The organism is Microvirga sp. (assembly GCF_014699075.1).
Lineage (GTDB): Bacteria > Pseudomonadota > Alphaproteobacteria > Rhizobiales > Beijerinckiaceae > Microvirga.
The window spans coordinates 171,050-282,480 of the sequence record NZ_JACXAB010000006.1 but is presented as its reverse complement, the minus strand read 5'-3'; the positions used below and the strand labels follow the sequence as shown (position 1 = coordinate 282,480).

Annotated in this window: 109 protein-coding genes and 1 tRNA gene (2 of these 110 running past the window's edge); 49 read left to right on the top strand and 61 right to left on the bottom strand. The window is 64.9% G+C overall.

Going from position 1 to position 111,431, the window contains the following annotated elements:
• The 13 genes from IC232_RS12790 to IC232_RS12730 form a co-directional block, all read right to left on the bottom strand.
• Nucleotides 1-277: the 5' end (the start) of an RNA-binding protein gene (locus tag IC232_RS12790; protein ID WP_190845345.1), read on the bottom strand. The gene continues 395 nt to the left of window position 1, outside the view; the window shows 277 of its 672 coding nt (coding positions 1-277); it begins with the start codon at nt 275-277; the stop codon falls past the left edge of the window.
• A gap of 28 nt (nt 278-305) precedes the next feature.
• Nucleotides 306-1,925 carry a transcription termination factor NusA gene (nusA, locus tag IC232_RS12785; RefSeq protein WP_190845344.1) on the bottom strand — a complete coding sequence of 540 codons (1,620 nt, stop codon included), beginning with the start codon at nt 1,923-1,925 and terminating at the stop codon, nt 306-308.
• Between the two features lie 12 nt (nt 1,926-1,937).
• Nucleotides 1,938-2,567, bottom strand: coding sequence for a ribosome maturation factor RimP (gene rimP, locus IC232_RS12780; RefSeq protein ID WP_190845343.1), 630 nt, complete (start codon nt 2,565-2,567; stop codon nt 1,938-1,940).
• 217 nt (nt 2,568-2,784) lie between these two features.
• Nucleotides 2,785-3,468: a tRNA (guanine(46)-N(7))-methyltransferase TrmB gene (locus IC232_RS12775; protein ID WP_190845342.1), complete on the bottom strand. Its 684-nt coding sequence runs from the start codon at nt 3,466-3,468 to the stop codon at nt 2,785-2,787.
• Nucleotides 3,469-3,618: 150 nt separating this feature from the next.
• Nucleotides 3,619-4,797 (bottom strand): methionine adenosyltransferase, encoded by a 1,179-nt coding sequence (metK, locus tag IC232_RS12770; protein ID WP_190845341.1) that lies wholly within the window; start codon nt 4,795-4,797, stop codon nt 3,619-3,621.
• Between the two features lie 106 nt (nt 4,798-4,903).
• Entirely contained in the window at nt 4,904-5,317 is a 414-nt protein-coding gene (locus IC232_RS12765) for a helix-turn-helix domain-containing protein (protein WP_190845340.1), read from the bottom strand.
• A gap of 50 nt (nt 5,318-5,367) precedes the next feature.
• Complete coding sequence (gene lnt, locus IC232_RS12760; RefSeq protein ID WP_190845339.1) at nt 5,368-7,023, bottom strand: apolipoprotein N-acyltransferase; 1,656 nt, start codon at nt 7,021-7,023, stop codon at nt 5,368-5,370.
• Nucleotides 7,020-8,054, bottom strand: coding sequence for a hemolysin family protein (locus IC232_RS12755; RefSeq protein ID WP_190845338.1), 1,035 nt, complete (start codon nt 8,052-8,054; stop codon nt 7,020-7,022). The genes lnt and IC232_RS12755 overlap by 4 nt, the downstream gene beginning before the upstream one ends.
• Before the next feature lie 19 nt (nt 8,055-8,073).
• The gene (gene ybeY / locus IC232_RS12750; RefSeq protein WP_190845395.1) at nt 8,074-8,532 is read right to left on the bottom strand and encodes an rRNA maturation RNase YbeY; all 459 of its coding nucleotides are present in this window, start codon (nt 8,530-8,532) and stop codon (nt 8,074-8,076) included.
• Nucleotides 8,533-8,546: 14 nt separating this feature from the next.
• On the bottom strand, nt 8,547-9,644 hold the full coding sequence (locus IC232_RS12745; protein WP_190845337.1) for a PhoH family protein: 1,098 nt from the start codon (nt 9,642-9,644) through the stop codon (nt 8,547-8,549).
• 69 nt (nt 9,645-9,713) lie between these two features.
• On the bottom strand, nt 9,714-11,072 hold the full coding sequence (gene miaB, locus IC232_RS12740; protein WP_190845336.1) for a tRNA (N6-isopentenyl adenosine(37)-C2)-methylthiotransferase MiaB: 1,359 nt from the start codon (nt 11,070-11,072) through the stop codon (nt 9,714-9,716).
• Nucleotides 11,073-11,424: 352 nt separating this feature from the next.
• A complete protein-coding gene (locus IC232_RS12735) occupies nt 11,425-12,108 on the bottom strand; it encodes a glutathione S-transferase family protein (RefSeq protein WP_190845335.1) in 684 nt (227 codons plus the stop codon).
• Between the two features lie 18 nt (nt 12,109-12,126).
• Nucleotides 12,127-12,366: a DUF1127 domain-containing protein gene (locus IC232_RS12730; RefSeq protein WP_190845334.1), complete on the bottom strand. Its 240-nt coding sequence runs from the start codon at nt 12,364-12,366 to the stop codon at nt 12,127-12,129.
• 123 nt (nt 12,367-12,489) lie between these two features.
• On the opposite strand from IC232_RS12730, the gene gcvA reads away from it, so the two are divergent.
• Nucleotides 12,490-13,425, top strand: a complete 936-nt coding sequence (gene gcvA, locus IC232_RS12725) for a transcriptional regulator GcvA (RefSeq protein WP_190845333.1) — start codon at nt 12,490-12,492, stop codon at nt 13,423-13,425.
• A 239-nt stretch (nt 13,426-13,664) separates the two neighbouring features.
• On the opposite strand, the gene IC232_RS12720 is transcribed toward gcvA, so the two are convergent.
• The 4 genes from IC232_RS12720 to tsaB all read right to left on the bottom strand — a co-directional run bounded on the left by IC232_RS12720 (nt 13,665) and on the right by tsaB (nt 16,244).
• Nucleotides 13,665-14,435 (bottom strand): lysophospholipid acyltransferase family protein, encoded by a 771-nt coding sequence (locus tag IC232_RS12720; protein WP_190845332.1) that lies wholly within the window; start codon nt 14,433-14,435, stop codon nt 13,665-13,667.
• Nucleotides 14,432-14,806 (bottom strand): Fur family transcriptional regulator, encoded by a 375-nt coding sequence (locus IC232_RS12715; RefSeq protein ID WP_190845394.1) that lies wholly within the window; start codon nt 14,804-14,806, stop codon nt 14,432-14,434. Before IC232_RS12715 ends, IC232_RS12720 begins: the two co-directional genes overlap by 4 nt.
• A 243-nt stretch (nt 14,807-15,049) precedes the next feature.
• Entirely contained in the window at nt 15,050-15,535 is a 486-nt protein-coding gene (locus IC232_RS12710) for a GNAT family N-acetyltransferase (protein ID WP_190845331.1), read from the bottom strand.
• 25 nt (nt 15,536-15,560) lie between these two features.
• A complete protein-coding gene (gene tsaB, locus IC232_RS12705) occupies nt 15,561-16,244 on the bottom strand; it encodes a tRNA (adenosine(37)-N6)-threonylcarbamoyltransferase complex dimerization subunit type 1 TsaB (RefSeq protein ID WP_190845330.1) in 684 nt (227 codons plus the stop codon).
• Between the two features lie 134 nt (nt 16,245-16,378).
• Between tsaB and IC232_RS12700 the strand changes: the two genes are divergently transcribed.
• Entirely contained in the window at nt 16,379-16,963 is a 585-nt protein-coding gene (locus IC232_RS12700; protein ID WP_190845329.1) for an NUDIX hydrolase, read from the top strand.
• Between the two features lie 96 nt (nt 16,964-17,059).
• On the opposite strand, the gene IC232_RS12695 is transcribed toward IC232_RS12700, so the two are convergent.
• The 5 genes from IC232_RS12695 to IC232_RS12675 all read right to left on the bottom strand — a co-directional run bounded on the left by IC232_RS12695 (nt 17,060) and on the right by IC232_RS12675 (nt 22,005).
• A complete protein-coding gene (locus tag IC232_RS12695; RefSeq protein WP_190845328.1) occupies nt 17,060-17,620 on the bottom strand; it encodes a NifU family protein in 561 nt (186 codons plus the stop codon).
• A 233-nt stretch (nt 17,621-17,853) separates the two neighbouring features.
• Nucleotides 17,854-18,351, bottom strand: a complete 498-nt coding sequence (locus IC232_RS12690) for a universal stress protein (RefSeq protein ID WP_190845327.1) — start codon at nt 18,349-18,351, stop codon at nt 17,854-17,856.
• Between the two features lie 90 nt (nt 18,352-18,441).
• Complete coding sequence (gene trpS / locus IC232_RS12685) at nt 18,442-19,482, bottom strand: tryptophan--tRNA ligase (protein WP_190845393.1); 1,041 nt, start codon at nt 19,480-19,482, stop codon at nt 18,442-18,444.
• A gap of 132 nt (nt 19,483-19,614) precedes the next feature.
• On the bottom strand, nt 19,615-21,171 hold the full coding sequence (murJ, locus tag IC232_RS12680; protein ID WP_190845326.1) for a murein biosynthesis integral membrane protein MurJ: 1,557 nt from the start codon (nt 21,169-21,171) through the stop codon (nt 19,615-19,617).
• A 207-nt stretch (nt 21,172-21,378) separates the two neighbouring features.
• A complete protein-coding gene (locus IC232_RS12675; protein WP_190845325.1) occupies nt 21,379-22,005 on the bottom strand; it encodes a thioredoxin domain-containing protein in 627 nt (208 codons plus the stop codon).
• A gap of 178 nt (nt 22,006-22,183) precedes the next feature.
• Here IC232_RS12675 and IC232_RS12670 point away from each other — a divergent pair, with 178 nt between their 5' ends.
• On the top strand, nt 22,184-23,083 hold the full coding sequence (locus tag IC232_RS12670; protein WP_190845324.1) for a protein-L-isoaspartate O-methyltransferase family protein: 900 nt from the start codon (nt 22,184-22,186) through the stop codon (nt 23,081-23,083).
• Between the two features lie 162 nt (nt 23,084-23,245).
• Here IC232_RS12670 and IC232_RS12665 read toward each other — a convergent pair whose 3' ends face one another.
• The 4 genes from IC232_RS12665 to fabA all read right to left on the bottom strand — a co-directional run bounded on the left by IC232_RS12665 (nt 23,246) and on the right by fabA (nt 29,107).
• The gene (locus IC232_RS12665; protein ID WP_190845323.1) at nt 23,246-25,882 is read right to left on the bottom strand and encodes an EAL domain-containing protein; all 2,637 of its coding nucleotides are present in this window, start codon (nt 25,880-25,882) and stop codon (nt 23,246-23,248) included.
• Between the two features lie 301 nt (nt 25,883-26,183).
• A complete protein-coding gene (gene fabI / locus IC232_RS12660) occupies nt 26,184-27,014 on the bottom strand; it encodes an enoyl-ACP reductase FabI (protein WP_312895155.1) in 831 nt (276 codons plus the stop codon).
• 158 nt (nt 27,015-27,172) lie between these two features.
• On the bottom strand, nt 27,173-28,396 hold the full coding sequence (gene fabB / locus IC232_RS12655) for a beta-ketoacyl-ACP synthase I (protein WP_190845322.1): 1,224 nt from the start codon (nt 28,394-28,396) through the stop codon (nt 27,173-27,175).
• Nucleotides 28,397-28,585: 189 nt separating this feature from the next.
• The gene (fabA, locus tag IC232_RS12650; RefSeq protein ID WP_190845321.1) at nt 28,586-29,107 is read right to left on the bottom strand and encodes a 3-hydroxyacyl-[acyl-carrier-protein] dehydratase FabA; all 522 of its coding nucleotides are present in this window, start codon (nt 29,105-29,107) and stop codon (nt 28,586-28,588) included.
• A gap of 276 nt (nt 29,108-29,383) precedes the next feature.
• Between fabA and irrA the strand changes: the two genes are divergently transcribed.
• From irrA to IC232_RS12635, 3 genes are all read left to right on the top strand, one after another.
• Nucleotides 29,384-29,854: an iron response transcriptional regulator IrrA gene (irrA, locus tag IC232_RS12645; protein WP_246812176.1), complete on the top strand. Its 471-nt coding sequence runs from the start codon at nt 29,384-29,386 to the stop codon at nt 29,852-29,854.
• Between the two features lie 198 nt (nt 29,855-30,052).
• Complete coding sequence (locus tag IC232_RS12640; protein ID WP_190845320.1) at nt 30,053-30,925, top strand: EamA family transporter; 873 nt, start codon at nt 30,053-30,055, stop codon at nt 30,923-30,925.
• A gap of 146 nt (nt 30,926-31,071) precedes the next feature.
• Nucleotides 31,072-31,479: a hypothetical protein gene (locus tag IC232_RS12635; protein WP_190845319.1), complete on the top strand. Its 408-nt coding sequence runs from the start codon at nt 31,072-31,074 to the stop codon at nt 31,477-31,479.
• Between the two features lie 21 nt (nt 31,480-31,500).
• On the opposite strand, the gene IC232_RS12630 is transcribed toward IC232_RS12635, so the two are convergent.
• Nucleotides 31,501-31,650, bottom strand: a complete 150-nt coding sequence (locus tag IC232_RS12630; protein WP_190845318.1) for a DUF3096 domain-containing protein — start codon at nt 31,648-31,650, stop codon at nt 31,501-31,503.
• Nucleotides 31,651-31,719: 69 nt separating this feature from the next.
• Nucleotides 31,720-32,268 carry an SH3 domain-containing protein gene (locus tag IC232_RS12625; RefSeq protein WP_409564925.1) on the bottom strand — a complete coding sequence of 183 codons (549 nt, stop codon included), beginning with the start codon at nt 32,266-32,268 and terminating at the stop codon, nt 31,720-31,722.
• Between the two features lie 150 nt (nt 32,269-32,418).
• On the opposite strand from IC232_RS12625, the gene IC232_RS12620 reads away from it, so the two are divergent.
• From IC232_RS12620 to IC232_RS12605, 4 genes are all read left to right on the top strand, one after another.
• Entirely contained in the window at nt 32,419-33,411 is a 993-nt protein-coding gene (locus IC232_RS12620) for a 2-hydroxyacid dehydrogenase (RefSeq protein ID WP_190845317.1), read from the top strand.
• A gap of 158 nt (nt 33,412-33,569) precedes the next feature.
• On the top strand, nt 33,570-33,956 hold the full coding sequence (locus IC232_RS12615) for a response regulator (protein ID WP_190845316.1): 387 nt from the start codon (nt 33,570-33,572) through the stop codon (nt 33,954-33,956).
• Between the two features lie 187 nt (nt 33,957-34,143).
• Nucleotides 34,144-34,863, top strand: a complete 720-nt coding sequence (locus IC232_RS12610; protein WP_190845315.1) for a Crp/Fnr family transcriptional regulator — start codon at nt 34,144-34,146, stop codon at nt 34,861-34,863.
• Between the two features lie 21 nt (nt 34,864-34,884).
• Nucleotides 34,885-35,163 carry a hypothetical protein gene (locus IC232_RS12605; RefSeq protein ID WP_246812175.1) on the top strand — a complete coding sequence of 93 codons (279 nt, stop codon included), beginning with the start codon at nt 34,885-34,887 and terminating at the stop codon, nt 35,161-35,163.
• Nucleotides 35,164-35,168: 5 nt separating this feature from the next.
• Here the strand turns inward: IC232_RS12605 and IC232_RS12600 are convergent, their stop codons facing one another.
• Nucleotides 35,169-36,470 carry a flavin monoamine oxidase family protein gene (locus tag IC232_RS12600; protein WP_190845314.1) on the bottom strand — a complete coding sequence of 434 codons (1,302 nt, stop codon included), beginning with the start codon at nt 36,468-36,470 and terminating at the stop codon, nt 35,169-35,171.
• Between the two features lie 60 nt (nt 36,471-36,530).
• Here IC232_RS12600 and IC232_RS12595 point away from each other — a divergent pair, with 60 nt between their 5' ends.
• A complete protein-coding gene (locus tag IC232_RS12595; protein ID WP_190845313.1) occupies nt 36,531-37,259 on the top strand; it encodes a sulfate transporter family protein in 729 nt (242 codons plus the stop codon).
• A 13-nt stretch (nt 37,260-37,272) separates the two neighbouring features.
• On the opposite strand, the gene IC232_RS12590 is transcribed toward IC232_RS12595, so the two are convergent.
• A complete protein-coding gene (locus IC232_RS12590) occupies nt 37,273-38,376 on the bottom strand; it encodes a complex I NDUFA9 subunit family protein (protein WP_190845312.1) in 1,104 nt (367 codons plus the stop codon).
• 178 nt (nt 38,377-38,554) lie between these two features.
• Here IC232_RS12590 and IC232_RS12585 point away from each other — a divergent pair.
• From IC232_RS12585 to IC232_RS12555, 7 genes are all read left to right on the top strand, one after another.
• Nucleotides 38,555-38,639: transfer RNA gene (locus IC232_RS12585), tRNA-Leu, on the top strand.
• Nucleotides 38,640-39,185: 546 nt separating this feature from the next.
• Nucleotides 39,186-39,836, top strand: coding sequence for a cytochrome c3 family protein (locus IC232_RS12580; protein ID WP_190845311.1), 651 nt, complete (start codon nt 39,186-39,188; stop codon nt 39,834-39,836).
• Nucleotides 39,837-39,841: 5 nt separating this feature from the next.
• Entirely contained in the window at nt 39,842-42,748 is a 2,907-nt protein-coding gene (locus IC232_RS12575; protein ID WP_190845310.1) for a TAT-variant-translocated molybdopterin oxidoreductase, read from the top strand.
• 4 nt (nt 42,749-42,752) lie between these two features.
• Nucleotides 42,753-44,066 carry an NrfD/PsrC family molybdoenzyme membrane anchor subunit gene (nrfD, locus tag IC232_RS12570; protein ID WP_190845309.1) on the top strand — a complete coding sequence of 438 codons (1,314 nt, stop codon included), beginning with the start codon at nt 42,753-42,755 and terminating at the stop codon, nt 44,064-44,066.
• Complete coding sequence (locus IC232_RS12565) at nt 44,063-44,602, top strand: DUF3341 domain-containing protein (protein ID WP_190845308.1); 540 nt, start codon at nt 44,063-44,065, stop codon at nt 44,600-44,602. The genes nrfD and IC232_RS12565 overlap by 4 nt, the downstream gene beginning before the upstream one ends.
• A complete protein-coding gene (locus IC232_RS33080) occupies nt 44,593-45,090 on the top strand; it encodes a c-type cytochrome (RefSeq protein WP_190845307.1) in 498 nt (165 codons plus the stop codon). The genes IC232_RS12565 and IC232_RS33080 overlap by 10 nt, the downstream gene beginning before the upstream one ends.
• Complete coding sequence (locus IC232_RS12555; RefSeq protein ID WP_190845306.1) at nt 45,087-46,037, top strand: hypothetical protein; 951 nt, start codon at nt 45,087-45,089, stop codon at nt 46,035-46,037. Before IC232_RS33080 ends, IC232_RS12555 begins: the two co-directional genes overlap by 4 nt.
• Here the strand turns inward: IC232_RS12555 and IC232_RS12550 are convergent.
• Nucleotides 46,034-46,567 (bottom strand): cytochrome c family protein, encoded by a 534-nt coding sequence (locus tag IC232_RS12550; RefSeq protein ID WP_210335331.1) that lies wholly within the window; start codon nt 46,565-46,567, stop codon nt 46,034-46,036. The genes IC232_RS12555 and IC232_RS12550 overlap by 4 nt on opposite strands.
• Nucleotides 46,564-47,544 carry a cytochrome c oxidase assembly protein gene (locus tag IC232_RS12545; protein WP_190845305.1) on the bottom strand — a complete coding sequence of 327 codons (981 nt, stop codon included), beginning with the start codon at nt 47,542-47,544 and terminating at the stop codon, nt 46,564-46,566. The genes IC232_RS12550 and IC232_RS12545 overlap by 4 nt, the downstream gene beginning before the upstream one ends.
• Before the next feature lie 132 nt (nt 47,545-47,676).
• Between IC232_RS12545 and coxB the strand changes: the two genes are divergently transcribed.
• The 3 genes from coxB to IC232_RS12530 are packed head-to-tail and all read left to right on the top strand — an operon-like array spanning nt 47,677 to nt 51,543.
• On the top strand, nt 47,677-48,618 hold the full coding sequence (gene coxB / locus IC232_RS12540; RefSeq protein ID WP_312895154.1) for a cytochrome c oxidase subunit II: 942 nt from the start codon (nt 47,677-47,679) through the stop codon (nt 48,616-48,618).
• The gene (locus tag IC232_RS12535) at nt 48,615-51,182 is read left to right on the top strand and encodes a cbb3-type cytochrome c oxidase subunit I (protein WP_190845303.1); all 2,568 of its coding nucleotides are present in this window, start codon (nt 48,615-48,617) and stop codon (nt 51,180-51,182) included. Before coxB ends, IC232_RS12535 begins: the two co-directional genes overlap by 4 nt.
• 1 nt (nt 51,183) lies before the next feature.
• A complete protein-coding gene (locus IC232_RS12530) occupies nt 51,184-51,543 on the top strand; it encodes a hypothetical protein (RefSeq protein WP_190845302.1) in 360 nt (119 codons plus the stop codon).
• A 91-nt stretch (nt 51,544-51,634) separates the two neighbouring features.
• On the opposite strand, the gene ald is transcribed toward IC232_RS12530, so the two are convergent.
• The 6 genes from ald to hemP form a co-directional block, all read right to left on the bottom strand.
• The gene (gene ald, locus IC232_RS12525) at nt 51,635-52,750 is read right to left on the bottom strand and encodes an alanine dehydrogenase (RefSeq protein ID WP_190845301.1); all 1,116 of its coding nucleotides are present in this window, start codon (nt 52,748-52,750) and stop codon (nt 51,635-51,637) included.
• 367 nt (nt 52,751-53,117) lie between these two features.
• A complete protein-coding gene (locus tag IC232_RS12520; RefSeq protein WP_190845300.1) occupies nt 53,118-53,474 on the bottom strand; it encodes a hypothetical protein in 357 nt (118 codons plus the stop codon).
• Between the two features lie 174 nt (nt 53,475-53,648).
• Nucleotides 53,649-54,455 (bottom strand): heme ABC transporter ATP-binding protein, encoded by an 807-nt coding sequence (locus IC232_RS12515; protein ID WP_190845299.1) that lies wholly within the window; start codon nt 54,453-54,455, stop codon nt 53,649-53,651.
• On the bottom strand, nt 54,452-55,531 hold the full coding sequence (locus IC232_RS12510; RefSeq protein ID WP_190845298.1) for a FecCD family ABC transporter permease: 1,080 nt from the start codon (nt 55,529-55,531) through the stop codon (nt 54,452-54,454). Before IC232_RS12510 ends, IC232_RS12515 begins: the two co-directional genes overlap by 4 nt.
• Nucleotides 55,528-56,391: a hemin ABC transporter substrate-binding protein gene (locus IC232_RS12505; protein WP_190845297.1), complete on the bottom strand. Its 864-nt coding sequence runs from the start codon at nt 56,389-56,391 to the stop codon at nt 55,528-55,530. The genes IC232_RS12510 and IC232_RS12505 overlap by 4 nt, the downstream gene beginning before the upstream one ends.
• 13 nt (nt 56,392-56,404) lie before the next feature.
• Nucleotides 56,405-56,575 (bottom strand): hemin uptake protein HemP, encoded by a 171-nt coding sequence (gene hemP, locus IC232_RS33075; protein ID WP_244445283.1) that lies wholly within the window; start codon nt 56,573-56,575, stop codon nt 56,405-56,407.
• Between the two features lie 243 nt (nt 56,576-56,818).
• On the opposite strand from hemP, the gene IC232_RS12495 reads away from it, so the two are divergent.
• The 5 genes from IC232_RS12495 (at nt 56,819) to IC232_RS12475 (ending at nt 61,819) form a co-directional block, all read left to right on the top strand.
• On the top strand, nt 56,819-59,092 hold the full coding sequence (locus IC232_RS12495; RefSeq protein ID WP_190845296.1) for a TonB-dependent hemoglobin/transferrin/lactoferrin family receptor: 2,274 nt from the start codon (nt 56,819-56,821) through the stop codon (nt 59,090-59,092).
• A gap of 64 nt (nt 59,093-59,156) precedes the next feature.
• On the top strand, nt 59,157-59,495 hold the full coding sequence (locus tag IC232_RS12490; RefSeq protein WP_190845295.1) for an antibiotic biosynthesis monooxygenase family protein: 339 nt from the start codon (nt 59,157-59,159) through the stop codon (nt 59,493-59,495).
• Between the two features lie 4 nt (nt 59,496-59,499).
• The gene (hutX, locus tag IC232_RS12485; RefSeq protein WP_190845294.1) at nt 59,500-60,009 is read left to right on the top strand and encodes a heme utilization cystosolic carrier protein HutX; all 510 of its coding nucleotides are present in this window, start codon (nt 59,500-59,502) and stop codon (nt 60,007-60,009) included.
• A 27-nt stretch (nt 60,010-60,036) separates the two neighbouring features.
• Complete coding sequence (locus tag IC232_RS12480) at nt 60,037-60,792, top strand: HugZ family protein (RefSeq protein WP_190845293.1); 756 nt, start codon at nt 60,037-60,039, stop codon at nt 60,790-60,792.
• A 121-nt stretch (nt 60,793-60,913) separates the two neighbouring features.
• On the top strand, nt 60,914-61,819 hold the full coding sequence (locus tag IC232_RS12475) for a YihY/virulence factor BrkB family protein (protein WP_190845292.1): 906 nt from the start codon (nt 60,914-60,916) through the stop codon (nt 61,817-61,819).
• On the opposite strand, the gene IC232_RS12470 is transcribed toward IC232_RS12475, so the two are convergent.
• Nucleotides 61,816-61,977, bottom strand: a complete 162-nt coding sequence (locus IC232_RS12470) for a hypothetical protein (RefSeq protein ID WP_190845291.1) — start codon at nt 61,975-61,977, stop codon at nt 61,816-61,818. The two genes, IC232_RS12475 and IC232_RS12470, sit on opposite strands and share 4 nt — an antisense overlap.
• A 221-nt stretch (nt 61,978-62,198) precedes the next feature.
• Here IC232_RS12470 and IC232_RS12465 point away from each other — a divergent pair, with 221 nt between their 5' ends.
• The 9 genes from IC232_RS12465 (at nt 62,199) to IC232_RS12425 (ending at nt 70,787) form a co-directional block, all read left to right on the top strand.
• Nucleotides 62,199-62,687, top strand: a complete 489-nt coding sequence (locus tag IC232_RS12465) for an Hsp20 family protein (protein ID WP_190845290.1) — start codon at nt 62,199-62,201, stop codon at nt 62,685-62,687.
• Between the two features lie 223 nt (nt 62,688-62,910).
• Complete coding sequence (locus IC232_RS12460) at nt 62,911-63,525, top strand: ribonuclease D (RefSeq protein WP_190845289.1); 615 nt, start codon at nt 62,911-62,913, stop codon at nt 63,523-63,525.
• A gap of 102 nt (nt 63,526-63,627) precedes the next feature.
• Nucleotides 63,628-64,380 (top strand): LPS export ABC transporter periplasmic protein LptC, encoded by a 753-nt coding sequence (gene lptC, locus IC232_RS12455; RefSeq protein WP_190845288.1) that lies wholly within the window; start codon nt 63,628-63,630, stop codon nt 64,378-64,380.
• Entirely contained in the window at nt 64,377-65,027 is a 651-nt protein-coding gene (locus tag IC232_RS12450; protein ID WP_190845287.1) for an LptA/OstA family protein, read from the top strand. Before lptC ends, IC232_RS12450 begins: the two co-directional genes overlap by 4 nt.
• Nucleotides 65,028-65,078: 51 nt before the next feature.
• The gene (lptB, locus tag IC232_RS12445) at nt 65,079-65,927 is read left to right on the top strand and encodes an LPS export ABC transporter ATP-binding protein (protein ID WP_409564923.1); all 849 of its coding nucleotides are present in this window, start codon (nt 65,079-65,081) and stop codon (nt 65,925-65,927) included.
• 135 nt (nt 65,928-66,062) lie between these two features.
• The gene (rpoN, locus tag IC232_RS12440) at nt 66,063-67,475 is read left to right on the top strand and encodes an RNA polymerase factor sigma-54 (protein WP_190845286.1); all 1,413 of its coding nucleotides are present in this window, start codon (nt 66,063-66,065) and stop codon (nt 67,473-67,475) included.
• 114 nt (nt 67,476-67,589) lie between these two features.
• A complete protein-coding gene (gene hpf, locus IC232_RS12435; RefSeq protein WP_190845285.1) occupies nt 67,590-68,159 on the top strand; it encodes a ribosome hibernation-promoting factor, HPF/YfiA family in 570 nt (189 codons plus the stop codon).
• A gap of 83 nt (nt 68,160-68,242) precedes the next feature.
• Nucleotides 68,243-68,701, top strand: a complete 459-nt coding sequence (gene ptsN / locus IC232_RS12430) for a PTS IIA-like nitrogen regulatory protein PtsN (RefSeq protein WP_190845284.1) — start codon at nt 68,243-68,245, stop codon at nt 68,699-68,701.
• A gap of 94 nt (nt 68,702-68,795) precedes the next feature.
• Nucleotides 68,796-70,787, top strand: coding sequence for a methyl-accepting chemotaxis protein (locus IC232_RS12425; protein WP_190845283.1), 1,992 nt, complete (start codon nt 68,796-68,798; stop codon nt 70,785-70,787).
• Nucleotides 70,788-71,049: 262 nt separating this feature from the next.
• Here IC232_RS12425 and IC232_RS12420 read toward each other — a convergent pair whose 3' ends face one another.
• The 3 genes from IC232_RS12420 to IC232_RS12410 form a co-directional block, all read right to left on the bottom strand.
• Nucleotides 71,050-71,769: an SIMPL domain-containing protein gene (locus IC232_RS12420; RefSeq protein ID WP_190845282.1), complete on the bottom strand. Its 720-nt coding sequence runs from the start codon at nt 71,767-71,769 to the stop codon at nt 71,050-71,052.
• A gap of 92 nt (nt 71,770-71,861) precedes the next feature.
• Nucleotides 71,862-72,950, bottom strand: a complete 1,089-nt coding sequence (locus IC232_RS12415; RefSeq protein WP_190845281.1) for a polyamine ABC transporter substrate-binding protein — start codon at nt 72,948-72,950, stop codon at nt 71,862-71,864.
• A gap of 99 nt (nt 72,951-73,049) precedes the next feature.
• Nucleotides 73,050-74,204 carry an aminotransferase gene (locus IC232_RS12410; RefSeq protein WP_190845280.1) on the bottom strand — a complete coding sequence of 385 codons (1,155 nt, stop codon included), beginning with the start codon at nt 74,202-74,204 and terminating at the stop codon, nt 73,050-73,052.
• A 1,043-nt stretch (nt 74,205-75,247) separates the two neighbouring features.
• Here IC232_RS12410 and IC232_RS12405 point away from each other — a divergent pair.
• Nucleotides 75,248-77,212, top strand: a complete 1,965-nt coding sequence (locus tag IC232_RS12405; protein ID WP_190845279.1) for a nucleoside-diphosphate sugar epimerase/dehydratase — start codon at nt 75,248-75,250, stop codon at nt 77,210-77,212.
• Here the strand turns inward: IC232_RS12405 and IC232_RS12400 are convergent.
• The 6 genes from IC232_RS12400 to IC232_RS12375 all read right to left on the bottom strand — a co-directional run bounded on the left by IC232_RS12400 (nt 77,145) and on the right by IC232_RS12375 (nt 85,362).
• Nucleotides 77,145-78,086: an NAD-dependent epimerase/dehydratase family protein gene (locus tag IC232_RS12400; protein WP_190845278.1), complete on the bottom strand. Its 942-nt coding sequence runs from the start codon at nt 78,084-78,086 to the stop codon at nt 77,145-77,147. The two genes, IC232_RS12405 and IC232_RS12400, sit on opposite strands and share 68 nt — an antisense overlap.
• Entirely contained in the window at nt 78,083-79,120 is a 1,038-nt protein-coding gene (locus IC232_RS12395; protein WP_246812174.1) for an MraY family glycosyltransferase, read from the bottom strand. The genes IC232_RS12400 and IC232_RS12395 overlap by 4 nt, the downstream gene beginning before the upstream one ends.
• A 1-nt stretch (nt 79,121) precedes the next feature.
• A complete protein-coding gene (locus IC232_RS12390) occupies nt 79,122-80,129 on the bottom strand; it encodes an NAD-dependent epimerase/dehydratase family protein (protein ID WP_190845277.1) in 1,008 nt (335 codons plus the stop codon).
• Between the two features lie 133 nt (nt 80,130-80,262).
• On the bottom strand, nt 80,263-81,618 hold the full coding sequence (locus IC232_RS12385) for a M10 family metallopeptidase C-terminal domain-containing protein (RefSeq protein ID WP_190845276.1): 1,356 nt from the start codon (nt 81,616-81,618) through the stop codon (nt 80,263-80,265).
• 184 nt (nt 81,619-81,802) lie between these two features.
• A complete protein-coding gene (locus IC232_RS12380; protein WP_190845275.1) occupies nt 81,803-82,714 on the bottom strand; it encodes an MBL fold metallo-hydrolase in 912 nt (303 codons plus the stop codon).
• 101 nt (nt 82,715-82,815) lie between these two features.
• A complete protein-coding gene (locus tag IC232_RS12375; protein ID WP_190845274.1) occupies nt 82,816-85,362 on the bottom strand; it encodes an ABC transporter ATP-binding protein in 2,547 nt (848 codons plus the stop codon).
• Between the two features lie 283 nt (nt 85,363-85,645).
• Between IC232_RS12375 and IC232_RS12370 the strand changes: the two genes are divergently transcribed.
• Both IC232_RS12370 and IC232_RS12365 read left to right on the top strand, forming a co-directional pair.
• Nucleotides 85,646-86,212 (top strand): tetratricopeptide repeat protein, encoded by a 567-nt coding sequence (locus IC232_RS12370; protein ID WP_190845273.1) that lies wholly within the window; start codon nt 85,646-85,648, stop codon nt 86,210-86,212.
• A gap of 84 nt (nt 86,213-86,296) precedes the next feature.
• Entirely contained in the window at nt 86,297-87,193 is an 897-nt protein-coding gene (locus IC232_RS12365; RefSeq protein WP_190845272.1) for a DMT family transporter, read from the top strand.
• A 15-nt stretch (nt 87,194-87,208) separates the two neighbouring features.
• Here IC232_RS12365 and IC232_RS12360 read toward each other — a convergent pair whose 3' ends face one another.
• On the bottom strand, nt 87,209-87,835 hold the full coding sequence (locus tag IC232_RS12360) for a gamma-glutamylcyclotransferase (RefSeq protein WP_190845271.1): 627 nt from the start codon (nt 87,833-87,835) through the stop codon (nt 87,209-87,211).
• 194 nt (nt 87,836-88,029) lie between these two features.
• On the opposite strand from IC232_RS12360, the gene IC232_RS12355 reads away from it, so the two are divergent.
• Nucleotides 88,030-88,527, top strand: a complete 498-nt coding sequence (locus tag IC232_RS12355) for an MmcB family DNA repair protein (RefSeq protein ID WP_246812173.1) — start codon at nt 88,030-88,032, stop codon at nt 88,525-88,527.
• A gap of 163 nt (nt 88,528-88,690) precedes the next feature.
• Here the strand turns inward: IC232_RS12355 and IC232_RS12350 are convergent, their stop codons facing one another.
• Together IC232_RS12350 and IC232_RS12345 are read right to left on the bottom strand one after the other, a co-directional pair.
• The gene (locus tag IC232_RS12350) at nt 88,691-89,248 is read right to left on the bottom strand and encodes an ActR/PrrA/RegA family redox response regulator transcription factor (RefSeq protein WP_152568916.1); all 558 of its coding nucleotides are present in this window, start codon (nt 89,246-89,248) and stop codon (nt 88,691-88,693) included.
• Nucleotides 89,249-89,329: 81 nt separating this feature from the next.
• Nucleotides 89,330-90,685 (bottom strand): ActS/PrrB/RegB family redox-sensitive histidine kinase, encoded by a 1,356-nt coding sequence (locus IC232_RS12345; protein ID WP_409564927.1) that lies wholly within the window; start codon nt 90,683-90,685, stop codon nt 89,330-89,332.
• A gap of 249 nt (nt 90,686-90,934) precedes the next feature.
• Between IC232_RS12345 and IC232_RS12340 the strand changes: the two genes are divergently transcribed.
• The 3 genes from IC232_RS12340 to IC232_RS12330 all read left to right on the top strand — a co-directional run bounded on the left by IC232_RS12340 (nt 90,935) and on the right by IC232_RS12330 (nt 94,473).
• Nucleotides 90,935-92,197 carry a polyhydroxyalkanoate depolymerase gene (locus tag IC232_RS12340; protein ID WP_190845269.1) on the top strand — a complete coding sequence of 421 codons (1,263 nt, stop codon included), beginning with the start codon at nt 90,935-90,937 and terminating at the stop codon, nt 92,195-92,197.
• A 76-nt stretch (nt 92,198-92,273) separates the two neighbouring features.
• Entirely contained in the window at nt 92,274-93,017 is a 744-nt protein-coding gene (locus IC232_RS12335) for a M48 family metallopeptidase (protein WP_190845268.1), read from the top strand.
• Between the two features lie 256 nt (nt 93,018-93,273).
• Nucleotides 93,274-94,473 (top strand): multidrug effflux MFS transporter, encoded by a 1,200-nt coding sequence (locus tag IC232_RS12330; protein ID WP_190845267.1) that lies wholly within the window; start codon nt 93,274-93,276, stop codon nt 94,471-94,473.
• Here the strand turns inward: IC232_RS12330 and IC232_RS12325 are convergent.
• Together IC232_RS12325 and IC232_RS12320 are read right to left on the bottom strand one after the other, a co-directional pair.
• Entirely contained in the window at nt 94,458-94,805 is a 348-nt protein-coding gene (locus IC232_RS12325; protein ID WP_190845266.1) for a DUF1330 domain-containing protein, read from the bottom strand. The two genes, IC232_RS12330 and IC232_RS12325, sit on opposite strands and share 16 nt — an antisense overlap.
• 267 nt (nt 94,806-95,072) lie before the next feature.
• On the bottom strand, nt 95,073-97,193 hold the full coding sequence (locus IC232_RS12320) for a transglycosylase domain-containing protein (RefSeq protein ID WP_190845265.1): 2,121 nt from the start codon (nt 97,191-97,193) through the stop codon (nt 95,073-95,075).
• 147 nt (nt 97,194-97,340) lie between these two features.
• Between IC232_RS12320 and IC232_RS12315 the strand changes: the two genes are divergently transcribed.
• Nucleotides 97,341-98,615, top strand: coding sequence for a cation:proton antiporter (locus IC232_RS12315; RefSeq protein WP_190845264.1), 1,275 nt, complete (start codon nt 97,341-97,343; stop codon nt 98,613-98,615).
• Between the two features lie 109 nt (nt 98,616-98,724).
• On the opposite strand, the gene IC232_RS12310 is transcribed toward IC232_RS12315, so the two are convergent.
• From IC232_RS12310 to IC232_RS12300, 3 genes are all read right to left on the bottom strand, one after another.
• Nucleotides 98,725-98,997, bottom strand: a complete 273-nt coding sequence (locus IC232_RS12310) for a DUF4242 domain-containing protein (RefSeq protein ID WP_190845263.1) — start codon at nt 98,995-98,997, stop codon at nt 98,725-98,727.
• Between the two features lie 120 nt (nt 98,998-99,117).
• Nucleotides 99,118-100,560 carry a UdgX family uracil-DNA binding protein gene (locus IC232_RS12305; protein WP_190845262.1) on the bottom strand — a complete coding sequence of 481 codons (1,443 nt, stop codon included), beginning with the start codon at nt 100,558-100,560 and terminating at the stop codon, nt 99,118-99,120.
• Between the two features lie 166 nt (nt 100,561-100,726).
• On the bottom strand, nt 100,727-101,941 hold the full coding sequence (locus IC232_RS12300; RefSeq protein WP_190845261.1) for a putative DNA modification/repair radical SAM protein: 1,215 nt from the start codon (nt 101,939-101,941) through the stop codon (nt 100,727-100,729).
• Between the two features lie 482 nt (nt 101,942-102,423).
• Between IC232_RS12300 and IC232_RS12295 the strand changes: the two genes are divergently transcribed.
• From IC232_RS12295 to IC232_RS12285, 3 genes are read left to right on the top strand one after another with little or no spacing between them, the layout of a single operon-like run.
• Nucleotides 102,424-102,969, top strand: coding sequence for a TRAP transporter small permease (locus IC232_RS12295; RefSeq protein WP_190845260.1), 546 nt, complete (start codon nt 102,424-102,426; stop codon nt 102,967-102,969).
• Nucleotides 102,970-102,975: 6 nt separating this feature from the next.
• Nucleotides 102,976-104,283 carry a TRAP transporter large permease gene (locus tag IC232_RS12290; RefSeq protein ID WP_190845259.1) on the top strand — a complete coding sequence of 436 codons (1,308 nt, stop codon included), beginning with the start codon at nt 102,976-102,978 and terminating at the stop codon, nt 104,281-104,283.
• 31 nt (nt 104,284-104,314) lie between these two features.
• On the top strand, nt 104,315-105,298 hold the full coding sequence (locus IC232_RS12285; RefSeq protein ID WP_190845258.1) for a TRAP transporter substrate-binding protein: 984 nt from the start codon (nt 104,315-104,317) through the stop codon (nt 105,296-105,298).
• Between the two features lie 135 nt (nt 105,299-105,433).
• Here the strand turns inward: IC232_RS12285 and IC232_RS12280 are convergent, their stop codons facing one another.
• On the bottom strand, nt 105,434-105,856 hold the full coding sequence (locus IC232_RS12280; RefSeq protein WP_190845257.1) for an OsmC family protein: 423 nt from the start codon (nt 105,854-105,856) through the stop codon (nt 105,434-105,436).
• A 153-nt stretch (nt 105,857-106,009) separates the two neighbouring features.
• Between IC232_RS12280 and IC232_RS12275 the strand changes: the two genes are divergently transcribed.
• Nucleotides 106,010-106,555, top strand: a complete 546-nt coding sequence (locus IC232_RS12275; RefSeq protein ID WP_190845256.1) for a GNAT family N-acetyltransferase — start codon at nt 106,010-106,012, stop codon at nt 106,553-106,555.
• Here IC232_RS12275 and IC232_RS12270 read toward each other — a convergent pair.
• The 3 genes from IC232_RS12270 to IC232_RS12260 are packed head-to-tail and all read right to left on the bottom strand — an operon-like array spanning nt 106,552 to nt 109,097.
• A complete protein-coding gene (locus IC232_RS12270; protein ID WP_190845255.1) occupies nt 106,552-107,097 on the bottom strand; it encodes a regulatory protein RecX in 546 nt (181 codons plus the stop codon). The genes IC232_RS12275 and IC232_RS12270 overlap by 4 nt on opposite strands.
• Entirely contained in the window at nt 107,094-107,846 is a 753-nt protein-coding gene (locus IC232_RS12265) for a phosphatase PAP2 family protein (protein WP_190845254.1), read from the bottom strand. The genes IC232_RS12270 and IC232_RS12265 overlap by 4 nt, the downstream gene beginning before the upstream one ends.
• Nucleotides 107,847-107,906: 60 nt before the next feature.
• On the bottom strand, nt 107,907-109,097 hold the full coding sequence (locus IC232_RS12260) for a winged helix-turn-helix domain-containing protein (RefSeq protein ID WP_190845253.1): 1,191 nt from the start codon (nt 109,095-109,097) through the stop codon (nt 107,907-107,909).
• Between the two features lie 188 nt (nt 109,098-109,285).
• On the opposite strand from IC232_RS12260, the gene IC232_RS12255 reads away from it, so the two are divergent.
• Nucleotides 109,286-110,797 (top strand): MDR family MFS transporter, encoded by a 1,512-nt coding sequence (locus tag IC232_RS12255; RefSeq protein WP_190845252.1) that lies wholly within the window; start codon nt 109,286-109,288, stop codon nt 110,795-110,797.
• Here the strand turns inward: IC232_RS12255 and IC232_RS12250 are convergent, their stop codons facing one another.
• A complete protein-coding gene (locus IC232_RS12250; RefSeq protein ID WP_190845251.1) occupies nt 110,798-111,010 on the bottom strand; it encodes a hypothetical protein in 213 nt (70 codons plus the stop codon).
• A 205-nt stretch (nt 111,011-111,215) separates the two neighbouring features.
• Between IC232_RS12250 and IC232_RS12245 the strand changes: the two genes are divergently transcribed.
• Nucleotides 111,216-111,431, top strand: partial view of a helicase HerA domain-containing protein gene (locus IC232_RS12245; protein ID WP_190845250.1) — the start only. Its footprint extends 1,344 nt past the window's final position; 216 of the gene's 1,560 nt are visible here — the first part of the coding sequence; the start codon lies at nt 111,216-111,218; its stop codon lies beyond the right edge, outside the window.

Here is a 111,431-nt window from a genome sequence, read left to right as displayed (position 1 = left end):
CCTGACGGAGGTCGTCCCGGAGAAGGCGCTCGATATCCTGGGCCAAGCTCTCCGAAGCCTTGGCCTCGGCCTTGAAGGCGCGGGCGAAGAGGCGACGTTTGGCCGCCTCTTCCACCATGCTGGCGCGGGCCGTGACCCAGACGCCGCGGCCCGGCAGCTTTTGCCGGAGGTCGGGCACGACCTGATGGTCGGGCCCCAGGACAAAGCGGATCAGTCCCGCGGGGCTGTGAGCCTCGCGGGTGACGATGCAGGTGCGCTCCGGTTCATGCCGCGGCACGAATGCTGACCTCGCTTTGCCATTGCCGTTAAGAAGGTTGAGCCTCGGTCTCGGCCTCTTCGGCCGATCCCTCGGTCTCAACGATCTCTTCCGGCTGCTCGATCCAGCCCGCTTTGACACGGGCGGCCATGATCATGTTCTCGGCGTCCGCACGGGACACGTCGAAGCCGTCGAGCGCCCCCTTGTAGCGGGTGGCCTCGGGGCCGCGGCCCTCCGTCCAGCCGACGAGATCGTCGGTGGCGCAGCCGGCCAGATCCTCGACATTCTTGATGTCGTTCTCGCCGAGAGCCACCATCATGGCGGTGGTGACGCCGTCGATCTCCTTCAGGTCGTCGGAGACCCCGAGTTCCTGGCGGCGGGCGTCGTTCTCGGCCTCGATGCGGGCGAGGTATTCCTGCGCGCGGCTCTGGATCTCGGCGGCGGTGTCCTCATCGAAGCCCTCGATGGCGGCCACTTCACCGGATTCCACATAGGCGATTTCCTCGACGGAACGGAAGCCTTCCGAGGCCAGCAGCTGGCCCACGACCTCGTCCACGTCGAGCGCGTTCATGAACAGCTCGGTGCGCTCGGCGAATTCCTTCTGGCGGCGCTCGGACTCTTCAGCCTCGGTCAGGATATCGATGTCCCAGCCGGTGAGCTGCGAGGCCAGACGCACGTTCTGGCCGCGGCGGCCGATGGCGAGCGAGAGCTGGTCGTCGGGCACCACCACCTCGATGCGGTCGGCCTCCTCGTCGAGCACCACCTTGACCACCTCGGCCGGCTGGAGCGCGTTGACGATGAAGGTCGCCTGGTCGGGAGACCACGGAATGATGTCGATCTTCTCGCCCTGGAGCTCGCCCACCACCGCCTGGACGCGGGAGCCGCGCATGCCGACGCAGGCGCCGACCGGGTCGATGGAGGAATCGCGCGAGATGACGGCGATCTTGGCCCGCGAGCCCGGATCGCGGGCAACGGCCTGAACCGTAACGATGCCGTCGTAGATCTCCGGCACCTCGGACGCGAAGAGCTTCGCCATGAACTGCGGGTGCGTGCGCGACAGGAAGATCTGCGGCCCACGGGCCTCGCGGCGCACGTCGAAGAGATAGGCGCGGATGCGGTCGCCGGGACGGAAGGTCTCGCGGGGAATGAGCTCGTCGCGGCGGATGATCGCCTCGCCGCGGCCGAGATCGACGATCACGTTGCCGTACTCGACGCGCTTAACGGCGCCGTTCACGATCTCGCCGATCCGATCCTTGTATTCCTGGTACTGGCGGTCGCGCTCGGCGTCGCGCACCTTCTGCACGATCACCTGCTTGGCCGACTGCGCCGCGATGCGGCCGAAATCGAAGGGCGGCAGGGTGTCGGCGATCACGTCGCCCACCTGGGCGGCCGGGTTATGGCGGGTGCGGGCCTCGGCCAGCGTAATCTCGCGGGAGTCGTTCTCCACCGCACCGTCCTCGACCACCAGCAGGTGCCGGGCCAGGCGCAGCTCGCCGGTCTTCGAGTTGATCTCGGCATGAATGTCGGTCTCGGCGCCGTAGCGCGACCGGGCCGCCTTGGCGATGGCATCCGCCATGGCGTCGAGAACGATCTGCTTGTCGATCACCTTCTCGCGGGCGACCGCATCGGCGATCTGCAAGAGTTCAAGCCTGTTGGCACTGATAGCCATCGAGGTCGCTCCTTAATTCGGTTTCGTCTGATCGGATGGGTCCTGCGCCTCATCGGGCGCTTCGACCACATCCGTGTCTTCATCAAGGTCGTCCGTGGTCGGCGCCGTTCCCCGGCGCAGCGATTCACGGATCAGGTCGTCGGTCAAAACGAGGTGAGCCTCGCCCAGATCCGTCAGGGGCAGGCGCGCGATGGGATCGAGGCCTTCCTTTACGTCCGGCAACTCGACAACGAGCTTTCCGTTCTCGACGCCCCGGAGAAAACCCCGGAAACGCTTGCGGCCTTCGAGCGGCACGGCCATCTCGATCTTGGCGTCGTAGCCGGTCCAGCGCACGAAATCGCTCTCCCGCACGAGCGGCCGGTCGATCCCCGGAGAGGAGATCTCGAGGTAATAGGCCGTGTCGATCGGATCCTCGAGGTCGAGCACCGGCGAAATCGCCCGGCTCACGGTCTCGCAATCGCTCACCGACATGGTGCCGTTCGGCCTTTCGGCCATGATCTGCACGGTGCATCCGTTCGTGGGGGTGACCCGCACCCGCACGAGATTGAAGCCCAGATCCTCGATCACAGGCTCGACGATTGCCGCCACTCGGGCGGCCACGCCGTTTTCGGTAATCAGCCGCTTGTCGCGTTCGTTTGTCATGGCTCTCCGCACGCTCCGGCATTCAGGCAATAAAAAAGAGCGGACCCGGCGGGGCCCACTCTTGACCAGCAGCTTGACGCTGCAACCAGAGCTGACGTGCAACTTATAGCGATTCAAGCCCAAAAACGCAAGGGTCCTGCACGAAGTCCGCCGGACACACGCTCATCGCCCTTCAGTTGCCGTCGGCAGGCGCTTCCCGAGGGCTCCCGAGCGCGGCTTAGATTCGTGTGAGGGTCAGGTAGCTCGGCACGCGGCCTTCGCGGATGGCTTTGGCCTCGTAGCGGGTGCCCGGCCAGCCCTCGTAGGGCTTGCGCCAGTCGTCGGGCCGGGTGGCGGTCCATCGGAAAGCCTGAGAGCGCATGGCGCGGGCGAGCACCCAGCCGATGTAGTCGTCGATGTCGCTGGCAAAGCGCAGCTCGGCGCCCGGCTTCATCACGCGGGCGAGCATCTCCAGGTTCTCGTCGGAGACCAGACGCCGCTTGCGCTGCCGGCGCTTGGGCCAGGGATCGGGATAGAGGATGTAGACCCGGTCGAATGCGGCGTCGGGCAAGGTCGGCAGCAGGTCCGTGACGTCGTCGTCCCAGACGCGGACATTGTCGAGATTCTCCTGCTCGACCACGGCCAAAAGCTTGGCCATCCCGTTCACGAAAGGCTCGCAGCCGACGATGTTGACGTCGCGATGGGCGCGGGCCTGGGCGGCAAGATGCTCGCCGCCGCCGAAGCCGATCTCAAGCCAGGTTTCGCGCGCCTGAAGGTTCGGAAACTGGCTCGAAGGGTCGCTCCCTGGGACCACACGGATTGCAGGCAGGAGCTTCTGGACGAGGTCGTCCTGTCCGGCACGCAGCTTCTTGCCCTTCCGGCGCCCGAAGAAGGCGCCGGCGCGTTCGGAGGCCTCGCTCATGGGACAAATGCTCCTGAAGACGGCATGGTCTGGCTGGACCCGGCTTCTTGATGCCGGTCGATGCATTGAGAGCCGATTCCTCTCGCGGGGAACCGGCTCTTGTCAGTAGGGCTGATGTAGCCGAGAGTCGCTCGGCGTGCCGAATGGCTCTTAGCGGAACGCTGCCTTCAGGCGGTCGGCGAGGTCCGTGCGCTCCCAGGAGAAGCCGCCGTCCGTGTCCGGCTTGCGGCCGAAATGGCCATAGGCCGAGGTGCGGGCATAGATCGGCCGGTTGAGGCCAAGATGCGTGCGAATGCCGCGGGGCGAGAGGTCCATGGCGTCCATGAGCACGGCCTCGAGCTTGCCCTCGTCCACCTTGCCGGTGCCGTGCAGGTCCACATAGATCGACAGAGGCTTGGCCACGCCGATGGCATAGGAGAGCTGCAGTGTGCAGTTGTCGGCAAGACCTGCGGCGACCACGTTCTTGGCGAGATACCGGGCGGCATAGGCGGCCGAACGGTCCACCTTGGTCGGGTCCTTGCCCGAGAAGGCGCCGCCGCCGTGGGGCGCCGCGCCGCCATAGGTGTCGACGATGATCTTGCGGCCGGTGAGGCCGCAGTCGCCGTCCGGGCCGCCGATCACGAACTTGCCGGTGGGATTCACGTGCCAGATGGTGTCGGGTGAGATCCAGCCCTCGGGCAGGGTCTGGCGGATATGCGGCTCGACGATGGCGCGCACGTCCTCGGAGGACAGGCTCTCGTCCAAGTGCTGGGTCGAAAGAACGATCTGGGTGGCCGAGACGGGCCGGCCGTTCTCGTAGCGCACCGTGACCTGGCTCTTGGCATCGGGGCCGAGCTTGGCGGCATCGCCCACCTTGCCCTTGCGGGCGGCGGTGAGGTTCTCGAGGATTTTGTGCGCGTAGTAGATCGGCGCCGGCATCAGGTCGGGCGTCTCGGTGCAGGCATAACCGAACATGATGCCCTGGTCGCCTGCGCCCTCGTCCTTGTTGCCGGAGGCATCGACGCCCTGGGCAATGTGGGCCGACTGGGCGTGGAGGTAGACGGCCACGTCCGCGTTTTTCCAGTGGAAGCCGTCCTGCTCGTAGCCGATGTCCTTGATGGCATCGCGGGCAAGCTCGATCACCTTGTCCTTGGTGATGGACTCAGGACCGCGCACCTCGCCGGCAATGACCACGCGATTGGTGGTGGCGAGCGTCTCGCAGGCCACGCGGGCCTCCGGCTCAGCGGCCAGATAGGCATCGACGACGGCATCGGAGATCCGGTCGCAGACCTTGTCCGGATGCCCCTCGGACACCGATTCACTGGTGAAAAGATAGCTTGAACGCCGCACGACGGAATTCCTTCAGGCCATGGAAAATTGGCGCCTGCGGATCCCCCGCAGGCTTGAAGCCATGCTCATGCCGCATGCTTTAGGAAAGGTCAAGCGAACGTGTTCGTTATGACGAACGTTCCGTATCGTCTTGAGCGGCCACCGAGGACACGAGCTGGACGATGCTTTTTCGCACCTTGGGGTTCTTGATCCCGGCAAAATGCCGCACGAGCTGCAAGCCCTCCGGAGTCGACATCATGTCCGCCACGTAAGTGGGCGGGTTCTCTTCCGCGAAGCCAGGAGCGGATTTGGTGCTCGTGACACCGTCGAGAAAGAAGTGCACGTCGACGCCAAGGATCTTGGTGATCTCGATCAGACGAGCCACGCTGATCCGGTTCATGCCCTTTTCGTATTTCTGAACCTGCTGAAAGGTCAGGCCGAGCATATCGCCGAGCTTTTCCTGGCTCATGCCGATGGACATCCGGCGCATGCGCACGCGGCTTCCGACTTCCTTATCGATAGAGCCCGTCGACTTCTTCATGTGGCCCCACTTCCTTACCGGATTTATTGTAACGCGAAGTCATGGGTTACTTATGGAAAAGTTGAGCGTCCCCCACGACGTACAACCAGCAGCATTAAGCAGATCACAAGCGTAACCGTCAAAGAAAACTTGCCCCATTTGCTGTAAACAGTGGCAGTTTCCGCAACTGGAAGATTGGGATCTATGATCGATTCAACTGAGAGTGGCATTTGATCCACTATGCGGCCGAACGGATCGACAATGGCGGAAATCCCCGTATTGGCGGCCCGCACCAGGGGCAGCCCTTCTTCGACCGCTCGCAGGCGCGCCTGCGCGAAGTGCTGATACGGCCCCGGTGTCTCACCGAACCAGGCATCGTTGGTCACGTTCAGGATGAGGTCGGGCCGCGGGCCGTCGCCGAGAATTTCGCCCGGAAAGATCGCCTCGTAGCAGATCGTCGCTGCGACCGGCGGCAGGCCCGGGATCGCAAGCGTCATGCGCTTCTCCGCGGGCTCGAACCCGCCCGGAATGTGCACGAACTGGCGCAGGCCCACCGCCCGGATCACCGCATCGAGGAAATGCGGCACGTACTCGCCGAACGGCACCAGATGCGCTTTATCGTAGGAGCCGAGGATCGTGCCCCGGTCGTCGATCACCTGGATGGCGTTGTAGAACTTGCCCACCGCCTCACCGGGCAACGGTTCGTCCATGCGGGCCGCCCCCGTGATCAGGACAGACCCGGGCTCAAGAAGAGCTCCGATCTGAGCCAACGAGGCGGGATCGCGATCGAGCAGGAACGGAAAGGCCGATTCCGGCCAGATGATATGCGTCGGTGCGGCGCCATCCTGAACCGGTCTCGCGCTCAAGGACAGGTAGTGCCGCATGATGGCATCGCGGTTGCGCGGGTTGAACTTGGCATCCTGAGGCAGGTTGGGCTGCATGATGCGCAGGCGAACGTCGGGAACCGTCGCAGAGGCCTGGGCCGGCACCCGCCAGAAGCCGAATCCTGCAAGGCCGACGAGCATTGCCGCCGCAAGGGCTGGCGCCATCCAGCGGGCGCGAGCGGTCCGCCCGGTGAGCAGGACGGCCGGTGCGGCGCCGATGCACAGGCTCAAGAAAGTCAGGCCGTAGAGGCCGACCAGGGAGGCGGACTGCATCAGCCAGAGGTTCTGGCCGAGCGCCATGCCCGGGCTGTTCCAGGGAAAACCGGTGAAGAGGTGGCCGCGCAGGACTTCGCTGATCGTCAGGCCAAACGCGAAGGCCAGGATGCGCCGGGCACCGGGGAGCCAGAGCAGGCAGGCGAGCGCAAAGCCGAAAGCTGGGAAGAAGGCGAGAAGTGCCGGCAGGCCCAGGACCCCGAAGGGCATGGCCCAGGCGAACTGGTCGGCTTCCACGAGAAACGCGGCGCCGAGCCACCAGAGGCCGGCGACGAAATAACCGAAGCCCCAGAACCAGCCCAGAAAGGCCGCGGTCTTCAAAGGAGCCCAGCGTGATGGACCAACGCCAGCCGTGCCATCGAGGAGCCAGATGGCCGGCATGAGGGACAGGACAAGCGCCGGCAGGAACCCGAAAGGCGGCATGGCCAGAGCGCCAACGGCCCCGGCCGCGAATGCCGTGAGCCAGCGGCGCCAGCCACGCACGCGGGATCCGAAGGCGGCAAATGCCGGCAGGATCCCAGCGATGCCGGATGTTTCGGTTGAGGCATCATGCCCCGCCAGCAGGCTCATTCGGCGGCAGCGCTTTCAGGGCGCGGGGCGACCGGTTGGCCCTCGGTGATTTCCACTTCTGTCGAGGCCACGGTGCGGCGATGGATGCGAAGCCGCTTCACGCGCCGGGGATCGGCGTCCAGAACCTCGAATTCGAGGCCGGCCGGACCGACGATCACCTCGCTGCGGGACGGCACGCGGCCGGCGAGCGTCACGATGAAGCCGCCGATGGTGTCGATGTCCTCGGCGCCCTCCTCCTCGGTGAGGTCGACGCCGAGCATCTCCTTCACCTCGTCGAGGCTCGCGCGGGCATCGGCGATGGTGGTGCCGTCGGCCGCCTGCGTGATCGTGAGGGTCGCATCCTCGTCGTGCTCGTCCTCGATATCGCCCACCACCATCTCGACGAGATCCTCGATGGACACGAGCCCATCGGTGCCGCCGTATTCGTCGATCACCAGGGCCATATGGGTGCGCGTGGCCTGCATCCGCACCAGAAGGTCGATGGCCGGCATGGAGCGCGGCACGAACAGCACCGGGCGCAGGATGTTGGCCGACGCCAGCGTCATCGACAGGTCGATCTGGCCGAGGCTCGGCGGAGACGTCTCGTCGCCGGCACCCGCCTCAGAGGCACCGCCATCGGCCCGCATGGCGATGAAATCCAGGAAGTCCCGGATGTGGACCATGCCCTTGGGGTCGTCGAGGGTCTCGCCATAGACCGGCAGGCGGGAATGGCCGGCCGTGCGGAAGAGGTTCAGGAGTTCGCCGAGATTGGTCTCGGCCGCCACTGCCACGATATCGGCGCGGGGCACCATCACGTCCTCCACCCGGATGCGGTGGAAGGAGAGCACGTTCTTGAGCATCGCCCGTTCCTGGGGCGAGAAGTCCGTGTCTTCGACGGTTTCCGCGAGAACATCCTCAAGATCGTGGCGGATGGATTCGCGGGGTTTCAGGCCGAGACGGGTCAGAACCCGGTCGTACCAGTGGTCGCGTGTGTCGTCTGTCTCGGTGAGGGTTCGGACAGGGCGTTCGCTACGACTTCGATCTTCGTTCATTGCCGTGGGTTGTCAGCCGTTATGCTGCCATATCGCGATAGGGGTCGGCGATGCCAAGGGTGGCGAGCGCCTTGACCTCGAGAGCTTCCATGATGTCCGCCTCGGCCTCGACCTCGTGGTCGTAGCCGAGGAGATGCAGAACGCCATGAACGATCAAATGGGCGAAATGATGCGCAAGCTCCTTGGATTCCTCCTCGGATTCGCGCACCAGCGTCTCGTACGCTAGAGCAATATCGCCCAAATGGCGAGGCCCATCCTGGCCCGGCTGCTCCGGCGCTGGGAAGGAGAGCACGTTGGTCGGCTTGTCCTTGGCCCGCCAGGTGCGGTTCAATTCCCGGATCTGCGCATCGTCGGTGAGCATCACGCTCGCCTCGAAATCCCCGTCCGCCTCATAGGTGACGGCGAGCGCCGCTTGCGCCGCCTTCTGGGCCAGAGCGTCCGCGTCCTTGAGGCGGCTCCAGTCGCCCGCCTCGATCATGATGTCGAGGGTGATCACGGTCGGCGGTCCCGGTAATCCTGGCGCGGGGGCTCCGGCGGCGCTTCGCGGGCAGCCTTGTCGTAGGCGGTCACGATGCGGCGCACGAGGTCGTGGCGCACCACGTCCACTTCCTTGAAGGTCACCCGGGTGATGCCTTCCACCCCGTCCAGGATGCGCACGGCCTCGACGAGACCCGATTTCTGGCCCGGCGGCAGGTCGATCTGTGAGGGGTCGCCGGTGATGATCATGCGCGAGCCCTCGCCGAGGCGGGTCAGGAACATCTTCATCTGCATCGTGGTGGTGTTCTGCGCTTCATCCAGCAGCACCAGGGCATTGGTGAGCGTGCGTCCGCGCATGAAAGCCAGCGGCGCGATCTCGATCATGCCGGTCTGCAGGCCCCGGTCTACGTGGCGGGCCTCCATGAAGTCATAGAGCGCGTCATAGATAGGGCGCAGATAGGGATCGACCTTCTCGCGCATGTCGCCGGGCAGGAAGCCGAGGCGCTCGCCTGCTTCCACGGCGGGACGGGAGATGATCAGCCGGTCCACCTGTCCGGCTTCGAGCAGGGAGACCGCATAACCCACCGCCAACCAGGTCTTGCCGGTGCCGGCTGGGCCTTCGGCGAAGACGAGCTCGTTGGTCTTGAGTGCCTTGATATAGGTGTTCTGCGCGGCGTTGCGGGCGCGCACCGCCCCGCGCCGGCGCGTGGAGATCTGGTCGAAGGCGGTGAGGCCCTGGGACGGCTGTTCCTCGGCCGCCGGGAAGAGGCTGCCCTGGAGGGTGCTCTCCTGGATGGCGCCGTCCACATCGCCGGTGCCGAGGGCTCCGCCCTGACGGGCGCGCTCGTAGAGTCCTTCCAGCACGCGCCGGGCCATCTCGGAGGCTTCCGGCGTGCCCTTCACGGTAACCCGGTTGCCGTTGGCGATGGCCGTCACGTCGAGGCGCCGCTCGAGATGGGCGAGGTTCTGGTCGTATTGTCCGAAAACGAGGCTGGCGAGGCGGTTGTCCTCGAAGGTGAGGATGATCTCGGCCTCTTCGACGACACCCGGATGCAAGCCGCTGGGGTTCCGTCCCTTTTGTGCACGTGCGGTCGCGTTGTCCGCTGGGCTCAAATGCCTCTCCTCTGATGATCCGCTGCCGATGTGGCGACGGACGAATATGGGGCCTCGTTGGGCAACGGACTAGGCCGCGGCCTGGCTGTCGGGTCCGATCCATTCCCCGAACAGGCTGTTCGAGCCTGCTCGCATGATCCGCACCGTCACGATCTCGCCGATGGCATGGCGGTCGCTCTCGAACTGCACGGGCTGCAGGTAGGGCGACTTGCCGGCCATCTGGCCCGGGTGACGACCCGGCTTCTCCAAGAGAACGTCGAGAGTCTGCCCGACGGTTCCGTGATTGAAGGCCTGCCGCTGCATTTCGAGCAGATTCTGCAGGCGGCCTAAGCGCTCTGCCTTCACGGCCTCGGAGACCTGGGCCTCGATATCGGCCGCAGGCGTGCCGGGGCGGGGGCTGTACTTGAACGAGAACGAGCTGGCAAAGCCCACATCGGCGATAAGCCGCATGGTGTCCTCGAACTCCGCATCCGTCTCGCCGGGAAAGCCGACGATGAAATCGGACGAGAGCGCCAGGTTCGGCTGGACGTGGCGGATGCGCTCGATCAGGCGGCGGTACTCGTCGCCCGTATGCCGGCGGTTCATGGCGTCGAGGATGCGGTCGGAGCCCGATTGCACCGGCAGGTGCAGGTAGGGCATCAGGGCCGGCAGATCGCGATGGGCGGCGATCAGCTCGTCGTCCATGTCGCGCGGGTGGCTGGTGGTGTAGCGCAGCCGCACGATGCCGGGGATCTCGGCCAGGCGATGCAGCAGGCGCCCGAGCGACCAAACGGCACCGTCAGGCCCCTCGCCGTGATAGGCGTTGACGTTCTGGCCGATCAGGGTCAGCTCGCGCACGCCCGCGTCCGCAAGGCGCAGGGCCTCGTCCAGGATCTTGGCCACCGGGCGCGAGACCTCGGCCCCGCGGGTATAGGGCACCACGCAGAAGGTGCAGAACTTGTCGCAGCCTTCCTGGATCGTCAGGAACGCCGACACGCCCCGGTTCCGGATCGCCGCCTTCGAGGGCTTGGGCAGATGGTCGAACTTGTCCTCGACCGGGAATTCCGTATCCACCACGCGCTCGGAGCGCGGCTTCTTTAAGAGGCTTGGCAGGTTGTGGTAGTTCTGGGGTCCCACCACCACGTCGACGGCAGGCGCCCGGCGCAGGATCTCCTTGCCTTCGGCCTGGGCGACGCAGCCTGCGACCACGACCTTTGTCTCCCGGCCGGCCGCCTCGCGCTCCTGCTTCAGCTCGCGCACGCGGCCGAGCTCGGAATAGACCTTCTCGGCGGCCTTCTCGCGGATGTGGCAGGTGTTGAGGATGACGAGGTCCGCCTCCTCCATGGCTTTGGTTTCGCTGTAGCCCTCGGACGCCAGCATGTCGGCCATACGCTCGGCGTCATAGACGTTCATCTGGCAGCCATAGGATTTGACGAAGACTTTTTTCACGAGGTCGGCCTGTTCTGCTTGCAATCGGGCGGGCGAAGATCAGCGCCTTTTAAGCCTTTTCATCACGCAAGAGAATAGCGGCTGTTTGGCTCAAGGATTTTACGCTGTGGCGGTCATTCCGGACGGAGCGCAGCGAATATCCGGGATCGGATGCAGAAAGAGACACTGGTCTCCCTCTCCCTGAGAGAGAGGGTTGGGGTGAGGGGTTACAGGTCTATCCGGAGAGGACGCCAACCCCTCACCCGGACCTCCGGTCCGACCTCTCCCTCAGGGAGAGGTAAAGGGAGCCACACTTGTCCAGCAATCCCGGATCGGCTGCGCCGTCCGGGATGACCATTGCCCGTGGTCGGCTTCACTCGCGGAACGCACCCTCGACCGGCGCGGACAATTCCGCATCGGCGGCCAGAATTTCAGCAACGACCTTCGCGAAAGCAGGACGCGCGCTGAGCCGCTCATACCAGCCGGCCAAGTTCTCATGTCCTCTCAGGGACGCCCCACCCAGACGGCGGGTCCAGAAGACGGTCATGAACACGGCAATGTCGGCTGCCGAGAAGGCACCGCAGAGATAATCCTGGTTTTGGAGCTGGCGGTCGAGGGTAGCGAAATGGCCGGCGAGCGCAGGCTCGGCCTCTCTCGCCTTGAGCTCCTTCGCCTCCCAGCGCTCCAGGTCCTCCGGCTTCGGCTCGGTCCGGTGCATGAGGAAGCGCAAGGGCGCCAGCATGATCTCGTCGGCGAAGACGTCGAGCAGGCGGCAGCGGGCGCGCTCGCGCGGATCTCTCGGGTAGAGCGCCGGCTCTGGGTAAGCGTCTTCCAGATATTCGAGGATCACGGTCGAATCGTAGAGGGACAGATCCCCGTCGGTGAAAACCGGGACCTGTCCCTTGGGATTGAGCGCCAGCACGTCCGGGTGCTTGGGGGCGTAACCCTTCGTCTGGCTGAAGATGACTCCGATGCGCTCGAAGGCGAGCCCCTTCTCGTAAAGGGCGATCTCCACTTTACGGGAGAAGAGGCTGACGGGGCCGGAATAGAGCTTCATCGGGAGCCTTTCAGAAGATCAGCGTCTGATCGACGGCGGCAGGTGGTCCTGCCAAGAGGCCTCATTCAAGCCCTCCACGTCGGCCCGCGACAACCCGATATCATGCAGCGCGTGATCGTCGAGCTCGTACAGGATCTTGGAGGTCCTGCGGCGGTCGAGCCAAGCCTCATAGCGCAAAAGCAGGTTCATGAGCGTGCTCCCATGGTTGCGGTGAGTGGTGTGGAACCCAAGATTTGCTGTGGCATATCCGGTCGCCATGACGGTTCTCCTTCGATGGCGTTTCTCTGGAGATGAATGTGCTCCTGTGATAGGCTCCAAGCAAACGAGAAGTTCTTCAGCTCTGCCCAAGGAAAACTTGGGAAGAGTACCTCAAAGGTGCCGATGTCCCGCCGCCGTCTCCCGCCCCTCAATGCCCTGCGCGCCTTCGAGGCCGCAGCCCGCCACCTCAGCTTCGAAAAGGCCGGCGACGAGATCGCCGTGACAGCGAGCGCCGTTGGCCAGCAGGTGAAAGCCCTGGAAGCCTGGATTGGGAGGCCCCTTTTCGTGCGCCAGCCGAGCCGGGGCGTGGCGCTGACGCCGTTGGGCGAGCGCTATGCGGTGTCCGTCACCGAGGCCCTCAACCGGCTCGATGAGGCCACCGCGCGCGCCTTAAGGCCGGAGGCGTCCAACGTCATCACCGTCAGCGCCATGCCGAGCCTTGCCTCGAACTGGCTCATCCCGCGGCTCGGCGCCTTTCGGGAGCGCCATCCGGAGCTGGATGTCCGCGTCTCGGTGTCGGGTCACCTCACCGACTTCGATCGCGAGGACGTGGACGTGGCAATCCGCTTCGGGCGCGGCAACTATCCGGGTCTGCGTACGGACCTGCTGATGGAGGAGTTCTTCTTCGCCGTGTGCAGCGCGGCCCTGCTCAACAATCCGGACCGGCCTTTGCGCGAGCCCGCCGATCTGCTGCGTCACACCCTGATCTACGAGGCCGTCGATGGGGTCCCGGACTACACCACCTGGGACCGGTGGCTGGCAGAGGTCGGCGTCTCGGGGATCGACACCTCGCGCAGCCCCCGCTTCACCCATACCTACCTCTGCCTGCAGGCCGCCGCGTCCGGGCAGGGCGTGGCGCTCGCCACCAATGTGCTCATCGGCGATTACCTGAAGGCCGGCCGTCTCGTCCGGCCCTTCCCGCATCAGGTGAAGGGCGCCTACCAGTATTACATCGTCTGCCCGGAGGCGACGGCGGATCGGCCGGCCCTGGCAGCCTTCCGCGCCTGGCTGCTCGACGAGGCGAGGGCACAGGCTGCGGAGGCCGATGGGGCGCGGTGATGAAACCCTCATCGTCATGGCCGGACTTGTTCCGGCCATCCACGTCTTCAAAACCCCTCATTACATCCTCTCCCTCATCCTGAGGAGCCGCTGCAAGCGGCGTATCGAAGGAGCGTCCAGAGGGTACTGGAGCCTCCTTCGAGACGGTCGCTCCGCGACCTCCTCAGGATGAGGTTGAGTGGGAGATGAAGACGTGGATGGCCGGGACGAGCCCAGGGATGACGGATGTGCTGGTGACTTTAAGCCGCCCTCAATGCCCGCCGCACCTCGGCCTCGGCGAAGGCGGTGGCCTGCTTGCGGCTGCCGTTGAACGGCATCGGCTCGCCCCAGGTCACCACCACGTCGATGGGAATGCCCTGGATGAACAGCTTGAGGTGGGGCGCCAGGTCCATGTCGCCGTACCAGGCGATGAAGGGGCGGTCGCGCCGGGTCACAGGCATGCCGTGGCGGCGCGTGTAGGTGATGGCGAGTGGCTGCAGGAGCACGCGCTCGACGCTGTCATGCATGAGCGCCGTCTGGGCGGCGCCCACCAGGGAGGAGCGGAAGGGCAGGAGCCGGTTGCCGTCGCTCGTAGTGCCCTCGGCAAACAGCACGACCACCTCGCCCTTCACCAGCCGGTGGGCCAGCGCGTCGTTGACCTCTGCCGTCGCCTTGCGGCGCTGCCGGTCGATGAACACGGAGCGCTGGAGCGTCGCCATGAAGCCCACCACCGGCCAGCCCTCGATCTCGGATTTCGCGATGAAGGAGAGTGGGTGCAGCGAGCCGATCACCGGAATGTCGAGCCAGGATACGTGGTTCGACACCACGATGGTGGGCGCCTTACCGGGCGGTGTGCCGCGCTCGATCACGCGCACGTTGAAGATTTTGAGAAGCGCCCGGTGAAACCACATCGGCAGCACGTGCAGGGTGGCCGACCAACCGAGGCGCAGCGCGAGCATCTGCAGCGGCACGAGCACGAGGCTGCACAGGCCGAGCAGCCCCAGCTGGAAGGCGACGGCGAGTGTTGTCACGCGTCGTCCTTGTCCAGCGGGACCGCGTAGAGTTCGAGCCGGTGATACACCACCTTGTAGCCGAGCCGCCGGGCGATCTCGTTCTGCAGCGCCTCGATCTCCTCGGAGCGGAACTCGATCACGTCGCCCGTCTCGAGATTGATCAGGTGGTCGTGGTGCTCGCGGGCGGCCTGCTCGTAGCGCGAGCGCCCGTCGCGGAAATCGAGCCGCTCGAGAATGCCCTCCGTCTCGAATAGCTTCACCGTGCGATAGACGGTGGAGAGCGAAATGCGGTCGTCCACCTGCACGGCGCGGCGATGCAGCTCCACCACGTCGGGATGGTCCTCGGCCGAATCGAGCACCTGCGCGATGATCTTGCGCTGGCCCGTCATGCGCAGGCCCTTGTCGCGGCAGGCACGCTCGATGGCGTCCGACCGGCGCGTTCTGGCGGATGTGCTGTTGCGTGTGGCCAAGGCTGAAACATCTCCTTCCGCATCGGACCCAAAAGTGGCTTCCACTTTTGGGACCCATCCGATGCTCATCTATTAAGCTGCGCATCGTTGATGCGGAAAACCGGGTCCACTTTTCCGCACGATGCGCTTGCGGAGGCTTATAAGGGACAGAGGCGAACGGGGCTATAGGTCGAGCGCCATGGTGAGCGCCGAAGCCTTCGTGCCGTCGGCCTTGTGGTAATAGCCCTCCCGCCGACCGATCTCGCCAAACCCGGCGCGGCGGTAGAGGGCGATGGCAGGCGTATTCCCCTCCTCGACCTCCAGATGCACGCGGGCGACGCCCCGGCGGGACAGAGCATCGAGATGGGGGATGAGCAAGGTACGCGCATGGCCTTTTCCACGCGCCTCGGCTGCGATCGCCACCGTGATGATCTCCGCCTCGTCGAGCACGATCCGCGACAGGACGAAGCCTGCTGGCCTGGTGGTGCGGCCGAGGAAAAGCCCGTCCGCCATGACGCCGCGCTCCCCAAGCAGGCGTTCGAAATCAAGCGTACTCCACGGGCGCGGGAAGGCCGAGGCGTGGATCGCGGCAAGCCGCGCGGCGGCATCGGTGCCGACAGGCTCCACATGGGGCGCAGGCGGGTGGAGGAAGCGGTCGAGAATGCTCATCGCGCGGCTTCTACTGCGGGAGTTCCTATTGCCTGGCGATTCGCGCCCCGTCCTGCGGCTTGGCGTCGGGCTCGCGGAGGTAGAGCGGCTTCGGCAGGGCCTGGGCCGGGTCGGCCAGCGCCCCGAGGCGCGCCACCCAGCCGATGTCGGGAAACGCCGACACGTCGCTCACATGAGCATCGACGCCCTGGATCCGGGCCTCGGCGGCCAGCATGGCGGCGGCCGATCCGGCCACGATGATGGGCCCGGAACCGAGAAGCCGGATCGCGTCGCGATAGGTCATGAGCCCCGGCGGGATGATGCTGCGCCCACCGGGCGCAATGGCCTGGATGTAGAGGTGGCCGTGCTTGGCATCGATGGCGGCGGTGAAGAGCCCGCGCTTGTCGCCCACCATGAGCGGCGCCAGGAAGGCCGACAGGGTGGCAACGCCCACGACGGGGATGCCGGCCGCCAGACCGATGCCGCGGGCCGCGCTGATGCCGACCCTGAGGCCCGTATAGCTGCCGGGCCCCACCGTCACGGCGACCCGGTCGAGGCTCTCGAACCCGCCGTCCACCTGTGCGGAGAGCCGGTCGAGGAGCGGCATCAGGGCCTCCGCGTGGCCGCGCTCCATGGGGATGGTTTCGGCGGCCAGCGGCACATTCTCTCCGGCCTCGACGATGCAGGCCGAGCAGGCGCCGAGGGCGGTATCGATGGCAAGGACGCGCAAGGGTTGTCTCCGTGGGGTCTGTGCGTTTCTTTAGAGCATGAAGCCGACCAGAGGAAACCCGGTTTCATGCTTCCGTCGCGCGACCAAAGGGTTTCAGCTTGAGCAGGCTAGATAGCCAATGCCATGATCGGCCCATGACAACCAGATCAGACCCTTCTTCCACTGAGCCCAAGCCCTGGACCGTGAAAACCTCGCGCGACGTGATTCGCGACCGCTGGATCGGACTTCGCGCCGACGATTGCGTGACTGCCGACGGCGTGGAGGTGGCGCCCTATTACGTGCTCGAATATCCCGATTGGGTTCATGTGGTGGCCCTTGATGATGAGGATCACATCATCTTGGTCGAGCAGTATCGCCACGGCTATGGGGGCATGTCTCTCGAGCTGCCGGCGGGGGCGATCGACGGGGACGATTCATCCCCGGTCGCGGCGGCGGCCCGCGAGCTCGAGGAGGAGACAGGATATGTTGCGGAGCGCTGGCGCTCTTTCGGCAAGCACTCGCCCAATCCCGCGACCCACACGAATTTCTGCCATACCGTGCTGGCGCAGGGGGTGCGCCTGTGCGGCAAGACGCTGAACGACCCAGCCGAGCAGATCAAGGTGGTGCGGATCCCGGTTCAGGAAGCCATCCGGCTTGCTGCCGATGGTACGATCACGAATGCGATGCAGATCGCCTCCCTGGCCATTGCGCTGGGCGCTATCGGCAAGTGGAGCCTGTGAACCTCACGCGGCTTATTAGAAGTCCTTTAAGAAAAAGCGCGGCTTTTTCAGCCGCGCTTCGATACCCAAGCTTCCGGTCCTTGTATCGAACAGGCGTCAGACGGCCTGCACCTCGCGCACGTCCGGCAGGAAGTGGCGCAGCAGGTTCTGGATGCCGTGGCGGAGCGTAGCCGTCGAGGACGGGCAGCCGGAGCAGGCGCCCTTCATGACGAGGTAAACCGTGCCGTCCTTGAAGCCGCGGAAGGTGATGTCGCCACCGTCGCCCGCCACCGCCGGGCGGATGCGGGTCTCGAGCAGCTCCTTGATGGTCTCGACGGTTGCAGCGTCCGCATCGTCGAAGAACTCTTCACCGTCCTCTTGGCTGACGCCATAGCCGTTGGCGAAGAGCGGCGCGCCAGTCATGAAATGCTCCATGATCGCGCCGAGGATCGCCGGCTTCAGATGCTGCCACTCGCCATCGGCTTTCGTCACGGTGACGAAGTCGTAGCCGAAGAACACGCCGGTGACGCCCGGCACGGCAAAGAGGCGCTCGGCCAGCGGGGAGACTTCACCCTGCTCAGGATTCTTGGCCTCGAAGGTGCCTTCGGGCATGACCACGCGGCCGGGCAGGAACTTCAGGGTGGCGGGATTGGGGGTCGCTTCAGTCTGAATAAACATCGTCGTTCGTCCTCTGCGCCGGTTCAAGGCCGGCCGAGTGGTGGATTTAGAATTGTTCTAACAGATTCCTCTCCCAATGTGGATCGAATCGGGACGGATTCCAAGGGGAGAAGCCATACTCAGACGTCATCCTGGGGCTGCGCAGCAGAACCTGGGATCACGGAACGAGAATAGAGCGTGCTCTGTGGGCGATCCCGGATCTTCGCCGCGGTTCGTCCGGGATGACAGAACCGCTACCCCGCGAGCGCGTCGATCTGCTCGTCCGACAGGCCGCCGGGCACGATCACGATGGGGACTGGAAAGGAGGCGGCGGCGCGGCCGCCCAGCGTCGACACCAAGGGGCCGGGACCCTCCTTGCTGCTGCCGGCACCGAGCACCAGGAAGGAGATGTCCTCGTCCTCCTGGATCAGCTTCATGATCTCGTCCGCCCGGGTGCCGACGCGGATGATCTGCTCGGGTTCGACGCCCGCGGCGCTGCGGGCCTCGCGGGCGGCGGCATCGAGAAGCTTCTGGGCTTCCTCGCTCGCCTCCTCGATCATGGCCTCGCCCACGCCGATCCATTCGAAATTGTCGGGCGGGTCGACGACGGCCAGCATCACCATGCTGGCACCGGTGCGGGCCGCGCGGCGGGAGGCGAAGTGCACCGCCCGGGCGCATTCCGGGGTCTTGTCGACCACCACCATGAATTTCGGCCTGTGGCCCGATTCGTAAGATCGACGCTTGTCGCTCACGGAACGCTCTCCTGATAACCCCGGATGCTGCCCTGCCTTTGGGGCAAGGGCAAGCCGGTCGCATGCCGCTCTTTTAAGCAGCGCATGGGGTCAGCGAGCGCGCACGAATCCGAGGATGTCCTTGACCGCATCCATGGTCACGGAGGCGAGCGCCCGCGCCCGCGCGGAGCCGTCCGCCAGCACCGCATCGATGTGACCGGGATCGGCCATGAGGCGGCGCATCTCGTCGGCGACCGGCGAGAGCTTCGTCACCGCCACGTCGACCAGCGACGCCTTGAAGCCAGAGAACTGCGCGCCGCCATGCTGGCGCAGCACCTCTTCCGGCGTGGTGTCCATGAGCGCCGCGTAGATCGCCACGAGGTTCTCGGCTTCGGGCCGAGCCTTCAGGCCCTCGACCTCGGAGGGCAGGGGCTCGGGATCGGTCTTCGCCTTGCGCACCTTTTGGGCGATGGTGTCCTGGTCGTCCGTGAGGTTGATGCGCGAGTAGTCGGACGGATCCGACTTCGACATCTTCTTCGATCCGTCGCGCAGGGACATGACCCGGGTGGCCGGGCCCTGGATCATGGGCTCGGTGAGCGGGAAGAAGGCCTCGCCGAAGCCGTGGGCGGCGATCGACTCGGCCCAGTCGTTGTTGAACTTCTGGGCGATGTCGCGGGTGAGCTCCAGATGCTGCTTCTGGTCCTCGCCCACCGGCACATGGGTGGCGCGGTAGACCAGGATGTCGGCCGCCATCAGGCTCGGATAGGCGTAGAGGCCCACAGAGGCGTTCTCGCGGTCCTTGCCGGCCTTGTCCTTGAACTGGGTCATGCGGTTGAGCCAGCCAAGGCGGGCGACGCAGTTGAACACCCAGGCGAGCTCCGCGTGCTGGGGCACCTGGGACTGGTTGAAGACGATGTGGCGCTTGGGGTCGATGCCGGCGGCGAGGAACGCGGCGGTCACCTCCCGGATCTGCCGGGTGAGGTCGGCCGGGTTCTGCGGCACCGTGATCGCGTGCATGTCCACGACGCAGTAGATGCAGTCGTAGTTCTCCTGCATGGCCACGAAGCGCTTGATGGCGCCGAGATAATTCCCGAGATGAAGGTTTCCCGTGGGCTGAACGCCCGAGAACACCAGCTCCTTGAACTGCGCCATCGCCTTGAACTCCCGCGGGACGCTTATGCGAGCCAGATAACCCGCGCGCTGCCCCGAACTCTTTTCCAATGCATCGTCCTGACGGAAGGCGGAAGAACCGCCTTCCCGGAACATGCTTCTCTGCGGCGCGGGTTATGACAGGCCCGCGTCGGGACGCAAGGGTTCTGACGATTTTTTCGTGAGAGAGGCCCAATCGTCGCGGGTCACCGCGCCGGTCGCGAGAGCGGCAAGCGCATAAAGGGTGAAGCCGCCGAGGCACAGGGCCGCCAGCATGAGAGGCCCCGGCTCGGGAAACGTGCTTCTGGCGCCGAGAAGCCCAAGGCTCATGACGATGGTGGCCGTTACCGTTCGCACCAAGCGGCTCAGGCTCTGGCGGTCGGGCGACCAGAGGCCGAATCGGTGCAGCCCCAGGGTCACCGCGCCCGCATGTCCAAGGCAGCCGAGGCTGACTCCGAGCGCGATCCCCGTCGGGCCGAGCGCCCAGGCGAGGAGAAGGGAGGCGGTCACGGTCACCACGAGGCCCATGCCGGCGGCCATGAAGGCCATCCTTAAGGAGCCCAGGGCGAAAAGGGTCTGGCTCAGGACTTTCCCCACCGTGGCGAACGGCAGGCCGAGGCTCAGGGCCATGAGCACCAGGGCGGTGCCCTCCGTGTCGGCGGATCCGAAGGCGCCGCGCTCGAAGAGAACCGTGCTGATGGGACGGGCGAGGATGATCAGGGCTGCGCTGGCGGGCAGGGCGAGCAACAGCGCTACCTCGAGTGCGCGGTTCTGCGCTGTTATGAGAGCCTGCCGCTCACCCGCCTGATACCGCCGGGCGAGCTCCGGCAGGAGCAGGCCCGCGCTCAAGCCCGCCATGAGCCCAAGCGGCAGCTGCATGACGCGCTCGGCGTAGTAGAGCCAGGAGACGCCGGAAGGCCAGAAGGAGGCGATCTGTGTGGCGGCCAGAAAGTAGATCTGCACCGCGCCGCTGGCGGCGAGCACGGGCAGTCCTGCCAGAAGGAGGCTCTTCAGGAGGGGCGACCAGCGCGGTCGGCGAAAACGGACGAGGCGCGACCTGCCTTTGAGGAGAGCGGCTGCCACGATGGCTAGCTGGATCAGGCCGGCGAGGGTTGAGGCGGCGGCAAGCCATGCGGCCTTCTCCACGAGAGGAAGATCGAATCCGCTCTCCAGCACCACGAGTGTCAGGATGAGACCGCCGTTGACCGCCAGCGGCGCAAGCGCCGTTGCCGCGAAGCGCCCGCGCCCGTTGAGAACGGCCGCCGCGATGGAGGCGAGCGTCACGCAGAGCACGATGGGAAAGGACAGGCGGGTATAGAGCGCGACCAGCGCCAGCGTCTCGCCATCGTCGTGCAGGCCCGGCGCAAGGAGAAGGGCGATGAGGCCCGCGCCGATCTCTACGAGGCCGGTGAGCGCCAGCAGCGCAAGGGCGAAGACGCTGAGCGCATCGCCTGCCACTGTCGCGCCTTCGTCCGGACCCGCACGGCTCAAGGCCGGCACGATCACCGGATTGAGCCCGCCCTCGCCGACGATGCGGCGCACGAGGTTGGGCAGGCGCAAAGCCGCGAGAAACGCATCCGCCACCGGACCGGCGCCCAGGGCCTGCGCGAACAGCACGTCGCGCGCGAAGCCGAGGACACGCGAGGCGACCGAGCCGAGGCCGACCAGAAGGGAGGAGCGGAAGAGCGACATGCGCTCTGAGGCTTAGCGAGTCCGAAGGGAAAGTCCAAGGCAGGTGTACCGACGTGACCACTGTCATTCCGGGGCCGCGCAGCGGAGCCCGGAATCCACAAACGCTGACGGTGCAAAGGGAAGTGTGGCGCTGATCGCCCTTCTTGGAATGTCGTAATTATGGATTCCGGGCTCGACCTATGGTCGCCCCGGAATGACAGTGGGAGATTACCCCCGCGCCTGCGCAATCGCCTCCCGCTTCTGGGCGAGCGTCATGCCGCCCGCGTAGGATTGCGTGGCGACCAGGAAGGACGGGGTAGCGACGAAACCGAGGGAGTCGCCGAGTTTGAGGGTGTCCTTCATCCACTGCGTCGTGCGCTCGGCATTGGCTGTCTCTTCCAGGCGCGTGCGGCTGCCGCCGAGGCGCTCGGCCTCAGCGAGCACCCGGTTTCCATCCACCGTGCCGCGCAGGCGGAACAGGGCGAGGTGCAGGTCGAGGTAGCGCTCGGAGCCGTGGAGCTGGAGATAGGCGAGCGCCGCCTTCGTCGCCGTCACCGACGGGATGCCGAGCACGGCGAAATTCACCAGCACGTAGGAGAGATCCGGCTCAGCCTTCAGCAGCGCCGGCAGATCCCCGGCCGAGCGTTTGCACCAAGGGCAGTTGTAGTCGAAGTATTCGACCATGATCACGTCGCCATGCTTGTGACCGAGGCGCACGGCGGACGGCAGGGCCAGCGTATCCTCCACCAGCTCGATGGGAACAAGCTGCGGCTCCGGCCCGGATTGTGCGAAGGCGGGAAGGCCGGTGCCGGATGCGGCAAGGCCGGCGAGAAGAGCACGGCGGGACAGGATCATGACGAAGCAACTCGACTGAGGGGAAGCCCCTCGTGCCGTCCGATCATGGCGATGGCAAGGCCAAGGTTTGCCGTCTCGCACACTCGTGAAGGATGAAGCTTGATTGGCGTGTCGAGCTACTCAGTTGCACTTGGCGCTGCTTGCGCGGACAATCGCTGCAACAGATGGGGGATGCCCGATGAATTCCGTTTTCAGCCATGACGAACTGGCCGTGATCCGGCGCGCCTATGCCAAGCAGATTCTCGCGCTCTCCGGCATCGCAGACGATTCCAGGCTCGAAGAGGCGTTCGCCGCCGTTGCGCGCGAGCGCTTCCTCGGCGCGCCGCCCTGGCTGATGTCACGCGGGCTGAGAGGTTACGAGGCGGTCGCATCGCACGACCCGGTTGTGCTCTATCAGGATGCGCTCTTCGCCCTCGCGTCGGAAAACGGCGTCAACAACGGCAGCCCGTCGCTGCATGCCCGCTGCCTGCATTCTCTGCGCCTGCGCGAGGGCGAGCGCGTGGCTCACATCGGCGCGGGAACGGGCTATTACACGGCGCTGCTCGCGCATCTCGTCGGCGCACACGGGCATGTGCTCGCCGTCGAGTTCGATCCCGATCTGGCCGAGCGTGCCCGGGACAATCTGGCGGACCTGCCCAACTTCACCGTCATCCAGGGTGACGGTGCCGAATGGCCGCGCGAGGATGTGGATGCGATTTACGTGAATTTTGCCGTCGAACGTCCGGCCGAGGCCTGGATCGATCACCTCAACCCGAATGGCCGGCTCATCTTCCCCCTCGGCGTTCCGCGGCCGAAGGCGAGCCCGCAGGGCGGGACGCACTCCCTTTACGGTGCGGGGTTGTGCGTGACGCGGAAAAGCGCCGGCCTTGCCGTGCGATGGCTCGGCCATGTGTCCTTCGTCTGCGCGGAAGGGCAACTGTCGCAGCCGGGAGCGGACAGGCAGGCGCTTCAGGCCGCCTTCGAGAGCGGCGGGATGGAGTTCGTGCGCAGCCTGGTCTGGCGGGAGAGTGCACCACCCGGACGGTGCTGCTTCACCGGAGCGGGCTGGGCTTTGTCCTATGACGCGGTGCCGGAATAATCGAGAGCATCGTGCGGACCCAGCGGGCCGCGCCAGCGAAGAGTGGACCCGGTTTTCACTGACGTGGCCCTCCGGGTCCGCTCCGAACGATGCTCTCATCTATGGAGGAAGCATCGGATGGACCCAAAAGTGCAAATCCACTTTTGAGTCCGATGCTTTAGGCTACATCCCCTGCCATGATGCGAGGAAGGACGGCACGTCGCCGGCCGGCATCGGGCGCCCGAAATGATAGCCCTGGACCAGGTCGCAGCTCATGCGCTGCAGGAGAGAAGCCTGGAACGCCGTCTCGACCCCCTCGGCGACGATCTCGATTCCGAGATTGTGTCCGAGGCTCAGCACGGCTTTCACGATGGCCGTATCCCCGGCGTCGGATTCCAGGCCGCTCACGAAGCTGCGGTCGATCTTGAGCGTGTTCACCGGAAAGCGCTTGAGATGGGACAGGGAGGCATAGCCCGTGCCGAAATCGTCGAGCGCGATGGTGACGCCCTCGGCGCTCAAGGTTCGCAGGGCCCGTTCCACCAGCTCGGTGCTGGATCCCAGGAACACGCTCTCGGTGACCTCCACCTCGAGGCACCGGGCCGGCACGCCCGCGTGCCTCAGGTCGTCGAGCACGCGCTCGGCGTAATCGCCGCGCCGGAACTCGGCGGCCGACGCGTTGATGGCGATGCGCCCGAGGCTGAGCCCGGCATCGAGCCAGCCGCGCATGTCGGACAAGACGCAGGCACGCATGCGCTCGCCGATCGCGGTGCCGAGTTCGGTATCGTTGAACGCCGGGGCGATCTTTTCCGGCGCTTGGATGCCCCCGCGCGGGTGTTGCCAGCGCAGCAGGGCTTCGAAACCCCCGATGGCTCCGGAGGCCAGCACCACCTTGGGCTGGTAGAACGGCATGATCCAGCCGGACTCCACCGCTTTCGCCGCCACCTCCAGGGCCGAGGCTGTCCGCTGCGCCTCCTGGCGCAGGGCCGGAACGAACATCTTGAACGCGCCGCGCCCGGAACTCTTGCTGTGGTAGAGCGCGAGATCCGCCTGCTTCTGAAGCTCCTCGGGGCTGGTGTCGATCCCGATCGTGATCGCACCGCCGATGCTGGTGCGGCAGTCCAGCGCCTTCCCGCTGCGCCTCAGCGGTTCCTGCATCCGGGACAGGATCGATCGGGCGGCCTCGGCAACGTCGTCCTCGCTGGCGACGTCAGGCAGGATCACGGCGAATTCATCGCCGCCTAAGCGGGCCACGATATCGGTGGCTTTCACCGCCTGCCGCAGGCGCTGGGTAAACTCTTTCAGGAGATCGTCGCCGGCGTCGTGACCGAACCGGTCGTTGACCTGTTTGAGATGATCGAGATCCATGACGAGGAGGCCGATGGCCTGTGACTCCTCTGAGACCTCGTCCAGGGCCAGCTTGAGGCGCTCGCGAAAAAACCGCCGGTTGGCGAGGCCGGTGAGGTCGTCGTGATAGGCGGCCCGGTGCAGTTGGTCCTCGGCAAGCTTGCGGTCGTGGATGTCCTCGACTGTCCCGTACCAGCGGATCACCGAGCCGTCCTCGGCAAAGCGCGGGATCGCCCGGCTCCGGAACCAGCGATAGTTTCCATCCGCGAGACGCCCGCGGCATTCAACGTCGAGCGGCCGGTTCGTGCGGACGGCCTCGATCCATTTGTCTCGAACCAGAGGCAGATTGTCAGGATGCACGACACGAGCCCAGCCGGAGCCCACAGTATCGTCGGATGGGATCCCCATCAGATGGTTCCAGCGCGTGGAGGTGCTGAGGATGTTGCCCTGGCTGTCCGCCGTCCAGGGAATCTGCGGGTTCAACTCGACCGAGTAGCGGTAGTGTTCCTCGCTCTCACGCAGGGCGGCCTCGCTCCGCTGGCGTTCAATCGCCAGGGCCGCCAGATGCGACACGGCATCGATGCCTGCCATCTCACTTCGGGTCGGGGACCGTGGCTCGGCATAGTAGAAGCCGAAGGTGCCGAGCACATCGCCGGATTGCGAAAGGATAGGCTTCGACCAGCAGGCCTGGAGGCCATTCTCGAATGCGAGATCGCGCCACCGGGCCCAGAGTGGATCGCTCGCGATATCCGACACGATCACGGTGCTGCGCCGGTAGGCGGCTGTGCCGCACGATCCGATGTCCGGTCCGATCGGAAGGGGGTCGATCGCCGCGTTGTAGGCTGCAGGCAGCCTGGGTGCCGCTCCATGGCGGAGCACTTGGCCCGCTTGGTCGAAGAGAAGGATCGAGCAGCGTGCCCCGGCAATCTGGTCCTCGGCCAAGTGGCAGAGCGCGGTCAGGACCTCGCCCAAGGGCCGCCCGGCCGCAACCATCTCAAGAACCCTGGTATGCCCGAGATGGGTCAGCTCGGCGAGCTTGCGGTCATGGATGTCCTGGGTGGTGCCGTACCAGAGGCTCCACGCACCGCCTGCATCGCGGCGGGCGCCGGCGCTGGAGCGGACCCAGCGGTAGCTCCCGTCGGCAATCCGCAACCGGTATTCGCATTCGTAGGACCCGGAGGCCATGGAATTGCGGCGGGCCTGCTGCAGGTGCGTCAGGTCGTCGGGATGCACGATCTGGATCCAGCCGCTTCCCATCAGGTCCTCCAGAGGAAGCCCGATGGTCTCAACCCAGCCGTATCCGGCGTAGAGAATGTTGCCGTCCGAATCCGAGGCCCAAGGGATCTGGCGGCTCAGGTCGATTACGTAACGGTATAAACTTTCTGTCTCTTCAAATGAGTTGCCGGCAATCGAAAAGATTGGCTCGCGATAAAATCTCGTCCTTGGCAAAGGCGGGCTGGGTTTGTTGCGGTACATGTAACGAGCTTGAAAATACTATCGCCAGAAGCCTGAAAATCTTGGCCGACATTGAGGCTGCTGTCTATCCAACGTGATGATCCATTTGGTCACCAAGGTAAATCGGGCAGATCGCTGCGCTTTGATTGAGGCTCCGCTAGGGATGATGGTGCCTTAATTTGCCCGAGCATTCGGAAAGAAGGCCTTAACGGCGCTCGCGGTCGATCCCGAAGGATGGCCGGATGCAAAGAGGCCGGCGGCTTGCGCCGACCGGCCTCGAAGGTGAAGCAGTCGTTTCAGGGTCAGGGATGACGGCCTGGTGCTAGCCTTCTTCGCCGGTCACGCCGGCGGCGTCCTGGGCCTTCAGCACCTCGGGGCGCGGCATGGAAATGATGTTGTAGCCGGAATCCACGTAGTGGATCTCGCCGGTCACCCCGCGGGAGAGATCGGACAGCATGTAGAGGGCGGCACCTCCCACATCCTCGATGGTGATGTTCTGGCGCAGGGGCGAATGGGCCTTCTGGTAGGTGAACATCAGGCGCGCATCGGCGATCCCCGCGCCCGCGAGCGTGCGCACCGGGCCCGCCGAGATGGCGTTGCAGCGGACGCCCTGGGGGCCGAGATCGTTCGCGATGTAGCGCACGCTGGCCTCGAGCGCCGCCTTCGCCACGCCCATCACGTTGTAGTTCGGCATGACCCGGGTCGAGCCGCCATAGGTCAGCGTCAGGAGCGAACCGCCGTTCCTCATGCGCTTGGCGGCGCGCTGGGCGATCTCCGTGAAGGAGAAGCAGGAGATCACCATGGTGCGGGAAAAGTTCTCGCGGGTGGTGACGTCCACGTAAGGGCCCTTGAGCTGCGACTTGTCGGAGAAGCCGATGGCGTGAACCACGAAGTCCAGCCCGTCCCAAGCCTTGTCGAGGGTGTCGAACACCGCGTCCACGGAGGCGAGATCCTCCACGTCGCAGGGGACCACGAGGTTGGAGCCGAGGGACTGCGCCAGCGGGGCCACGCGCTTGCCCAGCGCCTCGCCCTGGTAGGTGAAGGCGAGCTCCGCCCCTTGCCCGGCCACGGCCTTGGCGATTCCCCAGGCGATGGAGTGGTCGTTCGCGACGCCCATGATGAGGCCGCGCTTTCCTTGCATCAGACCGGTCACGTGGGTTCCCCTCTGCATCGGCTCCAGGGTGCGACGCCAATTGTTATGAAAGTGTGCATCGCGGGCCGGAAATTATGGTGTCGGTGAGCGTGTCCATGCGAAGCCCTCTTAGATGAGCGGGGCATCGCATGGCTCTGTCTCAGGTTTATGATGAGGTCTTACCCGTTGTGGCGGCTGAAGACGAGTGTGGCATTGGTGCCGCCGAAGCCGAAGGAGTTCGACAGAACCGTGTCGATCCGGGCATCGTCGATCCGCTTGCGCACGATGTTCATGTCGGCGAATTCCGGATCGATCTCGTCGATATGGGCGCTCTCGCAGATGAAGCCGTTCTGCATCATCAGCAGCGAATAGATCGCCTCCTGGACGCCGGTGGCGCCGAGCGAGTGGCCGGTGAGCGATTTCGTCGCGGAGATGGGCGGGCACTTATCGCCCGAGCCGAAGACCGTGCGGATCGCCTCGATCTCCTTCTGGTCGCCCACGGGGGTCGAGGTGGCGTGCGGGTTGATGTAGTCGACCGGGTTGTGCACGTCCTTGAGCGCCATGCGCATGCAGCGGATCGCGCCCTCGCCGGACGGGGCCACCATGTCGTACCCGTCCGAGGTCATGCCGTAGCCGATGATCTCGCCGTAGATCTTGGCGCCGCGGGCCTTGGCATGCTCCAGCTCTTCGAGCACCAGCACGCCTGCGCCGCCGGCGATCACGAAGCCGTCACGGTTGACGTCATAGGCGCGCGAGGCGCGGGCAGGGGTGTCGTTGTACTTGGTGGACATGGCCCCCATGGCGTCGAAGAGGTTGGACATGGACCAGTCCAGATCCTCGCAGCCGCCGGCGAACATCACGTCCTGCTTGCCGTACTGGATCATCTCGTAGGCATTGCCGACGCAATGGTTCGAGGTCGCGCAGGCCGACGAGATCGAATAGTTCACGCCCTTGATCTTGAACCAGGTGGCCAGCGTCGCCGAGGCCGTGGACGACATGGCCTTGGGCACTGCGAACGGCCCGATGCGCTTGGGACCCTTCTCGCGGGTGATGTCGCCCGCTTCGAGGATGATGCGGGTGGAGGGACCGCCCGAGCCCATGATGATGCCGGTGCGCTCGTTGGAGATCTCGTTCTCCTCCAGGCCGGAATCCCGGATCGCCTGGTCCATGGCCACATGGTTCCAGGCCGTGCCCTTGGCGTGGAAGCGCATGGCGCGCCGGTCGACGATCTCCTCCGGGTTCAGGGTCGGGGCGCCCTGCACCTGGCAGCGGAAGCCGTATTTCGCGAAATCCTCGGCCTTGCTGATGCCGGATCTCGCTTCCCGCAGAGAGGCCAGCACCTCCTGCGTGTTGTTGCCGATGGACGACACGATGCCCATTCCGGTGACGACGACGCGCCTCATAGCCTACCTCTTCTAAGGACCTTCACTGCCGGTCTCAACGCTTCAACACGTAAGGCCGACGATGCGCATTCTCAACAGTGAGCCATGCGAATGGGATAAAGCGTGATCCCAAGAACGAAGGCCCTGTCGTGGAACGACAGGGCCGGTTCTTTAAAAAAGATTGCGCTTTGTCAACAGTTTGGATCGAAACTACCCGCCGGCGGGTGTTTCGGCCTGGAACAGCCCGACGCGCATGTCCTTGGCCTCGTAGATCCGGCGCCCATCGGCCTCGAGCCAGCCATCGGCGATGCCGAGCACCAGCTTGGAGCGGAAAACGCGCTTGAGATCGACGCCGTAGACCACCTTCTTGACGGTGGGCAGCACCTGGTCGGAGAACTTCACCTCGCCGACGCCGAGCGCCCGGCCGCGGCCCGGGGAGCCGCCCCAGCCGAGGAAGAAGCCGGTCATCTGCCAGAGGGCATCGAGGCCGAGGCAGCCCGGCATCACCGGGTCGCCCTTGAAGTGGCAGGGGAAGAACCACAGGTCCGGCCGCACGTCGAGTTCCGCCACCACATGGCCCTTGCCGTAGGCGCCGCCATCCTCGCCGATGGAGGTGATGCGGTCGAACATCAGCATGGGGGGAAGCGGCAATTGCGCGTTGCCGGGACCGAACAACTCTCCGCGCCCGCAGGCAAGGAGCTCTTCATAATTAAAGCTGGACTGGCGGGCCATGCCGGATGCCGATCCTTTCCCTAGGGTCTCAAAAGGGGCCTCAAGAAAGCCTCGGGGCCATGATGCGGCTCTGGTAGCACAGGCTTGGCCGTCCATCAAAGGGACCCGCGTCGGGATTCTTTGCGGCCGCGACCATCGTCCCAAGAACCTCGCCAAGAACCTTGCCAAGAACCCTGCTGTCCCATGACCCATCCGGGGGGCAGCCTTGCGGCAACCCTCTCGCTTTCTTATTATCGTGATGTTAGAAGCGCGCATTCGTCCATTCAGTTCCGTGACATGACCGATCCTTTGTCCGCCTACATCGCGTCCACCACCGCTCCGGCTCACCGGAAGGGCTGTCCTGTGTCCGAGTTGCGGGACAAGCTGCGGCGCGTGGGCCTGCGCCCGACCCGTCAGCGCGTGTCCCTGGGCTGGCTCCTGTTCGGCAAGGGCGATCGGCACATCACGGCCGAAATGCTCTTCGACGAGGCGTCCCGCGCCCGCGTGCCGGTGTCGCTGGCGACCGTTTACAACACCCTGCACCAGTTCACGGAAGCCGGTCTCCTGCGCCAGCTCGCGGTGGACGGCGCCAAGGCCTATTTCGACACCAACCCCACCGAGCACCACCACTTCTTCCTGGAGGAAGAGGGCGAGATCGTGGACATGCCGGCTTCGGGCATCAGCGTCGCCGACCTTCCGCAGCCGCCGGAAGGCATGGAAGTGGCGGGCGTCGAGGTGATCGTGCGCCTGCGCCGCAAGAGCGCCTAAGACCCTCCATCCTTTCCGGGAGAGCGGCGTTCCCGTTTCTCGCATCGTGCGCGGAAAAGTGGCCCCGGTTTTCACTATCGTGGCCCTTCGGGTTGCTGGCGCGGCCCGCTGGGTCCGTCTCGAACGATGCGCAGCTTAAGGGATTGAGCATCGGATCAATCCCAAAAGTGCCTTCCACTTTTGGGTCCGACGCTCCAGATGCCGCTCAGCCACAGCCTCTTCGCCCTTCTCGTCACGGTCATCTGGGGCCTGAGCTTCGTCGTCATCAAGCTCGGTGTTGGCACCACGCCGCCCCTGCTGCTGGCGGCCCTTCGCTTCCTCTTGGCCGCAATCCCGGCGGTGTTCTTCGTGCCGCGCCCGAAGACCCGTTGGACGAACGTGGTGGCCTACGGCTTCTTTCTCGGCGTTGCCCAGTTCGGCCTGCTCTTTGCCGCCATCGCGTTCGGCATGCCGGCAAGCCTCGCCTCCGTGGTCATGCAGGCGCAGGTGTTCTTCACGATCCTCTTCGCCGCTGTCCTGATGAACGAACGGCCCGGGCCGCATCAGGTCGCCGGCGGCGTTGTTGCCGGCTTCGGCCTCGTTCTCATCGCGTGGCCCCGCATGACCGGCGGAGGCGCCGGACCCTTCGTCATGACGGTGATCGCCGCCGCCTGCTGGGGCGTGGCCAACATCGTGTCCAAGCGGGCCGGTCGGGTCGACATGCTGGGCTATATCGTCTGGTCGAGCCTTGTCGCGCCGCTGCCGCTGCTGGGGCTGTCCCTGTGGCTCGATGGCGCGGATCAGGTGCTCGCCGCGCTGACCCGCATGGATGGCGGCACCCTCGCGGCCGTGGCCTATCTTGCCTATCCCACCACGATCTTCGCCTTCGGGATCTGGGCCTATCTGCTCTCCCGCCACCCGGCCGCCACGGTGACGCCCTTCGCGCTCTTCGTGCCCGTTGCCGGGATCCTGGGCTCAGTCCTGATCCTCGGCGAGGCCATGCACCCGATCGAGGCCGTCGGCGGGGCGATCATTGTGCTGGGCCTCGCCTTCAATGTCTTCGGACCGCGGCTGATGAAGGCGTTCCGGTAAGGCAAAAGGTTCTTTGAACCCAGTAGAACCGGGTTTTATCCTTCTCCTGTAACCCTATGGTTGATCGATGGCGATTATTCGCAATCTAAGGTTGGTCAAATTCATGCTACGAACCTGACCGGGGGGGTTAAACGAGGAGGCCGATCATGGACTCACGAATCCACAGCGTCGATGAAGTTCACGTCTCAACCTTGGATCCCGTCGCCAATGCGCCTTTGGCTATCAGCGTCATGGCTCGTGGGAAGGTCAATTCAACGGGCTGGACCAATCCACGTTTGAGCCATTGGATCTATATCCAGCCGCCCAAGGACGGGATTCTGGATCTCGATTTCATCGCGACGGCTCCGGCCGGTTACGCTCTCTACGTCATGTGTCCGGTTTGCGTCTGTTTCGCTTTCCCTGTCCCGTCCTGGGTGCGCGGCGTTCGCATTCGGAGTTCGACGAATGAGAAGGAAGCCACGTTCAAGCGACCCAAGGAAGCGCCGGATAAGGACTTCGAAGGCTTGCCCCTACCTTGGCCATTCCCATGGTTTGCGCCCGTGGCGAAGACGTAAAATCCTTCTCGGGCTGCCGTGCTAGCGCAGCAGCCCGAAGCCCACCAGAGCATAGGCGATCAGGAATATCGCCACGAAGATGTTGAGAAAGCGCGGCGCTACGATGGAGGCGACTCCAAGAACCAGCGCAAGGATCGGGAGGATGTTCTTCAGGCTGAGGGAGAGTGTCATCGGGCCGGGCTTTCAGAGGGAAACTCTGTTTCCTTCTAGAACTGAAAAGCTTGAAAAATCGGTAAAGCCTTATTCGACCGTCTCATTGGGATAGACGCCCCACAGCTTCTCCTGCTGGATGTAGCCGTCCACGTCGCGGGCGCCCTCCATGGTGATCATCACCCGGCACCACCGCCCGTCGCAGCCCTTGACGTTGGTGATCACGCCGGGCTGGAGATGGGCCACCACGCCGCTCTTCTCGTCGGCCCGGTCGAACAGGTTGATCGGGGGCTGGTTGCCCTTGGCCCAGGGCATGGCGAGGGCGGTGCGGCGCCCCGACAGAAGCGAATGGAGAACCCAGCCCTCGGTGCCCTCCGAATCGCGGATGCGCCGCCAGGTCTCGTACTCGGCGATGATCTCCACGGGGAGCCCCGCGCGCTGGAACACCCAGGCGGTCCGGTGGTCCTTGGACGGGCCCTCGCGCAGGTTCACCCGGTCGGTCTTGAGACTGACATAGCGGGGCACCGGCAGGCCGGTGCCGAGGCGTCCGCCCGGAGGCTGCTGCGCAAGGGCCGCGCCAGTGCTCAGGCTCACGACAGCAAGGGCAAGGATGATCTTGCGCATGGTTCTTCCGATCATGACTTTGTCTTGGATGGCAGGCTCTGGTAGATAAGCTTGACGGATGCCGCCACGCGGCGGGTCGTTACCTTTGATGACTGAGCCAGGGTTAAGAGAGCGTGAAACTCGTTACAGTTCGCGGTTTTTTCGGTGTGAGGGGCATTTGAGCCGATGAAGAAAAGACCCTTGGTCGTCGTCACCCGCCGCCTGCCCGACGTGATCGAGACGCGCCTGCGCGAATTGTTCGACACGCGCCTCAACCTCGAGGATAGGCCCCTGTCGCCGGAAGAGCTCGCGGAAGCGGTCAAGGCGGCCGACGTGGTCGTGCCCACCATCACCGACGAGATCGATGCGTCCGTCATTGGGCAGGCGGGACCCAACCTGAAGCTCATCGCCAATTTCGGCAACGGCGTCGACAACATCGATGTGGCGGCCGCCGTGGCCAAGGGCATCACCGTCACCAACACCCCCGGGGTCCTCACCGAGGACACGGCCGACATGACCATGGCGCTGATCCTGGCGGTGGCCCGACGCCTTCCGGAGGGAACCCGCGTGATCCCGGACGGCGAATGGGCCGGCTGGTCGCCCACCTGGATGCTGGGGCGGCGCATCACGGGCAAACGCCTCGGCATCGTCGGCATGGGCCGCATCGGCCAGGCGCTGGCCCGCCGTGCCAAGGCCTTCGGCCTGTCGATCCATTATCATAACCGCCGCCACGTGCCGCCGAAGATCGAGGCGGAGCTCGAGGCGACCTACTGGGAATCCCTCGACCAAATGCTGGCCCGCATGGACATCGTGTCCGTGAACTGCCCGCACACGCCGGCCACCTACCATCTGCTCTCGGCCCGGCGCCTGAAGCTCATGAAGCCCGACGCGATCCTGGTGAACACCGCCCGCGGCGAGATCATCGACGAGGGTGCGCTGACCAAGCTCATCGAAGCCGGTGCCATCGCGGGCGCGGGCCTCGACGTGTTCGAGGAAGAGCCCGCGGTCAACCCGCGCCTCGTGCGGCTGGCCAAGCAGGGCAAGGTGGTGCTCCTGCCGCATATGGGCTCCGCGACGCACGAGGGACGCGTCGCCATGGGCGAGAAGGTGATCGTCAACATCCGCGCCTTCGTGGACGGCCACAAGCCGCCGGACCGGGTGCTGCCCAGCATGCTCTGAATCATCTTCAGGGCGATTGAAAATCAACGGATCCGTTGATTTTCCGGACCAGCGCCCTTGCTCTAACGTTGCTCTAACATATGTTAATCGAGACGAATCGGGTGAGCCGACCCACGTCACTCCGACCCAGCACCCCTGTCGCGAGCAAATCAGTTTTGATGAACGGCCATTCGATCCCCTCACGGCCTGTGGTGCTTCTTGTCGAAGACGAGCTCTTCGTTCGCATGGCAACGGCCGATGCTCTCATGGATGCCGGGTTCGAGGTCATCGAAACCGCCAGCGCCCAGGCCGCCCAGGAGGCCCTTAAGCATCGCACCGACATCCGTGTTGTTTTCACGGACGTGCAGATGCCGGGCTCCATGGATGGGCTGGAACTCGCATGCCTCGTGCGCCGTGAGTGGCCCCACATTTCAGTGGTCATCACGTCAGCTCATTGGCATCCGGAAAGCGGCCACCTGCCAGAGGAGGCGGTTTTCATCGCCAAGCCCTATGGCGAGCAGGCTCCCGTGAAAGTGATTCAATCCTTGCTGGATTATACCCGTTAGAGGCTGCAGCCTCCGCCCACTTCATGATCAATTCGCATGATCGACCTCACCATCCCACGAGGACGTGAAGGTGTGGGCCGCGACATTGTGAAACCAAAATCAAACTCAAGCATAAACATATGTGAGTGCGGCTAAGAACGGAGTTTGGCCAGAACAGGTCTATTCGTACCCCCCAGCAATGACCCGTATGACGACCCCCCTTATTCTAAAGCTCGAACAGCGTGATCAGCTCTCGGACGATGAAAAGAGAGCACTGGACAATGCTATTTCCCGCGTCAGGGTCGTCGAGGCCGATGAGGACATCGTGCGCGAGGGGGATCGCCCGAACGAGAGCTCCCTGCTCCTCGACGGCTTTGCGGCCCGTTACAAGCTCGTGTCGAACGGACGACGGCAGATTTCCGCGCTCCACGTTGCAGGCGATTTCCTCGATCTGCATAGTTTCCTTCTGAAGACGATGGACTACGGCGTTCTGGCGCTGACCACCTGCCGCATCGCCACCGTTCCGCATGCGACGCTGGAAAAGATCACCGACGAGTTTCCCCACCTCACCCGGATGCTGTGGCTCAACACCCTTATCGACGGCGCCATTCACCGGGAGTGGTTGACCGCCATGGGCCGCCTCTCGGCAACCGCCCACATGGCGCACCTGATCTGTGAGCTTTATCTGCGCCTCAAAGTGGTCGGCCGTGCCGAGGGCGATTCGGTCCAGCTCCCCATTACGCAGGCCGAACTCGGCGACACGCTGGGGCTCTCGACCGTTCACGTGAACCGGGTGCTGCAGGAACTGCGCAAGGAAGGGCTGATCCGTTTCCAGGGTGATGCGTTGACCATCCTCGACTGGGAGCGGCTGAAGAAAGTAGGCGAGTTCACCCCCACCTATCTCAGCCTTCAGAACGAAGACCGGTAGTCGGACACCTCCGAACGCACGATGCCCGAAATCACCCTGCAGCCCATATCCGTGATGACCGATGGCGGCGGTCATGAAGGACAGCTCGTTCTCGCCGCCGGGCATCTCGTGGCCGTTCTCTCCCGTGTGACGGCAGAGGAAACCCTTGGCGAGCGGGAGCAGATCGAAGGCTGGTTTCTGGAGGCCGGCTTCGGCCCCTGCGGTCCCCTGATGAGCGTCACGCCTCCGGTCTTCACGGATCTGGACCAGGCCTTGGCATGGGTTCGCACGCGGCTGGAAGCGGGGTTCGATCCCAGCTGATCGGATCAGCCGACCAGCTGCCTGACGATCTCCCCGGCGGCCCGTTCGCCTTCCTCCCAGGCGCCGCCCGCCGTGCCCCACTGCGCCCGTGACAGCGCCTCGCCGGCAAACCAGATCCGCTCGCCGACCGGTGCCTTCAGGATGTCGCGGACAGGGTAGAGCCCCGGCGGCACCACCGCCCAGGAGGCGCGCGACCACGGATCGTTGCGCCAGGCGGTGCTGTGCAGGGTGGTCAGATTGCGGATGGCCCGGTGGCCGAAATGCTCCGCCAGCACCGCGCGGGCAAACCGGAACGGCGCATGAGCATCGCGCCGGTCGAAGCCTGCGGCTGCGGGCTGGTCGAGCTCGAAGAAATGGAACGGGGTGTTGTCGATGCAGGTGAGAAGCCCCGGCGGCTCCCGGTGCGTGCCGGTGAGGCTCGCCAGGCGGTCGCCGCCGCGGAACGGCGAGTCAGGCCAGTGCAGCACCACGTGCTCGTAGACGCCCTGGGTGAACCCGTGGATCGCTTGCTGGACGGCGTCCGGCAGGGCAGGCGCGAAGCGGATCGCGTCCTGCTGCAGCACCGCCATAGGCGTGGTCACGATGACGGCTTTCCCGCGCAGCGCTCCGGCGCTGCTCTCGACCTGCACGCCCTCTGCCGACCAGTCGATGGCGTGAACGGCGGTCCCGAGACGGATCGGCAGGCCTCGCGCCAGGCGGCTCACATAGGCGCCGAGACCGCCTGCGATGAAGAGGTTGTCGGCATATTCCATGCTCGGGAAATCATGCAGGCTGACCTCCTCGAGAGGCCTCCCTGAGACCAGCCCATGGATGGCCGCCACCCGCCGCCCTTGCGGCCCCATCGGGGGCAGGGCCCTCGCGGCGGCCTGATCCTCGCGGGCCTTTGCTTCTTGAGTCATGGCCCGGTCCGCCATGGCGAAGGCACGGTCGAGAGCCGCGCTCTCGGCCCGGCTTCCCCGACGGCCGCGCACGAAAAAATGCCCGTCCACGGGAGCCCGGCGCAGGGGTTCGCGGCGCTTGCGACCGAGCTTCACCAGCGGATTGATCGGACCCGCATGGAGCCAATGGGCGCCGAGGTCGAGGGGGTGGCCCTTGAAGCTGCGCGTAAGCGTGCGCCCGCCGATGCGGTCTCTGGCCTCCAGGACCGTGACCGTCAGCCTCTGGGCCAGGAGATGCCGCGCCGCCGCGATGCCGGCGCTGCCCGCGCCGACGACGATCACGTCTGGATCCGCCACAGGGGCGATCGACAATCCGGTTTTCAACGGCACAGGCTTCCCCACCCCTCGCTTTGCGGCGGCTTCGTTCATAAGTAAGCTCCGCACCCCGCATCAAGCGTGGCCTTAAAGTTTCGAGGGGACGAAGGACAGATGCTCATCCAATCGGTTTTCGCCGCGGCCCGAGAGGTCTTCTCGCCCGCGCTGCGGCGCGTCCTCTGGAAATCGATCGGATTGACCCTGGCGCTGCTCGTGCTGGTCTGGCTCGGCCTGACGAAGCTGTTCGACATCTTCCTCACGGATCACGATCTCAGCGCCAGCTACCCGATCATCGACAGCTTTGCGTTCTTCCTCGCGGGCTTCGGACTCTTCGTGGCGCTGATCTATCTGCTGCCGGCGGTCTCGGCCATCGTGGCGGGGTACTTTCTCGACGACGTGGCCGAAGTGATCGAGCACAAGGATTATCCGGCCGATGCGCCGGGCCGGGCTTTGCCTTTCGGCAAGGCCATTCTCTACGGCATCCGCTTTGCCGGCCTGTCGCTGCTGGTGAACCTCGTCGCCCTGCTGCTGTTCTTCATCCCCGGCATCAACATCGGGGCGTTCTTCGTGGCCAACGCCTATCTGCTCGGGCGCGAATATTTCGAGCTGGCGGCCGGCCGCTTCTGGCCGGCAGAGGACGTGGTGCGCCTGCGCACGGAGCACCGGGGCACGGTGCTCGCCGCCGGTGCCGTGCTGGCAGGGCTCGTGCTCGTGCCGGTGGTGAACCTCATCACGCCGGTCTTCGGCGCCGTGATGATGGTGCACCTGCACAAGAGGCTCACCCGCGGCCGGGCGGCGATCCCGGACCGCCGGGAGGGCCAAGCCTCCCTCGGAAACCGTTAAAGGGCTAAGCCTCTCAGCGGCTCGCCTGCTGGCCGATGGCCGGACCGGAGGCGCGCTCCGGGTGGAAGTCGGACGAGGCTCCTCCCGAGCGGGGAGCGAGCAGGTCCGGCATCGTTTGCGTCGCATTGCGCTTGAGGTCGAACTGGCCGGTCTTGCGGAAACGCACCAGATAGCTCGGCACGATCGCCTCGATGGTGGTGGGGGTGATGCCCAAGCCCTGGAGCGTGCGGCCCTCGGCCACGGCGCTGCTGGAGACCACGTTGTCGCTTTCCAGCAGGATCGCCTGGTCGCGGGTGGTGACGAGTTCGTTCGGCATGAGACCAAGGGTCAGCCAGTCGAGGGTGCCCATGACGCTGCCCATGGCCCGGGCGGCACTGGCCGGCACGGGCACGATGGCACGCTTGCGCTTGGTAACCTCGAAGACGAGCTCCATCATCTGGCGCAGGGTGCGGATCTCGGGGCCGCCGAGCTCATACGTGCGGCCGGCCGGCACCCGGCCGTCCACCGCCGCCACGATGGCCGCCGCCACATCGCCCGCATAGATCGGCTGGAAGCGAGTGTCGGCGCCTGGCAGGGGCAGCACGGGCAGCATGCGGGCCAGCGTTGCGAAGCGGTTGAAGGAGCCGTCGCCGGGCCCGAACAGCAGGGAGGGACGCAGGATCACCGCATCGGGCCGCGCCTGGAGCAGAGCAGCCTCGCCCTCGGCCTTGGAGCGGGCATAGGCCGATTCCGAGTTCGCATCCGCCCCGATGGCCGAGATATGGGTGAAGGAGACCGCCTTCTTGGCCAGCCGTGAGATCATAGCCGGCGCCTGGGCCTGCAGCGTGTCGAAGCGCTGCCGACCGGTCTCCTGCAGGATGCCCACCAGATTGATCACATGATCGGCTCGGGCCACCGCATGGGCCACCGAGTCCTCGTTGCGCAGGTTGGCGTGGATCGGGTGGATTTGCCCAACCTTCCCGAGGGGGAGGAAATTCGCCATGTTCGGCTGCCGGGTCGGCACGAGCACCCGGTAGCCGCGCTGGGCGAGAAGGCTCACCACATAGCGGCCCAGGAAGCCCGACCCGCCGAAGACGGTGACGATTTGCTGCTCAGGCGTGCGAAGGGCACCGATCATGAAACTCTCCTGCCCGGCAAGGGACTTGCATGGAGCTTAGGTGGGAAATGTAGAACGTCTCTAGTCAAACGCTGTCGCCCTGTGAAGAGGTGCATCGGGAAGAAAGCGCATCTGCCGCATTTTCGGTGATTGACGCGCCGTCCGATCCACCGTAAACGAAGCCTCGCCGAACAGGCAGGCCCAGGTGGCGGAATTGGTAGACGCACTGCTTTCAGGTAGCAGCGGGTAACACCGTGGAGGTTCGAGTCCTCTCCTGGGCACCAACAATCCCTTAAGGGATTGATCCGCAAAGAAATCCCGTAAGATCATAGGCTGAGAGACTGCCCGAGTGGCACGTACGGGTAGTCCGCATGGCCGTTTCGATGGCGCCCTCCTGACGACCTCCAGCCTCTGGAAAGTCCCAGCGTTGGATTGCACCAAGCCGCTTTGGCTGAGATCAATCCAGTTCCCTGCTGGATGCTCTGATTTGCGCTTACTCGCGAGCGCGCTTCTGAGAAATCCGCCAGCCTCGCCTCGAAGGCATTGCGAAGGTCGAGGGGATCGATTGCATGAAGATCGATCACTGCTCGCTGCACCGGAACGGCAATGGAGGGGATTAAAAATGGCGCCCATTCGTCCAGCCGTGTTGGTGATGCGCGATCCGAGCTCGCGGCGCCTCTTGTCTGGGGTGCAATGATAGCCAATAGCGGGCCTTGAGAGGGAAGGGACGCGAGGCGTCAGGGAACGATCCAGCCCCAAACCGATTGTTCAACTGCGAAGCTTCACCTCGGGCCTAAGCCCGACACAACGAAGGGTGCGCGGCACAGCCGATGGCGCAGCTTTTCACACCGGCGGCAACCACCCTGTTCCGTGTGGTCATCGTGCTCACGGGGCTTGGGCTCGCGGGCGCGGGTGTGACCGCCTATCTGTGGGCCCGCGCGGACAGCACCTGGAATGTGGGAAAACCCGCACCGCAGCCGGTCCCGTTCCGGCACGATCTTCATACAGGGCAACTCAACATCGATTGCCGCTACTGCCATTCGACGGTCGAGCGCGTCGCCGATGCGGGCATGCCCTCGGCCCAGACCTGCATGTCCTGCCATTCGCAGGTGTGGGTAGGGGCGAGCGTTCTCGAGCCTGTGCGTTCGAGTTTCGCGCTCAGGCACCCGATCCATTGGACCTCCGTTCACCGTCTGCCGGACTACGCCTATTTCCATCACGCAGCGCATGTGACGAAGGGGGTCGCGTGCGAGACCTGTCACGGCCGCGTGGATCAGATGCCGAAGACAGTAAAAGTCGAAACCCTTTCCATGGGCTGGTGCCTGGACTGCCATCGCGATCCGGCGCCGAACCTTCGCCCGCGCGAGGCGGTATTCGCCATGGGCTACGAGCCTCATGGCGATGAACTGCCTGAGGACATTCGCGCGTTCTACCGGGAGGCTTCCCGGCGGCTCACCAGCTGCAACACGTGTCACCGGTAGGTTCCATGGGCGAGAGAACGACGATCGATCTCGAAGCCCTGAGGGCTCGCCTCGCAACCGAGGAGGGGCCGCGTCTCTGGCGCAGCCTTGAGGAACTCGCGGATGTGCCGGAGGTGCGCCGGCACATCGAGGCTGAGTTCCCCGACATCATGCAGGCCGCACAGATCGACCGGCGCACCTTGCTGAGGCTGATGAGTGCCTCCCTGGCGTTAGGAGGGCTGGCGGCTTGCAACGGCAGCGATGCCGGACCAGGAGCGCCGCTCCTGTCGCAGAGCCACAATAGGCCGGGCCATGTGCCGGGCGTGCCGGTAACGATCGCCACTTCCCTGGCTCTCAACGGCTATGGCCGGGGCGTTCTCGTCAAGGCGCAGGAAGGGCGCCCGATCAAGATCGAAGGCAACCGGCTTCATCCCGCAAGCCTCGGCGCCACCGACGTGTTCGCCCAGGCTGAGATCCTCTCGCTCTACGATCCCGACCGGTCCGATGCTCCACTGCAGAATGGCGTGCCGGGGTCCTGGGAGGAACTCACGAGCTTCATCCGCCCCGTGCGCAACGAACTCGTGTTCGACGAGGGCAGGGGGCTCCATGTCCTGATGCCGCCGACTTCCTCACCGACCTTGCACAGGCTGATCGGGCAGGCGCGGCAGCTTTTCCCGCATGCGCAATGGCATGTGTTCACGCCCATCGACGAGGACAATCGTCGTGCTGCGGCAATGTCGGTTTTCGGACGCGACGTGGAGCTGGTCTACGACCTCGCCCAGGCCGATGTCATCGTGACCCTTGGAGGCGATCTCTTTGCCGAGGAGCCGGGCCACATCCGCTACGCGGCCGATTATCAGGCGCGACGGCGGGCGCCTGACCGAAGCCTTCCCCGGCTGTTTGCTGTTGAAACACGCATGAGCCTCGTGGGCGCTCGGGCGGACGAGCGGATCCCGCTTCGCCCGCGGGACTTCGAGGGTTTCGTCGAGGCGCTCGCGGCGGCTCTTCAGAGTGGGGCTGTGCCGTCCGGCTCACATCCGGCCATTTCTCGTCTGGCCGATGCCCTGCGCCGCGCCGGCCCTCGGAGTCTCGTCGCGGCTGGCCGCGAGCAGCCCGCCCGCGTTCACGCGCTGGCCCTTGCCATCAATGCGCGGCTCGGCGCTTTCGGCACGACGATGCGCGCCATCGAGCCTGTGAACGCTCTGCCGGGCGAGGTTCGCACGCTTGCCAACCTGGCGGAAACCATAGAGGCCGGACAGGTCTCGCGCCTTGTCATCCTCGGCGGCAATCCCGTCTACACGGCACCGGCCGGCATCGATCTCGGCGCGCTTGTGCGGCGCGTGCCGCTGTCCCTGCATCTCGGTCAATACCGGGACGAGACGGCTTCCGTTTGCACGTGGCATATCCCTGAGAGCCACCCGCTCGAAAGCTGGGGAGACCTGCGGGCCTTCGACGGAACGGTGGGGCTGCGCCAGCCGGCGACGATGCGGCTGAAGCCGGGCTTGAGCGCGGAAGAATTCCTCGGCCTCATGGCGGGGCAGAATACGGACGGGCGCGGACTGGTTCAGGCCGCATGGCGCGAGGCCTGGGGCGACGCCTTCGACCAGCGCTGGGCACGATCCCTGGAGGACGGCACGGTCGAAGGCTCGGCGGCGCCGAGGGTCGATGTCGCTGTCCAACCGGATTGGCGACCGGAACCCGCTGCACCAGCCTCTTCAGCGGGGATCGATGTTCTGTTCGCGCCTGATCCATCGGTCTGGGATGGATCGTATGCCAACAATGGCTGGCTGCAGGAACTCCCTAAGCCGCTCACGAAGCAGGTCTGGGGCAATGCCGCCCTGATCGCTCCGGAAACGGCGGAGATGTTCGGGCTCGCGTCGGGTGATGCCGTCGACCTGTCCGTCAACGGGCGCGTGGTGCGTGCGCCTGTGTGGCTGCTGCCCGGCCATGCTCCAGGTGCCGTAACGCTGACCCTCGGCTATGGCCGCCAACGGGCCGGGCGGATCGGCAATGGGATTGGTTTCGACGCCTATGCCGTCCGCGCATCCGACGCCCGATGGATGGCAACCGGCGAGATGCGGCGCGTTGGTGAGAAGATCCCGGTCATTTCCACGCAGCAGCACCATTCGATGCAGGGGCGGGACATCGTGCGCGTGGTGGCGCCCGGAGAAGCCGTGCCTCCCGAGCCTGCGCATCCATCCATTTATCCGGAATGGCCCTACAAGGAGCATGCCTGGGGCATGGCCATCGATCTCGATGCCTGCATCGGCTGCAATGCCTGCGTGATCGCCTGCCAGGCCGAGAACAACATCGCCGTCGTCGGCCCCGAGGAGGTGGCGAAGGGGCGCGAGATGCACTGGCTGCGAGTCGACCGCTATTATGCCGGCGATCCGGCCGCACCTGACACCTATTTCCAGCCGGTTCCCTGCATGCATTGCGAGAAGGCGCCCTGCGAGGTCGTCTGCCCGGTCAACGCGACGGTGCATTCCTCAGAAGGCCTCAACGACATGGTCTACAACCGCTGCGTCGGCACGCGGACCTGCTCGAACAACTGCCCCTACAAAGTGCGCCGCTTCAACTTCGTCGACTATCAGGGCACCGATGTCTCGGCTCCGTCCGAGGCCATGAACCCGCAGGTCACGGTGCGCGACCGTGGCGTGATGGAAAAGTGCACCTTCTGCGTCCAGCGCATCGGGGCAGCTCGCGCGAATGCCCGTGTCGAGGATCGGCGGGTTGCCGACGGCGAGGTGATGACCGCCTGCCAGCAGGCCTGCCCGACGCAGGCCATCGTGTTCGGTGACATCAACGATCCCGACAGCTCTGTCAGTCGGCTCAAGGGGAGCCCGCGCAACTATGCGCTGTTGGGATCGCTGAACACGCGGCCGCGCACCACCTATCTCGCGCGTGTCGAAGCCCCGAAGAAGAACGGATAGGCACATGACCAGCGACGCCCATGCAGTGACGAGCCGGGTGGCCGACGTTCCGCTCTCCCCGCATTTCGGCTGGGCATGGTGGCTCGCGCTCCTGGCCTCCGGCGGGCTCGTCGCGCTCCTCGGCTACACGCTGATCTCCGTCACGATCATCGGCGTCGGCGTCTGGGGTGTGAACATTCCTTATGTCTGGGGTTTCGATCTCATCAACTATGCCTGGTGGATCGGCATCGCCAATGGCGCGAGCCTCTTTGCCGCCACCCTGGTCCTGCGCCGGCACGATCTGCGCACAGCCGTGAACCGCTTCGCGGAAGGCGTTGCGCTCTTCGCGGTCATCTGCGCCGGAATCTTCCCCATCTTCCATCTCGGACGCCCCTGGCTGTTCTACTGGACGTTCCCCTATCCTGCGACCTTCCAGGTCTGGCCCCAGTTCCGCAGCACCCTGACCTGGGATTTCTGGGCCATCAGCACCCATGTGATCGTCACGAGCGTTTTGTGGTACGTGGGCCTGATCCCCGATCTGGCGACGCTGCGGGATCGCGCGAGGCGTCCGATCGTGCAGCGGATCTATGGTGTCTTCGCCCTCGGCTGGCGCGGCTCCGTGCGCCATTGGGCCTATCATCAGCGCGCCTATCGCCTCGTCGCCATCCTGGTGCTGCCCCTGATCCTCATCATGCAGAGCACGGTGGCCTTCGAATTCGCCGTGACCCTGGTGCCAGACTGGCACGAAACGCGCCAGCCGCTCCACTTCGTGGCAACGGGCTTGGCACAAGGCTTGTCAATCGTGCTCCTCGTCGCGGTGCTCCTCCGCTGGGGTCTGCGGCTCGGGCGCTACATCGACGAGGGAGACGTCGATCTGTTGGGCAAACTGGTGCTCGCAAGTGCCCTGGTGTCCGGATATCTCTACATCGATGAAATCGCCGCAGCCCTCCTGTCGGGAGGTTTAGCCCAGGAGGCGACCTTCGCCCGCATGACGGGCGAGTACGCAGGCCTCTACTGGACAGCCATCGTCTACTCCGTCGTGATCCCGCAGCTGTTCTGGTTCAGGGCCGCCCGGTTGAGCACCGTCGGTGGGGTCTTCGTCGGAATAGCAATCGGCGTCGGCATCTGGTTCGACCGTTTCTCGATCATCGTCGGCGGCCTGCAGACCGATTATCTTCCCTCCATCGGACGCGGCTACAGCCCGACGCTGCCGGAAACAGGTCTCTTCCTGGGAACGATCGGGCTGTTCGCAGCTCTGCTGCTGCTCTTCGTCCGCTTTCTGCCTGTGATCTCCATGTTCGAGACGCGCCATGACGAGCATGAGGAGAAGTCCTCATGACCGAGCGGCCCTATGGCATCATGGCGGAGTTCAGGACCCCTGAGGCCCTCATAGAAGCCGTCAGGGCGGCGAAGCACGCCGGCTATACGCGGCTCGATGCGTTCAGCCCTTTCCCTCTCTCCGATCTCGCCAGGGAACTCGGCGTTCGCACGTCGGTGATCCCCTGGATTGCAACGGTCGCCGGGTTGGTCGGTGCAGCCATTCAGTACGGCTCGCAGTATTGGATGAACGCCGTCGATTACCCGTTGAACGTCGGCGGACGGCCGCTTCACAGCTGGCCCGCCTTCATTCCCGCCTCCATGATCGTCGCGATCCTCTGGGCGGGCGCCGCAACCCTGATCGGTCTGCTCCTGATCCTGCGGCTGCCGCGCCTGCATCACCCCGTCTTTGCGGTGCCGGGTTTCGAGCGTGCGTCGCAGGATCGTTTCTTCCTGTGCATCCTGCAGGACGATCCCAAATTCGACAGTGCCGCGATCCGTGAGGTTCTGGGAGCCCACTCGCCCCTGGCCATTCGGGAGATTCCGGCGTGCGAGTAGCGGCAGCCATCGTGAGCTTCCTCCTGCTCGCCGCCTGCGATACGGGAACGGAGCAGCGTGACGCGGTCGCTTCGACACGCACCGTTCAACGGGGCTATGAGCCTGTGCCTCCCGGTACGGTGCCAAGAGGAGCGTCTGCGCAAGCCGCGGCCCTTGCACCTCCGGGGCCGGAGCGAACGCCGGCTCTGCTCGCCCGCGGCGAGGAGCGGTTCCGGGCCTTCTGCACGCCCTGTCATGGTGTAAGCGGCCGTGGTGACGGCCCTGTTGTTTCCCGTGGCTTTGCCCCGCCGCCTTCCTACCACGATGAGCGCGTGCGAGCGTTGGCGCCCGAGCAGATCGTGCAGGTGATCACCCAGGGCAAGGGACGAATGTTCCCGTATGACGACCGCGTGCTCCCTGAGGATCGCTGGGCCATCGCGCACCACGTGAAGGAACTGCAGGCGCGTGGTGTTGCGGACACGCCAAGGCAGGGGAGCGCGACCCCATGACTGCAATGGAGGCCCTCTACATCGCCTTCGTGACCCTTGCAGGAATTGCGATGGGCAGTCTCGTGGTGCTGATGGTCGGGCATCTCATGAGCGAGGGCTGGCTCGCGCCGGTGCGTGCTGAAGCGGAGGCCGCCGCTCTGACGCTGCCATTCTTCCTGCTCCTGGGTCCCGTGCTCGCCTTTGGTCTCGGTGAGCTTTTCCCGTGGGCCGGACATCCGCTGGACCTACCTCCGGCACGGGCAGATTTTCTGAGCCCCGGATTCTTCATGATCCGGAGCGCCTTCTATCTGCTGATCTGCACAGGGCTGGCCTACTGGCTGACGCATACCCGCCACCTGCGCCGCGCCAGCGCTATCGGTCTCGCGCTGCTGACACCGGTCATGACCTTCTCGGCCTATGATTGGGTGCTGTCGCGGGAGCCGCATTGGTGGTCGAGCCTGTTCGGGTTTGCGTTCGGGCTGGGGCAGGTTCTCGCGGCTCTCGCGAGCGCCATCCTGATCACGCTTCTCAAGAAGGAACCTGCCTCACCTCGGCGCATGGCGAGCCTTGAGCGCGCATTGCTGACCCTGCTGCTGCTGACCGCCTGGACGTGGTTCGCGCAGTTCCTGATCGTCTGGCTCACGAATCTGCCGCATGAAGTTGCTTGGTACCTCAAGCGCTCGGACGACGGCAATCTGGCCCTTATAGGAATGTCCTATGCGCTGATGCTGGCCGCGGTCGTCATCCTCGTGCCCTCCGGTGTGAGCCGCATGGCGATGCTGATCGGTAGCGCGCTGGCGCTCCTGCATCACACCACGCACATGCTGTGGGTGTTGCAGCCCCGCAGTGGCCTGTCCTGGCTCGCGCTCGGATTGATTCTCGCAATTGCCGCTCTTTGGATCGGTATCTATGCGGCCGTGATGCGGGCGCGGCCGACCTATACCGAGGAAGCGGTGGAAGAGCCTTAGCTCTTCGGCGCGCTTCCATCAGGTTTGGGAACGATGCGGCGGGTGCGAACATCGGTCCCTGAGGGAACAGACGGAGGATTCGGGATGTCTGCGGCCGCTTCATTCTCGGGGCGGAGCGGAAGCGGTGGATCGGGCGGATAGACGCGCCTGTCGTCGCGTCCCAGGGAGTAGAGATAGGCCGCCATGTGCCGCGCCTGCGCCTCGGTCACGCCTTGCGCGGGCATGCCGGTGGTGGGCTTCAGGGCAACGGGGTCCATCAGCCAGGCAATCAGGTTCGGCGGCGTGTTCGGCAGGAAGCCGGCGAGAAGATGCTGCTGCGCGTAATTCTCCAGGCGCGGCCCCACCTTGCCCCTCGCACCGCGAACATCCTCGATCGTATGGCAGGTGCCGCAACCATAGGCCCGAATGAGCGCATGGCCTTGTTCCGGCTCTCCGCCTGGGATTGCGAGGCGCGAGGATTGATCCTGCGTGTCGCTGCAGGCAGCAGGGACAATCAGCATCAAGGTCAGGAGGAGTGGGCGAAGGATCATCGGCTCGGCTTCAGGGCGTCTGTCGGGGCAACCGGCGAGCGCCGCGTCCGTTCCACGCCAGGCGTGAGGAGCCGAAGGGCCATGATGAGTCCTGCCGCGAGATAGATTGCGCACATGGGAAGGGACATGATAGCCCCTGCCAATTGCTGATCTTCCAGAGCCGTCAAACCCCAATTTATCGTATTCGGCGCATGATACAGCGCCTCGCGCGCAAAGCTGAGAAGGGCGCTGAGCAGTCCGCTTTGCAGCAGGGTGATGAAGCACGCGATGAGGGCAGCGGCTGCCGCCTCGCGACCGGAGTGAGCCTTGATCACGGCCCGCCAGAACAGCAGGGCCGTGCCGAAGAACAGGACGTGCTCCAGCCAGTGCAGTGCGTCGGAGGCGACCGCTGCATCGAACAACATCGGGCTGTGCCAGACCCACAGGGCCGCCATGTGGATCAGGGCTGCCGGGATCGGCCTTGCGCAGGGCGACAGGAAGGCGAGCGCGGACCGCAAGAGGCCATGGCGCGCCATGCCGCGCCGCCAATGCGCCGGCAGTGCCCAAAGCCATGCGACCTCAGGCTTGCCGAGGACGAGGAGCGGCGGCGCGACGGCGATCAGCAGGATGTGCTGCACCATGTGAGCCGAGAGGAGAGTTGAGGCCAGCGCCTCGAGCGGCGACAGCAGCGCGATGACGAGAAGCGCCGTTCCCAAGGCGAAGCAGGCGATCTGCCGGGGAGCGAAGCCGGGAGGAAACCGCCCAAGATCCTGCCGCAGGCGATAGACGCCCCGAAGGAAGAGCAGACATGATGCCAGCAGCGGCACCGAAATCAGCGGATCCGCATGCCACGCATGCGGGAGATCGCCCTCACCATGAGGCGCTGTCCCATGGGCGAAAGCAGGGATCTCGAACAGGATGGTGGCCAATCCCGCCGTGAGACCTAGTTCGATCCTGAGGGACCTGTTCGGGAATGGCATTCGGGAACCAAGTCTCACGGCCAAGCTTTTCCGTTCAATGCATGCAGAAATGACCTAGGGCGGATGGACTTTGAAACGACCCTGACGCGCCCCCGATGGCGGCTGGCTTCCGCTGCGAGGTGCGCAGGCGGATTTGTGTGGGCTGTTCCGGTGGCAGGCTGCAGCGGCGTCCAGTCGGCCCTCGATCCGGCCGGGGGCGATGCGTGGGATCTCTACTGGCTCACCATTGTCATGACGGTGGGGGCGACCCTCATCTTCATCCTCGTGACGGCCCTTCTGCTTTATGCGATCTTCTCCCCTCCGGAGCGTCGCGCCTGGCTCGGGACCCGCAGGACCATCATCTACGGGGGGCTTGCCTTCCCGATCGTGATCCTCTCCCTGCTTCTGCCCTACGGTCTCATCGGCATGCGGGATGTCGATGTCCCGCAATCCGGCGCGCTGCAGATCGAGGCGATCGGCGAGCAGTACTGGTGGCGGGTGCGCTACCCGGCCGAGGGCGAGCAGGCGGATTTCTCGACAGCAAACGAACTTGTCGTTCCCATCGGCAGGCCGATCACCGTGTCGGTGACGGCGGCCGACGTGATCCACAGTTTCTGGATTCCGAATTTCGGCGGCAAGATCGACATGATCCCGGGGCGGATCAACCGGTTCAACTTCACGGCGGAACGTCCCGGCGTTTATCGCGGCGTCTGCGCCGAGTTCTGCGGCGCCCAGCATGCGCGCATGGCCTTCGATGTTGTGGCGCTGGAGCCCGCTGAGTTCGACGCTTGGCGAAGGATGCAGGCGCAGCCGGCTCAGGAGCCGGCGATCCCGCTCCTGGCGCGAGGCCGTGATCTTTTCCGCGCCGGAGGCTGCGGCTCCTGCCATGTGGTGCGCGGCACGGAGGCCGATGGGCAGTTCGGACCCGACCTGACCCATGTGGGCAGCAGGCGCACTATCGGAGCGGGCCAATTCCCGAACAATATCGGCACGCTGGCCGGCTGGATCGCCAATGTGCAGCATATCAAGCCGGGAGCGAAGATGCCCTCCTACGGCTCGCTCACCGGCGAGGATCTGCGGGCGATGGCCGGATATCTGGAGAGCTTGAAATGAACGCGCCCGAGCTCCCGAAATCCTTCGAGCGCCGGGAGGCCGAGCTCCCCAACCCGCTGCCACGCCCTGAGGGGGAGTTCGAGGCCCTCAAAAAGGCCTGGGAGCCACCGGGCTGGATCAGCTTCGTCACGGCCGTCAACAACACCTATGTGGGCCTGTGGTATGTGGCCACGGCCTTCCTGTTCTTCATCCTGGCCGGGATTCTCGCGCTGATCATGCGGGTCCAGCTGGCGGCGCCGGAAAGCGATTTCGTCAGCCACGATCTCTACAACCAGCTCTTCACCATGCACGGCACGGTGATGATGTTCCTCTTCGCCGTTCCGGCCGTGGAGGCGGCGAGCGTCTATCTGCTGCCGAACATGCAGGCAGCGCGCGACCTGCCGTTCCCGCGTCTGTCGGCCTATGCGTTCTGGGCTTACTTCGTCGGCGGCCTCGTGTTCTTCGGCACGATCTTCTTCGGCCTGTCGCCGGATGGCGGCTGGTTCATGTATCCGCCGCTCACCAGCACCAAATACTCGCCGGCAGAGAATGCCGATTGGTGGCTCCTCGGCATCGGCTTCATTGAGATCTCCGCCATCGCGGGGGCCATCGAGATCATCGTCGGCGTCATGAAGACCCGCGCGGTCGGCATGAGCCTCGACAAGCTGCCGGTCTATTCCTGGGCCATGCTGGTCTTTGCCGTCATGATCGTCATCGGCTTCCCGGCCATCATCCTGGGCACGCTGCTGCTCGAGATGGAGCGCGCCTTCGACTGGCCGTTCTTCATCGCCGAGAGAGGTGGGGACCCGCTCCTGTGGCAGCACCTGTTCTGGTTCTTCGGCCACCCGGAGGTTTACATCATCTTCCTGCCGGCCACCGGCATGGTGTCGATGATCGTGCCGGCCATGGCCCAGACGCCGCTCGTGGGCTACCGCCTCGTGGTGCTCGCCCTGATTGCAACGGGCTTCCTTTCCTTCGGGCTTTGGGTGCACCACATGTTCGCCACGGGCCTGCCGAAGATGTCCCTGAGCTTCTTCTCGGCCGCCAGCACGGCGGTGGCGGTGCCGAGCGGCATCCAGGTCTTTGCCTGGATCGCCACCATCGCGTCCGGGCGTATGAAGCTCACGACGCCGTCGCTCTTCGTGATCGGCTTCCTGTTCATCTTCACCCTCGGCGGCCTCACCGGCGTGATGGTCGCCATGGCGCCCTTCGACTGGCAGGCCCATGACAGCTATTTCGTCGTGGCGCACCTGCACTACGTGCTCATCGGCGGCATGGTGTTCCCGCTGTTTGCCGCCATCTACTACTGGGTTCCCGTGGCGAGCAAACGGGCGCTCTCCGAGCGTCTCGGGCGCTGGGTCTTCGGCCTCATGTTCCTGGGCGTCAACGTGACCTTCCTGCCCATGCACATCACCGGCCTCATCGGCATGCCGCGGCGGGTCTACACCTATCCGATCGGCATGGGATGGGACGCGCTCAATCTCGTCTCCACCATCGGGGCCTTCATGATTGCCGCGGGCGTTGCAGTCTTCCTGTACGACATGGCCCGCAACTTCCGATTCGCCGGTGAGGACAATGCCGGAAACGTCTGGAACGCCGGCACGCTCGAATGGCTGCCGAACGGCAACTATGCCACGCGCAGCATTCCCTCCGTGGTCAGTCGCGATCCCCTGTGGGATCAGCCCAACCTATCGAAGGATGTGGAGGACGGCCGCTATTATCTCCCTGGATCCGCCACAGGTGGACGCGAGGCGCTGGTGACGAGCCCCTTCGATGCGCGGCCCCAGTACATTCTCCAGATCCCCGGACCCGGTTGGCAGCCCGTGCTCGCTGCAGGGTTCACGGCGGCCTTCTTCCTGCTCCTGACCGTGAAGTTCGTGTTCACGGCGGTGATCTGCGGCATCCTTGCACTCGGATGCGTGATCTGGTGGCTGTGGGAGACCGATCCCGGTCCGGTCCGCCCTCCAGCCGACATCGGCGGAGGCATCGTGGTGCCGGTCTACGTCACGGGCCCGATGAATCATTCCTGGTGGGCGATGATCGTCCTCATGGTGGTCTCCTGCATGGTCTTCACCTGCCTGATCTTCTCCTATCTGTTCCTGTGGCTGGTGAACCCCGGTGCATGGCCGCCCCAGGACGTGAGGCTCCCCGGCTGGTTATGGCCCGCTCTTTCCGCCTTTCTTTACTGCGCCAGCGCAGTGCTGATTGCTGTCGCCAGCCGGCAGTTGCGCGGCGAGGATCGGCGCAAGCCGCGCTCGGCGCCAGTCCTGATCGGTGTGTCTCTCCCGCTCGTGAGCGCTGCATCGGCCGTGGATCTCTGGACCCAATGGCAGACGGGTTTGAGCCCGTCGGCTCATGCCTATGGGGCCGCGGTCTACGCGATCATGTCCCTGCAGATCTTCTTTGTTCTGACAACCCTCATCATGGGGCTCTACACCATCGCCCGCTGGCTCGCCGGCAAGCTCGACAGCGTGCGGCGGACAACCTTCGATAACACCATGCTGTTCTGGTACTACACGGTCGGCCAAGGACTGGTCGGGCTCCTGGTGGTGCATGGCTTCCCGCGCCTGACCGGGGGAATCTAGCATGACCGGACGGCGGACAGGGCAGGTTCTTCTGACGCTTGGCGGGATGATTGCCTGGGCGGTGCAGTTCACCATCATCTACGCAGCAACATCGACCCTGTGCGGCCGGGGATGGGCGGATGCGACGCTTCTCGGCATAGGCGTCGTTCAATTCACGATCCTCTCAACCACCCTCGTAACGTTGGCGGCCGCTGCCATCCTGCTGGTCGTCTCGCTTCGCGCCGAGCGGCAAGGGCGGCATCAGCCGGTCTCGGCGACGGACAGCTTTTTGTGCCAGACCAGCGTGCTCATCAACGGCCTCTCGCTGATCGTAATCCTCTGGCATGGAATCCCGGGCATCATTCTTCCGGCCTGCGCATAGGCCCACCCAAGATAGCTTCCGGAATATTCGACGGGCAGGCACCGTTATCTGCAAGCCGCAGGTCACATAGGCTTGCTCCTTCATATCGTCCCTAAGCCAGAACCTCCTCGGCTGGCGTGTAGGAGAGGCCATGCGCCTCCGCTACAGGTCGGCAGACGACCTTACCCGCATGGACATTGAGGCCGTCACGCAGAAAGCGGTCATCCTGCAGCGCCTGGCGCCAGCCCTTGTTTGCGAGGGCAAGGGTGAAAGGCAGAGTGACGTTGTTGAGTGCGAAGGTGGAGGTTCGGGCCACGGCTCCCGGCATGTTGGTCACGCAGTAATGGACCACATCGTCCACAATGTAGGTTGGGTTGGAATGGGTGGTCGGCCGCGACGTCTCGGAGCATCCGCCCTGGTCGATGGCGATATCGACGATGACGGAACCCGGCCTCATCGTTTTCACCATCTCGGATGTAATCAGCTTCGGAGCGGCGGCGCCGGGCACGAGCACGGCGCCAATGAGAAGATCCGCTTGCTTCACAGCTTGCGCTATGGCGTCTCGCGTGGAGAAGACCGTGCGCACGGACGACCCGAACTGCGAGGAGAGGCGGCGTAGCACCTCGGCGGAGCGGTCGATGACTGTCACATGGGCTCCCATGCCGAGCGCGATGGTGGCCGCATGCGTTCCGGATACGCCGCCGCCGAGGATCACCACGTCGGCCCCGGGCACGCCGGGCACTCCGCCGAGGAGGACGCCACGGCCGCCCTGGGCCTTTTCAAGGCAATGTGCGCCCACCTGAGGCGCAAGACGCCCTGCCACTTCCGACATCGGAGTCAGAAGCGAAAGAGCACCGGAAGGCGAGGTCACCGTCTCATAGGCGATGCAGGTGGCGCCACTCTCCATGAGATCCCTGGTCTGCTCGAGATCCGGAGCAAGGTGGAGGTAGGTAAAGAGAATCTGCCCCGGACGAAGGCGCTTACGCTCCTCCGCCAGAGGCTCCTTGACTTTCACGATCATCTCCCCGCGCTCGAAGATGGCATCGGGTCCATCGACGATGATGGCGCCTGCCGACTGATATTCCTCATCCGCGAGCCCTGCGCCGAGACCCGCACCGCGCTCGATGAGTACCTCATGACCGTGATGAACGAGTTCTGCGACGGAGGAAGGCACGAGACCGACGCGGTACTCGTGGTTCTTGATTTCTTTCGGGACACCGATGCGCATGGCTCTTCTCACGGTTGAGCGTCTGACAGATATCGTCTTGCTCCAGCCAAGGGAGGAGCTTGGAGGCTATTGCAGCTAGTGAATGCGGCCGAGAGTTTCCGATAATGTGGCTACCATAGTATCGATATGCTCCCGCTCGACAAGCAGGGGAGGTGACAAGGCTATGATAGCTGGATGTCACCACCCAGGCCCAGGTGCTCGATCGGCTCTAAAAGCTGAAGGCGGAGCAGGAGCTCACCCTCATCTACATTTCGCATGATCGTGCAGGGGTGAACGCCATCTGCGTGCGCGTGACGGTCTTGTCCTCTCGTGAGATGCTCTGGGTGTCAGGAGCCCTGTACGGGCACTTGTAAGAACGCTCCCGGCGTTAGGCTTTCGGCGATTTCGAGTTGGAAGCTGTCTCCGGTGTGGCGGGCGCCTTTTTCCTCGACCGGCTCACCGGGCGCTTCGGCTCTTGTGCAACCGGTGCAGGCTCTGGCGCCTGCTTCTTGCGCGCAGGAGCTTTCGCCGTTTCCGGAGGAAGCGGCCGCCCGACCTTCTTGGCTTCCTTCTTGAATTTCTTGAGGCTCTGCTGAACGGATTTCAGAAACTCCTCAGCAACGGAGCCAGGATCGCTTTGAGCAACAAGCTTGAGCAGCGACTTCTCGAGTTTCTTACCGCGCCTGAGAACCTTCTCGGTATGGGACGCCAGCTCCTGAAGAGTCACCTGTTTGTCTGCAGCCACGGCCTTCTCCTGTGATCGAGGGCCCACCGTTATCAGCCGTCACAGAACGGTAACAGTGAAGTTTCGATGACAGTTTCATGACACTGGGTAGAGTGGGGAAGGGCTGAGGGGCTCGGATTTCTTTCCCTCGCCATTCCCCGTCACGATGGCGTTGCTTTGTGCGCCCACTGCACCTCAGGCTGCAGAGTGCTCTTGGGCCCTGACAAGCGACCATGGACTTGCTGGAAGCGCATCTGCGTTCAGGGCGATCCCGAAAACATTGGCCAGGGTGGCGGGTGTGAGCACCGCATCGGGCGTCCCACGGGTCACGAGGCTGCCCCGGTGCAGGAGAACCAGTTCGTCGGCGAGGCCAGAGGCCAGCTGCAGGTCGTGCAGCACGGCGATGACGGCGAGGCCCTGCCGCGCGAGACCTCGCGCGGTGTTGAGCAGCGCGAGCTGGTGCTTCAGGTCGAGGCTCGCAATGGGTTCGTCGAGGAACAGGGCCTGCTGCGACTCAAGCGTTCGGCCCGCCGCGAGCTGCGCCAGCACCCGGGCGAAATGGACCCGCTGCCGCTCTCCGCCCGAAAGGGTCTGGTAGTTGCGCGGCGCCAGATGGGCGACGTCCGCCTGTTCCAAGGCCTCAAACGCAAGACGCTGCCGGTCGCTCCTGGATAAGCCTCGGCCGATTCCTTCAGTGCCGAGGCTTGCCACCTCGAAGACCGTGAAGGGGAAATTGAGGTCGGAGGCCTGAGGCATCACCGCCCTGCGATGGGCCAGACGCCAGGCCGGAATCGCGTGCAGCGTCTCCCCGTTCCAGCGCACCGCGCCACGCGCAGGCGCAAGCTCGCCGCACAGGAGGCGCAGCAGCGTCGACTTGCCGGCACCGTTGGGGCCGATGATGATTGTGAAGGAGCCGCCGGCGAACGCGAGATCGACTCCGTCGACCAGCACCCTGCCTCCGCTGTGATAGGCGAGATCCGTGGCTTCCAGAAGCGCGCTCATAGGGCCATGCCTCCCGGGCGGCGCAGCAGGAGCCAGAGAAAGAACGGCGCGCCGATGGCCGCGGTGAGGATGCCGATCGGCAGCTCCGCCGGCGCTACCATGGTGCGCGCCACCGTGTCGGCGGTCACAAGCAGGGCTGCGCCCAGCAGCGCCGATGCAGGTAGCAGCATCCGGTGATCGGCGCCCGCCATCAGGCGCAGCACATGCGGCACGACGATGCCGACGAAGCCGATCATGCCAGAGGCGGCAACGGAGGCGCCCACAGCAACCGCCACGAGCAGGATCGCAAGGGCTTTGACGCGCTGCACCGGCACACCGAGATGAAAGGCCTCTGCCTCGCCGAGCGCGAGGGCGTTCAGGCCGCGCGCCAGAAAGGGCATGGCGAGAAGAGTGAGCAGGATGAAGGGCGCGACCGTCATGGTCTTCGTCCAGGTGGCGCCGCTCAAGGAGCCGAGGGACCAGAAGGAGAGATCGCGCAGCTGCCGGTCGTCGCTCACATACGAGAACAGGCCCATGACCGCGCCGGACAGCGCCCCGAAGGCAACGCCGGCGAGCAGCATGGTGGCGATCGAGGTGCGGCCGCTGCGCGTTGCGACGACATAGAGCGCCAGCGTCGTCAGCAGCCCGCCGGTGAAGGCGCCGACAGGCAGGGCCGTGAACGGCAGAGGCCCGATCAGCGGCGCCAGCAGCGCGTCCCCGAGAACGATCGTCGTGGCGGCCGCCAGGGCCGCGCCTGCCGAGACGCCGATGAGGCCCGGATCGGCGAGGGGATTGCGGAAAAGGCCCTGCATCAGGGCGCCGGACGCGGCGAGCGCCGCGCCGATGAGCAGACCGAGCAGAAGACGCGGCAGGCGCACCTGCAGGATGATGAGCCCGTCGCCGCCGAGCGCCGTGCGGCCCATGACGGCATCCGTGACGATGGACAGCGTCCGCGACAGCGGAACGCCCGTGGCCCCGAGGCCGAGCGCCACGAGGCTCACCAGCAGCACCAACGCTGCAAGCAGCGTCAGCAGCAAAGCCCTGGATTCGCGAAACCCTGTCCGGACGCGACCCTGCTGAAGCGCAACCGACGTCATCGCTTCGCCTGGGCGATCTGATCGGGATGGAGCGCCGCCATCAGGTCGCGGGCCGCTTCGGGTGTGCGCGGGCCGAAGCCGAGGAGATAGAGCGAATCCATCACTACGAGGCGCCGGCCCTCGGCGGCGGGTGTTGCGGCAAAAGCCGGATAGGCGAAGGGGTCGTAGGCCGCGCCACCGGGGCCGTGGTTCATCATGACGATGGCCTCGGGCGCGGCTGCGATCAGGCCTTCGTCCGACAGGGGCTTCCAGCCGCTGAGAGACGATGCCGCATTGGTGGCTCCGGCCAGCGCGAGCATGGCATCGGCCGTTGTTCCCTGCCCGCCGACGAGCGGCCGTCCGTTCTGGAGCGACAGGACGAAGAGCGTGCGGGTCGCGCGCTTGACCCCGGCCCTCGCCTCGGAAAGCCCTGCAAAGCTTGCCTCGATCTCCTTCACGAGCGCCAAGCCCTGACCGGAGGCACCGAGAGCCTGCGCGATCACCGCGACACGCTTCACGATGCCCGCCGGGCTCGGTTCGTCCGGCACACGGACGATGGGGACGCCAGCCTGCTCGATCAGCTTCAGGGCATCGGGTGGGCCGGCCCCCTCCGAGGCGACCACAAGGCTCGGGTTGAGCGAGAGCACGCCCTCTGCGCCGAGCGCGCGGACATAGCCCACATTGGCTTTCGTCTTGAGCGCATCGGCGGGGTGCAGGCTCGTGGAGTCCACGCCGACGATGTCGCCGGCATAGCCGAGGCGATAAAGGATTTCCGTCACCGCGCCGCCGACACTGACGATCCGGCGCGTGGTTTCGGCGCGTAAGGGTGGCGCACAGAACAGGAGCGGCGATGCGAGAAGCAGTGTGCGGCGTGACAGCATCGGGGACAGCCTTCTACTTGGTGAGGATCAGCTTGCCGCTGGCTGTGACGCGCAGGCGGTAGCGTTCGCCCCGGTGGAGGAGCACCACCTCGCGCCCGGCCCCGATCAGGCTTGCCACATCGATCTCTTTCGCCGGGGGCGCCCTGTCAGGCTTGATGTCCGATGGTGAAGGCGGATTGTGCACGATGATCCCCAGATTTTACTTGCTCTAAACTGCATATTAGAATTTTCATCATGTATTCGCAGTTTAGAACCATGTAAAACTGCGAGTACGCGAGTCCGTATTGACGCAGTTACTTGATTTGGCTATCGGATGTAAACCCTTCTCCCGCAGGAGACGGGCAAGTAGCCAGCCAGCGTGAATTCGATTTCTGCGCGAGCCAGCCAGTCCTCAAGAAAAGCACTATGAAAGACTGGGATCGTCAGGATGATTACCTTCCTGCGCGAATGCCTTCGCGCGTCCACTTCACCCCTCGCCCTTCTCGTTCTCGCCCCTCTCACGGGCGCGACGCTGGCCACCGGCGCGCAGGCGCAAGCACAGGGGCAGGCTCCGATGCCGGAAGCGCCCCTGTTCACCACGCTCGACGCCATCACGGTTACGGCCGAGCGTGCACCAACGCCCGTCTATGACAGCCCCTCGACAGTCAGCGTCACGTCGCAGCAGGAGATCGACCGGAAGAACATCAACTCCCCGCGCGATCTTGCCCGCGAGGAGCCTGGTGTCTCGGTGGGCAACCAGCCCTCGCGTGGCGGCGCCACCAATTACGTGATCCGCGGCATCGGCGAGAACCGCGTGCGCGTGCAGGTGGATGGGGTCAAGATCCCGGACTTTCCCGAGACCAATATCGGCGCGGGCACCTACACCCGCGACTTTGTCGATTTCGACAGCCTGAAGCAGGTCGAGATCATCCGCGGTCCGTCGTCGGCTCTTTATGGCAGCGACGCCATCGGCGGCGTGGTCTCCTATGTCACCAAGGATCCGTCCGATTACCTCAATCTCGTCGGCAAGGATTGGTATCTCTCGGCCAAGACGGGCTACGACACCGAGGACAGAAGCTTCCTGCAGACCTATACCGGAGCCTGGCGCTTCGGGCCGTGGGAGTCGCTCATCCTCTACACCCATCGCCAGGGCCACGAGGTGCGGCCGAACCTCGACGACGATTCCACGCTGCGGCCCAACCCGCAGGATTTTTCCGCCGACAACGTGCTCGCCAAGCTGCTCTACAATGCAGGCGATTGGGGGCAGTTCAAGCTCACCGGCGAGTTCCTGCGCAAGGAGGTCGGCACGGAGCTTCTCAGCGACCGCTCGAACATGCCCGGCGGTGGCGGCATGCCGTTTACCCGCGTGTTCGACTCTGACGCGGACGACACCACCACCCGTCCGCGCCTGAGCTTCGACTGGATGCTGCCTGTGACCTGGTCCGTCGCCGACACGGTGCGCACCAGCGTGTACTGGACGAAGGTGGACCGCGAGGAGAAGACGCTGCAGCAGCGCGGCACATCGTTTTCGGGCCCACCGGCCGAGCCCAACCGCATCCGCCTCTCGGATTTCGGCTTCAACCAGGAGATCTACGGCGCCGAGGTTCAGTTCTCGGGCACCCGCCAATGGGGCGAGTGGGAGCACAGCTTCATCTACGGCGCGTCCATCGACTCGACCTCCACGTCGCGTCCGCGCAACCGGATCGAGCGGAACCTCGACACGGGGGTCGAGACGCCCACGATCTCCGGCGAGTCCTTCCCCAACAAGAATTTTCCCGACACCGAGACGGTGCAGGCCGGCCTCTACGTGCAGGACACCGCGCGCTACGGAAGGCTGCGGATCATTCCTGCCATCCGCTTCGACACGTACTATCTCGATCCGAACCCGGATGCAGATTTCGACCGCTCGAACCAGCGCGACTTTGCCGTCGAGGCGCAGAACGAGTTCGCCGTCTCGCCCAAGTTCGGCATCACCTACGACCTGACGGATCAGCTGCGCGTCTTCGGTCAGTATGCCCGCGGCTTCCGCGCACCGCCCTACGACACGGCGAATTTCGGCTTCTCGAATCCGGTCTTCTTCTATGAGATCCTGCCGAACGGCAATCTCAAGCCGGAGACCAGCGACGGCTTCGAGGTGGGCCTGCGCGGACGCTTCGACAACGGCTCCAGCTTCCAGGTGTCGGGCTTCTACAATCTCTACAACGACTTCATCGAGACGGTAACGGTCGGCACGTCGCCGGCGGGCCTCACCCAGTTCCAGTACCAGAACCTGTCGAACGTGCGGATCTGGGGCGTCGAGGCCAAGGGCGACTGGCGCCTGACGCCGAACTGGTCGATCTTCGGAGCGCTGGCCTATGCGCAGGGTGAGGACGAGGAGACGGGGCTGCCGCTCGACTCCGTCGATCCGTTCACGGCTCATGCAGGCATCCGCTACCAGCACGAAGCCGGCTGGGGCGCCGAGGTCAGGGCGCGCGGCGCTGCGGGGAGAAACCGGGTCAGCGATGCGACCTATTTCCGGCCCGATTCCTATGTGACCATGGATGCCCTGGTGTTCTACGACCCGACGCCAAACCTCTCGCTCAACCTGAGCGCCTACAACCTTCTGGATGCCGAGTACCACAATGCCCAGGATGTGGCAGGCGTGCTGGCCACCAACCGCAACCTCGATCTGTTGCGCGCATCGGGCCGCACCTTCGCGCTCAACGCGACGATCCGCTGGTGATTTTTGGACGCGCGGGAGATCGCCGGTCTCCCGCGCGTCCGCTTTGCTGACAATGGAGACACCCATGTTCATTGCCATGAATCGCTTCAAGGTTTTGAAGGACGCCACGCAGGAATTCGAGCAGCGCTGGCTCACGCGGGAGAGCTACCTGCATGAGCTCGACGGCTTCATCGCGTTCCACATGCTGCGCGGCCCTGAGCGCGAGGATCATGTGCTGTATTCCTCGCACACCGTCTGGGCCTCGAAGGCGCAGTTCGAAGCCTGGACGCGCTCCGAGCAGTTCCGTGCCTCGCATACGCGCGCCAGCACAGGATCCAACAAGCCGCTGACCCTGGGCCACCCGGAGTTCGAGGGTTTCGATGTGATTCAAACCATCGGCCGAACAGCGAAAGCGGCGGAGTGAGAGCATGACCCTTCCCGTGGACGAACTGATCCGACAGGATCTCGCGGCAAAGCCGGACGGCATCCTCGAGCAGGTTGCGGAAAGCCGCGGTGTGCCGATGCAGGCGGTGCTCGATTGCCTTCCACCCGAGGCCGCCATGCGGGTGCCAGGCGACCTCTACCAGGAGATCTGGCAGGATCTGACCGAGTGGGGCGTGATCACCCTCGTGGTGCATACCCGTGACGGCGTGTTTGAATGCGAGGGGGGCATTCCGGCCGGAACCCTGGGCCATGGCTATTTCAACATCCATGGGGAGACGCCCATCGGCGGGCACTTGAGGATGGAGCGCTGCCGGTCCATCTATTTCATCGACCGACCCTTCTTCGGCAAGAGGTCCTGCTCGGTGCAGTTCGTCAACCTGGAGGGCGGTGTGATGTTCAAGATCTTCGTGGGCCGCCACGAGGACCGCGCTCTCAGGCCGGACCAGGTCGCCCGGTTCGAGGCCCTGCGCGCGAAATACCAAAAGACGCCGTGAGCGGCTATGCAGGGAGCATTGAGGCCAATGGCAAAGGATCCATTCCTGCCCGTTGATGACGAGGCCCGCGGGCTTGCAAAGAAGCTCATGCGCACGGTGCGGTCCGGCGCGCTCGCCACCAATGACGGGGAGAGCGGCATGCCGTTTGCAAGCCTCGTGCAGGTGGGAACGGATCTCGACGGTTCGCCCGTCATCCTCACGTCCCAGCTCTCGGCTCATACGCAACTGTTGGAGGCCGATCCGCGCTGCTCGCTGCTCCTGTCATCCGTGGGCAAGGGCGACCCGCTGGCCCATCCGCGCTTGACTCTCCTGGCAACGGCTCAAAGGCTCGACCGGGAAAGCCCTGAGGCACAGCAGATCCGCCGCCGCTACCTGCTGCAGCATCCCAAGGCCGAGCTCTACGTGGACTTTCCGGATTTCGCCTTCTGGCGTCTGGCAATCGTGTCAGGCAGCCTCAACGGCGGCTTCGGCCGGGCCTATCGCATGACCAAGGAGGATCTGCTGGCGGACCTCTCCGGGTTCTTCGACTTCTACGATTTCGAGGCGCAGGCCGTGGAGCACATGAACGAGGATCATGCCGACGCGGTGGCGCTTTATGCCACGCAGCTCTGCGGCGCCCGCGAGGGTACCTGGCGCCTGATCGGCATCGATCCAGACGGTGTTCAGATGGCGCTCGGCGATGAGATCCTGCGGCTGCCCTTCCCAAGGGCGCTCACCGGTCCGCACGAGGTGCGGCCGATGCTGATCCGGCTGGCAAACGAGGCGCGGGGCCGGATTTCATAGGCGAGCGTTGGCCAACCTGTGGCAGAATGGACCTTGCCTTGAGCGCTGAGGGATCGCATCAAGAGGCTGGATCGCGCACCATCATCGCCCGATCTGCCGGTCCAGGACTCCTCAGTCGACAATGCGCCTTCCTTCCGTTCCTCCCCAAGCCCGCTCGATCTTCGCGGCCCTTGCCGATGCCGGCACACGGTTTTCGCGCAACGACGGCCTTGCCATGGCAAGCCACGTGGCGCTCTCCCTGGTGATCGCGCTCTTTCCCTTCCTGATCTGTGTCGCGGCGCTGGCAGCCCTTTTCGGCGCCGGGCGTATCTCCACCCATATCATCCATCTGCTCTTCGACTTCTGGCCCGAGGGTGTCGCAGGTCCGTTGGCGCGGGAGGCCGACAAGGTTCTCATCCCCCGCAGGAACGTTCTGACGATCAGCGTCGTGCTGACGCTGCTCGTTGCCACGAACGGCGTGGAGAGCCTGCGGATCGCCCTGTGCCGGGCTTATGGAGTCGAACGGTTCCGACCCTGGTGGCAGGCCCGGCTGATCGGCGTGGGCTTCGTGCTGATCGGTGCGGGGGCGCTGGTGGCCTCGGCAGTCCTCGTGGTGCTGTGGCCGTCCTTCTGGCGCGCCGCGGTGCTGTCGATGCCCGACCTGAAGGCTCTGGGTCTGACCTACGACGCGGTACGCTACGGGCTCGCGTCCATCGTTCTGGTGGCGGGCCTCGCCGCCGCCCATCTCTGGCTGCCGGATGCCCGGCCCCGCGCATGGAACGTGCTGCCCGGCATCGCCGCGACCCTGATCCTGTGGCTTGCGGGAGCCAGCCTCTACGGCGAGTTCCTGGCCAACATGACCCACCTGAAGACAACCTATGCGGGCCTTGCCGGAATCCTGACCGCGCTGATCTTCCTGCAGATTTCTGCGGCGATCTTCATCTTCGGGGCCGAACTCAACGCCGCCCTGCGACGGCGGACGCGGCCGGCTGAGGATCAAGCCTCGTTCATCGTCGAAGCGGAAACCGCCTCTGCGGTGCAGCTCTAGCTCACGCCCTCGTCCTGCTTCCTCTCGCAATCCCGCTTCGGGCTTTGCTGCGGAGGCCGCTGCTCTTGAGCAACGACAGTGCTGTCTGCAGGTGTTTCCGTCGCAGACGCCGGAGCGGCGAAGATCGTCAACAAGGCGAGGGAGAGAATGCGAAGCATGTCGGTCGTTCCCTGGTCGAAGCAGGCCGATGCTAGGACCAACCGGACTCGATGGCCAGCCCGTCTCACAGGCAAGTGATCAGGCCCATTCGTGCCTCTTGAAAACCATAAAAACTGTTCCTAAAATCAGGATTGCCAAGGCCTTTCAGAGGCTTGGCCATACGGGCGCCGGCGGGTGTCCGGCGCTCTCGGATCCATGTTGCTCAATGGAGGATGTGGTTATGAGATCAGCTTTCGACTTCTCTCCCCTGTACCGCTCCACGGTCGGCTTCGATCGGCTGTTCGACATGCTCGATCAGTCCACGCAGGTCGAGTCCATGGCCAACTGGCCGCCCTACAACATCGAGAAACTCGGTGAGGACCAGTACCTCATCACCATGGCCGTTGCGGGCTTTTCTCCCGAGGAGATCGAGCTCACGCAAAAGGAAGGCCAGCTTCTCGTGATCGGCCAGAAGAAGGGCTCCGACGAGGGCAAGCAGTATCTGCACCGGGGCATCGCGACCCGCGCGTTCAAGCAGATCTTCAACCTCGCAGATCATGTGAAGGTGGTGGGTGCGAACCTCGAGAACGGCCTGCTGACCGTCGAGCTCAAGCGCGAGGTGCCCGAGGCTCTGAAGCCGCGCCGCATCGAGATCGCTTCCGGCAATGGTGTGAAAAGCTTGGGGCAGGACACTAGGTCGGTGCAGATCGAGCACGGCAAGGCCGCATAACGCGTCTCTTCAACGGCGCCGGCACTCCGCCGGCGCCACCTTAAGACGAGGCATGCATGAACCGGGCGGCCCTGACGAGGCGATCGGGGCCAAAATCGTCGTTCACGTTGAACTTCATCAACTCCGCCACCGTGGGGCTTTTCTCATCCGTTGAAGCCGCCGCCAAGACAGGCTAGACCCAAAGCAGGCTAGACCCTTGTCGGGTGCACTTTTGGGATCTCCCATGACAACACGCTTTCATCGCGGCGACCTGCCGGCGAATTACCAGCCCGGCTCCGCCATCGCGATCGACACGGAGACGCTGGGCCTCAACCCGCACCGGGACAGGCTCTGCGTGGTGCAGATCTCCACCGGGGACGGCACGGCGGATGTGGTGCAGATCCTCAAGGACGGGCCCCTGCCGGAGAACCTGATCCGCGTCCTGTCCGACGAGAGCGTGCTCAAGATCTTCCATTATGCCCGCTTCGATCTCGCCGTGCTCTTCCATAGCTTCGGGGTCATGCCGCGCCCGGTCTATTGCACCAAGGTCGCCTCGCGGCTCGTGCGCACCTATACGGACCGGCACGGCCTCAAGGATCTGGCGCGGGAGCAGCTCGGCGTGGAGCTGTCGAAGCAGCAGCAATCCTCCGATTGGGGCGCCGACACGCTCACCCCGGCCCAGCTCGACTATGCGGCCTCCGACGTGCTGCACCTGCATGCCTTGAGGGAGAAGCTCGACCGCATGCTGGAGCGGGAGAACCGTCTCGGCATTGCCCACCAATGCTTCAGCTTCCTGCCGACCCGGTCGCAGCTGGACCTTCTCGGCTGGTCCGAGACCGATATTTTCGCCCATTCTTGACGGGCGCTTAAACTTTCCCCCATAAAACCCATATCCGTCATAACATCGCCATGACCGTCAGGCATGGCGCGGGGCCGATTGTGAGGCGGAAGGGGTTCAGTAGTGGCGGTAATCGAGGGCACCACGATGCGTGACGGCCCGGCCTTGAGGCCGGCCGGCCGGTCGACGCGCGCCTATACCAAGGCCCGCCGCCACTCCCACTGGGTGCGCTTCGCCAAGATCGCCATTCCTCTCGGGTCCCTGATCGGCATGGCGGCCGTGGGCTTCGTGGCCTATTACGATCCGTTCCGGAACATCGAGAACCTGAGCTTCGGCTCGATCGGCGTGAGCGGCAGCAACGTCACCATGGCGAGCCCGAAGCTGACCGGCTTCAAGAACGACAACCGCCCCTACGAGGTGACCGCCACCGAGGCCACGCAGGATGTGCGCAAGCCCGACCTGGTGCAGCTCAAAGGTCTTAAGGCCCGCATCGTCACGGATGATCGCGGCAGCGTCGCTCTGCTCCAGGCCGCGAACGGTACCCTGGATACCAAGCGGGAGCAGATGCGGCTGCGCGACAACATCGTGGTCACCACGGATGCGGGCCACGAGGTCAAGCTCCGGTCGGCCTTTGTCCAGTTCAAGTCCGGCAACGTCACGTCCAACGAACCTGTCGAGGTCTCGTTCGGCAACGGCTCCATCGAGGCCGAAAAGCTGAAAGTAACGGACAACGGCAAGGTCATGAGCTTCGAAGGCCGCGTGCGCACCGTTTTCGAACCTACCCGCTCTGCCCCATCGTCCAAGGACGCCGCCGGCACAGGCTCCACGATGCCTGCATCAGTCACAGCGCCCCAACAGACAAGTACCCGTCCATGATGAGTTTCTCACGCGCCGTCCTCGCCATCGCGCTTCTCGCCTCCATTCCGATGCAGGCCGCCTGGGCTCAGGCCGGCAAGGAGCGCGCCGTCGGCTTCGGCAATTTCGGCTCCAGCAAGGAGCCGATCAAGATCGATGCCAACAAGCTCGACGTGTTCGACAAGGAGGGGCGCGCCGTCTTCACCGGAGACGTGGTGGCGGTTCAGGGCGAGAGCACCATGAAGTGCACGATCATGACCGTGTTCTACGAGCAGCGCGACCAGAACGGCGGACAGGCGGCCCCTGCCGCTGCCACGCAGGGTGCCGACGACAGCGCGATCAAGAAGATCGACTGCAAGGGCCCGGTCACCATCGTGTCCCGGACCCAGGTGGCGACCGGCGAGAACGCCACCTTCGACCGCGGCTCCAACAAGATCATGCTCACCGGCAATGCCACCCTGAGCGACGGGCCGAACGTCACCAAAGGCGAGCGGGTGCTCTATGACATCAACACCGGCGTGGCCAACATCGAAACCACCCCCGGCGGCCGCGTGAGGGCGCTGTTCGTGCCCGGCAACGGCGGTCCGGCTCCCACCGGCGCCGGCGGAGCGAACGCCCCCGCCAACGCCGCCAAGCCGAAGCCGGCTCAAAGGCCGGCGACGAACTAAGGCGGGAAGAAACCTTCCCGACCCATCCCTTCCATCACCAGCGATGATCCTGTGAAACCGCTTTTCAACCGTTCTCAACCCGGTCCTTCGGACGTGAGCCTCCTGGAGCCCTATGCGGCCGGGCCGGTCCCGCATGGCTCCTCCCGGACCGAGGGCGAGGGTGCCTTCGGCGGCGCAGGCATCCTGGCCGTGAAGGGCCTGCAGAAGAGCTATCGCGGCCGCACCGTGGTGCAGGATGCGGGCCTGCAGGTGCGGGCCGGCGAGGCCGTCGGCCTGCTCGGACCGAATGGCGCGGGCAAGACCACGATCTTCTACATGATCACCGGCCTCGTCGGGGCGGATCGCGGCGTCATCAGCCTCGACGGCCATGACGTGACGGGCCTGCCCATGTACCGCCGCGCCCGCCTCGGCATCGGCTATCTTCCGCAGGAAGCCTCGATCTTCCGCGGCCTCAACGTGGAAGACAACATCCGCGCCGTGCTCGAGATCGTGGAGCCCAGCCGCAAGGAGCGCGAGCGCAAGCTCGACGCGCTCCTCGAGGAGTTCAACATCACGCGCCTGCGCAAGTCGCCGTCCATCGCGCTCTCGGGCGGCGAGCGCCGCCGCTGCGAGATTGCCCGGGCGCTTGCGGGCGAGCCGACCTTCATGCTCCTCGACGAGCCCTTCGCAGGCATCGATCCCATCGCCGTGGGCGACATCCAGAACCTCGTGCGGCACCTGACCCGCCGCGGCATCGGCGTGCTCATCACGGACCATAACGTCCGCGAGACCCTGGGGCTGATCGACCGCGCCTACATCATCCATTCCGGCCGCGTTCTGACAGAGGGCACGCCGGACGCCATCGTGGCAAACGAGGAAGTGCGACGCCTGTATCTGGGCGAGGATTTCCGCCTCTACTAAAGCATCGGGCCCAAAAGTGGACTTGCACTTTTGGGATTGATCCGATGCTCTAAGACGTATCCCTTTTGACGGATCGCTCCCGATCCCGTTAAAAATCGAAGGGCATGCAGGAAGCATGCCTTTTCGGGTGCGGTCATGAGTGCGATGCAACGACTGGAGCTGCGCCAGGGCCAGTCCCTGACCATGACCCCCCAGCTCGTGCAATCCATCAAGCTGCTGCAACTCTCCCATGCGGAACTCGCCGCCTATGTGGCGGCCGAACTCGAGCGCAATCCCCTGCTGCAGGAAGGCGAGATCCGGGCCGATGCGCCTGGCCTGAGCCTCGCCGATTTTCTGCGCGCCAAGCAGAAGGCGCAAGCTGCAGGCTCCCGGATCGTCCCCGGTCCGCCGCCCTTGCGCGGCCAAGCCGCGTCAGGAGCGTCCGGCCCGGCTCACGGGGAGATCAGGCCGGAGCTTGAGGAGACGTTGGCCCGCACGGCCAGCCTGGCCGAACACCTGGAGGCGCAGCTCGATCTTGCCACCTCCGACCCCCACCTTCGCACAATCGGCGAGCACCTGATTCATAGCCTCGACGAGGCCGGCTACCTCAGGGATGACCCGGCGGACATCGCCGCACATTTGGACGTGCCGTGCGTCGATGTCGAAGCCGCCTTGCAGCTGGTCCAGACCTTCGAGCCGGCAGGCGTCGGCGCACGCAACCTTGCCGAGTGCTTAGGCATTCAGTTGAAGGAGCATGGCCGTCTCGATCCGGCCATGCAGGCGCTGCTCCAGCATCTCCATCTCGCCGCGCGGCAGGATTTCGCCGCCCTGCGGAAGGTGTGCGGTGTTGACGGGGAGGACCTCGCCGCCATGCTGGCCGAGATCCGCCGCTTGGAGCCGAAGCCCGGCCTTGCCTTCACGCCAGCCAGGGTCGACGTGCTCGTACCGGACGTGCTGGTCCGGCCTGCGCCCGACGGCAGCCTGGCGGTGGAGCTCAATCCCGAGACCCTGCCCCGCATCCTCCTCGACCGCACCTATTACGCCGAGGTGGCAAAGGTCCTGAACAAGGAGGAGGACAAGAGCTTCCTGTCCGAGTGCGTCCAGACCGCGAGCTGGCTCACCCGCAGCCTGGAGCAGCGCGCCAAGACCATCCTGAAGGTCGCGGCCGAGATCGCACGCCAGCAGGAGGACTTCTTCCGCACCGGCATGGCCGGGTTGCGCCCGCTCACGCTGAAAAGCGTGGCGGAAGCCATCGGCATGCACGAATCCACAATCTCCCGGGTGGCGGCGAACAAGGCCATCGGCACCGAACGCGGCACCTACCCGATGAAGTTCTTCTTCGGCGCCGCCACGGGGGAGGGCGAGCATGCCGCCAAGGCCGTGCGCCATCGCATCGGCCAGATGATTGGCACGGAGAAGCCGGACGATGTGCTGTCGGATGAGGCAATTGCCCACAAACTGAAACAGGAAGGCATTCAGGTTGCCCGCCGCACAGTGGCGAAGTACCGGGAGGCTCTGCGCATCCCGCCCTCGGCGGATCGCCGCCGCCGGCACAGTCACAAAGCTTGACCGCTTGAACCCAAGATTTCAAGACTTGCATTGGCTCCCATTCGGATCATCATCTCCAAGCGTCACCCCTGAAGGTTCGCGGCAAAAGCGAAGGCGCAAGCGGAGGAGAATGCGATGACATTGAGAGTGTCGGGGAAGAATCTCGATATCGGCGAAGCTCTCAGGTCTCAGGTCCAGGCCCGAATGGCCGGTGCGCTGGCGAAGTATTTCGACGGCGGCTATTCCGGCCATGTGACCGTCACCCGCGACGGCGGCGGGTTTCGCACCGACTGCGTGCTGCACCTCACCTCCGGCATGACCTTGGAGGCCTCCGGGGCCGCCGGCGATGCCTATGCCAGCTTCGACCAGACCGCAGGCCGGATCGAGAATCGCCTGCGCCGCTACAAGCAGCGGCTCAAGGGCAAGTCAGGCGCGGGTGTGCGCACCGTCGGCATCGAGGTGCCCTATGCGGTGTTCGAGGCGCCGAGCGATGAAGTCGAGGAAGAAGGCTTTCATCCTATCGTCGTAGCCGAGACCACGAAGCCGCTTCACACGCTCTCCGTCAGCGACGCCGTGATGCAGCTCGACCTCACGGGAGCGGCCGCTCTCGTGTTCATCCACGCTAGCACCCGACGCGTGAACGTCGTATATCGCCGCGGCGACGGAGCGATCGGTTGGGTCGATCCGCCGCTTGCACAGGCTTGAGAGGGTCTACCTCTTTTGGCCCAGTTCTTGCGTGGAACGGTGAGAGGCCTTCCAGGCTTCACATCAAGAATGCAGCGTGATCGATGCCCTTGCTGGACTTTCTAGACCCTCAGGCCGTCCTGCCCGCCTTGCGCGTCAACGGCAAGAAGCAGGCTCTTCAGGAACTGGCTTCCCAGGCGGCCCGGCTCACGGGCCTTCCCGACAGCGCCATCTATGAGGCTCTCCTCCAGCGCGAGCGGCTCGGCTCCACCGGGATCGGCGAAGGCATCGCCATTCCCCATGGCAAGCTGCCGGGCCTGACGCGGATCTTCGGTCTCGTGGCCCGCCTCGACAAGCCGGTGAACTTCGAGGCTCTCGACAGCCAGCCGGTGGACGTGCTCTTCCTGCTCCTGGCTCCTGAGGGCGCCGGCGCGGATCACCTCAAGGCCCTGGCGCGGGTTGCCCGCGTTCTGCGTGAGCCCGGCCTCATCGAGCGGGTGCGCGCCACCCGGGATGCGGCTGCCCTCTACGCCATCATGACCGAGCTGCCGAAAGCCGCCTGAACCCGGCAGGGTCGGGCTTCTGACGTAACGTAAAGATATCTTTAAGACGTCCTCCGCAATCTTGCCGCAACGGTACAAGAAGGATTCGGGGGCAATGGCGTTTCTGGCTCGGTTGAAGCAGCCGTCGGTGCGGATGCGCGTCGCGACGTTGAGCGGCGTGATGGTGCTTGGTTTTGCGGTCATCGGTGCGGTGTTCCAGACAGGCCGCTCCGAGGTGGAGCAAGCGCTCTCGGCGCAGCAGACCTATTCGGCGCTGGCCGAGAAGGCCAACGGGTTTCGCGGCCGGGCCGATGGCCTGAAGGTTGTGGCCGGTGAGTGGACCACGAGCCGCCTCAGCCATCACGGCCAGGCTTTCATCGAGCAGCACAAGGCGCTGGCCGCCCAGCTCGACGAGATGAGCGCGGCACCGGGCTCAAGCCTGATCGAGCCCGAGATCGCCGCCCTGAAGCAGCACGCCTCCGCCCTGCTGAGCCAGGGCAAGAGCCTCGACAAGCTCTACACCGGCATCGGCACCAAGCCGGACGAAGGCGCCCAGGGGCGTCTGCTCAAGGCCGAAGCCAATCTCGAAAAGCTGGTGCGGCCCCTGACGGGCAGCGGCGAGACCATCGCCTGGCGCCTGTGGGCCGCCATGCTCGGCATGTTCAACCAGGAGGCCCGCGCCCGGATCCTGCTCGAGGAGAGCATCCTGGGTGCCTTCGAGGTCGAGCAGGGACGTTTTACCCGCGCCCTGGCCCAGCTTTCCAGTGACTTGGCCAAGGAGAAGGCCGCCGTCGAGAGCGCCAGCGTGTCGTTCCAGGAGGCCTTCAATGCCTGGGGCGAGCTGGAGCGGGAGGTCTCGGGCCAGAGCGAGAAGCTCATGGGGCAGTTCGACCTGCTCGTGCCGGTGCTCGACCAGTTGCTTGCCAAGGTCCGAACCGAGGCTCACAAGACGGATGAGCAGCTCACCGCCTCGCAGCAGCGCACCTTCACCCTGATTCTCTGGGCCATGGGCGCGACGCTTCTCTTCGGTCTGGTCCTGAACTTCATTGTCGGGCGCTCGATCTCCCTGCCGCTCACCCGGCTGCAGCAGGCCATGCGCCGGCTCGCCGACGGCGATGCGTCCGTCGAGATTCCCTCCACCAAGGGCACTGACGAGATCGGCGCCATGGCCCGCACCGTGCTGGTCTTCCGCGACAATGCCCGGGAGCGCGAGCGGCTCACCCACGAGCGTGAGGGCATGGCGGCGCTCGATGCCGAGCGCGCCCATGCGATCTCCAACGCCATCACGTCATTCGACACGACGGTCGAGCAAATCCTGGCAGAGGTCCGCGAGGTCACGGGCGATCTCGCCAAGGCCTCCGGCCAGTTGGAGGGCTCGGCGAACCACGTGACCCAGCAGGCGCAGATCGCGGGCGCCGCATCCTTAAGGACGGCGCATAACATGTCGGCGGTGGCGAGCGCCGCCGAGGAGCTCGATGCCTCCCTGTCCGAGGTCGCCGCCCAGACCAACGCCTCGGCGAAAGCCTCCGAGCGCGCCGTGGCGGAGGCCCGGGGCGCTTCGAGCAGCATGACAACCCTGTCTGCCGCGACATCCCAGATCGGCGAAGTGGCAGGCCTCATTCGCACCATCGCGGCGCAAACCAACCTGCTGGCGCTCAACGCCACCATCGAGGCGGCCCGCGCCGGCGAGGCCGGCAAGGGCTTTGCCGTGGTGGCCAGCGAGGTGAAGGACCTGGCCGGCCAGACCGCCAAGGCCACCGAGGAGATCGCCCGGCAGATCGAGGCAGTGCAGGCTGCCTCGCGGGAAACCCTGGTGGCGCTCGGCACCGTGCAGGCCTCCGTCGAGGATCTGGCCGGGGTGGTGTCCACGGTGGCCGGAACCGTAAGCCAGCAGACGGCAGCCGTGTCGGAGATCGCCCAGTCGGTGGCACAGGTTTCCACGGAAGCACAGGCCGGCACCTCAGCGATCGAGACTACCCAGGGCGTTGCCGTGCAGTCTCTCGATGCGGCCCGAACGGTCGCGGACCTCTCGGTGGCTCTGGAACATCAGGCGAAGCGGCTCGGAGCCGAAATCCACCAGTTCCTCAACAGCGTGAAGGCCGCCTAGGAACGTTATCCTATACGAGGAGGGGCAGGAATAGGAGTGGTCTGACCGGGTGAGACCTTTCCGTCATGGCCGGGCCTGTCCCGGCCATCCCGATCCTGAAAAGAACCGTGCCTCACCGCATCGGGATCACCGGCACAAGGCCGGTGATGACGCGGTAGGGAGAGCGGCGCCAAACTCGGTCGGCCAGCGCTTTGACTGTACGACCCCCGCCCCGGTCGCTGCGCGACCACCCCTCCCCGCAAGGGGGAGGGAAGTACACCTCTTAAGGCTGCCCGGCCATTTCCCAGACGAGTTGGACATTGGCCGTGTAGCGGATCGTCGCCGGCGGCACGATCGGCACCGATTCGGCTCCCTTGGCCATCGCCATGGACATGCGCATGTCGGGCTGCGGCTCGAAGGGCTGGGCCGAGCCGTCCCGGATCTCCAGCAGGCGACCGAGCGAGACGCCCGCGGCGGCGGCATAGATTTCAGCCTGCCGCTTGGCGTCGCGAACCGCAGCCTCGCGCGCCTGGTCAGCGCCCTGCTCCTGCCGGTCGAGGCCGAAGGAGACCGCCTGGAAGGTCATGTCGCCGCTTGCCAGGATCTCGCCCGCGAGGCGTCCGACGCCCTCGAGATCGCGGGTGGTGATCCGCAGCTGATGATGCGCCGAGAATTTCGGCGTCTTCACCTCTTTGCCGTCGGGGCCGACCTGCTGCGGCGTCTGGAAGACTTGGAAGTTCGCGGTGCGGATATCCTCGCGCTTGATGCCGAGACCCTGAATGCGGGCGAGCACCCGCTCCGTGGCCGTATTGTTGGCGGTGCTCGCCTGCGCCACCGTCTCAGCCTGCGTTGCCACCGTCACGTGGATGCGCGCGAAATCCGGCTTCAGCTCCGCCTCGCCGGTCCCCATCACGCTGATTGTGGGCTGGCGCGGCGACGGGGCCTGAGCGAGGACTGGTGAGGCAAGGCTCAAGCAGACAAGAGCGGCGAGGGCGGAACGCATGACGTAATATCCTGTTCGAACGAAAAAGCCCCGCCCTGAGGCGAGGCTTGGCGGGCGCTCGAGAACATGCGCGCCCGAATCTGAGCGGCGGATTAACGGCCGGTTTTCACGCGGGTCCAGAGCCGCGTGACGGTGCGCTGAGAGCGCTCGTCATAGGCCGTGTTGGTGAAAAGCCGCTTCATGGTGGCGTCGTCCGGATAGATGCCGGGATTGTCCAGGATCGCCTTGTCGATGTTCTGCTTCGCGGCGAGATTTCCGGAAGCATAGGACACGAAATTCGTGTTCATCGCGGCGATCTCGGGACGGAGCATGAAGTTGATGAACTCATGCGCTTCCGTGACGTTCTTCGCGTCCGCTGGGATCACGAAGCTGTCGAACCACATCAGCGCTCCCTCGCGCGGAATGACATAGCCGACCTCGACGTTGTTCTTGGCTTCCTCGGCGCGGCTCTTGGCCTGGATCATGTCGCCCGAATAGCCCACCGCCACGCAGATATCGCCGTTGGCTAGCGCGTTGATGTACTCGGAGGAGTGGAACTTCTGGATGTTGCCGCGCACGCGGAACAGGGCATCGCCCGCCTTGTTCAGGTCCTCGATGCGCTTGGAATCGGGATTGAGCCCGAGATAGGCCAGCACGCCGGGAAAGAGGTCTTCGGGGCTGTCCAGCATGTAGATGCCGCAGGCCTTCAGCTTGGAGGACACTTCCGGCTTCATCACCAGATCCCAGGTGTTGAGCGGCACGTCGCCCAGGATCTCCTTGACCTTCTTGACGTTCACGCCGATGCCCGTGGTACCCCACATGTAGTTGACGGCAAACTGGTTGCCGGGATCGAACACGGCTAGGCGCTGCGTCACCTCCGGCCATTGGTTGGCGAGGTTCGGCAGCTTCGCCTTGTCGAGCTTCTGGAACACCTTGGCGCCGATCAGGCGCTGCACGAAGGGGCCCGACGGCACCACGATGTCGTAGCCCGACTTGCCGGCCAAGAGCTTGGTCTCGACGATCTCGTTATTGTCGTAGGTGTCGTAGACCACCTTGATGCCGGTCTGTTTCGTGAACTCGTCCAGCGCCTTCGGGTCCACGTAATCGGACCAGTTATAGACGTTGACCACGCGCTGCTGCTGCGCGGCGGCGCCGGTCACGAGCCCTAGGGTAAGGGCAACGGAAGCGAGAAGACGGAACATCAGGGGTGGGAACTCCTGCAAAAGGTGTGACAACGGGGGCAGGCTAGGAAATTCTGGCACAAGAAACAATGTCCAAGTTGCCGGCGGGGCTGCCGGGTTTCAGGCAGCCCGTTTGATCGCCTTCGCCAGCCGCTCCAATCCGGCATCCAGCGTCGAATCCTTCTTGGCGAAGCAGAAGCGCACCACGGTCTTCACCGCACCCTCCGCATAGAAGGCCGAGACCGGGATCGCCGCGATCCCATGCTCCATCACGAGGCGGCGGCAGAAGCCGACGTCGTCTGTCTCGCCGAGGGCTGAGATGTCGATGTTGACGAAATAGGTGCCCTGGCTTGGGATCACATCGAAGCCCAGTGTCCGCAAGCCGTCGGTGAAGCGGTCGCGGCTGCGGGCGAAGTTTTTGCGCATGCCCTCGAAATAGTCATCGTCCTTGGCAAGCCCGTAAGCCACCGCGGCTTGCAGGTTCGGCGCCGTGGTGAAGGTGAGGAACTGGTGGGATTTCGCCAGCACCTTCATGATGGCCGGCGCGGCGCACACGAAGCCCACCTTCCAGCCCGTGAGGCTGAAGATTTTTCCCGCCGAGCCGATCTTCACCGAGCGCTCGCGCAGGCCGTCGAGCGACAGGATCGGCCGGTGCTGCCTGCCGTCGAACACCACGTGCTCCCAGACCTCGTCGGAGATCGCGATCGCATCATACCTTCGGCAGAAATCGGCCAGCAGATTCAGGTCCTCGTCCGAGAAGGTCGTGGCCGTCGGATTGAGCGGGTTGTTGAACACCACCGCCTTGGTCTTCGGCGAGAAGGCCTGCGCCAGCGCTTCCTCCGTCAGGCGGAAATGCGGCGGCTGCAGGGTGACGAATTTCGGCACGCCGCCGGCGAGGCGCACGAGGGGAAGATACGCGTCGTACATGGGCTCGAACAGCACCACCTCGTCGCCGGGCTCCACGATGCCGAGGATCGCGCCCGCTAGCGCCTCCGTGGCGCCGGAGGTCACCATCACCTCGGTGTTCGCGTCGAGATCGACGCCCTGCCAGTGCTTGTAGTGCGCAGCGATGGCCGAACGCAGTTCCGGGATGCCCATCATCGACGGATACTGGTTGTAGCCGTTGAGCACCGCGTCGGCGGCCGCCCGCCGCACGTCCTCCGGTCCCGGATCGTCCGGAAAGCCCTGGCCGAGGTTGATGGCGCCGGTCTCGCGGGCGAGGCTCGACATCACTTCGAAGACGGTGGTGGGCAGGTTGGCGAACAGACGATTCATGCCGCTCTCTCGATGAATGTTTGCTGAGGTGCTGAACTGCTTCGTATCACGGAGCCGCGGGAGATCGAACCGGGTTTCTCATGACGTCATAGCCAGCACCTGTGGGCCCGCAGCTTGCGCTGCGAGCCTGTGGCATGTCGAGGATGGCGCGTTGGGCAGCCCGGCTCGATGGCGGTGTATGGAAGGTGAGAGCCGAACTGCTCGTCACGCGCGGTTTGTTTCAGCGGACCTGGTCAGTGCCAGGATCGGCCACCCGCGATCACAGGCTTGCGAGACCTGCGGCGGGACCGCTCCTTACCCCGCATCTGCGACGCCTCGCGAGCGCGCCCCTCGAAGGGAAAGGATGCACAACGATATAGCCGAGCTTAGGCGAAGTGTCAAGAACAAAGTAAGAACATGTATGCTGCTCCACCCTGGCTGGTCCCCTCCACAGGATGAGGACAGAGGGAGACAGGCTGGGGGATCACACCGGCACAAGGGCTGCCATGGCGGCGAGCGTCATCCCGGGGCTGCGCAGCAGAACCCGGGATCGCCGGACGAGAATGGCTCCCCTTCACCTCTCCTTGTGGGAGAGGTCGGACCGGAGGTCCGAGTGAGGGGTTACACCCTAGCCGGAGAAGCCTGTAACCCCTCACCCCGGCCCTCTCCCATCCCAAGTCGGGTGTTCCTGACTTGGGCGAGCAAGAACAGATCTCGGGAACACCCGAGATCCGGGAGAGGGAGACCCGCGCCTTATCCTGCACGCGATCCCGGCTCGCCTGCGGCGTCCGGGATGGGGATGATGCAGCGTGATGCCCGGTGTCATTCCTGGCCGGAGCAGCAGCGGATGGGAAGGGAATTCACCCACACTCTCAGCCCCATGGATCTCCCTCCCTCGCTCCGCTTGGCCTGAGGATCACAGGGGCAGGCCCTGTCCCTGCCGTGCCGCGGAACCCCCGCCCGATGCCTAAGGGGCTTGCGCTGAGGGCATCCCTGATGGGACAAGGTTGCATTGACAAAGAGATGAGCCCATCCGATACCCCGGGGCAGCAGACGGCAGGGCCATGAATCGGCAGGACTTCAAGAAAACTCTCATCGTTATGCACGATCTCGTGGTGACCGGCGTGGCCGTCCTCGCGACGTTCTTCGTGCGCTTCGAGGGGACGCTTCTGAGCGAGCGGCTCGTCCACCTGCCGCTCTTCCTGCCGCCCTTCATCGCCTTCGCCGGGGTGGTCTACTGGTTTTCCCAGCTCTACCGCTCCAAATGGCGCTTCGCCTCCCTGCCGGACCTGTTCAACATCTTCCGGGCCTCGAGCATCCTGGCTCTGACCCTGCTGGTGGTGGACTACATTCTCGTTTCGCCGCAATTCCTGGGAACGTTCTACTTCGGCAAGATCTCGATCGCCCTCTACTGGCTGATCCAGATGTTCCTGCTGGGCGGCCCGCGGCTTGCCTTCCGCTACCTGAAATACGCCCGGTCCCGGAACAGCCTGCAGCGCGATGCCAGCACGCCGACCCTGCTGCTCGGGCGAGTCGCCGATGTCGAGGTGATCCTGCGGGCCATTGAAGCGGGAACAGTCCGCAAGATCCAGCCCAGGGGCATTCTCTCCTACCGCAGCGACGATCTCGGCCAGTCCATGCGCGGCGTTCCAGTGCTCGGCACGTTCGGCGACCTGGACCAGGTGGTGCAGGACTTCCAGGAACGGGGCGTGCCCATCCGCCGGCTGGTCGCGACCCCGAGCGCGCTCACGCCGGAAGCCAACCCGGACATGCTCCTCGCCCGCGCCCGCCGCCTCGGCCTGCCGCTGGTGCGGGTGACGAGCCTCGGCGAGGGCATGCGCAACGCCGAGCTCGCGCCGCTGGAGATCGAGGACCTGCTCCTGCGCCCCACCGTGCAGATCGACCGGCAGCGGCTCGAGACCTTTATCCGCGGCAAGCGCGTGCTGGTCACGGGCGGCGGCGGCTCCATCGGGTCCGAGATCTGCACCCGCGCGGTGGCCTTCGGGGCGAGCGATCTTCTGATTTTGGAAAGCTCCGAGCCGTCCCTCCACCACATCCTCGAGAACCCGACGCTCCTGTCCAGCGACACCAATGTGGACGGCGTCATTGCCGACGTGCGCGACCGGGAGCGGGTGCGCGAGGTCATGAGCGCGTTCAAGCCGGAGGTGGTCTTCCACGCGGCCGCCCTCAAGCACGTGCCCTATCTCGAAAAGAACTGGACGGAAGGCATCAAGACCAATGTGTTCGGCTCGGTGAACGTGGCCGATGCGGCGGTGGAGGCCGGCGCCGACACCATCGTGATGATCTCCACCGACAAGGCCATCGATCCGGTCTCGATGCTGGGCGCCACCAAGCGCTTCGCCGAGATGTACGGGCAGGCGCTCGATGCCGAGTTCATGGGCCGCAACGGCGCCACCCGCACCATCGCGGTGCGCTTCGGCAACGTGCTGGGCTCGGTCGGCTCCGTGGTCCCCAAGTTCAAGGCGCAGATCGCCCGCGGCGGCCCCGTGACCGTCACCCATCCGGACATGGTGCGCTATTTCATGACCACCCGCGAGGCGGCCGACCTAGTGCTCACCTCCGCGTCCCATGCGGAGGAAAGCCGGTCCCTGACCGAGCGCACCAACGGCGACGAGCGCGCCTCGGTCTATGTGCTGAAGATGGGCCAGCCCGTGCGCATCTACGAGCTCGCCGAGCGCATGATCCGGCTTGCCGGCTACGAGCCGGGCGAGGATATCGAGATCGCCGTCACCGGTGCGCGCGCCGGCGAGCGCCTGCACGAGATTCTCTTCGCCCGCGAGGAGCCGCGCACGGAGATCGGCATCGACGGTGTGATGGCGGCAAAGCCCATCTTCGCCGACCGCGAGCGGGTCGAGCAATGGCTCAAGATCCTGGACCGCGCCCTCGTGGAAGGCGACCGGGCCCTGGCCGAGCGGGTGTTCGAGGAGGCGATCCCGGAATTCAAGCGCCGGACGCCTGCCCCCCCGCTTGTCGCGCCAGTTCCGCAAGCGCGTCTCGCGTCGAACTGACCGGCTGCCAGCCTAAGCGCCTCAAGGCCTCCGGGCTTGCCACCAGCGAGCCCGCCAGCCGCTCATAGGCCTCGCCTTTTCCTGCCAATGCCGCTGCCGCTTTGAGAATGAAGGACGGAACGGGTACCAGCCCGGGCCCGCGGCCCTGGCCTTCGCGCAGGGCGCTCACCATCTCGGGAATCGTCACCGGTTCCGGATCCGCCACGATGAGCGGGCGCCTCAAGGGTCCGTCCGCCTTCAGGGCCGTGTCCACTGCTGCAGTCAAATTGTCGAGTGAGACGAGCGAGCGCTTGGCTCTCAATCCGCCGAGCGGCAGGGGCCAGGGCGATTGCGCGAGACCGAGCAGGGCGGCCATGTTGCCCTTCACGCCGGGGCCGTAGACGAGGACCGGGCGAAGCGCCACCCAGTCGAGGCCGAGTTCGGCCAAGCCCCGCTCGGCTTCGAGCTTCGAGCGGCCGTAGGCGTCCGTAGGCTCAGGCGCCATGCTCTCCGTCAGCACGCGATCAGTGGAGGGGCCGCTCTGCGCCCGGATCGATGAGAGGAAGACGAAGCGCTTCACGCCGGCCCGCTCGGCGGACTGAGCGAGCTTCACGGTCGCCTCCGTGTTGATGCTGCGGTAATCGTCCTCCGGGCGGCCCGACATGGCGTGCGCCAGGCCCGCCGAGTGGATCACCATGTCCACGTCGCGCAGGGCCGCCGCCATATTGTGCGGGGAGGCGATGTCGCCGATCACGGCGCTCGTGGCGCCCGCCGGCACCTCGGAGGGGCGGCGCAGCAGCACCCGGACCCGGTAGCCCCGTTTGGGAAGCTCGGAGAGGAGGTGCCGTCCGATGAAACCCGTTGCGCCGGTGAGGGCAATCAGGGGTGCGTTCATCGGGAAACCTCCAAAGGCGTTGTCTGGCGTGGTGTGGAAAAGCGCCTGAGGACCAGGCCAACGAGGATGATCCCCGAGACAAGCGCCGCGATCTGCACGGCGCCCGAGGACCAGATCAATGTCATAGCGGCGAGACCGGCCAGGACAAGGTTGAGCCCGAACACATGGGCGCTGACGTCGAGCGCCGAGAAGCCGTTGTCGGTGGCCTTCTGGTAGAAATGGCTGCGATGCGCCTCCCATACCTTTTCACGGCGGTGTAAGCGGCGCAGCAGGGTGATGGTGGCATCCATGAGATAGTAGAGGGGCAGCAGGAGAGCGGCGGCGAGCGCCCCGGTTCCGGCGAGTTCCAGCAGCATCCAGCCGACGAGAAGGCCGATGGGCAGTGAGCCGACATCGCCGAGGAAGAGCTTTGCAACGGGCTTGTTGAAGGGGGCGAAGCCGAGAAGGGCGCCGCAGAGAAGAGCCGCCATGATCGTTGCATCGGTTGGCAAAAATCCCAGGAACGGGATCAATCCAATGAACGCTGTGACGGGCACCATCTCGGCGACGGTGATCCAATCAAGCCCGTCCATGAAATTGACGAGGTTCACAAACCATACGCCACCGAGGATCAGAAGGACTCGCTCTGCTCCAAGAGGAAGCCACTCCGGAAAAACGCGTGCGTCACCGACCAGAATGACAGCGCCGACGGCGACTATCTGGAGAACAAGGCGCACAATTGCAGGCAGAGGTCTGATGTCGTCCAAGGCCCCAATGAGCGCAAGACCGGCAACGGATAGGCCCAGCACCTGCAGTTGAATGGATTCGCCGATCGGAAGAAAAAACAGACAGCCGAGCAGGAAGCATGCGCCGATCACGGCAATCCCACCGCCTTGTGGCGTCGGGATCTTATGACTCGAGCGCGCATTCGGACGCGCTAGCGCATAGCGAATGAGCAGGGGCTTCAGAAGAAAGATCAGAAGAGCCGAGACCACGGCTCCGGCCAACAGGGCGGCCGACAGGCCCATGAGCAACAGGATTGAGTCCTCTGCCATCTCAAGCCCCGTGATACTCGCGATACCACGCGACGAAGCGCCGGATGCCCTCCTCCAGGGATGTGGCGGGCGCAAAGCCCACGTCGCGGCGAAGATCCGTCACATCCGCGCGAGTCTCCAGCACGTCGCCGGGCGGCAGGGGCACGTCGACCCGGTTCGCTTGTCTGCCCAAGGCCTGCTCGATGAGGGCGATCAGCCGGTTCACCTCTTCGGGCGAGTCGTTGCCGATGTTGTAGACCCGGTGCGGCGCAGCGCTGGTGGCTGGATCGGGAGCTTCCGCGTTCCAGGCCGGATCACCTGAGGGCGCGCGCTCGACCAGGCGCACGATGCCCTCCACGATATCGTCCACATAGGTGAAGTCGCGCCAGACATTGCCGGCATTGGCCACCTGGATCTCGCGGCCTTGCGCGATGGCGTGGGTGAACTTGTACACCGCCATGTCGGGCCGGCCCCAGGGGCCGTAGACGGTGAAGAAGCGCAGGCCCGTCGAGGGGAGGCCGAACAGGGAGGCGTAGGAATGCGCCATCATCTCGTTGGCCTTCTTGGTGGCGGCATAGAGGCTGATGGGGTGATCCGTGGTGTCGTGCTCGGAGAACGGCAGCTTGCGGTTGGCGCCGTAGACCGAACTCGACGAGGCATAGACGAGATGCTGCACGTCTCCATGCCGGCAGGCCTCCAGCATGCTCATGAAGCCCATGAGGTTGGAGGCAGCATAGGGCTGCGGATCGACGAAGCGCACGCCCGGCTGGGCGGCCAGATGAATGACCCGCTCGAAGCGGTGGTGCTGGAACAGGTCACGGGTGGCTTGCGCATCGGAAAGATCCAGGCGCTCGCCCAGAAAAGTGTTGTGGGGCTTAAGTCTGGCGAAGCGGGCCTCTTTCAGGCCGATGTCGTAATAGGGCGTGAAGCTGTCGACGCCCACCACCTGGTATCCGTCGGCCAGAAGCCGCTCGACCACGTGATAACCAATGAACCCGGCCGCACCGGTGACGAGTATGGGGGAGGTCATGAAGGGCCCGCCGCGTGAATTGGCGGGCACCATAGTGGATTTTTTGGCAAAGGGGAGACTGTTCGCAAGGAACAGCCCTCGTCTGCACGAGGGCTGTCGGTCACGTGGTCAATCGCCCCCTGCCTGATCCGGATCAGATGACGAAGAAATCCTTGTAGGTCATGGCAAGATCCTTGGACAACGTGGCGATCTCCACGGCCTTGATCTTTGAGCCTGACCCGTCGGCGTCGTAGAACAGCTTCCCCTTGGCCTTGTCGTAGATGACGAAGTCGTTCTTGTCCTTGGCCTTGGAACCCGTGACGAAATAGCTGCTCTTCAGCTGACCCGGCTTGCTCTCGGTGCCCTGGGTGCCAAGGCTGCTGAAGAAGGCATTGTCGAGCCAGATGCTGTCGTCCCGCACGGAGAAGTCGGTGATCGCGTCCTTGTTGGTTCTCGCGTTCGCCTTGGTGTCGAACACGAAGGCATCCTTGCCAGAGCCGCCCGTGAGCTTGTCGTTGCCGGAGCCGCCCCAGATCTTGTCGTTCCCGCCCTTGCCGTCGATCGTATCCTTGCCGCCATGGCCGTAGAGCTTCTCGCTGCTGGCCTTGCCGTTGAGCTTGTCGGCCTTGTTGGGACGGAAGTCGGCCGCCATGGTTTTGGTCGTGTACGACCAGCCGTCGCCCACCGAAATCTCGAACGAGACCGCAGCTTTGGAGGAACGAGACCCGTCCAGGCCCGCTCCTTGCGTGAAGATGAGCTTGCGGACGGCCTCCTGCACCTGAGCAGGGGTGCCGGTCACGGTATAGATACCGGTTTCCGGATCATAGGTGCCGCCGCTCAGGCTGGAGGCCAGGAAGCTGCCCTTGCTCTGATCATTGACCCTGACGACGACAGTCAGTCTGTCGGTGGGCGAGTCGGTAATCGACACCCCTGAGAACGGCCGGCCCCCGTCGGAGATCGTCTTAGGTCCAAGGTCCCCGGTGATCTCAGGGGAAAGATCCTTGCCGCCCGTACCGCCCCAATTGCCACTGCTGCCTACGTCATAATTGAGAAAACTGGTGTAGATCTCGGCTTCCTCACGCGGCTCGGAGCCGTCGCCAAGATTGATCCGCATAAAGATGGTCTTGCTGTAGACAGCGGGGAGTTGCCCGAGAGAATTGTACCGCAGCGCGTGGATCAGCTTAGAAATTGCGGCACCGGAGGCCGGATTGTCGTGCTTGAATGTAACGCCCCAGGCATAGTTGGTTCCGTAGATTGTGCCTGTTGCTCCATCGATCGAGATGGTCTTCTGACCGTTCGTTCCAGTGGTAACAGTAATCCCGCTCGATGGATCGATGAAGATATGATCGAGGTTCGGGTCTGCGAGCTGTACACCAATTGAAAAGCCCACAACCCCGGTGTTGCCTGTGACGGTAACCTGTGCATCGGAGTTCCAATCAATTGGAGAAGGAGCATAGGGACCCCTTACTACGAAGAAGTCATTCTCGATCCCTGTAACCCGAAGTCCCATGAGTATGTCCTTGCAATAATCTCCATACTGACCGGCTCAATAGGCAAGTCAGTTGGAATAGCCACAACAATGATACATCATTACCTATGGGGATGATCTGTGACAAGCACCCTGATGTGCTCGAAGGAGCATGCGGAGTGATAACGAGCAAAGGTGAAAGGTAGAGAAAAGCCTCAGATCCTGCTCAACTCTTTACGGCTTCCGCAAACACAGACTCAGACCGCTCAGCCACCACTTCTTGAATAACCGGCTCGAACGCCATGAACTGCCGCTCCCGCGCCATGAAGGCGGTGGGCATCACGGCCTGCATCTCGGCCTCGGCGTTCTTCAGGAAGGCGTCGTCGTGGCCGGGGTAGAGGTGAAAGATGGCCAGCGCCTTGACGCCGGCAGCCTTCGAGAGTTCTACGCCCTTCTGCCAGGTGGAATGGCCCCAGCCCCGGCAATAGGAATATTCGGCATCGGAGAACATGCCGTCGAAAATCATCAGATCGGTGTCGCGCACGAAGGCGGCGAGGTCCGGATCGGGCCAGGGGTCGCTGTGCTCCACGTCGCTGATGTAGCAGACGCTGCGGCCGCCGTGGCTGAGGCGGTAGCCGGTGGCGCCGCCGGGGTGGTTCAGAAGGTGGGTTTCGATCCGGGTCCCATCGTCGAAGGTGATCGGCTCGCCGGCCCTGAAGCCGTGATACTCGAACCGGGCCGGTAGTTGTCCGAGGCGCACCGGAAACAGGGGCGGGGCGAAGAGGCGGCCGAGAGGCTCCATGGCGCTCTCGCCCTCCAGATGACCGCAATAGGTGCGGATCACGCGCTCGGCGGAGAGCAGGGCGGGCTTGAAGAAGGGCAGGCCGCTGATGTGGTCGAGGTGGAGGTGGCTGAGGAGGATGTCGATCTTGTCGGGAGCGCTCTGGCCGAGTTCCATGCCCAGTGCCGAGAGGCCGGTGCCCGCATCGAGAATGAAGAGACGCTCGCCGCATCGCACTTCGACGCAGGGCGTGTGCGATCCGAATTCGACGAACTGAGGTCCGGATGCGCAGGTGGAGCCGCGTGTGCCCCAAAATCGGACCTGCAACGCCTCGGAGGATGCAACACGCCTTACCATGGCAGGATCATGATGGATCGAAAACCCCACTTATGTGCGCTGGCGCACATGGACCGCGGTAAGCTGCCCACGACTAGGATGACCGGTCAAGACCAAAGATGTCACGCACTTAACGCCTCCAGGCGCCGGGTGCGGCGCTCCATCACGGGCTCGCCCCGCTCGAAATGGATAACAGCATCGAAGGGCGGTTGATCCATGGCAGGCGAGATCTCGGGCGTGACCAGGATCAGGCCGCGGCCCACGAGCGCCCGGCGCAGGTTCATCACCAGCTTGTCGGCAGCCGGTCCCGGCAGGCCGTCGAGCGCCCGCTGCACCACCAGAATGCTCGGCCGGCGCACGAGGCCGCGCACGAGATCGACGGCAGCCAACTCGGTCAGGGTCAGATCGTCCCCTTGCGGATCGATCGGCGTGTCGAGCCCGATGCGCGACACCTCGCCGTCGAGGCCGCGCTGGGTCAGCACCCGGCGGGCCACCTCCTGCACCGCCTCAAGGGCGCCGGCCTGATCGGTCGCGATACGGCCGAAGAGCAGGTTGTCCTGGATGCTCGCCGCCGCGCAGAACCGCGCCTCGTCGTAGAACTCGATGGCCGATTTCAGGCTCACCGGCAGCATGCGGGCGAAATCGGCCCGGGCCACGAGGATGCGCTCCTCCAGGCCCGGCTCGAGCAACCCCAAGCGGTGCCGGCTCTCGTTGTAGCGAAGCGCCAGGCCGATGAGGCGCTCCTGATCGCGGGAGGTCTTGTCGCTGCGGCGCTGCTCGTTCTTCCGGTCGACGAGATCCTGAAAGTAGGGCCGGTCCGCCGCCGAGAAGAAGGAGAAGCGGTCGAAGAGCGGGGACCCGTCCGGGATCTCGGAAAAAATCTCGATCATGCTGGTGGCGATGGACAGGCCCATGCGGGCGAGCGGCTTGGTGAGCTCGTTGGCTTCAAGAATGGCGCGCACGAAGGGGTGGCCGGACAGGCGATCCTCGTGGAAGGCATCGCCGATGGGTTTGCCGAAGAGCAGGTTCTCGCCGATCGTGGCGTAGCGGTTGTAGCGCGTGGCGCTGAAGGGATCGACGAAGCGGTCGAGGTTCTCCGCCGCGAGCGCCGCCTCGACGAAGCGCCGCGCTGCCACCACGGCGTCCGCAAACTTCGGCTCCCTGGCCGGATCGATGGTGCCGGACAGGCCGCGGGCATGGGTCAGGCGGTCGAGCCCAGCAATGGCGATGGCCTCGGACAGGCGGTGGCTGAGCTCGCCCGCCGGTGCGGAGCAGCCATAGAGCAGGTTGTCCTTGAGGCTGCCCTCGATCAGCACCGTCTGGCCCGTGAAGGCGACGCGCTGGCTGCGCTCCACGGGGCTGGCGGCTGAAAGATCCACGCCGCCATAGGTCAGGCGGCCCATGGAGGGCGGCAGCTGGCCGCTCATGAGCGCCGCGAGGAGCCGCGGGCCTGCATCGCCGTCGCCCACCAGGGCCACATGCGACGGGAAGGCGAGGGTGAGATTGACGGAGGCAACGCGCGCTCCGCTCCCGGGATCGTAGGCCGAAACGCCTTGGGCCACGAGCGCGCCGTTTTCCGGCAGGCTGGCCTTGCCTTTGAGCGCTGCGCGCAGCTTCAGCGGCGCCAGGCCCTTGCCGAGGTCGATGAGCAGTGCCCTGGTGCGCATGATCAGCCGGTGCCACTGCACCACCTCGCGGGTGCCGTAGGCGGCAAGCGCTGCCGCGAGGACGCTGGCCGCGACCGTGCCAGAGGTCAGGGGGCGCGACTGCGAGAACCAGGCGCCGAGGGCCAGAACCGCCAAGGGGGCGATCATGAGCATGGCCGCGGAGGCGGCTTCCATGATGGCCAGGCGATACTCCTCCCGCATCACCGGGCGATGGCCGCTCATGAGGGCTTGGCGTACCCGGTCACGCTCGAAAGGCCCGGTGCCGTGGGCGCGCAGGGCCGGCAGGCGCTGCTCCAGGCCCGCGAACACCCCTTCGGCCTCGTCGCCCTCCCGGTTGCGGGCCGCAGCAGCGTCGAAGCGCAGGAGCGCGCGGCGTGCGCTCACGACCATGGCCAGGGCCAGCGCCACGGCCAGTACCGCGCCCAGGTACCAGTCCATGACGAACACATAGGCGCAGGCCAGCCCGATCATGCCACCGAGCTTCACCGGGATCAGGAGGCTCGATCCCAGCACACCGTTTTCGCGGGCGAGCCCTCGGGAGGCGAGCGTCGAGATCATGGCGATCTCGTCATGGGAGGCGGAGGGGACTTTCAGGATGATGTCGACGGCCGCCGACTGGGTCCGCGTGAGCATGCGCATCCCGATGCCGACCGCCACCCATTCGAGCGCCACCAGGATCAACCCGAGAGCCAGGGGAATGACCAGCACGCCGATGACCGCCGCGAGGGCAAAGGCCTCAGGACTGACGGCAAAGCCGGGAAACAGAACCAGCGATCCCGGCCACAGGTTGGCCGGCGGCGTGAGGGCGATGCGCAGGAAGCTTGCCGGCGCATTCCAGGCCTCGGGGCCGCCGGTCGCCCGGTCGACGATCTGCCGGACCAGATCGAACCCGATCAGGATCAGAAGGCCCGCCAGCACCAGGAGGCCGAAGCCCGCAACATGGCGTACGGGCGAGGTTTTCCAGGCCAGGCGCAGCGGGTCGCGCTCGATGACGGCTCCCAAGAGCAGCTCCAATGATCGTTCGGGTTCGATGACGTTGGCGGAACCTAGTGCATCGGGCTCAAAAGTGGAAACCACTTTTGGGATTTGTCCGAAACTCGATTCTTCAAATAGCGCATCATGTTGAGAGGAAAACCGGGGCCCCTTTCGCCGATGCGGCTCTTTGGGACGGCACGCGGTACGCCTTGTTTGGGCATCAGCGCCGATTTGACCTCTCGCCGCGCTGCGCTTCGACTCTATGTCCCCTGCCTTGGCTGTCTGCCACGGAGGATCGGTGAGCCCGCCCATGACGTCCCCCTTGCCGTCCCCCCTGCCGATCGATCCGGTCTTCCAACTCGTTCTCGAGGTTCCGGCCCATTCCCCACGCCCGGACCTGCCGCGCCGCCTCACAGGGCTCTTCCAGGAACTCGCCATGGACGAGCCGCCCCGGCCCGTGGAGGAGATCGAGGACCAGATCTGGGCCCTGTGGAGCTCGCACGAGGACCGGATCGCCGAGGAGACCATGGCGGCGGCCGTGGAGTCCCTCAGCTCGGGATCGCTCAAGAAGGCCCGGCCGCTGCTCGACCACCTGGTTGCCCTATATCCCGACTGGCCGGAGGCCTGGAACAAGCGGGCGACGCTCGCCTCCATCGAGAAGCGCGACGCGGACAGCCTGCTCGACATCGCCCAGACCCTGCGCCTCGAGCCGCGCCATTTCGGCGCGATCGCAGGGTTCGGCAACATCTGCCTGCGCCACGGCCATCTCAACGAGGCGCGCGCCGCCTTCCAGATCGCGCTCGGCATCAATCCGCACATGGAGGACCTGCGCGACATGCTGGAGAACCTGTCGCCGCATCATCTCATGCTGCATTAGAGCATCGTCATCCGTCTTGGCGATCATGCCAGCCCCTCGCTCCCGGCATTTGCAACCACCCGCACAGCCGAGCTATGCAACATCATGGCCTTTCGCGATCTCTTCCTGATGTTTCTCGTCTGCTTCCTGTGGGCGGCCCATACCATCGTCAGCAAGATCGTCGTCTCAGACATGCAAATCCCGCCCCTGTTCTATGCGGCCATACGCTTCGGCATCGTGGCGGTGCTCGCTCTTCCATGGCTGCTGCCGGCTCCGCGACCGCGATGGCGCATTCTCCTGGTCGGTTTCCTGATGGGCGGCGGCGGCTTTGCATTGTTCTTTCTCGGCATCAGAAGCGCGAGCCCGTCGAGTGCCGCAGTGGTCAGCCAGCTCGGAATCCCGATCACGGCCATCCTCTCTCTTCTGATCCTAAGGGAGCGGATCGACGGCAAGCGGGCGCTCGGCATCGTGCTGACCTTCGCCGGCGGCGTGCTCGTGATGTGGGACCCGGACGGCGGCTTTCCGCTTTCCGCGGGCCTTCTCCTGGTTCTGGCCTCCACGGCCGTCGGGTCGCTGGCCGCCGTGATGATGAAGCAGATCGAGGGCGTGAAGCCGCTGCAGTTCCAAGCCTGGATCGGGCTGTCCTCGGTGGCGCCCATGATCCTCCTGGCGACCACGCTCGAGACGGGCCAAGTGGACAAGGCGCTTGCAGCCGGCTGGGGCTTCGTGGCGGCCCTGCTGTTTTCCGCCCTCGTCGTGTCGCTGATCGCTCACACGATCTACTATGGCCTCATCAGGAAATATCCCGCCAACATGATTGCCCCTCTGCTGATCATGAACCCTCTGCTGACGGTGACCTTGGGCATTCTCGTGACGGGCGACCGCTTCGACGCACGGATGGCCCTTGGGACGGGGCTTGCGCTTTGCGGCGTCCTGATCATCGTGCTCAGGCGCAGCCACGTCATGCCGCTGGCCGCGGCGCTGCGGGGTCGCTTTCGATAACCAGCCGTGGCGGCCTCACATGGTTGCCGCGCGTGCCCCTTGTTTCACGCCGTTCGTGCGCATCTGCACGCTGTCCAGGTAGGGATCGACAACACCGGCAGCGCGGAAGGCCCGGATCGTTTCATCCAGATAGGCCTGGTTGGTGCCTGTCGGTCCGGAGCGCCCTGCAATGATGTCGGCGGTCTGGGCTTCATCGGGCTCGGGCCGATAGAAAGGTCCGTTCCGGTTGGCCTCGAACGCCAGGATTGTGCGGCTGCTGTCTGGGAGCGAAGCCTCCCGCCAGATCGGCTCGTAACAGGGGAAGCGCATTTCCTGCCGCCAGACGGCGCTCAAACCCTCGCGCAGCTCCGTCTTGGCGATCCGATAGGCAAGCCCATCGCAACCGTCTCCCGGTTCCAGGCCGAGCACGAGGCCAGGCGCACGCGCCGTGCCGCGGTTGAAGGTATCGTGAAGGCAAAAGGAGCGCCGAAAGCCGGGCAAGGTTGCCTTGGCACGATCCTGGTACGCGAAAGGAGGATCGGCCGCGAGAACCCCATAGACGAACAGCCAGACGTCGCCCGTACCATCGGGACGCGCAGTCAAAGCCGCATCGAGAGAAGCTTGCAAGGCCGCTTCATCGCGGGCCTGAACGGAAAATGTCATGGAGAGCCTGATAGCGATTGTGGGGATCATTCAGCAGATTGGCCGAAAGACTGTCGGCTTCCGCCGAGCGTCTGGAAACGCGACCTTGTCTGCGCCGTTCCAGCACTCCGTTCACGATTCCGAGGCTGCCGAGCCAACCGCAAACGCGACAACGGAACCGTTGCGGGACGCCTACGAGCGGCTACCCTGAACCCATGTCCGATTCGCCTGCACTCATGTCCCGTCCCATTCTCCTGCCCGTCGACGGGCGCCAGTCGCCGGTGGCGGCCGGCGTTCAGCGCGGTGTGCGTCGCCTGTTCTCACAGCTCGGCCACGTGACCCTGCCTGAATTCACGCTTGCCAATGGCCGGCGCGCCGACCTCATCGCGCTCGCGCCCGACGGGGCGCTCACCATCATCGAGATCAAGTCGAGCGTGGCCGATTTCCGGGCCGACCGGAAATGGCCCGATTACGAGGATTTCTGCGACCGGTTCTACTTCGCGGTGCCGGAGACGGTGCCGTTCGATATCCTGCCGGAGGATCGCGGCGTGATCATCGCCGACAGCTTCGGGGCGGCGATCCTGCGCGAGGCGTCCCGTCACCCGCTGGCGGGTGCGCGCCGCAAGGCCGTGACCCTGCGCTTCGCGCACGCGGCTGCATCCCTGCTGCACGCATTGGCCGATCCCGACAGGATCGCGGACGGACGGCTTTGATTCTCTAACTTGTCATTCCGGGGCCGCGTAGCGGAGCCCGGAATCCATAACCGCTAACGTTGTAGAAATGGTCGCAACGCCGGTCGCTCTCACCTGAAGCGTTGTGTTTATGGATTCCGGGCTCGGCCCATGGCCGCCCCGGAATGACAGCTGCGGGGATGGTTTAGCGCGGTGCGCGCTTGGCGAGGATGCGTTGCAACGTCCGGCGGTGCATGTTGAGGCGCCGGGCCGTCTCCGACACGTTGCGGCCGCAGAGCTCGTAGACCCGCTGGATATGCTCCCAGCGCACCCGGTCGGCTGACATGGGGTTTTCCGGCGGCAGGGCCCGTTCGCCCGGCTGGGCCATGAGGGCCGCGTGGATCTCATCCGCATCGGCGGGTTTTGCGAGATAGTCGAAGGCCCCCATCTTCACGGCCGTCACCGCGGTGGCGATGTTGCCGTAGCCGGTGAGGACGACACCGCGGGCATCCGGGCGGCGGTGCTTCAGACGCTCGATCACGTCAAGGCCGTTGCCGTCGCCGAGGCGCATGTCGATCACTGCAAAGGCCGGCGGTTCGTTTTCGACGGCCGCAATGCCGTCCGCCACGCTCTCGGCCACGCGCACCTGGTAGCCGCGGCCTTCCATGGCACGGGCCAGACGCGTCGAGAACGGCCGGTCGTCGTCGACGATCAAGAGACTCTTGTCGGCGCGATCTTCGAATGCGGCAGGCGCATCGGCCATCAGAATATCTCCTTGCATCTTAAGGACATTCCTTCATGAGGCGAGCCCGATCAGCTCCTTTCTCATATGGGAATTCATCCCCTAATCTTTGAGAGGCTCCAGCGAACCTCCCTGCGGCGAAATTGCCGCACTTCGTTCAAACGCCTGACGCGGCCAAACGATCCGCGCGATGGCGCCCGAGGCCGGCGGAGCGGCGTTCGTCAGGGTCAGTTCGGCCCCCGATCGCTCCACCAAAGTCTTGGCGATAAACAGGCCTAAGCCCAGTCCGCCGCCCTCCTCGCTGTCCTCCGTCCGCTCGGCGGCGCTTCGTGTTGTCACGTAGGGCTCGCCGACCCTGAGCAAGATATCGGGCGCGTAACCGGGGCCGTCATCCCGGATCTCGATGAAAACCTCGTGAGGAGACCAGGAGGCCTCGATCGTCACCTGGCTTTCGGCAAAGTCCGTGGCGTTGTCGAGGATGTTGGACAGTCCGTAGACCACTCCCGGATTGCGGCGGCACAGGGGTTCGGGGCCGTCGCCCTTCGTGATCACCTTCACGTCGAAGCCCACCGCCCGCTGCGGCTCGACGATATCCTCCACCAGATGGCTGAGCGTGACGGTCTCCAGGAACTCTCCTCCGTCTTCTTCGTCCATGGAGGTGAGCTTCGTCAGGATCGTGCGGCAGCGCTCCACCTGCTCCTGCAGGAGGCGCAGATCCTCGCCCACCGGGCCATCCTTGGGCATGGCATGGCTCAGCTCCTTGGTGACCAGCGCGATGGTGGCGAGCGGCGTGCCGAGTTCATGCGCCGCCGCCGCCGCCAGGCCGTCGAGCTGGGACAGGTGCTGCTCGCGGGCCAGCACCAGTTCGGTGGCGGCGAGCGCCTGGGCGAGCTGGCGGGCCTCCTCGGCCACCCGCCAGGCATAGATGCCGGTGAATGTCGTGCCGAGCAGGATCGCGGTCCAGATTCCGCTCACATAAAGGAAGGGCAGGGAGAAGGTCTGCCCCGGAAACCAGGGCAGGGGCCGGTGGGCGAGCACCAGAAAGGTCGCGCAGCCCACGGCAAGAAGCCCGAGCCCGAGGGTCCGTTCCGGCGTGAGCGCCGTGGCCGAGATGAGCACCGGCGCCAGGAACAGCATGGCGAAGGGGTTCTCCAATCCCCCGGTGAGGTAGAGGAGGCCGGCGAGCTGAAGGATGTCGAAGGCGAGCAGCGCCGTGGCCACGTTGTCGCTGAGCCGGTGGCTTGCCGGATACTGGATGCGCAGCAGCAGGTTGACCCAGACCGAGGCGACGATCACCAGAAGGCACAGAGCGAAGGGCAGGGGAAATCCGAGGCCGAAGCGGACCCCGATCACCGCCGCGGACTGCCCCGCGACCGCGAGCCAGCGCAGGCGGACCAGGGTGTCCAGGCGCAAGTGCCGGGCGTGGTGCGTCAGGTTCTTCGGCTCGATCTTGGACATCATCGAACAGAATAGGGCCGCCCCCCTGTTCGCCAAGCAGCAGGCTTTAGCCTATTTTCCTACCCATGACTTGGGATATGGCCTGCAAGCTCCAGGCAATGCACCGAAACCAAAGTATGGTGCCCGTTTTCGCAGTGGACGGACAAGGTTGTTGCAATAGGCTCAAGGAACTTTAATCTTAAAATTACGGTTGAGGATAAAGCCTACCGCATTGGGCGAGAACCAGGCACCCGGCCCTTGGGGATACAGATGAACTTTTCTTATGTTTGGTACGACACGGCGCATTGGCTCTTGAGCCCTGCCCGTGCAGCCTCCGATTTGACGAAGCATTTTTTCGATAATCCCGACAATCCGCTCAACAACACTCCTTACGGCCGCACCGTTTCCGCCGCCTGCGAATTGTTCGAACGCACCACCCGCCGCTACGGCAAGCCCGCGTTCGACCTGCCCACCACCGTGATCGACGGGGCCGAGGTGGCGGTCATGGAGCGGATCGTGTGGGAGCGCCCGTTCTGCCGAATCATCTCCTTCGAGCGGGATCATCCCGCGGCCAAGAGCCAGCCGAAGCTCCTGATCGTGGCGCCCATGTCCGGCCACTACGCCACGCTCCTGCGCGGCACGGTGGAGACCTTCCTGCCCACGCATCAGGTCATGATCACCGACTGGACCGATGCCCGCATGGTGCCCCTGGCCGAGGGGCGCTTCGATCTCGACGACTATATCGACTATATCAAGGACCTGTGCCGGGCCTTCGGTCCGGACCTGCACCTGATGGCCGTGTGCCAGCCGGCCGTCCCGGTGATCGCGGCAGTCGCCCGCCTCGAGGCCGAGAACGATCCGTTCATCCCGCGCTCCATGACCCTCATGGGCGGCCCCATCGACACCCGCCGTTCCCCCACGGCCGTGAACAGGCTGGCCGAGGAGCGCGGCATCGACTGGTTCGAGCGCCACTGCATCACCAAGGTGCCGCCGTCCCATCCGGGCTTCTGGCGCGATGTCTATCCGGGCTTCCAGCAGCTCTCCGGCTTCATGGCCATGAACATCGACCGGCACCTGACGGCCCATTACGACATGTTCAACCACCTGGTGGAGGGCGACGGCGATTCGGCCGAGAAGCACCGGGAATTCTACGATGAGTACCTCGCCGTCATGGACCTGACCGCCGAGTTCTACCTCCAGACCGTCGAGAAGGTGTTCGTGAACCACGAGCTGCCCAAGGGCGAGATGATGCACCGGGACCAGCCCGTGGACCTCATGTCCATCCGGCGCTGCGCCATCATGGCGGTCGAAGGCGAGCGTGACGACATCTCGGGCGTGGGCCAGACGCTCGCCGCCCTCGAGCTGACCCCCAACCTGTCCTCCGACAAGAAGCTCTATCATCTGCAGGCCAAGGTCGGTCATTATGGTGTCTTCAACGGTTCTCGGTTCCGGTCTCAGATCGCTCCTCGAATCGCTGAATTCATTGAGGCTCACGATCGAGAACCAGCCCGGAAGAAGGCGTCAAGAGCCTGAGCCTGTTCTTGATACGTTCCTAGGAGCGGCAAACGGCTGCGCTGACAGAATCAGCGTGACAGGGCAGATTGCGGACATGAAATCCGCCCTGTTCCGCCGCGTCCCTGCGGACCCGCCTCATCTCAAGGTTCTGCATGAGGGCCACGCCTTTAAGGTGGCCCTCAAACGCCGTCCCACGGCCAAACGGATCACGCTGCGCGTCTCCAACGCGACCGGCGAGGTCGTGCTGTCGATCCCCGAGCGCACCGATGTGGGCCTGGCCCAGAAATTCGCCGACAGCCACAGCCAATGGATCGCCACCCGCCTCGCCAAGGTGCCCGAGCGGGTGATCTTCGAGCCGGGCGCGCTGGTGCCCGTTCGCGGCGTCCTGCACCGGATCGTCCATTGGTCCTCGATTCGCGGCGTCACTCAGGCCACGAAGGGCGGCGCCGGCGAGCCGATCATCGCGGTCGCGGGCGAGGCGGCCCATGTGGCCCGCCGGGTGCGGGATTTCCTCGAGGCGGAAGCCAAGAAGGATTTCACCATCGCGGTGAGGAAGCATACGGCCCAGCTCGGGGTTTCGGCCAAGCGCATCACCGTGCGCGACACCAAGAGCCGCTGGGGCTCCTGCTCGGCCAACGGAGCGCTCAACTTCTCCTGGCGCCTGATCATGGCCCCGCCCTTCGTGCTGGACTATCTCGCCGCCCACGAGGTGGCCCACCTGCGCGAGCTCAACCATTCCCACCGCTTCTGGAAGATCACCCACCAGCTCTGCCCCCGCACCGACGAGGCGGAGGCCTGGCTCAAAACCTACGGCAGCGCCCTGCACCGGATTGGGTGAAATCCCACATCATTCCTCTTTGAACCACTGACCTCATCCTGAGGAGCAGACGCAGTCTGCGTCTCGAAGGATCGTCCAGTGTTCTCTGGATCCTCCTTCGAGACGGCGCTTGCGCGCCTCCTCAGGATGAGGTCGGAGGGAAACGAGACGGAGTGAAGGGGCGAGGCCGGCGATAACGAGAGCAGCGTCTTAACGGGTGACAGGTCCTCCGTTTCGGCTTAGTCCGATCTGTCATTCACGCATCTGTCCCAAAAGAATGCTCAAGCCCGACACGCTCGCCCTCACCATCGTCCTGGCGCTGCTCACTGCACTCGGGCCGCTCTCGACGGACATGTACCTGCCGTCGCTGCCCGCGATCGCGGCAGGCCTTGGGGCGACGACGGGCCAGACGCAGCTCACGCTCTCCGCCTTTCTCCTCGGCTTTGCCGCCGGGCAGTTCTTCTATGGGCCGATCTCCGACCGGATCGGGAGAAAGCCCGTGCTGCTCTTCGGGCTCGGGCTGTTCACCCTGGCAAGCCTCATCTGCGCCTTCGCGCCCAATATCGAGACCCTGATCGGCGCGCGCTTCCTCCAGGCTTTGGGCGCGTCCGGTCCCATCGTGCTCGGGCGCGCCATCGTGCGCGACTTCTACGAGGGACCAAGGGCCGGACGGGAATTATCACGCATGGGCACGATCATGGGCGTGGTGCCGGCCGCAGCCCCGATCCTCGGCGGCGTCATCGAGCGCGTCTCGGGATGGCGCGTGACCTTCGCGGTCATGATCCTGTTCGGCATCGCCATGGCGGCCGTCATCAGCCTGCGCATGCCCGAGAGCATACGGAAAAAGTCGGAGGTGCCGATCTCCTTCGGGGCGATCCTGCGCGGCTTCAAGCTGCTGCTCGGTCACCCAGGCTACCGGACCTATGTGGGCCTCTCCATGCTCACTTATGGCGGACTCTTCGCCTTCATCTCCGGCTCGTCCTTCGTGCTGCAGAAGATCTACGGGCTGGATGAACTGTCCTTTGCCTTTTCCTTCACCTTCGTGGTGGTGGGCTTCATGAGCGGCACCTTTCTCGCGCAGCATCTCGTGGGACGGCGCGGGCTCGACGGCACCATCCAGCTCGGCGTCACGTGCCTTGCCGTCGGCGGCGCCACCATGCTGACGCTCGTGTTAATGGGCGTGCCCTCGTCGCTCGGCATCAGCGCCCCCATGGCGATCTACGGCATCGGCGTCGGGCTCACCATGCCGCAATCCATGGCCTCGGCGCTGATGCCCTTTCCGGAGCGGGCCGGCGCGGCCTCGTCGCTGCTCGGCATCTGCCAGATGACGTTCGCGGCCATCGTGGGCATCGCCCTTGGGCGCAACCTCGATGCCTCGGCCATTCCGCTGCCTGCGACGATCGCCGCCACCGGTGTGCTGGCGCTTGTGCTGTTCCTCATGACAGGCCGTGCACGAGGGCATCAGCCCAAGGGTTGATCCGCCGGGAGTCCTGCGAGCACATCCGTCGCCTTGTGATCGGCCGGCACTCCGTTGGTGAGAAAGACGACGCTGCTGGCGTTCTCGCTGCGCAGCGGCAGGATGTGCCGATAGGCGGGAGAGGCATACCACGCACGGGCGCTCTCCTTGTCGGGAAATTCGATCACGACCAGATCTCCCGACCACGATCCTTCCAGCACCTCCACGGGTTCGCCATGAAGCAGGAAGCGGCCGCCAAAGGGTTCAAGCGTCGCGTCGATGCGCTGGAGATACGCGACGATGCCGGGACCGATAGTTACATCGTGCAGATGACCGACAGCATAGGCAGGCATGACAGGCTCCTTCTTGTGATGAAGGGAGCATGCCGTGTGGCGAGAGGGCTGGCGATTACGTGCGGGGTAATTTCTTACGGGTTTGTTCAACCTCACCGCTGTCATTCCGGGGCGGCTCTTCAGAGCCGAACCCGGAATCCATAACCGCTAACATTGCAGAATAAGGTGCAACGCTGGTTGCACTTCTTTGAGCCGTCGTGATTATGGATTCCGGGCTCCGCTTTCGCGGCCCCGGAATGACAGCGTCAGGGTGACAACGACAGCGCCTTAAAGCCCGAACAGCTTCTCCAAGAAGTTCTTCTCGCGGCTGGCGCGCCGCTGGGGCGCGGGCGCGACCCAGCTGCCTTCGCCGTCCGCGTTGGCGTAGCGCGGAGCGCCTCCAGCGCCGGCCACGGGAATGTCGGACGGTGCGCGCATGCGCTCGAGGCCGGGCAGGGGCACGGGCTGCTGGTCTTTGAGGGCTACCGTCATGAAGTTGTGCCAGACCTCGGTAGGCAGGTTGCCGCCGGTCACGCGCTTGGTGAGCGCGCCGTCGTCGTTGCCGAGCCACACGCCGGCCACGAGGTTGCCGGAGAAGCCCACGAACCAGGCATCCTTGTAATCGTCGGTGGTTCCCGTCTTGCCGGCGAGAGTCCAGCCGGGAATCTGCGCCTTCTGGGCGGTGCCGATGACGAAGACGTTGTGCATCATCTCGTTCATCTGGGCCACGACGCCAGGGTCGATGACGCGTCCGAGGCCGCCTGAGCCAGGGCGCTTGTAGATGAGCTTGCCGTCGGTGGTCTTCACCTGGGTGATCACGTAGGGCGTCACGCCGATGCCGCCATTGGCGAAGGCCGCGTAGGCGGAGACCAGCTCCAGCGGCGTCACCTCGGAGGTGCCCAGCGCCAGCGAGCCGTTGGCTTGGAGCGGCGACGAGATGCCGAGGCGCTGCGCGGTCTGCACCACGGTTTTGGGGCCCACCTCCATGTTGAGCTTCACCGCCACGGTGTTGAGTGAGAGCGCCAGCGCATCGCGGATCGTGATCGGCCCGCGGTATTTGCGGTCGTAGTTTTTCGGCGCCCAGCCCTTATAGGCCACGGGCGCATCCTCCATCACCATGTCGGGCGTGTAGCCCCGCTCCATGGCGGCAAGATAGACGAAGGGCTTGAAGGACGAGCCCGGCTGGCGGCGGGCCGCGATGGCCCGGTTGAACTGGCTCGTCTCGTAGTTGCGGCCGCCGACCAGGGCCTTCACGGCCCCGTCCGGCTGCATCGCGACGACCGCGCCCTGGCTCACGTTGAACTTCTGGCCCTTGGCGTTGAGCTCGTCCACGAGCACGCGTTCGGCTGCGGATTGCAGGGCAGGCTCGACGGTGGTCGAGACCATGATGTCGGACTCCACCGTGCCGACGAAATCGTCGAGCACGTCCATCACGTAATCGGCCGCGTAATTGGCCGATCCCGCGCCGTTCGGGCGCACGGGCTCGGCCGGCGCGCCAAGCGCCGTCTTGGTCATGCCCGGGGTGATGAAGCCGAGGTCGTTCATGGCCGCGATCACGAGTTCGGCGCGGGCCTGCGCCCGCTCCGGATAGCGGTTGGGGGCAAGCCGCGAGGGCGACTGGACGAGGCCCGCCAGCACGGCGGCTTCCGCCAGCGACACGCTGCGCGCGGACTTGCCGTAATAGCGCTGGGCGGCCGCCTCGACGCCATAGGCACCGGCGCCGAAATAGACCCGGTTGAGATAGAGTTCGAGGAGCTGGTCCTTCGAGTAGTTGCGCTCGAGCCAGAGCGCCAGGATCGCCTCCTGGATCTTGCGCGAGGCGGTGCGCTCCTGGGTCAGGAACAGGTTCTTGGCGAGCTGCTGCGTCAGGGTCGAGCCGCCCTGCAGGCCGCCGCTGTTGCTCAGGTTTCGGTAGATCGCGCGGCCGATGCCGATCGGGTCGATGCCGTAATGGTCGTAGAAGCGCCGGTCCTCGATGGCGATGAACGCCTTGGGCAGGTAGGGCGGCAGTTCCTTCAGCGTCATCGTGCGCCCGCCCGTCTCGCCGCGATTGGCGAGAAACGAGCCGTCGCTCGCCAGGATGGCGATGTTCGGCGGGCGCTTGGGAACGGCAAGCTGGTCGATGGGGGGAAGCTGCGAGGCATAATAGGCCACGATGCCGCCGACGCCGATCACGCCCCAGAGGCAGAGCACGAGCCCGGCATAGATCAGCTTACGGAACAGGGAGCGGCCGCTGCGGCGCTTCACCTTCCTGGGACGGGAAGGCCTGCCGCCGCTTGGTCCAGAAGCTCGCCTGCGCGCCATTGTTCCCCCTGCCCGGTCCTCGGGCGAGAGGTGAAAATCAAGCTCCCCCGCCTGCCCAGCGGGCGCATCGAACACCGGCTCGCGCCGGTCACGTCCGTTCGCCACGTCTTAAAACCCCGCATTGATTGAGCCGGTATAGGGTCCGACCTTCATGCTCTGAGGCACCCTAATTGTGGCGGTTTAAGGGGCAGTTAACGGGGATTAACCCCTCGTCGGGCGGAACTGCCGAGTCTGGCCCGCGTTCGCTGCCTTATGAGCGCTTACATCGTCGTGCTGGCCGGGTTCGGGGTGGTTGTCCTTTTGACCGCCTGGCTTCCCATGGTCCTGAAGGAACTGCCCCTGTCCCTGCCGATCTTCTGCGTTGGGCTCGGTGCGCTCATCTTCGCCTTTCCCGATCTGCCGGGTGTGATCCCCCATCCCAACGAGGAACTCGCCATCGTCGAGCGGATGAGCGAGTTCGTGGTCATCGTTTCGCTCATGGGTGCGGGCCTGAAGATCGACCGGCCCTTCGGCTGGAAGCGGTGGCGGCTCACCTGGCGGCTTCTCGGCATCGCCATGCCGCTCACGATCCTCGCCCTTGCCTGGCTCGGCACCAGCCTTCTGGGCTTGAGCCTTGCGGCTGCATTGCTGCTTGGAGCTGCGCTTGCCCCGACCGATCCGGTGCTCGCCAGCGACGTGCAGGTGGGGCCGCCCGGCGACAGCGAGGAGGATGAGGTCCGCTTCACCCTCACCTCGGAGGCGGGCCTCAACGACGGCCTCGCCTTCCCGTTCGTTCTGCTCGCCATCGCCTTCGCGCAGGAGGGAAGTCTCGCCAACGTGGCGGAATGGTTCGCCTATGCGGTCGTCTGGAAAATCGCAGCGGGCATCGGCATGGGCTACGCAATCGGGCGGGCGCTCGGCTGGCTGACCTTCCACCTGCCGAACCGGGCCAAGCTCTCCCGCACGGGTGCCGGCTTCGTGGCGCTGGGCATCACCTGCATTGCCTATGGCCTGACCGAGATGGTCAGAGGCTACGGCTTCCTGGCGGTTTTCGTGGCGGCGCTGGCCCTGCGGGCGACGAAGCCCGAACATGAGTATCACAACAAGCTTCACGACTTCGCCGAGGAACTCGAGCGCCTCATGATGATGGTGCTGCTCGTCCTGCTCGGGGGCGCCATGACGGGCGGGGACCTGTTCTCCGCCCTTACATGGCAGGCTGCCGTCTTCGGCCTGCTGGCGCTGTTCGTGGTGCGGCCGCTCGCCGGATGGATCGGGCTGATCGGCACCGATCCGCCACCGGATGAGAAGGCGGCCATCAGCTTCTTCGGAATCCGCGGGCTCGGCTCGATCTATTATCTCGCCTATGCCCTGCATCACGCGAAATTCGACAACGCCAACTTGCTCTGGAGCACGGCGGGATTCATCATCCTGGTGTCGATCGTGCTGCACGGCATTACGGTCACGCCGGCGATGCGGCACCTCGATCGCCGACGAAAGCTCATGATGCGTGCGTCTCGACGGAAAGAAGCCGCTCAGGCGGAAGCCTGAATGAGAGCATCGTGCGGCCCTCCGGGTCCGGACCACACGATGCTCTCATCCAAGAAGAAATCATCGGATCTGATCCCAAAAGGGCAAGTCCGCTTTTGGGTCCGATGCTTTAGTCCGCCGTGGTCGGATCGATCACTGCGCGGACCTGCGAGATGCTGTCGGCCGGGAAGCCTGCCTTCTGGGCATGCTCGCGGATCATTCCCTCATCCGGCGCCCGGTACACGCAGTAGATCTTGTCGTCCGTGACGTAGCTGTGAACCCATTGGATCTCGGGTCCCAGCTCGCGCAGGGTATCGCACGAGGTTCTCGATGCCTGCTGCAGATCCACAGCAGACAGATTGCCCACGTTCGGCATGTCTCGCTCGATTACGAATTGCGGCATGGCTCTTCCGCCGGTTTTCCGGCGCCTCCCTGTGCCGAACCAAAGCGGCTCCGGCGCGGCCAGGGTCTGCTCTTGTCGCTAGGCTGGCAATTCCCCTGGAGGGGTAGGCCGCGCCCCTGCCTATTCCGCCGCCAGCCGCAGCTCGCCCGTTTCCAGATCCGCCTGTGCCAAATCGTGGATGCGGCGCAGATCGCCCAGGAACGCCTCGTAGGCCTCGCGCTTCGTTGCCTCGTCGGGCAGCCGCAGCAGATAGCTCGGATGCACGGTGATGTAGCCCTGGTAAGGGCCGAACGTGGCGCGTCCGCGCGAGCGGGTGATCGGCGTCGCCTTGCCGGACAGTGCCAGAACGGCGGTGGCTCCCAGAGCGACGATGAGCTTCGGCCGCACCAGCTCCAGCTCCTTCATCAGCCAGGGCCGGTAGTGCTTCACCTCGCCGGTGGTGGGCTTGGCGTGGATGCGCCGGTGGCCGCGCTGCTCGAACTTGAAATGCTTCACCGCATTGGTGAGATAGACCTGTTCGCGCTCGATTCCGGCTTCCCGCATGGCCTGGGTGAGAAGCTTGCCGGCGGGCCCCACGAAGGGCCGCCCCTGCAGGTCCTCCTGGTCGCCCGGCTGCTCGCCGACGAAGACGATTTCCGCATGATGCGGGCCTTCGCCGAACACCGCCTGGGTGGCGCCGGGCACCAGCGGTCCCGCCTTGGCGATGATGGCGTTGAGCTCTTCAAGCGTCTTCGGTTCCTGATCCCACATAGCTTCAATGGCGCGTTCAGGCGTGCGTTTGGCGGGCATCGTCGCCTCCTGTTCGATCATCCGTTCAACGCGCTGGGCGGCGGTTTGGATCAAGCCGGGGATTGCGGCGGTCTCCGGCATGTTGCGCCAATACTTTTTGGGCATCTCCGCCCGCATGGCCGTGGGGTTCACCCTGGCCGGGTTGAATATGCTCTCGTAATAGCCGCGCCACCCCTCCTCGAAGCTGTCCTCATCCGGGGCATCCTCGCGCCGCCTGGGAGGCCCGAAGGCGAGCTCATGCCGGTCCCAGCGCGCCGAGCCGATGGGCGTGAGGATCGTCCAATCCATCGAACGGAAGCGGTCGACGAAGAAGGGCGCTGCCGCCTCCAGAATGAAATGCTCCGGCTCGAACCAGGCCGCGAAGCGCTCAAGCTCATGGCCTCCCATCCGGCGGAAGCGCACGAAGGCGTGCATCTTGTGCAGGTCGCGGCGCACGGAGCGAGCCATCAGGTCGATGCGGTGGACGAGCGGATCGCTCGCGACCTCCAACAGCTCGCGCTCACCATTCTGGACGCGCCAGACGAGGCTGTAGAGCAGGGCGTAGCGCTCGGGATCGCTGTGGCAGACCACCTGCTCGATCAGCCGCGACACACCCTTCGGGATCGCGACCGGCGGAGCGATGGCGACCGTCTCGTCGCCGAAGAGTCCCGGCGCATCGTCGACGGCAAACATCACATGCTGCGGCGCCAACTCCTCGGCAATCAGCCAGCGCACGGCCTTGCGGAAACCGTGGAGATCCGCGCCGGTTTTCAAGGTGATGCGGTGGAGGGTCATGGGGTTCCTCCACTGTCATTCCGGGGCGAGTGAAACGAGGGCCCGGAATCCATAACCGCTGACGGTGCAAGAAGAGATGCGACGCTGATCGCCCCATCTTGATACGTCGAGTTTATGGATTCCGGGCTCCGCTGCGCGGCCCCGGAATGACAGTTGAATGGACGGTTCATACGAACAAGCTCAGCTGCTCCGGCTTCTCGATCAGCCGTTCGCGCAGGTCGAGCTTGTCGAGCCGTGCTTTCGGATGGTGATCGGCCGTGATGAGGAAGGGCTTGGCGCGCTTGAGCCCGGAGGTCAGGCGGGCGACATCCTCTAGGCGCAAGGTCGTGTGCTTGCGCGCCACCACGATCTTGTCGACTGCGCGGGCACCGAGGCCCGGCACGCGCAGCAGCATCTCGCGCTCGGCCCGGTTCACGTCCACCGGAAAGCGGTGGCGGTTCTTGAGCGCCCAGGCGAGCTTCGGGTCGACATCGAGGTCGAGCATGCCTTTCTCGGCCGACGAGGCGATCTCGTCCACGTCGAAGCCGTAATAGCGCAGCAGCCAATCGGCTTGGTACAGCCTGTTCTCGCGCATGAGCGGCGGAGATTTGAGCGGCAGGATCGCGCTCGAATCCGGAATCGGGCTGAAAGCCGAGTAATACACGCGCTTCATGGCGTAGTGGCCGTAGAGCGTGGCGGATTTGCGCAAGACATCCGCGTCCGTCGTCTCGTCGGCGCCGACGATCATCTGCGTGGTCTGTCCGGCGGGCGAGAAATGCCGGCGCTCCTCGCGTGCCTCCTCGATGCGCTCGGACATCTGCGCCATGGCGGTCTCGATGGAGGCACCGTCCTTCTCGGGCGCCAGCTGCTCCAGGCTCTTTTCTGTGGGCAGTTCGAGGTTGATCGACAGGCGGTCGGCCCACAGGCCCGCCTCCTCGATGAGCCAGGGGCTCGCCTCAGGGATGGTCTTCAGGTGGATGTAGCCGCGAAAGCCGTGATCGCGCCGCAGCTTCTTCGCCACCAGGATCATCTGCTCCATCGTGTAGTCGGGCGAGCGGATGATGCCGGAGGACAGGAACAGCCCCTCGATGTAGTTGCGCTTGTAGAACTCGACCGTGAGGGTCACCACCTCGTCGACCGAGAACTTCGCCCGCTTCACGTTGGACGAGCGCCGGTTTACGCAATAGGCGCAGTCGAACAGGCAGTAGTTCGTCAGCAGGATCTTGAGCAGCGACACGCAACGCCCATCCGGCGTGTAGGCGTGACAGATCCCAGTCCCCACCGTGGAGCCGAGGCCGTCGGGATCCGACTTGCGCTTGGGCGCTCCGGAGGAGGAGCAGGAGGCGTCATACTTGGCCGCGTCCGCCAGGATGCGCAGCTTCTTCGAAAGCTTCTCGTCCATGGGTCTTTCGCTGAATTGTTCGCTTTTTGTTCTAGCATGAAGATAGGGTGCTGGCGAGGGTTCCTGGAGAGGGCGGGAGGTCGCACGGGAGGTTGCTTTCCAAGGTCATCCGGGACCAAGTCTGCGGAACCCGAGATCGCGTGAGGAATGTAGCGCGGGAGCCCTCCTCCCCCTTGTGCAGAGGAGTTGGAATTGGGGGTGCCGGCGCCGGACCTGAATAGGCTATCGCTCACACCCCCCAGCCGCTGCGCAGCACCCGCTCTCCACACGGGGAAGGGAAACATGGGCTCTATTGTGCGTCCGATCCCGGATCTTCGCTGCGCTTCGTCCGGGATGACATCCGGTCTGACGCTCATCCCTGCCCACACCTTGCGCAGCAAAGACGGAAAGCTTGTGCATTCAGTCCCATTGAAGCCCTTGCCCCCGCCTGCCGTCGGGTTAAGCTCTGGCTCGCGCATCGGGCGCGAAAGAAAACAGACTGCATGCTCCGTTCCGCTCTCGACGGCCTCTATCTCTTCGCCGGCTATCTCGCTGGCCTGTTTCTGATCGTGATCTTCCTGCTGATGATGGGCCTCTCCCTCGGGCGCGGCATCGGGATCAACATCCCGGCCGGGGACGACCTCGCCTCCTGGTCGATGGCCGCGATGGCGTTCCTGGGGCTGGCCCACACCTTCCGGTCCGGCGAGATGATCCGGGTGGGGTTGCTCACCGATCGCGTGCAGGGGCGCACCCGCTGGTGGTTCGAGATGTTCTCCCTCGTGATCGGGCTCGGCTTCGTGGGCTTCTTCGCCTGGCATGCGGTGCAACTGACCTTTGACAGCTGGCGCTTCAACGACATGGCTCAGGGGGTGCTGGCGATTCCGCTCTGGATCCCCCAGATCGGCTATGCCACCGGCCTCGTGATCCTGTTCATCGCCTTTCTCGACGAGTTCATCCATGTGCTGCGCGGCGGCGACCCGCGCTATGAGAAGCCGCCCGCCACCACGGCCGAAGAGGTGGTGGAGCGCGCGATCCAGAGCGGAGTGTAGGGCGACATGGAACTCATCGAGATTTCCGGCCTGCTGCTCCTGCTGCTCGCGGTGCTGCTCGCGGGCGGCGTGTGGATCGCCATTGCGCTCATGGCCTGCGGCTGGGTCGGCATGCAGTTCGTGGGTGGCGGCATTCCGGCAGGCTCCGTGCTCGCCACCACGATCTGGGGCAATTCCGCCTCCTGGACGCTTGCGGCGCTGCCGCTCTTCATCTGGATGGGCGAGATCCTGTTCCGCACCCGGCTGTCGGAGGAGATGTTCCGCGGCCTCGCGCCCTGGCTCAACTGGCTCCCTGGGCGGCTGATGCACGTGAATGTGCTCGCCTGCGGCATCTTCGGCTCGGTCTCCGGCTCGTCCGCCGCCACCTGCGCGACGGTGGCCAAGATCGCCCTGCCGGAGCTGAAGAAGCGCGGCTACGACGACATGGTGAGCTTGGGGTCGCTCGCCGGCGCCGGCACGCTCGGCATCCTCATCCCGCCCTCGATCACGATGGTGGTCTATGCGGTGGCGGCGAACGTCTCGATCATCCAGATCTTTCTCGCCGGCTTCCTGCCGGGCCTTCTCGTGATGGCGCTCTATTCCGGCTACATCGCCGTGTGGTCGATGCTCAACCCGAAGAAGGCGCCCCCGCCCGAACCGACCATGAGCTTTCGCGAGAAGCTGCGGGAATCGGCCAACCTCATCCCCGTGGCCCTCCTGATCACGCTCGTGTTCCTCACCCTGCTGCTCGGCTGGGCCACGGCCACCGAATGCGCCGCCTGGGGCGTGCTCGGCTCGCTCGCCATTGCCTGGTGGTCGGGCTCGTTGTCGTGGGACTCGTTCTGGAAAAGCGTCATGGGCACGACGCGGATCACCTGCATGATCATGCTGATCCTGGCCGGCGCCTCGTTCATGTCGACCTCCATGGCCTATACGGGCATTCCCCAGGCGCTCGCCTCGTGGGTCGACGGTCTGCACCTCTCGCCCTACGCGCTCATCGCAGCGCTCACGATCATGTACATCCTGCTCGGCACCGCGCTCGACGGCATCTCCATGATCGTGCTCACCACCGCGGTGGTGATCCCCATGGTGAAGACGGCAGGCTTCGACCTGATCTGGTTCGGCATCTTCCTCATTCTCGTGGTCGAGATGGCCGAGGTCTCGCCGCCGGTCGGCTTCAACCTCTTCGTGCTGCAAACCATGTCGGGCAAGGATTCGAACACGGTGGCCCTGGCCTCGCTGCCGTTCTTCTTCCTGCTCGTGGTGGCGGTGGCGATCATCACGGTGTTCCCGAGCATTGTCATGCTGCTGCCGCAGATGGCCTTTCCGAATTAAGCTCGTTCACAACAAAGAGGGAGACAAACCGATGAAACACATGACGCGCTTCTCTTTAAGCCTCGCCGGTGTTCTGCTGATGGCAGCACCCGCCCTAGCGCAGACCAAATGGAACCTGCCTGCGGCCTATCCGCCGGACAACTTCCACACCGAGAACCTGAACGCCTTCTCCAAGGATGTGGCGGATGCCACCGGCGGCAAGCTGCAGATCACGGTCCACGGCAACGCCTCGCTGTTCAAGGCGCCCGAGATCAAGCGCGCGGTGCAGACCGGACAGGCCCAGGCCGGCGAGGTGCTGATGTCGCTGCACGAGAACGAGGACCCGGTTTACGGCCTCGACGTGGTGCCTTTCCTCGCCACCTCGTTCGACCAGGCGAAGAAGCTCCTGGACGTGCAGCGTCCGGCGCTCGAGAAGAAGCTGTCGAGCCAGGGCCTGATGCTGCTCTTCGCGGTGCCGTGGCCGCCGCAAGGCATCTTCGCCAAGAAGGACATCAACACCGTCGAAGACCTGAAGGGCGTGAAGTGGCGCTCCTACAATCCCGGCACCGCCCGCATCGCCGAACTCGTCGGCGCGCAACCGGTGACGGTGCAGGCCGCCGACCTGCCGCAGGCGCTCGCCACCGGCGTGGTCAACACCTTCATGACCTCGGGCGCGACAGGCTATGACTCGAAAGTGTGGGAATCGCTCACCCACTTCTACGACGCGCAGGCCTGGATTCCGAAGAACATCACCTTCGTGAACAAGGCGGCGTTCGATGCTCTCGACAAGCCAACCCAGGAGGCCGTGCTGAAGGCTGCCAAGACGGCCGAGGAGCGGGGCTGGAAGACCGCGCAGGAAAAGACCAAGTGGTACGTGGAGCAGATGACCGCGAAGGGCATGAAGGTGCAGCCTCCAGGACCCGAGCTGAAGGCAGGCCTCCTGAAGGTCGGCGAGCAGCTGACGGCCGATTGGCTGAAGAAGGCCGGCCCTGACGGGCAGGCCATCGTCGATGCCTACAAGAAGGCGGGGTCATAGTAGGCAGAAAATTCAAGCGTCATCCCGGACGGCGTCAGCCGATCCGGGATCGCTTTCAGGATGCGTCGCCATTCTTGTCCGCCGATCCCGGGTTCTGCTCCGCAGCCCCGGGATGACGCGTTCTGAAAGCGAGACTTACGCCAGCGTGAAATCCATCGTGATTTCAGCGTTGAGCACCTTCGACACGGGGCAGTTCTTCTCGGCCGCGCGGGCGAGTTCCTCGAACTTGGCGCGGTCGATGCCCGGCACGTTGGCGTTCAGCGTCAGGGCCGATTTCTTGATCGCAAATCCGCCGCCCTCCTGTTCGAGGGAGACCACCGCTTCCGTGGCCAGCTCGTTCGGCGTGAAGCCTGCGCCTTGAAGTTGGAAAGCGAGCGCCATGGTGAAGCAGCCTGCATGGGCGGCGGCGATCAGTTCTTCCGGGTTCGTGCCCTTCTCGTTCTCGAAGCGCGTCTTGAAGGAATAGGGCGTCGAGGACAGAACGCCGGAATCCGAGGTGAGGTGGCCGGTGCCTTCCTTGCCCGTGCCCTGCCAGACGGCTCTTGCCTTGCGGTTCATTCCTGATCTCCTTGTGCGGTGAGGTTGGTGATCTAGGACAGGAGGCGTCAGCCTCCAGGCCTTCTTCTGCAAAGCCGTTCGTCAGCGTGCCTCTTGAGCCCTGAAACGCTGACCTGTATGCCGGCCGCTATAATGAAACGATCAGAGTAACCCATGTCGAAGCTCTTCTCCGCCACCGCCGTTCCGGTCATCGAGACTGAGCGCCTCGTCCTGCGCGGGCATCGGCTCGATGATTTCGCCGATTCCCTTGCCCTCTGGACCGATCCGGGAAGCGTTCGGTTCATCGGCGGCAAGCCCTCCACCCGGGAGGAGGTTTGGGCCAGGATGCTCCGCTATGCCGGTCACTGGTCGCTTCTGGGCTTCGGCTACTGGGTTGTGACCGACAGGGAGACGGGCCGGTTCGTGGGCGAGGTCGGGTTCGGCAACTTCAAGCGCGATATCGACCCCTCCCTCGACGGCATGCCGGAAATCGGCTGGGTGCTCGCCGGTGACCAGCATGGGCGGGGCTATGCCACGGAGGCCGCACGCGCTGCCATCGCCTGGGGCGAGGCGCATTTCGGCCCCGTGCGCACCGCCTGCATCATCGCTCCCGAGAACGAGCCGTCCATCCGCGTGGCGGAGAAATGCGGCTACCGGGAGTTCTGCCGCACAGCCTACAAGGACAATCCCACGATCATGTTCGTGCGGGACAGCGTTTAAACCTCGTCCTCCTCCCGCTCGCCCTCGATGATGCTCCGCGCAACGTCGAAGCGAAAGCCTGCACGGGCCATGGCGGCGAGATCCTTGTCGCGATAGGGCGCCCGCTCGCCCGGGCGAAAAGGTCCCAGCTTGCGGCGGCGGGCAAAGGCGCGGGCCGCCTGCGCCTCGTCGCCTTCCTCGCCTTCGAGCGCCGCCGCGATGGTACCCCGGTCGACCCCTTTGGCCGAGAGTTTCGCCTGGATGGCGCGGGCCGAGCCGCCCCGGCGGCGCAAGGTGGCGACGCGAGCCTCGGCGTAGCGGGTGTCGTCGATAAGGCCGATTTTCAAGCTTCTCGCCACCACCTCGTCGATCATCTCGTGGAACTCGGCCGGATCCTCGCCGCGCAGGCGGCAGCGCTTGTCGACCTTACGCCGCAGCACCCGGCGCAGGTTCTCGGCCGAGGAGGCATAGCGTTCGAGATAGGACATGGCCGCCCGCTGCAGGTAGGCCGCCGTCACCTTGCGCGGCGGCTTGCGGACGGGCTTTTCGCTCTCGTCCGTCATTCCAACTTATCGTCGGATGAGCGCGAGGTTTCGCCCGGCTTCTCCACCTGTCCGCGCCGCTGCAGCTGGAGGGCCACGAACCAGCACAGGGCCGCCCAGGCTGCGCCCACCGACCAGCCGGCGACCACATCGCTCGGCCAGTGGACGCCGAGATAGACGCGGCTCACGCCGACCAGCAGGGTCATGATGATGGCCAGCCCCATGATGAAGGCGCTGGCGCGCCTGCTTTTCTCCACGCGGGCGAGCAGGGCGCCGAGGGTCAGGTAGGTGATCGCCGACATCATGGCATGACCGCTGGGGAAGCTGGCCGTGTAGATCCGGGTGGCATGGGGCACCAGGTCCGGCCGCGGCCGCTCGAAGCCCATCTTGAGGCCGGTTGAGATCAGTGTGCCCCCGACGATGGCGACAATCACCAGAAGTGCTGCGCCCTGCCGACGGGTCATCATCAGATAAACCCACGTGGCCAGGGTAATGATCGACAGAATGGCGTAGCCGCCAAGCCCCGTGATGTCCCGGGCCGCTTCCTCCATCCAGGAGGGGCCGAGGGGGTTGGCCGGGTTCTGCGGATCGCGGAGCGCCAGCAGAAGCTCGCTGTCGAGCGCATGGGTCTCCCCCTCCTGCACCTCGTCGGCAAGCGTGATGAAGGCCCAGACGAAGAAGCCGCAGGCGGATACGGAGAGCAGCGGGCCGATCTCGTTGAGCCGCAGGCGGAACCACAGGCGGGTGGCAGGGGTGAGAAGCGTGTTCATGGCCTCATGACATAGGGAGGTCGGGACGTCTGGCGAGCCTTGTGCGCGGTTTCGTGGGGCTCAAACCTGCAACGGCTTCCGCCATCCCTTCGGCGCCGTGATGGAGCCGAGATTGAGCCATTCTGCCATGAGACGCAGCTCGTCCCCGAGGGCGGGGGCGATTTCCTCGGGTGCAACCGAGGCTTCCGGGTGGATGGAGTGGACGATGAGATTGCCCGCAGCCCGGTCGGCCTTGAGATCCACGCGGGCGACGATCCGCTCGCCCAGCACGAAGGGCAGGCAGTAATAGCCGAACTCGCGTTTTTCGGCCGGGGTGTAGATTTCGATCCGGTAGCGGAAATCGAATAGCCGCTCCGTGCGCGTGCGCTCCCAGACGATGGGATCGAAGGGTGACACCAGCGCCCGCGCCTCGACCCGGCGCGGGATCTTGGCCTGCGGGTCGAGATAGACCGGACCCCAGCCCTCGACGGTGATGGGGATGAGGTCGCCCGCTTCCACCAGTTCGGGAATGCGCGCCTTGGCGTCCTGCGGCTCCAGGCGGAAATAGTCGCGCAGGCAGCGTTCCGACGCGATGCCGAGCGCCCGGATGGACAGCCGCAGCAGTTCCCGCTGCGCCTCCTCGGCCGAGGGAGTCGGCATGTTGAGGATCTCGGAGGGCAGCACCCGCTCCGGCAGGTCGTAGACCCGTTCGAAACCCCGTCGTGTGGCGGTGGTGACCTGGCCTGCCCAGAACAGCCATTCGAGCGCCCGCTTGCCGTCGCTCCAGCCCCACCAGGAGCCCTGCCCCTTGCCGCCGATGGAGAGCTCGCCCGCGCCGATCGGCCCGCGCGCCTCGATCTCGCGGCGCACCTCCTCGATGAAGGCGCGCTTCTCGCGCCCGAATCTGGCAAGGCCGCCATAGGTGCCTTCGCCCCGCGCCGCGCGCTCCATGCGCCAGCGGAAGAGCGGTTGCAGGTCGAGCCGGATCAGGGAGGCCTCGTGCCCCCAATACTCGAACGCCTCACGCTTCTTGGGATGATAGGCGGTCTTTTCGAGCAGGCCGCGATCGTAGGAGCCAAGCCGTGAGAACAGCGGCATGTAATGGGCGCGCACCAGCACGTTGACCGAATCGATCTGGAGCAGGTGCGAGCGCTGCAGCACGCGGCTCACGTGGCGCTTCGTTGCCGCATTGGGGCGGCCTTCATGAAGACCTTGGGCGGCCAGCGCGATCCGCCGGGCCTGGGCGCGTGTAATGTGGGTGCGGGACGGCATGGTGCGAACAATAGAGGAACAGGATCGACCCTTGCCAGAGGCAGGACCTCGAAACCGTCAGCGAAAAGGCGGAACCTGTGGATGGAGCCGCCACTTAGCTCAGTCTTGAGCCGGTACGCATAGCAGCCCTGCAGGCGGAGGTTCGACACAGCCTCGGCTTGTCCCCTAGATGAGCCTGCCGGAACACGATGGACACGATGGACCAGTCACCCTCAGCACAAGCGCATGCGGGCCAGAGCAAAGCCCTGACTCACGGCGAAATTCGCACCATCATCACCGGCGTGCTGCTCGCCATGTTCCTGGCGGCCCTCGACCAGACCATTATTGCAACGGCCTTGCCTACCATCGGTCATGAACTCGGCGACCTGGAGCACCTGTCCTGGATCGTGACGGTCTATCTCCTGACCTCCACGGCCGTGACGCCTCTTTACGGCAAGCTCAGCGATTCTTATGGCCGGCGGGTCATCATGCTGGTTGGCATCGTGATCTTCATCATCGGCTCCATCGCCTGCGCGCTGGCGCCCAGCATGGTCTTCCTCATCTTGGCCCGCGGCCTGCAGGGCATCGGCGGGGGCGGATTGATCGCCGTGGCGCAGACCATCATCGCCGACATCGTGCCGCCGAAGGAGCGCGGGCGCTACCAAGTCTATTTCGCCAGCGTCTTCATGTCCTCGAGCCTGCTCGGGCCTGTGCTCGGCGGCTTCTTTGCCGAGAAACTGCACTGGTCGGTGATCTTCTGGATCAACATCCCGCTGGGTCTCGTCGCTTTTGGAATTGCCTATCGCAGCCTGAAGAAGCTGCCGCGGTTCGAGCGTCCGCATCGGCTCGATCTTCTCGGCGCCGCCCTGCTCGTGACGGCCACCGTCGTCCTGCTCCTGGCCCTGAGCTGGGGCGGCATCCGCTTTCCCTGGGGCTCTCTGCCGATCATCGGCCTCATCGCCGGCTCCCTCGGGCTCTGGGTTCTGTTTGCGCTGCGGATGAAGCTTGCGCCCGAACCCCTGATCCCGCCCGGGGTGCTGCACAATCCCGTGGTCCGCATGGCGACCCTCTCGGCCTGCTTCGGCATGGGCACCTATATCGGGCTCACCATCTATCTGCCGGTCTATTTCGAGACGGTGCGCGGCCTCTCCGCAAGCCTGTCGGGCCTCGCGCTCATTCCCCTCATGGCCGGCACGGTGGTCGGGGCGACGCTCTCCGGCCGCACGATGGCGAAGGTGAAGCACTACAAGCGCCTTCCCACCGGCGGTCTTCTGGTGGCCATGGTCGCCACGGGCGTGCTTGTTCTCTATGGGCAGTCCCTGTCCATCCTGGCCGTCGAGATCCTGCTCGGCATCATCAGCATCGGCCTGGGAACGGTTCTGCCCGTCACCATGGTCACGACCCAGAACGCCGTGGCGCCGCACGAGATGGGCACCGCCACGGGCACGGCCAATTTCTTCCGCTCGCTCGGCGGGGCCTTCATCGTGGCGATCTTCGGCGCCATCGTGCTCAGCGGCTCAGGCGTAACGGGGGCAGCCAGCTTCGAGGCCCTGGGCGAGGCGGCAGCCCGGAGCGGGGTCAATCTCGCCGACGTGTTCAGCTACGTGTTCCTGGCAGCCATCGTCGGCTTCGGCCTCTCCCTCGCGTTTCTCCTCGCCCTGGAGGAGAAGCCTCTGCGCGGGAACACCGTGAAGGCAGCGGAAGCCGTAATCGCCGATTGATCAGCGTCGATTGCGCGAGCGCATGTAGAGCAGCACGATGGCAAAGATGATGATCAGGCCCGAGATCATCATCCCGAGGATGCCGAAGGCTCCTTCCGTCTCCGCTGCGCCGGGTGGCGTGGTCTGCGACCCTGGCGTCTCCGTGCCGGGGGTCGTGCTCTGGGCTTGGACAACCGGGGCGTTATCGGTGATTCGGTAAGCGGGGATAGGCATCATCCATCCTGGGCGGAGCTTTGGACCGGATTAATGATCCTCAAGCCCAAGTGTTTCCGTCCCTAGTGTTTCCCTTCATCCTGCGGCGTCGTGGCTGGGGATACGGCATCTCGCCTGTGGAGAGCTTGCCTGCGACCGGCACTTCCTTAAGCCTTGCCGTGTTAGGACCGTGCCGGATTGTTCTGAACTGGCACGAGGGAGGCTGATGAAGGCTGGCATCGACATGGGACAGGTCTCTTCGGGAATGGCGTCCTCCGCCCCCGGGGGACAATCGGCCTTGCTCGATCTTGAGGAGCTTCTGGCGACGCGTCTGCTCGTCCAGGGCAATTCGGGCTCCGGCAAGTCGCATCTCCTGCGCCGCCTTCTCGAGCAGAGCGCCAACCTCGTCCAGCAGGCCATCATCGACCCCGAGGGCGATTTC

What these genes read in the sequence shown, in the direction of transcription:
- IC232_RS12635 (WP_190845319.1), top strand. Translation starts at nt 31,072, where the DNA reads ATGGACTCACGAATCCACAGCGTCGATGAAGTTCACGTCTCAACCTTG.
- hutX (WP_190845294.1), top strand. Translation starts at nt 59,500, where the DNA reads ATGACCCTTCCCGTGGACGAACTGATCCGACAGGATCTCGCGGCAAAG.
- IC232_RS12590 (WP_190845312.1), bottom strand. Translation starts at nt 38,376, where the DNA reads ATGATCGGTGCCCTTCGCACGCCTGAGCAGCAAATCGTCACCGTCTTC.
- IC232_RS12515 (WP_190845299.1), bottom strand. Translation starts at nt 54,455, where the DNA reads ATGAGCGCGCTTCTGGAAGCCACGGATCTCGCCTATCACAGCGGAGGC.
- IC232_RS12630 (WP_190845318.1), bottom strand. Translation starts at nt 31,650, where the DNA reads ATGACACTCTCCCTCAGCCTGAAGAACATCCTCCCGATCCTTGCGCTG.
- irrA (WP_246812176.1), top strand. Translation starts at nt 29,384, where the DNA reads ATGACCGATCCTTTGTCCGCCTACATCGCGTCCACCACCGCTCCGGCT.
- IC232_RS12335 (WP_190845268.1), top strand. Translation starts at nt 92,274, where the DNA reads ATGAAATCCGCCCTGTTCCGCCGCGTCCCTGCGGACCCGCCTCATCTC.
- trpS (WP_190845393.1), bottom strand. Translation starts at nt 19,482, where the DNA reads ATGGCGCAGTTCAAGGAGCTGGTGTTCTCGGGCGTTCAGCCCACGGGA.
- IC232_RS12285 (WP_190845258.1), top strand. Translation starts at nt 104,315, where the DNA reads ATGAAACACATGACGCGCTTCTCTTTAAGCCTCGCCGGTGTTCTGCTG.
- IC232_RS12450 (WP_190845287.1), top strand. Translation starts at nt 64,377, where the DNA reads ATGATGAGTTTCTCACGCGCCGTCCTCGCCATCGCGCTTCTCGCCTCC.
- murJ (WP_190845326.1), bottom strand. Translation starts at nt 21,171, where the DNA reads ATGTCGCTCTTCCGCTCCTCCCTTCTGGTCGGCCTCGGCTCGGTCGCC.
- IC232_RS12395 (WP_246812174.1), bottom strand. Translation starts at nt 79,120, where the DNA reads ATGGCAGAGGACTCAATCCTGTTGCTCATGGGCCTGTCGGCCGCCCTG.
- IC232_RS12405 (WP_190845279.1), top strand. Translation starts at nt 75,248, where the DNA reads ATGAATCGGCAGGACTTCAAGAAAACTCTCATCGTTATGCACGATCTC.
- IC232_RS12350 (WP_152568916.1), bottom strand. Translation starts at nt 89,248, where the DNA reads ATGGCCGATGCGCCTGCCGCATTCGAAGATCGCGCCGACAAGAGTCTC.
- IC232_RS12490 (WP_190845295.1), top strand. Translation starts at nt 59,157, where the DNA reads ATGTTCATTGCCATGAATCGCTTCAAGGTTTTGAAGGACGCCACGCAG.
- IC232_RS12365 (WP_190845272.1), top strand. Translation starts at nt 86,297, where the DNA reads ATGGCCTTTCGCGATCTCTTCCTGATGTTTCTCGTCTGCTTCCTGTGG.
- ybeY (WP_190845395.1), bottom strand. Translation starts at nt 8,532, where the DNA reads ATGATCGAGGCGGGCGACTGGAGCCGCCTCAAGGACGCGGACGCTCTG.
- IC232_RS12355 (WP_246812173.1), top strand. Translation starts at nt 88,030, where the DNA reads ATGTCCGATTCGCCTGCACTCATGTCCCGTCCCATTCTCCTGCCCGTC.
- IC232_RS12415 (WP_190845281.1), bottom strand. Translation starts at nt 72,950, where the DNA reads ATGTTCCGTCTTCTCGCTTCCGTTGCCCTTACCCTAGGGCTCGTGACC.
- IC232_RS12410 (WP_190845280.1), bottom strand. Translation starts at nt 74,204, where the DNA reads ATGAATCGTCTGTTCGCCAACCTGCCCACCACCGTCTTCGAAGTGATG.
- lnt (WP_190845339.1), bottom strand. Translation starts at nt 7,023, where the DNA reads ATGAGCCTGCTGGCGGGGCATGATGCCTCAACCGAAACATCCGGCATC.
- IC232_RS12580 (WP_190845311.1), top strand. Translation starts at nt 39,186, where the DNA reads ATGGCGCAGCTTTTCACACCGGCGGCAACCACCCTGTTCCGTGTGGTC.
- IC232_RS12610 (WP_190845315.1), top strand. Translation starts at nt 34,144, where the DNA reads ATGACGACCCCCCTTATTCTAAAGCTCGAACAGCGTGATCAGCTCTCG.
- IC232_RS12315 (WP_190845264.1), top strand. Translation starts at nt 97,341, where the DNA reads ATGAGCGCTTACATCGTCGTGCTGGCCGGGTTCGGGGTGGTTGTCCTT.
- IC232_RS12380 (WP_190845275.1), bottom strand. Translation starts at nt 82,714, where the DNA reads ATGGTAAGGCGTGTTGCATCCTCCGAGGCGTTGCAGGTCCGATTTTGG.
- IC232_RS12330 (WP_190845267.1), top strand. Translation starts at nt 93,274, where the DNA reads ATGCTCAAGCCCGACACGCTCGCCCTCACCATCGTCCTGGCGCTGCTC.
- nusA (WP_190845344.1), bottom strand. Translation starts at nt 1,925, where the DNA reads ATGGCTATCAGTGCCAACAGGCTTGAACTCTTGCAGATCGCCGATGCG.
- IC232_RS12275 (WP_190845256.1), top strand. Translation starts at nt 106,010, where the DNA reads ATGTCGAAGCTCTTCTCCGCCACCGCCGTTCCGGTCATCGAGACTGAG.
- IC232_RS12255 (WP_190845252.1), top strand. Translation starts at nt 109,286, where the DNA reads ATGGACACGATGGACCAGTCACCCTCAGCACAAGCGCATGCGGGCCAG.
- IC232_RS12620 (WP_190845317.1), top strand. Translation starts at nt 32,419, where the DNA reads ATGAAGAAAAGACCCTTGGTCGTCGTCACCCGCCGCCTGCCCGACGTG.
- IC232_RS12775 (WP_190845342.1), bottom strand. Translation starts at nt 3,468, where the DNA reads ATGAGCGAGGCCTCCGAACGCGCCGGCGCCTTCTTCGGGCGCCGGAAG.
- IC232_RS12420 (WP_190845282.1), bottom strand. Translation starts at nt 71,769, where the DNA reads ATGCGTTCCGCCCTCGCCGCTCTTGTCTGCTTGAGCCTTGCCTCACCA.
- IC232_RS12550 (WP_210335331.1), bottom strand. Translation starts at nt 46,567, where the DNA reads ATGATCCTTCGCCCACTCCTCCTGACCTTGATGCTGATTGTCCCTGCT.
- IC232_RS12765 (WP_190845340.1), bottom strand. Translation starts at nt 5,317, where the DNA reads ATGAAGAAGTCGACGGGCTCTATCGATAAGGAAGTCGGAAGCCGCGTG.
- IC232_RS12600 (WP_190845314.1), bottom strand. Translation starts at nt 36,470, where the DNA reads ATGAACGAAGCCGCCGCAAAGCGAGGGGTGGGGAAGCCTGTGCCGTTG.
- IC232_RS12385 (WP_190845276.1), bottom strand. Translation starts at nt 81,618, where the DNA reads ATGGGACTTCGGGTTACAGGGATCGAGAATGACTTCTTCGTAGTAAGG.
- fabB (WP_190845322.1), bottom strand. Translation starts at nt 28,396, where the DNA reads ATGAGGCGCGTCGTCGTCACCGGAATGGGCATCGTGTCGTCCATCGGC.
- IC232_RS12360 (WP_190845271.1), bottom strand. Translation starts at nt 87,835, where the DNA reads ATGACATTTTCCGTTCAGGCCCGCGATGAAGCGGCCTTGCAAGCTTCT.
- IC232_RS12305 (WP_190845262.1), bottom strand. Translation starts at nt 100,560, where the DNA reads ATGACCCTCCACCGCATCACCTTGAAAACCGGCGCGGATCTCCACGGT.
- IC232_RS12295 (WP_190845260.1), top strand. Translation starts at nt 102,424, where the DNA reads ATGCTCCGTTCCGCTCTCGACGGCCTCTATCTCTTCGCCGGCTATCTC.
- IC232_RS12400 (WP_190845278.1), bottom strand. Translation starts at nt 78,086, where the DNA reads ATGAACGCACCCCTGATTGCCCTCACCGGCGCAACGGGTTTCATCGGA.
- nrfD (WP_190845309.1), top strand. Translation starts at nt 42,753, where the DNA reads ATGACCAGCGACGCCCATGCAGTGACGAGCCGGGTGGCCGACGTTCCG.
- IC232_RS12480 (WP_190845293.1), top strand. Translation starts at nt 60,037, where the DNA reads ATGGCAAAGGATCCATTCCTGCCCGTTGATGACGAGGCCCGCGGGCTT.
- IC232_RS12290 (WP_190845259.1), top strand. Translation starts at nt 102,976, where the DNA reads ATGGAACTCATCGAGATTTCCGGCCTGCTGCTCCTGCTGCTCGCGGTG.
- ptsN (WP_190845284.1), top strand. Translation starts at nt 68,243, where the DNA reads ATGCCCTTGCTGGACTTTCTAGACCCTCAGGCCGTCCTGCCCGCCTTG.
- IC232_RS12670 (WP_190845324.1), top strand. Translation starts at nt 22,184, where the DNA reads ATGAATTCCGTTTTCAGCCATGACGAACTGGCCGTGATCCGGCGCGCC.
- IC232_RS12370 (WP_190845273.1), top strand. Translation starts at nt 85,646, where the DNA reads ATGACGTCCCCCTTGCCGTCCCCCCTGCCGATCGATCCGGTCTTCCAA.
- IC232_RS12530 (WP_190845302.1), top strand. Translation starts at nt 51,184, where the DNA reads ATGACCGGACGGCGGACAGGGCAGGTTCTTCTGACGCTTGGCGGGATG.
- IC232_RS12510 (WP_190845298.1), bottom strand. Translation starts at nt 55,531, where the DNA reads ATGACGTCGGTTGCGCTTCAGCAGGGTCGCGTCCGGACAGGGTTTCGC.
- IC232_RS12730 (WP_190845334.1), bottom strand. Translation starts at nt 12,366, where the DNA reads ATGGCGACCGGATATGCCACAGCAAATCTTGGGTTCCACACCACTCAC.
- IC232_RS12715 (WP_190845394.1), bottom strand. Translation starts at nt 14,806, where the DNA reads ATGACGGGCCAGCGCAAGATCATCGCGCAGGTGCTCGATTCGGCCGAG.
- IC232_RS12260 (WP_190845253.1), bottom strand. Translation starts at nt 109,097, where the DNA reads ATGCCGTCCCGCACCCACATTACACGCGCCCAGGCCCGGCGGATCGCG.
- IC232_RS12675 (WP_190845325.1), bottom strand. Translation starts at nt 22,005, where the DNA reads ATGATCCTGTCCCGCCGTGCTCTTCTCGCCGGCCTTGCCGCATCCGGC.
- IC232_RS12280 (WP_190845257.1), bottom strand. Translation starts at nt 105,856, where the DNA reads ATGAACCGCAAGGCAAGAGCCGTCTGGCAGGGCACGGGCAAGGAAGGC.
- IC232_RS12595 (WP_190845313.1), top strand. Translation starts at nt 36,531, where the DNA reads ATGCTCATCCAATCGGTTTTCGCCGCGGCCCGAGAGGTCTTCTCGCCC.
- IC232_RS12695 (WP_190845328.1), bottom strand. Translation starts at nt 17,620, where the DNA reads ATGTTTATTCAGACTGAAGCGACCCCCAATCCCGCCACCCTGAAGTTC.
- IC232_RS12465 (WP_190845290.1), top strand. Translation starts at nt 62,199, where the DNA reads ATGAGATCAGCTTTCGACTTCTCTCCCCTGTACCGCTCCACGGTCGGC.
- IC232_RS12425 (WP_190845283.1), top strand. Translation starts at nt 68,796, where the DNA reads ATGGCGTTTCTGGCTCGGTTGAAGCAGCCGTCGGTGCGGATGCGCGTC.
- hpf (WP_190845285.1), top strand. Translation starts at nt 67,590, where the DNA reads ATGACATTGAGAGTGTCGGGGAAGAATCTCGATATCGGCGAAGCTCTC.
- IC232_RS12735 (WP_190845335.1), bottom strand. Translation starts at nt 12,108, where the DNA reads ATGAAGCTCTATTCCGGCCCCGTCAGCCTCTTCTCCCGTAAAGTGGAG.
- rpoN (WP_190845286.1), top strand. Translation starts at nt 66,063, where the DNA reads ATGAGTGCGATGCAACGACTGGAGCTGCGCCAGGGCCAGTCCCTGACC.
- IC232_RS12755 (WP_190845338.1), bottom strand. Translation starts at nt 8,054, where the DNA reads ATGAACGAAGATCGAAGTCGTAGCGAACGCCCTGTCCGAACCCTCACC.
- IC232_RS12460 (WP_190845289.1), top strand. Translation starts at nt 62,911, where the DNA reads ATGACAACACGCTTTCATCGCGGCGACCTGCCGGCGAATTACCAGCCC.
- IC232_RS12310 (WP_190845263.1), bottom strand. Translation starts at nt 98,997, where the DNA reads ATGCCGCAATTCGTAATCGAGCGAGACATGCCGAACGTGGGCAATCTG.
- IC232_RS12325 (WP_190845266.1), bottom strand. Translation starts at nt 94,805, where the DNA reads ATGCCTGCCTATGCTGTCGGTCATCTGCACGATGTAACTATCGGTCCC.
- ald (WP_190845301.1), bottom strand. Translation starts at nt 52,750, where the DNA reads ATGCGCATCGGTGTCCCGAAAGAAATCAAGAACCACGAGTACCGCGTC.
- gcvA (WP_190845333.1), top strand. Translation starts at nt 12,490, where the DNA reads ATGTCCCGCCGCCGTCTCCCGCCCCTCAATGCCCTGCGCGCCTTCGAG.
- IC232_RS12250 (WP_190845251.1), bottom strand. Translation starts at nt 111,010, where the DNA reads ATGCCTATCCCCGCTTACCGAATCACCGATAACGCCCCGGTTGTCCAA.
- IC232_RS12535 (WP_190845303.1), top strand. Translation starts at nt 48,615, where the DNA reads ATGAACGCGCCCGAGCTCCCGAAATCCTTCGAGCGCCGGGAGGCCGAG.
- IC232_RS12640 (WP_190845320.1), top strand. Translation starts at nt 30,053, where the DNA reads ATGCCGCTCAGCCACAGCCTCTTCGCCCTTCTCGTCACGGTCATCTGG.
- IC232_RS12555 (WP_190845306.1), top strand. Translation starts at nt 45,087, where the DNA reads ATGACTGCAATGGAGGCCCTCTACATCGCCTTCGTGACCCTTGCAGGA.
- IC232_RS12565 (WP_190845308.1), top strand. Translation starts at nt 44,063, where the DNA reads ATGACCGAGCGGCCCTATGGCATCATGGCGGAGTTCAGGACCCCTGAG.
- IC232_RS12615 (WP_190845316.1), top strand. Translation starts at nt 33,570, where the DNA reads ATGAACGGCCATTCGATCCCCTCACGGCCTGTGGTGCTTCTTGTCGAA.
- IC232_RS12605 (WP_246812175.1), top strand. Translation starts at nt 34,885, where the DNA reads ATGCCCGAAATCACCCTGCAGCCCATATCCGTGATGACCGATGGCGGC.
- IC232_RS12270 (WP_190845255.1), bottom strand. Translation starts at nt 107,097, where the DNA reads ATGACGGACGAGAGCGAAAAGCCCGTCCGCAAGCCGCCGCGCAAGGTG.
- IC232_RS12700 (WP_190845329.1), top strand. Translation starts at nt 16,379, where the DNA reads ATGACAACCAGATCAGACCCTTCTTCCACTGAGCCCAAGCCCTGGACC.
- IC232_RS12475 (WP_190845292.1), top strand. Translation starts at nt 60,914, where the DNA reads ATGCGCCTTCCTTCCGTTCCTCCCCAAGCCCGCTCGATCTTCGCGGCC.
- fabA (WP_190845321.1), bottom strand. Translation starts at nt 29,107, where the DNA reads ATGGCCCGCCAGTCCAGCTTTAATTATGAAGAGCTCCTTGCCTGCGGG.
- IC232_RS12495 (WP_190845296.1), top strand. Translation starts at nt 56,819, where the DNA reads ATGATTACCTTCCTGCGCGAATGCCTTCGCGCGTCCACTTCACCCCTC.
- IC232_RS12470 (WP_190845291.1), bottom strand. Translation starts at nt 61,977, where the DNA reads ATGCTTCGCATTCTCTCCCTCGCCTTGTTGACGATCTTCGCCGCTCCG.
- IC232_RS12505 (WP_190845297.1), bottom strand. Translation starts at nt 56,391, where the DNA reads ATGCTGTCACGCCGCACACTGCTTCTCGCATCGCCGCTCCTGTTCTGT.
- IC232_RS12575 (WP_190845310.1), top strand. Translation starts at nt 39,842, where the DNA reads ATGGGCGAGAGAACGACGATCGATCTCGAAGCCCTGAGGGCTCGCCTC.
- IC232_RS12665 (WP_190845323.1), bottom strand. Translation starts at nt 25,882, where the DNA reads ATGTACCGCAACAAACCCAGCCCGCCTTTGCCAAGGACGAGATTTTAT.
- IC232_RS12390 (WP_190845277.1), bottom strand. Translation starts at nt 80,129, where the DNA reads ATGACCTCCCCCATACTCGTCACCGGTGCGGCCGGGTTCATTGGTTAT.
- IC232_RS12300 (WP_190845261.1), bottom strand. Translation starts at nt 101,941, where the DNA reads ATGGACGAGAAGCTTTCGAAGAAGCTGCGCATCCTGGCGGACGCGGCC.
- rimP (WP_190845343.1), bottom strand. Translation starts at nt 2,567, where the DNA reads ATGACAAACGAACGCGACAAGCGGCTGATTACCGAAAACGGCGTGGCC.
- IC232_RS12265 (WP_190845254.1), bottom strand. Translation starts at nt 107,846, where the DNA reads ATGAACACGCTTCTCACCCCTGCCACCCGCCTGTGGTTCCGCCTGCGG.
- IC232_RS12340 (WP_190845269.1), top strand. Translation starts at nt 90,935, where the DNA reads ATGAACTTTTCTTATGTTTGGTACGACACGGCGCATTGGCTCTTGAGC.
- IC232_RS12625 (WP_409564925.1), bottom strand. Translation starts at nt 32,268, where the DNA reads ATGATCGGAAGAACCATGCGCAAGATCATCCTTGCCCTTGCTGTCGTG.
- IC232_RS12345 (WP_409564927.1), bottom strand. Translation starts at nt 90,685, where the DNA reads ATGTCCAAGATCGAGCCGAAGAACCTGACGCACCACGCCCGGCACTTG.
- IC232_RS12710 (WP_190845331.1), bottom strand. Translation starts at nt 15,535, where the DNA reads ATGAGCATTCTCGACCGCTTCCTCCACCCGCCTGCGCCCCATGTGGAG.